This is a genomic window from Arthrobacter sp. CP30, assembly GCF_053470025.1.
Map to the genome: position 1 here is coordinate 57,097 of NZ_JBQEMM010000008.1, position 113,350 is coordinate 170,446.

Consider the following 113,350-nt stretch of genomic DNA (forward strand, 5'->3'; position numbering starts at 1 on the left):
TCGATCCGATCCTTACGGTCCGGTTCGTGTGCCGCACTCCTGGCCGCGTTGTCCACATAGCACCATCACGCCACGAAGGCCACGCCGGCTCCTCCTAGCGTTACCTGCATGGGACAGCACCGATGGCCGACGACCGGCGACGCAGACATCCCGGCGGTCATGCAGGACTCCCGGAGATTACAGCGCCTCCGTCTGCGCGGTGACAGTGGCGACGGATCGGGTGATCCTTTCGACCCATCCGACGCATTTGAGCCATCCGCCCCATCCGCCCCATCCGCCCCATCCGCCCCATCCGCCCCGGGCGGCCGGCGATCCTGGTCGCGTCCCGCCGTGTCCCAGCAGAACGAGGTCAAGTGGCCGTCGGAGGAGGAGGACAGCGCGGTAGGACGTCGTCCGGCCATCACCCGGGGTCTGCAGTGGCATGTCGCCCGATCGGCGGCACTGGTCTTCCTCGGGATCGCGCTGGCGGTCGGCGCGGCCCTGTTCCTCGTCCGCAGCTCCGAACCGTCGGCTGCGGCGATGTCGATCGAGCTCGATGGCCCGGACGATGCCGTCGGGACCGAACGCAACGACCCCGACGCACTGGACGACGCCGACCATCCGGACCGCGCCGCTGCCGACGGGGCAACGGTGCCCTCCGCGGCATCGGCCCTGCCACCCCCTGGCCGGGCCGGCGAGGGGCAGGACGAGGTGACCCGCACGCTCTGGGTCTATGTCACCGGTGCTGTCGCAGGACCGGGAGTCGTGGAGATCGATGCCGATGCGCGTCTGGCCGATGTCCTCGAAGCAGCCGGTGGTGCGCTGCCGGAGGCAGACCTCGAACGGGTGAACCTGGCGGCGCGGCCCACCGACGGGCAGCATCTTCACCTCCTGGCCGTCGGGGAGGAAGCACCGGTGGTCCCCGGGGGGCCGCAGAACCCGACGCCGCCGGGCACGCCGGCCGAGGCAGGCGGCGGGGACCGCCCGGCCGGTGCCGACCTCCCGACCGGGACCGGTCCCATCGACATCAATGCTGCGACACTCACCGAGATCGAGACACTTCCGCGCGTGGGTCCGGTGCTCGGCCAACGGATCCTGGACTGGCGGACGGAGCACGGTCCCTTCCTGCAGGCCTCCGACATCGATGCGGTACCGGGCATCGGGCCGGCCCTGCTCGAGGGGATCCTGCCGCTCATCGTGGTGCAGTGACCAGGCGGGCGGCGGCCGCAGCCGAGCCCCTGGCCGCCCGCGGGACCGGTCCGTCGCGATGGACGGCCGACCTGCGTCTCCTCCCGTCAGCTGTGGCCGCCTGGGCGGCAGCGGCCGTTGCGAGCGGAGGAACCGCAGCGGCCTCGACGGCCGGGGGGCTGGGCACTGCGACACTCGCCCTGGTCCTCGTGGTCTTCGTCGTCCTCCGTCGGCGGTCGGCCCGGCGATGGTCCGCCGGGCTCGCCCACGGACTGGTGCCCGTCGCGACGATCGCCCTCATCCTGCTGGCCACGGGTGGGAGCCTCGCTCGTGCAGAGGCCGGTCCAGTGTCGGACGCCGTGGACAGCGGCTCTCCGATCACGGTCGTGCTGCGTGTCACGGGGGAGCCGTCCGCTCTACCGCCGGGCGCCTTCGGGGACGGTGAGCGGTTCCTCGTCGACGCCGACGTCGTCGGTGGGGTCCTGCGGGGGGTCGGCTTCACCGCGGCCACGCCCGTCGTGGTGCTGGGCGGAGCACCGTGGTCGCAGGTCGGAACAGGTGACATCGTGCGGGTGCTCGGCTTACTGCAGCCGAGCACCCGGCAGGGCCGGGCGACCGCGATGTTCCTCCCGTCGAGCCGGCCGACCATCGAGCATGCCACCGGTTGGCTCGGCGCCACGGACACGCTCCGGACGGATTTCCGCACCGCAGCGGAGCAGGACGGGCGCGATCGTGGTCTCCTCCCAGGGATGGTCCTCGGCGACAGGACGGCGCTGGACCCTGCCCTGGAGGCGGACATGAAGATCACCGGACTGACGCATCTGACGGCGGTCAGCGGGGCGAACTGTTCCTACGTCCTGGCCTTCACGTTCATCGGGCTCAGGGCTGCGAGGACACCCCGCGCGGTGGCGGCGGCGGGTGCGGTCATGGCACTTGCAGCCTTCGTCCTCCTGGTGCGGCCGGAGCCCAGCGTGCTCAGGGCCGCCGTGATGGGTTCCATCGGCGTGGCTGCGGTCCTGTCCGGCCGGGGGAGGGTCTCCCTGACACTGCTGATGCTGTCGATCATCATCCTGCTCGCCGTCGATCCCTGGCTGTCGGTGTCCTTCGCGTTCATGCTGTCGGTCGCCGCGACCCTCGGACTCGTCAGTGCTGGTCCGTCGGTGGTCGAGTCGATGTGCCGCGTCATGCCCCGCCTCCCCGCTCAGCTTCTGGCGATCCCGCTGACGGCCCAGCTGTTCTGCACGCCGATCCTCGTCCTGCTCCAGCCGTCGCTGCCGGTGTACTCGCTGCCGGCGAACGTCGCCGCCTCGCCAGTCGTGCCGGCGGTCACGCTCCTCGGGATGGTGTCGGTCCTCGCTCTGGCGGGCGCCCCGGTGCTCGCGCAACCGCTCGTCGCCTCGGCGCAGGTCGGGACACGGTGGGTCGGTGCCGTGGCGGACACGTTCGCCGACCTGCCGGGCACCTCCGTGCCGTGGGCCACCGGTCCGGTCGGCGTCGTCCTCGCCGCACTGGCCTCGGCCGCGGTGCTGTCGTTGCTGGTCAGGAGGCCGGCGAGTTCGACGGCACGGTTCACGGCCCGATCCCGGCTCCTCGACGGGCGACCGCTGCAGTGGGTGCGGGGGGCCCGCGACGCGGGAGGAGGGAGCCCGGCCGCTCCCGCGATCTCGCACCCGGGTGCAGCGGCCGACAGCCCTGAGTCCCCTCCACGGTCGCGCTCGCACAAGGAGGCCGCAGGCGTGTCCCACCCACACCGACGCCGCAGCGGTCGATGTTGGACGGCGGTTGCCGCCTGCGTCGTCCTGGCCGTGGTGGGGGGCTTCATGGTCATCCACGTCCGGCAGCCCTCTGCGCCCTCCGACTGGCTGCTCGCCGCCTGCGATGTCGGACAGGGCGACGGTCTGGTCGTCCGGACGAGACCCGGGCACGCCCTCGTGGTCGACACCGGGCCGGACGCCGCCGCCATGGACCGGTGCCTCGACAGGCTGGGGGTGGACGTCGTCGATGCCCTCGTCATCACCCACCTCCATGACGACCACTACGGCGGCACCGCCGGAGCGCTTCGCGGCAGGACCGTTGGGGCTCTCTACTACTCGACCGGCGAGGAAAGCCTCCCGCGGGAGGTGGCGGACGCGGTCTCCGCAGCCGGGGTTCGGCCGACAGAGCTCGACGGCGGCACGACGATGGAGCTCGATGGCGTCACGGTGGACGTCCTCTGGCCCGAGGGACCCGTCAGCGGCGGCGAGGAGAACAACGCGAGTGCAGTTCTCGACCTCCTCGTCGACACCCCTCACCGGCCGGTGCGGATCCTCCTCACGGGCGATCAGGAGGAGGACATGGCAGCCCGCATGCTCGGTGCCACGCCGGCTCTCCGCCCGAGGGTGGACGTCCTGAAGATCGCCCACCACGGGGCGAGGAACGGCGGGACCGTCCTGATCGACGGGCTCGACCCGCGGCTGGCCGTCATCTCCGTCGGAGCGGACAACGACTACGGGCACCCGCACCCCGTGATCGTCGATGCCCTCGATGCCGCCGGCGTCCCGACGGCCCGGACCGATGAACTCGGCTCCTTCCTCATCCGTATCGACGGGAGCCGTCTCGAGGTGAGGCCGATCGGCTGACCGGAGGATCCCGCCGTCGAGCGGGGGACAAGCGCCACGCGGTGACCACGGAGGCGCACAACGGACGGGACCAGGATCAGGAGACCGGACGACGGCTTGGAGGCGCGGCACCATCGTGCAACAGTAGGTACCGATCTTTTCGAGAGGAACTGCCCTTCATGGCAACAAGAACACCGGTGAGCCGCGCGGGCAGCGCCGCGCAGGCCCCGACCCCCTGGCGTGATGTCCGGCCTGCCGCTGTGGTGCTGCTGGCCGGGCCGGAGGACTACCTCGCATCGAAGGCGGCGGAGTCGATCCGCCACCAGGTCAGGATCGCCCAGCCGGGTGCGGAGCTCGTGCGGTTCGACGCCGGAACCTATGAGGCCGGAATGCTCACGATGCATGCGAGCCCCTCGCTGTTCGGCGACTGGAAGATCATCGAGGCGGCCGGCCTCGCGCAGATGAACGACGCCTTCCTGGTCGACGCCCTGGCGTATCTGACGGATCCGGCGCCCGATGTCGTGCTGGTACTGCGGCACACGGGAGGGAACCGGGGCAAGAAGCTCCTCGACGCCGTCCGCGCCGCGCAGGCCACGATCGTGGACTGTCAGCCCCTCAAGAAGGACGGCGAGAAGGCCGAGTTCGTCACAGCCGAGTTCAAGCGGGCCAAGCGCCGCATCGACCCGGACGCCGTCCGCGCGCTCGTCGCGGCGGTGGGCTCCCAGCTGCCGGAACTGGCGGCGGCCTGTCAGCAGCTGATGGCCGATACCGCTGTGGATGTCACTGCCGAACTCGTCGAGAAGTACTACGGCGGCCGTGTCGAGGCGACGGGTTTCAAGGTCGCCGATGCAGCGCTCGCAGGCCGGACGGCCCAGGCCCTGTCCATGCTCCGCCATGCCCTGGCCACCGGCGCGGACCCGGTGCCGATCGTCGCGGCCCTGGCCATGAAGGTCCGGGCCGTTGCGAAGGTCCACGGAGTGCGCGGGTCCTCCGCCCAGCTCGCCCGGGACCTCGGCATGGCGCCGTGGCAGGTGGACCAGGCCCGGAGGGAGGCTCAGCGCTTCAGCTCCGACGCCCTCGCACGTGCCATCAGGGCCCTGGCAGAAGCGGATGCGCAGGTCAAGGGCGAGTCCCGCGACCCGGTGTACGCCGTCGAGCGCGCCGTGACCGTCATCGCGCTCGGCGACGGCTGAGGGACGGATCGGCGGCGTCCCGCCCGGGAGGGCGACTCGCCGACCCCACGTGGCGGTCGAGCGGCCTCGCGCCACGACTTATCGGTGGTCGTCGCGTGCTCCCGGCCCCTCCGGGATGAGGGCCGGGTGAGGGATGCAGGTCTCCCGCAGTCCGACTGCAGCCCGGACGACGAAGGGCCGGCTCCGTGGGGAGCCGGCCCTTCGTCACTGAGGTCCGCAGCTTAGAGCGCGTTGACCTTCTTGGAGATCGCGGACTTGCGGTTCGCTGCGTTGTTCCTGTGCAGGACACCCTTGCTGACAGCCTTGTCGAGCTTGCGGCTGGCGGCCTGGAGGGCCGTTGCGGCAGCATCCTTGTCAGCACCTTCGACGGCCGTGTTCACGGCGCGGATGGCGGTCTTCAGCTCGGACTTGACCGAGTTGTTGCGCTGCCTCGCCTTCTCGTTGGTGAGGATGCGCTTCTTTTGGGACTTGATATTTGCCACGTATGAGAACTTTCTTTGTATTGCGGACTGGGTCGTGAGGGTATTTCGGCCAACCGGAGACTGAGCGGCGTGGGGATACCGTGCGGTGATCGGCCAAAGTGCCCGAAGACCTGCGCGGACACACAGCTGTCAAGGTTACCAGAAACGCACCGCGCAGAGGACCTGCCAGGCAGGGTGAGCCGGTGATCAGTGCAGGAGATGGGCAGGTACGGCGGCGATCACGCGCTCGAAGCGCTCACGCGGGAGAACCGAGCCCTCACGCCTGATGTCCGCCGCGGACAGCCGCAACACGCGGTCCACCTTCACCTCGCTCGGCCGGCCCTGCCGGTCCCAGCCCCCGGTACCGACGTCCACATACCTGTCGTCGTGATCCCGGTCGTTGTTACGGTCCCGGCTGGTCAGCATGAGCCCGAGCAGGTCCGAGCCCGACCGGCCGATCAGGAGCACCGGGCGGTCCTTGCCCTGCGTCGGATCATCCTCGTAGGCCACCCATGACCAGACGATCTCGCCGGGATCCGGGTCACCGTCCGCGGAGGGCGAGTAGGAGACGACGGCCTTGTGGCGGCGCGCCGAGGCATCTGGGTGGGCGGCGGACCGCTTCGTCGGGGTCGACGACGGGTTCGTCGCGCGTCCGGCGTCCCGGGTGCCGCCACCGCCCGTGCGACGGTCCGTCGTCCTCGACGGGCGGGCCACCACCCGAAGGACGTCGCGGGCGAGTGACACGAGGGTGTTGACCGAGAATGCCATGCAGCGATCCTACCGAGCCGGCCCACGCGGGCCGCGGGGCCCGCCGTCGTGCGTCCTCGCGCGATTGTCGGCGCCGACCGGCGTCGTGGGAGACTAGGGGCAGGCCGCCGCGACCGGGCGGGTCGCCGCACGAGGGTGACCGCTCGCCCAGTACGCCGACCCCCGTCCCGTCGAAGTGAGGAACACACGTGTCACCCATGGCCCGCACCGCGCCGGTGCCTGCCGCCACCGATCCGGCGATCATCAGGAACTTCTGCATCATCGCCCACATCGATCACGGGAAGTCCACCCTGGCTGACCGCATGCTCCAGCTCACGGGTGCCGTCGAGCAGCGGGACATGAAGGCGCAGTACCTCGATCGCATGGACATCGAGCGCGAGCGCGGCATCACCATCAAGTCCCAGGCCGTTCGTCTCCCCTGGGAGGTCGACGGGACCGCCTACGCGCTGAACATGATCGACACCCCCGGGCACGTCGACTTCACCTACGAGGTCTCGCGGTCCCTCGCGGCATGTGAGGGGGCCGTCCTCCTCGTGGACGCCGCGCAGGGCATCGAGGCGCAGACCCTGGCGAACCTGTACCTCGCCATGGAGAACAACCTGACGATCATCCCGGTCCTGAACAAGATCGACCTCCCGGCAGCGCAGCCGGAGAAGTACGCGGCAGAGCTCGCGAGCCTCATCGGCGGCGAACCCGAGGACGTCATCATGGTGTCGGGCAAGACCGGCGTCGGCGTCGAGGCGCTGATGGACAAGATCGTGCGCGATCTCCCCGCGCCGACCGGAGACCCGAACGCACCGGCGCGCGCCATGATCTTCGACTCCGTGTACGACACCTACCGCGGCGTGGTCACCTACGTCCGGGTGGTCGACGGCAAGCTCAGCCCCCGTGAGCGCATCCAGATGATGTCGACGCGCGCGAGCCACGAACTGCTCGAGATCGGCGTGAGCTCGCCCGAGCCGAAGCCTTCCAAGGGCCTCGGTGTGGGCGAGGTGGGCTACCTCATCACCGGCGTGAAGGACGTGCGCCAGTCGAAGGTCGGTGACACCGTCACCAACCTGCAGAAGCCGGCCGCGGAGTCGCTCGGCGGCTACGAGGATCCGAAGCCCATGGTGTTCTCCGGGCTGTACCCGCTCGACGGCACCGACTACCCGGTGCTCCGCGACGCCCTCGCGAAGTTCACGCTGAACGACGCCGCCCTCGTCTACGAGCCCGAGACCTCGGCCGCGCTCGGGTTCGGCTTCCGTGTCGGCTTCCTCGGCCTGCTGCACCTCGAGATCACGCGGGAGCGCCTCGAACGCGAGTACAACCTGGACCTCATCTCCACGGCTCCGAACGTGGAGTACGAGGTCACGCTCGAGGACAAGCGGGTCCTGAAGGTGACCAACCCGAGCGAGTACCCGGTGGGGAAGATCGCCGAGGTCCGCGAGCCCATGGTGTCCGCGACCATCCTGGCGCCGTCGGAGTTCGTCGGCGCCATCATGGAGCTGTGCCAGCAGCGCCGCGGCGTGCTGGGCGGCATGGACTACCTGTCCGAGGACCGCGTCGAGATCAGGTACCGACTGCCCCTCGCGGAGATCGTCTTCGACTTCTTCGACCTGCTGAAGTCGAAGACCCGCGGCTACGGTTCGCTGGACTGGAAGGCCGACGGCGACCAGGTCTCGGACCTCGTCAAGGTGGACATCCTGCTGCAGGGCGAGCAGGTCGACGCCTTCAGCGCCATCACCCACCGCGACAAGGCGTATGCCTACGGCGTGATGATGACGGGGAAGCTGCGCGAACTGATCCCGCGCCAGCAGTTCGAGGTGCCCATCCAGGCTGCCATCGGCGCCCGCATCATCGCGCGCGAGAGTATCCGGGCCATCCGCAAGGACGTCCTCGCCAAGTGCTACGGCGGTGACATCACCCGCAAGCGCAAGCTCCTCGAGAAGCAGAAGGAGGGCAAGAAGCGCATGAAGATGGTGGGTCGCGTGGAGGTTCCCCAGGAGGCGTTCATCGCCGCACTGTCCTCGGACGAGTCGAAGGACAAAGCCAAGAAGTGACGTTCTACCCCTCGAAGGAGGTCAGGAGTGCCTAGCGCCCTGCCACTCGGCCTGCCCGCGCCGGCGGACGGGATCCTGCCGGCGGAGGCCGCCGTCGATGCCGGGGCTCGCGACTTCGGCCTCTACGTCCACATCCCCTTCTGCGCCGTGCGCTGCGGCTACTGCGACTTCAACACCTACACCGCCACCGAACTGGGTGGGGGAGCGTCGCAGGACGCGTATGCCGGCTCCGTCCTCGCCGAGCTGGACCTCGGAGCACGGGCGCTGGCGGCATCCGGCGTGCCGGCCCGTCCGATGTCCACCGTGTTCTTCGGCGGCGGGACGCCGACCCTGCTGCCCGCGGAGGATCTCGCCTCGATCCTCGGGGCCGCGACGGGTCGCTGGGGACTGGCGCCCGGTGCGGAGGTCACCACCGAGGCCAACCCGGACTCGGTGACGCCGGACTCCCTGCGCATCCTCCGTGACGCGGGCTTCACGCGTGTGTCCTTCGGCATGCAGTCCGCCGTCCCGCACGTCCTCGCGGTGCTCGACCGGACGCACGCGCCGGAACGCGTGCCGCAGGCCGTCCAGTGGGCCCGCGAGGCGGGCCTGGCGGTGAGCCTCGACCTCATCTACGGGACGCCCGGGGAGAGCCTGGACGACTGGCGGACCTCGCTGACGACGGCGCTGTCCTACGCGCCGGACCACATCTCCGCGTATGCGCTGATCATCGAGGAGGGCACCCGCCTCGCGTCGCAGATCCGTCGCGGGCACGTCCCACCCATCGACGACGACGACCACGCGGACAAGTACGCCCTTGCCGATGAGCTGCTGACGGCCGGGGGACTGCACTGGTACGAGGTGAGCAACTGGGCCAGGACGCCCGCCGACGCCTGCCGCCACAACCTTGCCTACTGGCGCGGGAACGACTGGTGGGGGGCCGGTCCCGGCGCGCACTCCCATGTCGGCGGGACGCGCTGGTGGAACGTCAAGCATCCGCGCGCCTATGCCGCCGCGCTGGAGGGCGGGTCGTCTCCCGCAGCCGGCCGCGAGATCCTCGGTGGCGAGGACCGCTACGTCGAGGACGTCATGCTGCGGGTGCGCCTGCGCGAGGGACTCCCGACGGCGGTCCTGACGGCGTCGGGCAGGAAGGCCGTGGCCGGTCTCATCGCCGATGGGCTGGTGGAGCCCGTCGAGGCCTTCGCGGGTCGCGTGGTCCTGACCTTCAGGGGACGCCTGCTGGCCGACGCCGTCGTGCGCCGACTGCTGCCCGACTGACACCGACGGAGCGCCGCCGCACACTGCCCCCGCACACCTCCGGAGGGTCGCCGGATCACCGCGGCGCAGGCGCCGGAGGTATACGGGCGGTCGTGCCTAGCGGATGAGCCGGAGGTTCAGGGCGTAGCGGTAGGGCCGTCCACGGTTCACCTGGATACCGGCGTTCACGGAGAAGATCGTGATGGCGACCCAGATGAGGGCGTTGACGACCGCGAAGATCCCGCCGATGTCCGGCACGAGGGACAGCAGCCAGGCCGTGAGGGCCAGGAGGGTCGGTGGGAGCGTGAAATTCAGCGCCTCCTTCGATTCCTGGGCGGTGAACGGGCCGCGGTCCTTGAAGATGAGGAAGATCAGCAGCGAGGGGATGAACCCGAGGATGCCGCCGAAGTGCGCGAGGGTGGCGAACTGCCGGTCCTCGGACGCCGTGAGCGGCAGCGCGTTGGCCGGAGTTCCCTCGAAGGCGGGGAGGGACGCGCTCTGTCCTTCGTGCTGATGGTCGGCGGTGTTGGACAACGGTATTCCTTTGCTGGCTCGCGGAATTCCTCCGCCGTGACTGTGCTCCAAGGATACGGGCTGGCCGCCGCGGATCGCTTCAGGCCGTGCCCGGTGGAACGGTCAGGAAATCGATGACCTCCTCGACGCGACCGAGCAGCGAGGGCTCCAGGTCCGCGTAGCTCCCGACGCCTCCGAGGATGCGCTTCCACCCCTGGGCGACAGCGGCCTGGTCCTGGTACGGCCAGCCGAGCCCTGCGAGGATGCCCGTCTTCCAGTCCTGACCGCGCGGCACCACGGGCCAGGCCGTCCGCCCGAGGACGGCCGGCTTCACCGCCTGCCAGACGTCCACGTAGGGGTGGCCGACGATCAGCACGTGGTCACGTGCTCCGGGTACGGTCATCGCCTGCTGCGCGATCCGTGATTCCTTCGTGCCGGGCAGGAGGTGGTCGACGAGGATCCCGAGGCGGCGGGTCGGCCCGGGCCCGAACGCGCGGATCGCGCCCTCGAGATCATCGACTCCGTGGAGCGGTTCGACGACGATCCCCTCCAGCCGCAGGTCGTCACCCCACACCTTCTCCACGAGTTCGGCGTCGTGCTGGCCCTCCACCCAGATCCGGCTCGCGCGGGCGGTCCGGGCGCGCGCCCCCACGACGCGGACACTCCCCGACGCCGTTCGGGTGCGTGCCGCGGTCGTCACCGGGCGCGGGGCGACCAGCTGCACCGGAGCGCCGTCGAGCAGGAAGCCGTGTCCCAGCCTGAACGTCCGGTGCCTGCCCCGGCGGTCCTCGAGCACCATGACGTGCAGTCCGCCGGACTTCTCCACGCGCACCACAGCGCCCACGAATCCGCTCTGGACGTCCTCGAGGACCATGTCCCGCTCGACCGGGACCTCCGGGAGGGCGACGCGTCGCGGAGCCGAGATGTCCTGTGCTCCCCAGCCGTGATCCATCCCGAACACCCTTCCGACGAGGGCTCCGGCGGTATGCCGCGGCCCGGGTGGCCAATGCTAACAATCGCCCGCGACGTACTAGACTTGGCACTTGGGTGTGTCGAGTGCTAACCGCTCGGAACCACCCTGACCGCGTGCTCGTGAGGTAGGGACAGACCCGGAGGTGACTTGAGGAGTGAGTGAACCGCGACGCCTGGAAGTGCTCCGGGCCATCGTCGAGGACTACGTCCACTCGAGGGAGCCCGTCGGCTCCAAGGCGCTCGTCGACCGCCACCGGCTCGGGGTGTCCTCGGCCACCATCCGCAACGACATGGCGGTGCTCGAGGAGGAGGGGCTGATCGCCGCACCGCACACGAGCTCCGGCCGGATCCCCACGGACAAGGGCTACCGCCTCTTCGTGGACCGCATCTCGGAGGTGAAGCCCCTCTCCGGCCCGGAGAAGAAGGCCATCCAGACGCTGCTCGAGGGTGCAGAGGACGTCGACGACGTCATGGACCGGACGGTGCGGCTGCTCGCGCAGCTGACGAACCAGGTCGCCGTCGTCCAGTTCCCCCGCGTGGGAGGGGCATCGGTACGCCACATCGAGTTCGTCCTGCTCGCTCCTCAGCAGATCCTGGTGGTGCTGATCGCGACGAGCGGGACGGTCCAGCAGCGGATGGTCCGGACGCCGACGGACATCCAGGAGAGCGAACTCGCCGAGCTCAAGCAGAGGATCCTGTCCGCGGTCTCCGGGGTCAGGCTCACGAACCTCCCCGCGGAGCTCGGCTCCGCGCTCGCCCAGTTGCCGGCCGGCCTCCGCACGCACGGGGGTACGATCGTCAGGGCGCTCGAGCAGCTTGCCGGGCTCGGCCGCGAGGACCGGATCCTGCTCGCGGGGACGGCCAACCTCGCACGGTCCACCGGCGACTTCCCGTTGAGCATCGGCCCGATCCTCGAAGCACTCGAGGAGCAGGTGGTCATGCTGCGGCTCCTCTCCGAGATGGAGTACGACGCACGCGGAATCTCGGTGCGGATCGGCAGCGAGAACCCCTACGGTGGCCTCTCGGGGGCGTCGGTGGTGGCGACCGGCTACGGACCGGACGCCGGAGCGAAGCTCGGTGTCCTCGGACCCACCCGCATGGACTACCCGACCACGATGGCCGCCGTGCGCGCCGTCGCCCGCTACCTCTCGAGGATCCTCGAGGAGTAGCGGGGCCCCGCAGGATTCCCACCGGCCCGGCCGGTGAGCAGACGACAGTTGTCTCCAACAGGAAGTGATGTGCAGGAGTGAGTAATCACTATGAGGTCCTCGGTGTGGCGCAGGGCGCGACCGGGGAGGAAATCAAGAAGGCCTACCGCAAGCTGGCCCGCAAGCTCCACCCGGACGTCAACCCGGGCGATGGTGCGGCCGAGGAGTTCAAGCTCGTCACCCGCGCCTACGAGGTGCTCTCCGACCCGCAGAAGCGTCGCGTCTACGACACGACCGGGAACGAGAACGGGACGGACACCGGCTACGGCTCGGGCTACTCCGGCTCCGGGTTCGCCTTCCAGGACATCTTCGAGACGTTCTTCGGGGGGAGCGGCCAGCAGGGCGGCGCACCGTCCCGCACACGCCGGGGGCAGGACGCGCTGATCAATGTACGGATCGATCTGAAGGACGCCGTCTTCGGCACCAACAAGAAGATCGAGGTGGACACCGCCGAGGTGTGTCCCACCTGTGACGGCTCCTGCTGCCAGCCCGGTACCTCGCCGCGCACCTGTGACATCTGCGGTGGCTCCGGACAGGTCCAGCGGGCCGTCCGGTCCATCCTCGGCCAGGTCATGACCAGCGCGCCGTGCGGTACGTGCCAGGGTTACGGCACCGTCATCACGAGCCCCTGCCACGAATGCAGCGGCGAGGGACGCATCCGTGCCCGCCGGACCCTGACCATCAAGGTCCCCGCAGGCGTGAGCACCGGCACCCGCATCCAGCTGGGCGGCCAGGGCGAGGCCGGGATCGCCGGTGGGCCCCAGGGCGATCTCTATGTGGAGATCCGGGTCAACGCCGATTCCACCTTCCTGCGCGACGGCGACGACCTCCACGTGACGCTCAGTGTCCCCATGACGGCGGCGGCGCTCGGTACCTCCGTCCACCTGGACACCTTCGACGGCGACCAGGAGCTGATGATCAAGCCGGGCACGCAGTCCGGGGAGATCCTGACCCTGCGGGGGCTCGGCGTCACGCACCTGCGCAACCAGGGCAGGGGAGACCTCCGCGTCCACCTCAACGTCGAGACGCCGCGCAACGTCGACCACCAGCAGGAGGAACTCCTCCGGAAGCTCGCCGAGCTCCGGAACGAGGAGTACACCGACGGTCAGCTGGCGAGCAACGGCTCCGGCGTGTTCGCCCGTCTGCGGGAGCGGCTCGGGAACCGCTGACCATGACGCGTCCGCTGTTCTTCGCGCCGGGCACCGAGGTCCGTTCCGCCTGCCCTGGGGGCCCCTTCGTCCTCGGGGGAGACGAGGGACGCCATGCCGCCACGGTGCGTCGACTCGGCCAGGGCGAGAGGATCGATGTCTCGGACTCGACGGGGTACCGCCTGACCGGTGTCATCGTGGCCGTCGGAGCAGGGACGGTCGAGCTCACCGTCGAGACTGCCGGGCAGGACCCCGCACCCCTGCACCGCCTCGTCCTCGTCCAGGCCCTGGCGAAGGCCGGCCGCGACGAACAGGCGGTGGAGGCGGCGACAGAACTCGGGGTCGACGCGGTGGTGCCGTGGCATGCCGAGCGGAGCATCGTGCGCTGGCGCGGCGAGAAGGCGGAGAAGGGCCGGCAGAAGTGGCTGTCCCTCGTGAATGCGGCGTCGAAGCAGTCGCGGCGCTCGTTCGTCCCCGACGTCCTGCCCGTCATGGACACCGCCGGGCTCATCGCCTGGGCCGCCGCGGTCGACCACGTCATCGTGCTGCACGAGGACGCCCACGCCTCGCTGTCCGATCACCTCGACGTGCTCCGCAGCACCGGCGGACTCGACGGGCCGTCGACCACGGCCGTCGTCGTCGGACCCGAGGGTGGGATCGGCGACGCGGAACTCGGGAAGCTGCGGTCCGCGGGCGCCGAGAGCGCGCGGCTGGGGCCGCACGTGCTCCGGTCATCGTCCGCCGGTCCGGCGGCGCTCGTCCTGCTGAACCACCTGCTGGGGCGCTGGTAGTCGCTCGGTCACCTGCCCGGGCGCTGGTACCCGCGCGGCACCGTCACAGATCCGGTCAGCGGACCACGACGGACTTCGAGTCCTCAGCAACGCCCTCGCCGGTTCCTGCCGAGACCGTGATGTCGTAGCTCCCCGGAGGCAGGCCGACAGCGAAGGAGTAGGCGCCCGGCGCGCCGTCGGCGGGCACGATCTCGACCACGCCGTCCAGGAACAGGTCCGTGCCGCCGGCAGAGCCCTCGGTCCTGCGGTCGATGCGCCAGACCACGGAGTCGTCTCCCGCCGGTCCCAGCCCATGGACGGTGAAGCTCTCCCTGCCGAGTTCGACGCCCTGCTGCGGGTCGATGATCCACACCGGAGCGAGGACGCCGGTGTCCCTGGTCAGTTGTCCGCCAAGGTCCACCGATCCGAAGGCACGGTAGTCGGCGGTCCCGTCGACCAGCACCACGACCGAGCTGGCCTCACCGCCCGTGATGAGACCGCCGTCCGACGCTGCCGCCGTCGCCGTGAACACGAGTTGCTGCAGTGCCAGCCGGGCATCCTCCTCGTCGAGGCGCTGCGACAGCGCGTCGGAGGAGATGTCGAGGGTGATGACGTTCCTCGTCGAGACGGAGGAACTGATGCTCGAGGCGGGATCCCAGGGGGAGGTGTAGTCGGGGTCCAGGGGTTCGCCCTCGGTCATGATCCGCACGGCCTCGGAGATGGGATCACCGCTCGATGCCGCAGGGGAGGGCAGGAACTCCCGGAACAGCCTGTCCGACCCGGTCACATCACCCAGCCAGTAGACCGGCACGAGCGGCCGTGAGGTCGCCGCCGGCCCCGCAGCGGCCCCCTGCGATTTCAGGGCTTCCTCGGACGGGGTGCCGCTGACGGTCCCCGGACCGGAGGCCTCGATCGGCCGGGCGAGATCCGTCCTCGCGGCACTGCCCTCGAACACGTCGAGATTCGGGAGGAGGAAGACACTGCTCGCCACGAGGACGCCGCCGGAGACGAGCAGGATCCCGCGGAGGCCGAGCCTGCTCTGCCGGAGGGGGTCCTGGCTGTTCATGCTGGCCCCTTTCCGTCAGGCGCTTGAAGGGCGCGATGGGTCGATCGGTACGAGATTCTCGGGTGACGAGCGGGCACGGAGGGTGCTCTCGCCAGGCCGGCCACGGAACGGGTTACCCCTGCCGAACCTGCATCAGCTTGGCACAGCCCGAACGGCGGCCCGGCAGGAATACGAGGGGTGTGGAGGACTGAAACCGGATCGATACGAAGCCGTTGCCGATTCGCGACGGGAACCGGCTGGGTCGGCAGCCCTCGGGATGCATCGGGAGCCCTGGTGCCCCCGGAGCATCGGCCCCTGCTGCGCCGTGCCTATGACGTACGATTAAGTTCTCTGTCCCAGGCCGAACCGGTTCGCCGTGAACGGGTGGACACAGCCGCGGCACGCAGGGTACGGAGCCAGGACGACAACGCGAACGAGGGGCGATCGAAGGCCGCACGGCCGAGCTATGAGCGAATCTTCAACAGGGATCAACGTGGCAGGACTTGATACGAGGACCGTCTACTTCGACTCGACGGAGCAGATGGTGCAGGCACTGGGCTCCAATGACGAGGCCCTCCGCCTGATCGAGGAGTCCTTCCCCGGCGTCGGCCTCCAGGCCAGGGGCAACGAGCTCACCATCTCCGGACCGTCTGCCGACGTGCTGCGCACCGAGCGCCTCGTCAGCGAGATCCGCACCATGGCGAGCAACAACGCGACCGTCTCCCCGCAGGTGCTCGAGCAGCTCGTGACGATGCTCAAGACGCAGAGCGCCGCACGCCCCTCGGAGGTGCTCTCGGTCAACATCCTGTCCTCCCGCGGGAAGACGATCCGCCCGAAGACCCTGAACCAGAGCACCTACGTCGAAGCGATCGACCGCAACACGATCGTCTTCGGCATCGGACCGGCGGGTACCGGCAAGACCTACCTGGCGATGGCCAAGGCGGTGCAGGCCCTGCAGCAGAAGGAGGTCAACCGGATCATCCTCACCCGGCCCGCCGTCGAGGCAGGGGAGCGTCTCGGTTTCCTGCCCGGAACGCTCAACGACAAGATCGATCCGTATCTCCGCCCGCTGTACGACGCCCTCCACGACATGATGGACCCCGACTCGATCCCGCGCCTGATGGCCGCCGGCACGATCGAGGTGGCGCCCCTCGCGTACATGCGCGGCCGGACGCTCAACGATGCCTTCATCATCCTCGACGAAGCGCAGAACACGACGCCGGAACAGATGAAGATGTTCCTCACGCGCCTCGGGTTCGGGTCCAAGATGGTCGTGACCGGCGACGTCACGCAGGTGGACCTGCCCAACGGCACCAGTTCCGGACTGCGGATCGTGAGCGAGATCCTGCGCGACGTCGACGACGTCTACTTCAGCGAACTCGACGCCTCGGACGTGGTGCGCCACCGCCTCGTGGGCGACATCGTCAGCGCCTACAGCGCCTGGGACGAGGAGCAGCGCGGCAACCAGCAGCGCTCCGGCCGCCCGGTGACCGGCCGATGAGCGTCGAGGTCAACAACGAGTCCGGCTACGACGTCGACGAGGAATCCCTCGTCCGCCTGACCAACTTCCTGTTCGAATCCCTGTTCATCCATCCCGAGGCCGAGTTGTCCGTCATCCTCGTGGACACCGCAGCGATGGAGAAACTCCACATCGAGTGGATGGACGAGCCGGGCCCCACCGACGTGCTCTCCTTCCCGATGGATGAACTCCGGCCGGGGACCGCGGGCCGGGTGACACCCGCGGGGCTCCTCGGTGACATCGTGCTCTGCCCCGAGGTGGCCGCCGCGCAGGGTGCGGCAGCAGGCCACGGGACGCGGGACGAGCTCCTGCTGCTGACCACCCACGGCATCCTGCATCTTCTCGGGTTCGACCACGCGGAGCCCGACGAGGAGAAGGAGATGTTCGGCCTGCAGCGCCAACTGCTCGCCGATTTCCTCGGTGGCGACGCCCCCCGGGAGACCCGCGCTTGACCATCTGGCTCCTCGGGCTCATGGGCCTGCTCTTCGCCCTGACCGCTGCACTCGTCACGGCGGCCGAAGCAGCTTTCAGTTACCTGCCACGACAGGAGGGCGAAGCCCTCGTCCAGGGCTCGCGGACCTCGTCCCTGCGTCGCATCCTGGACGCCCCCGTGGCCCACATGCACGCCCTGCGGTTCTGGCGGGTCTGGTTCGAGATGGCCGGCGCCGTCGCGGTGGCGATCCTCTTCCACGATCTGCTGGACAGCATCTGGCTGGCAGGACTCCTCGCCACAGCGGTGATGGCAGCCATCGGGTTCGTGATCGTCGGCGTGTCCCCGCGCCAGCTCGGACGGATGCACGCCGCGACCGTCGTCCGCCTGACGGCCGGCCTGGTGGCGTTCCTCCGTGCCCTGCTCGGCCCTGTCCCGCGCTGGCTGGTCCGCATCGGCAGCGCGATCACGCCGGGGGCCGCGCGGGATGAGGCGGCCTTCTTCACGCAGGAGGAGTTCAGGGAACTGCTCTCGCGTGCCTCCGATGCCGAGATGATCGAGGACAACGAGGCCGAACTCATCCACTCGGTGTTCGAACTCGGCGATACGAAGGTCCGCAGCGTCATGGTCCCGCGCACCGACATGGTCACCATCGAGTCCGGCTCGACGCTGAGCCAGGCGATGTCCCTGTTCCTCCGCTCCGGCTATTCGAGGATCCCCGTGATCGGCGAGAGTTCGGACGACATCAAGGGTCTGCTCTACCTCAAGGACGTCGTGGCCAGCCTCCACGGCAGGCCTGCCTCCCATCTCGTGCGATCGGTCGACGCCGAATGCAGGCCTGCCCGGTACGTCCCCGAGTCGAAGCCCGTGGGCGACCTCCTGCGGGAGCTGCAGCGGGAGTCCACGCACGTGGCCATCGTCATCGACGAGTACGGCGGCACCGCGGGTCTGGTCACGCTGGAGGACCTGATCGAGGAGATCGTCGGCGAGATCGTCGACGAGTACGACTCGGAGGTACCGGAGCAGGAGAGGCTCGACGACGGCGAATTCCGCGTGAGTGCGCGGATGGGGATCGACGACCTCGGGGAGCTCTTCGGCCTCGATCTCGATGACGAGGAGGTCGACACCGTCGGAGGGTTGCTCGCGAAGACCCTGGGCAGGGTGCCGATCGTCGGGTCGGAGGTCACAATAGACGGTATCGGTCTACGGGCCGAGCGCGTGGAGGGTCGACGCAACAGGGTCTCGCACGTGATCGCGCACCGCATCGCGCCCATCAACACCGAGCACCACGAACGAGAGACGACAGAGGCAGACCATGAGCGACGCTAAGCACAGGGCGGGGTTCGTCTCGCTCGTCGGACGCCCGAACGCCGGGAAATCGACCCTCACCAACGCCCTGGTGGGGCAGAAGGTCGCCATCACCTCGGCCAAGCCCCAGACGACCCGCCACACCATCCGTGGAATCGTGAACCGGGAGGACGCGCAGATCGTCCTCGTCGACACGCCCGGCCTGCACCGGCCGAGGACGCTGCTCGGGCAGCGCCTGAACGACCTCGTCGCGGACACGCTCGCCGAGGTCGACGCCGTCGGCTTCTGCCTCCCCGCGAACGAGAAGATCGGCCCCGGCGACCGCTTCATCGCCGAACAGCTCGCACGCCTGCGCCGCAAGCCGCTGATCGCCGTCGTCACCAAGACGGACCTCGTGGATCGCAGGGCGCTGACCGAACAGCTCCTGGCCGTCGCCACGCTCGGCACCGATGTTGCCGGGCCGGAGGGGTGGGCCGACATCGTTCCCGTCTCCGCGGCGGACGGGTTCCAGGTGGACACGGTGGCCGACGTCTTCAGCCGGCACATGCCCGAATCGCCCGTCCTGTACCCGGACGGTGAGCTCACCGACGAGCCGGAGGCGATCATGGTCGCCGAACTGGTCAGGGAGGCGGCCCTCGAGGGAGTGCGTGACGAGCTGCCGCACTCCCTCGCCGTCGTCGTCGAGGAGATGATTCCCCGCGAGGGGCGCAGCGAGGACAATCCGATGCTGGACGTCCATGTGAACCTGTATGTCGAGCGGCCGTCCCAGAAGGCCATCATCATCGGGAAGGGTGGTGCCCGCCTCCGCGAGGTGGGCACCAACGCGCGGCGGGGGATCGAGGCGCTGCTCGGGACGCGGATCTACCTGGACCTCCACGTGAAGGTCGCCAAGGACTGGCAGCGCGACCCCAAGCAGCTCGTCAAGCTCGGCTTCTGACGGGCACCAACGACCTGCCCCGGTCGTTGGCACCTCAGCGGGGTCCTGTCACGCACGGCGTGGATCATCGGCGAGCAGGTCCCTCCATCACGTTCGGGAGCGCCACGGGCGCATCGCGCGCCCGGCCGTCCGGACGGTGACAGAATGATCCGAATCGTCCAGCCATCCGAAGGAGCCCGGGCATGACCCGCCGACAGCCACCCGAGGGCGCCGACCGCGTCGACGTCCCGCCGTCCGGCGCGTCGGGTGACCCGTCGGTCGGAGACGGCGGGATCAGCGACACGACCGACGGCGACGGTCCGGTCGGCCGCCACCTCGGGCACGCCCCGCACCACCGCGGACTGAAGATCACGGCCCTCGTCATGACGACGCTGATCGTCGCGACCGTCGCCTTCGTCGGGGTCCAGGTCTTCAGGCTCCAGTCCAACGTCGTCACGATGCCGCTCAATCTCGCGGAGGGCCAGGAGTCCGCGCTTCCCGTCGACTCGAGCACGGATCCCCTCCAGATCCTGATCCTCGGCTCCGACACGAGGACGGGCAACTCGGGCGGCTTCTTCGGTGACGAGAGCGACTCCTCGGGCGAGGGCAACTCGGACGTGATGATGCTCCTGACCCTCTCGGCCGATCGGGAGAACGTCACGGTCGTCTCGTTCCCGCGGGACCTCCTCGTTCCGCTGCCCGCGTGCGTGAACCCCGACACGGGGCGGCCGTCGGAGGCCCAGGAGCTGGGCCAGCTCAACGCGGCACTGAACGAGGGCGGTCCCGGCTGCACCGTCGCCGCGATCAACGACCTGACGGGGCTCTCCGTCGACCACTTCATGATGGCGGGGTTCACTGCGGTCAGCGAGCTCTCGTCCGAGGTGGGCGGTGTCGAGGTCTGCGTTCAGGAACCGGTCGACGACGAGTTCTCGGGCCTGAGGCTGCCCGCGGGAACCAGTGAGGTGGAGGGCGACCAGGCCCTCGCGTTCCTCCGGACGCGCCACAGCTTCGGTGACGGAGGGGACATCGGCCGGATCGCTGCCCAGCAGTCGTTCATGGCGTCGCTCGCCCGCAAGGTGCGTGCAGAGGGTACCCTCACCAACCTGCCCAAGCTCTACTCCATCGCGGACGTGGTCACGCGGAACCTCACGGTGGATGAAGGCCTGTCCCAGCCTGCGGAGATCCTGAAGATCGCCGACCGGCTCAAGGACGTGGACCTCGGCAACATGGCATTCGTGACGGTCCCGGTGCAGCCCTGGGACCAGGATCCGAACCGCCTCGTGATCGACGAAGCGGCGGCAGCACCCCTGTTCGATGCGCTGCGCGAGGATCGTGGCCTGACCGAGGAGAGCGCGGTACCGTCCGCACCCTCCGCACCGGGGACGACGCCGGACCCCTCCGATGCTCCTGCCACACCCGAGGCACCGGCCTTCGACCCTGCATCCGTGCCGCTGCTCGTCGTGAACGCGACGACGGACGCGGGCCGCGCTGCAGAGGTGCAGCGGCTGGTCCTCGAGGCCGGGTACACGCAGGCGACGACGTTCGAGTCGGTGCCTGCGGAGACCACCCTCGTGGTCTACGGACCGGGCTACGACGCCGCCGCAGCGGACGTGGCGACGCGCTTCGGGGTCGCCACGGCGAACGTTATCGCCGATCCGGGTCTCGTCGGGGTCCAGGTGCAGGTCGGAGCGGATCTCGCGACCGGCTCCGCCGTCGTCGTCCCCCCACTCGGGAACGAGCTCGACGGCCAGACCGCCGACCAGATCACCTGCCAGGCATCCTCGGGGCTGTAGCCGCGAACCGCGCACGACCGGGGTCCGTGCCCCGGGGAGGTCCGGCCCCGAGCCGACGGGCGGACCTCCCGTTGCGTCACCAGATGCGGACGCGGTCCTCCGGCCCGAGCCACAGGCGGTCCTGCTCACCCACGCCGAAGGCCTCGTGGAATTCGTCGAGGTTCCGTACCACCTGGTTGCAGCGGAACTCGTTGGGGGAGTGCGGGTCCACGGTCAGCCGACGCCGGGCCTCCTCGGGGCGGATCTTCTGCTGCCAGCACGTGGCCCAGGAGAGGAAGAAGCGCTGCGTCCCCGTGAGGCCGTCGACCACGGGTGCCTCCCTGCCCTCGAGGCTGAGGAGATACGCCCGGTAGCTGATCCCGAGTCCGCCGAGGTCGCCGATGTTCTCGCCGAGGGTCAGTTCGCCGTTGACCGCCTGCCCCGGGACCTCCGAGGGCTCGAGGGCGGCGTACTGGGCGACGAGGCGGCCCGTGAGTTCGTCGAAGGCCTTCCGGTCGTCCTCGCTCCACCAGTTGGACAGCATCCCGGTCCCGTCGAACTGCGAGCCCTTGTCGTCGAAACCGTGTCCGATCTCGTGACCGATGACCGCGCCGATCGCGCCGTAGTTCACGGCGTCGTCGGCTTCGATGTCGAAGAACGGCGGCTGCAGGATCGCCGCCGGGAACACGATCTCGTTCATGGTCGGCATGTAGTAGGCGTTGACGGTCTGCGGCGTCATGAGCCACGCGCCACGGTCGATGGGTCCGCCGAGCTTGCCCAGCTGCCGGCTGTGCTCGAACTCCGCGGCACGGAGGACGTTGGCATACAGGTCCGCGGGGATCACCTCGAGCGGGGCGTAGTCGATCCACTCCTCCGGGTACCCGATCTTCGTGGTGAACTGCGCGAGCTTCTCGAGGGCCCTCGACCGGGTCTCGTCGGTCATCCACGAGAGGCCGCGGATGCTCGTCCCGTAGGCCGCGATGAGGTTCCGGACGAGAGCCAGCATCGCCTCCTTGTGGGTGGCGGGGAAGTGCCGCTCGACGTACTTCTGGCCGATCGCCTCGCCCATCGCTCCCTCCACGAGGGCGACCCCGCGCTTCCATCGGTCCTTCAGGCGCGGGGTCCCGGCGAGGTGGGTGCCGTAGAACGCGAAGGTCGCGTCGACGAAGCGATCGTCGAGGTAGTCGGATGCGTGCAGCAGGACGCGGCTCGCGAGCCACTCACGCCACGTCCCGAGCTCCTCCTCGCGGAGTGCGGCGTCCAGCCCGCGCACGAAGTCGGGCTGGTTCACCACGAGCTCGGCGTACTGCGCCGCAGTGTCGGTCCCCGTGGAGAGCCAGGGCACCAGGTGCGGGGAGAGATCCTCGAGGTCCCCGTGCCCGAGGAGGTTGTAGGTCTTCTGGGGGTCCCGACGCTCCACCGAGCCCATCGACGAGGACGCGAGGCGTGTCTCCAGTGCGACGACCCGCGCGGCCGCGCCGGCGGCGTCGGGAGCGTCGACGAGCACGAACAGCTGCTCGAGGAGTGCCTGGTATTTCTGCCGTGTCTCGGCGAAGCCGTCCTCGCGGTAGTAGGACTCGTCCGGCAGGCCCAGTCCGGACTGGTACAGGTGCAGCAGGTAGCGGGTCGGGTTCCCGGCGTCGTTGCTGACGTACGGCGCGAGGAGGCCCTGCACGCCCGAGCGCGACAGGCCTGCGCTGAGGCCCACCAGTTCATCGGCCGTCGTCACGGCGGAGATGCGCTCGAGCAGGGGCAGGACCGGCGTCGAACCGTTCCGGGTGACGCGGTCCGCGTCCATGAAGTCCGCATAGAGCGTGCCCAGCTTCGCGTCGATCCCGTCCGCGGCCGCACCGGCACCGTCCGCCGATCGTGCGGCGGCCTCCTCGATGATCGCCCGGACGGCGAGCTCCGAGGCGTCGCGCAGTGCGGTGAAGGACCCGGCGAGCGGGCGGTCCTCGGGAATCACGGCGTCCTTCAGCCACACGCCGTTGGCATGCCGGAAGAGATCGTCCTGGGGACGGGTGGTCCCGTCGAGATGGGCTGGATCGAACGTGCTGATGGTCAAGATCGGCTCCTGGTTCTCCGTGGTGCAGCGCAGGACGACGCCCGTCCGAGCGCCCCGGAACCCATCCTAGGTGCCGTGCTAGGGTGACGGAGTGCGCGCACAGACGACTCTCCTTCGGTGCCGCGGCGAGGCCTAGGACGCTGTAGAGCTACTGGCCACCCCTCGCCGCGGAGTCCGCGATGCCCGGCCGCCAGCACCTCACCTCCCACAGACAAGGCCGATGTTCATGGATAACGCTCAGAAGACCTCCGGAATGCCGTTCGGCAAGTACATGCCGTTCCAGGACCAGATCACGGTCGAGCTCCCGGACCGCACCTGGCCCGACCGCACGATCACGAAGGCACCCCGCTGGTGCGCCGTCGACCTCCGCGACGGGAACCAGGCCCTCATCGATCCGATGAACCCGGAGCGCAAGCACAAGATGTTCGATCTCCTGGTCCGCATGGGCTACAAGGAGATCGAGGTCGGCTTCCCGTCCGCCTCGCAGACCGACTTCGACTTCGTCCGGCAGCTGATCGAGGGTGACCGCATTCCCGACGACGTCACCATCCAGGTGCTGACACAGTCCCGCGAGCACCTGATCGAACGGACCTACGCGTCCCTCGAGGGAGCGGACCGGGCGATCGTCCACCTCTACAACTCCACCTCGGTCCTCCAGCGACGGGTCGTCTTCAACCAGGACCAGGACGGCATCATCGACATCGCGACGCAGGGTGCGCGCCTGTGCCGCAAGTTCGAGGAGACCATGGGTGACACCCGGATCACCTACGAGTACTCGCCCGAGTCCTTCACGGGCACCGAGCTCGAGTTCGCCGCTCGCATCAGCAACGAGGTCTCCGCCGTCTTCGAGGCCTCCGCCGACCGGCAGATGATCCTCAACCTCCCCGCGACCGTCGAGATGGCCACACCCAACGTGTACGCCGACTCCATCGAGTGGATGAGCCGCAACCTCGCCGACCGGGACAGCATCATCCTGTCGCTGCACCCGCACAACGACCGGGGGACAGGCGTCGCCGCCGCCGAACTCGGCTACCTGGCCGGCGCGGACCGGATCGAGGGCTGCCTCTTCGGGAACGGTGAGCGGACCGGCAACGTGGACCTCGTGACGCTCGGCATGAACCTGTTCAGCCAGGGCATCGACCCGCAGATCGACTTCTCCGACATGGACTCGATCCGCCGCACGGCCGAGTACTGCAACCAGCTCAGCGTGCCCGAGCGCTCCCCGTACGGCGGCGACCTCGTCTTCACCGCCTTCTCCGGCTCCCACCAGGACGCCATCAAGAAGGGCTTCGAGAGCATGGAGCGCGACGCCGCCGCAGCGGGTGTGGGGGTGGACGACCTGCCGTGGGCGGTCCCCTACCTGCCCATCGACCCGAAGGACATCGGCCGGTCCTACGAGGCGGTCATCCGCGTCAATTCCCAGTCCGGCAAGGGCGGTGTGGCGTACCTGCTGAAGAACGAGCACAGCCTCGACCTGCCGCGCCGCGCGCAGATCGAGTTCTCCGGCGTCATCCAGCGCCGCACCGAGACGCAGGGCGGGGAGGTCAGCGGCGCCCAGTTGTGGTCTGTCTTCCAGGACGAGTACCTGCCGACCCGTGCGGAGGGCGGCTCAGAGACCTGGGGCCACTACGAACTGACCTCGGTCAACACCGACACGGCCGAGGACGGCGCGTTCAAGCTCGTCGCCACCCTGCTGGTGGACGGAGTGCAGCAGCGCAGGTCCTCCACGGGCAATGGTCCCATCGACGCACTCCTGACCATCCTCGGGGAGGACGGCGTGGACGTCAGGGTGCTGGACTACACCGAGCATGCGCTGTCCTCCGGCGGCAACGCCCGCGCTGCGGCGTATGTGGAGTGCGCCGTGGGCGAGCGGGTGCTGTGGGGCGTCGGGATCGACGCCAACACCACGATGGCCGCGCTGAAGGCCGTCGTCTCGGCCGTCAACCGCGCCATCCGCGACGCCGCCTGATCCATCGCGCCGCGCGGCCGGGTCCTTCTGCCGGGCCCGGCATCGCCGCACCTGCCGCCCCCGTGCCGCTCGGCCGGCGCGGGGGTGGCAGGTGGAAGAATGGGGACGTGACTTCCTCGTCGGCCTCGCGTACCTACCGCACCCACGGAGTGGTGCTGCGCACGTACAAGCTCGGCGAGGCGGATCGCATCATCGTGCTGCTGACCCGTGACCAGGGGCAGGTGCGGGCCGTCGCCAAGGGGGTCCGCCGCACCAGCAGCAAGTTCGGCTCGAGGCTGGAGCCCTTCATGTCGGTCGACCTGCAGCTGGCGCGGGGCCGCACCCTCGATGTCATCACCCAGGTCGAGACGAAGGGGCTCTACGGCCACGGGATCGCCTCCGACTACGGGTGCTACACGGCAGCGACCGCGATCGCCGAGACCGCCGAGCGGCTCACGGACATCGGCGAGACCGGGGGAGCGCAGTACGCCCTGGTAGCCGGCGCGTTCTCCGCACTCAGCCGCAACCTGCACCCGTCCGAGCTCATCCTCGACTCCTATCTCCTGCGCGCCCTGGCCACCGCGGGATGGGCTCCCAGCTTCACGGACTGTGCGCGCTGCGCCGCGCCCGGACCGCACTCCGCGTTCTCCGCACCGCTCGGCGGGGCCGTCTGTCCCGACTGCAGGCCGCCGGGAGCGGCGTCGCCGTCGTCGTCCACCATGGCGCTGCTCGGCGCCCTCCTGACCGGGGACTGGACGGTCGCCGACACCTCGGAGGCCGCGGCCCGGCGCGAAGCGGCCGGCCTGGTCGCGGCCTACCTGCAATGGCACCTCGAACGCGGGGTCGCCTCCCTCAAACATGTGGAGCGTGTATGAAGCCCGACGGATCCGTAGCACCCTGGCCGCACCCGAGCGGCGAGCGGGCGCCGTCGATTCCCGCGCAGTTCGTTCCCGGGCACGTGGCGATCGTCATGGACGGCAACGGGCGCTGGGCCAACGAACGCGGGTTGCCGCGCACCGAGGGGCACCGCGCCGGCGAGGCGGCCCTGCTGGATGTCATGGCCGGCGCGATCGAGATCGGCGTCAAGCACGTCTCGGTCTATGCCTTCAGCACCGAGAACTGGAAGCGGTCCCCCGAGGAGGTCCGGTTCCTGATGGGCTTCAACAAGGACGTCCTGCGGCGCCAGCGCGACCAGCTGAACCAGTGGGGGGTCCGTATCCGCTGGTCCGGGCGGCGGCCCCGGCTGTGGCAGTCCGTGATCCGCGAACTGGAGGAGGCCGAGCGCCACACGGTCGCGAACACCACCTGCACGCTCACCATGTGCGTCAACTACGGGGGCCGTGCGGAGATCGCGGACGCGGCGAGGGCCATCGCCGAGGACGTCGCGGCGGGCAGGCTGAAGGCGTCGTCGGTGAGCGAGAAGACCATCCAGCGGTACCTCGACGAACCCGATCTGCCCGACGTCGACCTCTTCCTCCGGACCTCCGGGGAGCAGCGGCTGTCCAACTTCATGCTCTGGCAGTCGGCCTATGCCGAGATGGTCTTCATGAACACGCTGTGGCCGGACGTCGATCGACGCACGCTCTGGCGGGCGATCGAGGAGTACGCCGCGCGCGATCGCCGATACGGCGGAGCCGTGGATCAGGCGTCGGCGGAGCGGACGTCCTCCTGAGGTGACGGGCGTTCCGCCAGGGTCCCGACCGCGCGAAGGCGGTCGGACCCCGTCAGCGGGGAGTTGTGCGGGCGGTGCGAAGGGGTGGCACCGAGGCCTCGAGCCACCACTCCACGGTGTCGATGGCCTGTTCGCGCACATCGCGCCGGGACAGGAAGACGTCGTGCAGCGCGTCCTGCAGCCGCCGGATGGTCACCGTGTGGCCCAGTTCCGCTGCTCGCCGCACCATCGCCGACACGTCCAGGACGCTGTCGGTGCGCAGCATGGCATCACTCCACGTGGTGCTGAGGGTCGACGCCGCCGAGCACAGGACGAGGACCGGAACGTCGATCGCGATACCCCGGGCCACCGCGGCGTGACCCGCGAGGACCGCTGCCAGCCAGCCCGCCCTGATCGGGAAGCCGGCCTCCGGTCGCCAGGCCGCATCGATGGGCCACTCGCCGTCGCGCGTATCGCTGATGCTCCTGAAATAGAAGCCGAGCTCGGGCAGGCGCAGGCGCGCCTTGGGCCGTCGGCGGGAGACGGTGTCGAGGATGCCCTGTGCCGCGGAGCGCAGCAGTGCGCTGCCCTGCGCCTCCAACCAGGGGCTGTTGAGGACCAGGCCTGCCACCCGGCCGGGATGCCGCGCCGCCCAGAGCGCCGCCGTCAGGCCGCCAGTCGAATGCGCCATCAGGACGAGGTCCACGGACCCCGGCGCCGGATCATCGGGGCCCCACCGGGCACGGCCCGCGATGCGCCTGCCGAGGGCTGCGACGGCGGCCTCCAGGTCGGCGTCGTACTCGTCGAGGGAGGTGGTGAAACCGGGAGTCTGGCCGGGACGGAGGCTGCGCCCGTACTTGTGCAGGTCAAGGGCGAAGAAGGCCCACCCGCACCGGTGCAGGGCTGCGGCGAGCTCCCGGTGGAAGAAGTAGTCGCTGAAGCCGTGCAGGTACAGGACTGCGCGGGCCGGCGGATCGTCCTGTGGACCGGTTCCCGGCGCAGTTGCAGTGGCGGTCCCGCCCACCGGCTCGTAGGCGACGAGCGTGGCCACCCGCGGGCCCTCGTCGTCGGGCTCGAGGTGCAGGGTCAGGGCCCGGAAGTCTTCGCCGAGGATGTCCTCCACCCAGGGATCGTCCATGCAGCGACAGTACCGCGTGCGCAGCGGGTCGGCTGCAGCTGTCCGGCATGGAACCGATGACGGCCGGCGAGTTGGTCCGGGGCGACGGAGCGTGGAATTCTGGGACCATGCGCATCTACCCGACCTTCTTCCGGATCGTCTTCTCCGGGATGGACGCCGAGAAGGCGCACAGGATCGGGTTCGCCCTCATCCGTGCCGCCGACCTCACCCCGGCAGGCTGGGCCCTGCGCCGCTTCTGTGCACCGCACCCCGGCCTCGCGACCACGGCGTTCGGCGTGGACTTCCCATCGCCGTTCGGACTGGCCGCCGGTTTCGACAAGGCAGGAAAGGGCATCCTCTCCCTGACCGCGCTCGGGTTCGGCCACGTGGAGATCGGCACCATCACCGGGCAGGCGCAGCCGGGGAACCCGGCCCCGCGCCTGTTCCGGCTCGTCGATGACCGTGCCGTGATCAATCGCATGGGCTTCAACAACGACGGCGCTGCCGCCGTCGCCCCGCGCCTGCGGACCGCGAGGACCAGGCTCACCCGCCGCTACGGGCACCGAACCCGACCCGTGGTCGGCGTGAACATCGGGAAGACGAAGAAGGTGGACCTCGTCGACGCGGTCGCCGACTACCTCGTGAGTGCCGAGCAGCTGGCTCCCGTCGCCGACTACCTCGTCGTCAACGTCTCCTCGCCGAACACACCCGGTCTCCGCCTGCTGCAGAGCGTCGAGTCGCTGCGGCCCCTGCTCGAAGCCGTCCGGTCGACGGCGGACTCGGCCGCCGGTCGACACGTCCCCCTCCTCGTGAAGATCGCGCCGGATCTCACCGATCAGGACATCGACGACGTCGGTGCCCTCGCCCTGGACCTCGGTCTCGATGGCATCGTGGCGACGAACACCACGATCACCCGCGAGAACTTGGCCACCGACGCTGCGACCGTCATGTCGAAGGGGGTCGGCGGCCTGAGCGGTGCACCCCTCAAGGCGCGCTCGCTCGAGGTGCTGAAGCGGCTCCGCGCGGCGGTCGGCGACGGTCTGGCGATCATCGCCGTCGGGGGAGTCGAGACACCCGAGGACGTCAGGGAACGCCTCGACGCAGGAGCCACCCTCGTCCAGGGGTACACGGCGTTCCTCTACGAGGGCCCGTTCTGGGCCCGGCGGATCAACCGCGGGCTGGCACGCTCGGGCGCCTGAGGCCTCGCGTCCGCTGGACCAGGCGGCCTTCGTCCGTGGGCGACCATCGTCGAAGACGCGACGAGCCGGGCCCGAAGGCCCGGCTCGTGACGTTGCTGAGCAGGGAGCGTCCTCGACGCCTCCCGCGGGAGGTCAGGAGGGGTACTGGCCGCGCTTCACCTGGGGCTTCGGCAGCCGGAGCCTGCGCAACTGCAGCGCACGCGTCACGCCGTACCAGAGGTCGCCCTGGTTCGGCGACCCGAACTTCTCCGTCAGCTTCTTCTTCAGCTTGCGCCGCAGCAGCACGCAGTCGACCACCACGGCGACGATCAGCACCCAGAACGCCATCAGGACCGCGCTCTGCACGGCGAGGGACTGGAAGAAGCTGAGGATCACGAAGACCAGCGCCGCGATCATCAGGAACTCGCCGATGTTGACGCGGGCGTCGACGAACTGGCGGATGTACCGCCGGTTCGGCCCCTTGTCCCGCAGGGGCAGGTACTTCTCGTCGTCGGTGTCGAGCGCCTGGCGCATCCTCGCCCGTTCGTCCCGCACGGTCGACCGGCTCTGCTCCCGGGCCGCCTTGCGATCGTTCGGGACGAGAGGGCGCTTCCGCGCTGCCTCCTGCACGCTGCGCCTGGGCGTCGGCGCTCCCTTGCCCTGCGCACGCACGGCTTCCTGGGAGCGCGGGGCCTCGTCGACGACAGCAGGGGCAGCGGGAGTCTTCTCTTTACGTCCGAACACCTCCTCAGGATACCGGCTCCCCGCCCGCCGCCGTCCCTGCGACAGATCACGACCGGGAGGGCCGAGCGGATCATCCGGCTGTGTAGGGTTTTCGGCATGACCTCCTCGAACACTTCCCCAGCGCTCCCGGACGAGCCGTCGGCCGTCAGCTCCCGCCTCCGTGCCAGCGTGGATGCGGCCTTCCCGCGGATCGTGCAGCAGCTTTCCGATCTCGTCGCGATCCAGGGCATCGCCTGGGACGCCTTCGACGCCCACGAACTCGATCGCAGCGCCGAGGCCGTCGCTGCGCTGGTCCGCAGCGTCGGGATCGACGACGTGCGCATCCTCCGCGTGGACAACGACGGCACGCCCGGCGGACCCGCCGTCGTCGCCCGCCGTGCCCCGGCCGAGGGCAGGCCCACCGTCCTGCTGTACGCCCACCACGACGTGCAGCCGCCGGGGGACCCCGACCTGTGGGAGTCCGAACCCTTCGTCGCCACGGAGCGCGACGGTCGGCTGTACGGGCGCGGAGCCGCCGACGACAAGGCCGGCATCATGGCCCACATCGGTGCCTTCGCCGCTCTCAGCGAGGTGCTCGGCGACTCCTTCGGCGTCGGCGTGACCCTCTTCATCGAGGGTGAGGAGGAGGCCGGCTCGCCGACCTTCCGCTCCTTCCTCGAGACCTACCGGGACGATCTCGCAGCGGACGTCATCATCGTGGCCGACTCCAGCAACTGGAAGGTCGGCGTCCCCGCGCTCACCACCAGCCTGCGCGGCCTCGTCGACGGCACCATCGAGGTACAGGTCCTCGACCACGCCGTGCACTCCGGGATGTTCGGTGGTCCCGTGCTCGACGCACCGACCCTCCTCGCGCGCCTCATCGCCACCCTGCACGACGACGCCGGCGACGTCGCCATCGCGGGACTCGCCGGCGGCGACCACGCGACCGTGGACTACGACGAGCAGGACTACCGCTCGGACGCGTCGGTGCTCCAGGGCGTACAGCTCGCGGGAACGGGATCGATCGCGTCGCGCCTGTGGCACAAGCCGGCCCTCTCCATCATCGGGATGGACGTCCCGACCGTCGCGCTGTCCTCGAACACGCTCCTGCCCAGGGCGCGCGCCAAATTCAGCCTCCGTCTCGCCCCGGGCCAGCAGCCCGCGGCCGCCATGGACGCCGTTCGTGCACACGTGGAATCACATGCCCCGTTCGGTGCCACCGTGACCTTCACGCCGGGGGAGACCGGCAGCCCCTTCAGCACCGACACCAGCGAGCCCGCCTCGCGCCTCGCCCTCGAGTCCCTCGAGGAGGCGTGGGGCGTCAAGGCCGTCGAGGCCGGGATGGGCGGGTCCATCCCGTTCATCGCGGACCTCACGGAACTGTTCCCGTCCGCGCAGATCCTCATCACCGGCGTCGAGGACCCGGACTCGCGCGCGCACAGCGCCAACGAGTCCCTCCACCTCGACGAGTTCCGGAAGGCCGTCCTCGCCGAAGCCATCCTCCTGGCCCGGATCAACGACGGCGGCCTCAGCGCCTGAGGGCCGCCCCACAGTGGGTGCCCGAGGGGACGGGTGGAAATGTTTCCGCCCGTCCCCTCGTTATGACGAGAGCGGGCCCGGCGTACCATGGAACGAAGCCGTGCGCGCGACACCGCGGACAGCACTGAGAGCGGACACGGCATGCTGTCGTCCGAGCTAGGAGAAACACCATGAGTACTTCGACCACCGAGACCGCCTCCCTCGAGGAGACCACCGAGCTCCCCGCGCACGAGGTCGACCTGTCCGACGTCGCTGCCGGCAAGGTCCGCAGCCTCCTCGAGCAGGAGGGGCGCACCGACCTGCGGCTGCGCGTCGCAGTCCAGCCCGGGGGCTGCTCCGGCCTCATCTACCAGCTCTACTTCGACGAACGCATGCTCGACGGCGACGCCGTCCGCGACTTCGACGGCGTCGAGGTCATCGTCGACAAGATGAGCGTCCCCTACCTCTCGGGCGCGTCCATCGACTTCGAGGACACCATCTCGAAGCAGGGTTTCACGATCGACAACCCGAATGCGGGCGGATCCTGCGCCTGCGGGGACTCCTTCCACTGACCTCCTGTCCGCACCGCAGCCGCGGTGGGACGGCATCGCGGAAAGGCCCGGGACTGCACGCTGGACGTGCTTCCCGGGCCTTTTGCATGTCACCGAATCGTCGGTGTTACGGGTAAGCTCTACAGTGAGTAGTAAAACTGGATGTGCACCCCGGGCAGCTTCATGAGCGGGTGGCAACGCACGTAGAAAAGGAAGGTCCGTCTGTGATTTCGCAGGACCGAACCGGTAGCAAGCGCGTCAGGATCGCGAAGATCTCCAGCATCTCGCTGGTCGGCGCCCTCCTACTGACCGGCTGTTCGGCTGAAGCCCAAAAGGGCTGGCTTCCGGCAGACCGGGACAACACCAACCACACCGGCATCATCACGGACCTGTGGGTCAACTCGTGGATCGCGGCGCTCGCCGTCGGCATCATCACGTGGGGCCTGATCATCTGGTGCATGATCGCCTATCGCCGCCGCAAGAACGACACCGGGTACCCGCGCCAGATGAGCTACAACCTGCCGCTGGAGATCTTCTACCTGACGATCCCGCTGTTCATGGTGCTGGTGTTCTTCTACTTCACGGAGCGCGACATCGCGACGATCGACGCCCGCGTCGAGGATCCTGACGTCATCGTCGACGTCCGCGGCAAGCAGTGGTCGTGGGACTTCAACTATGTCAAGGAAGACAAGTACTCCACCGGTGTCCAGGGCAGCCTGAACGGCGAGGAAGGTGTTCCGGAGAACCTCCCGACGCTGTACCTCCCGGTCAACAGGAGCGTCGAGCTCCAGCTCAACGCCCGCGACGTCCAGCACTCCTTCTTCGTCCCCGCGTTCCTGCAGAAACGTGACCTCTACCCGGGCCGCACCAACTACATCAACCTCACGCCCACCAAGGAGGGCACCTTCGCGGGCAAGTGCGCCGAGTTGTGCGGGCAGTACCACTCGGAGATGCTCTTCAACGTCGAGGTGGTCTCCCAGGAGGAGTTCGACGCACAGATGGCGCAGCTGGAGGACGGACAGCTCGGCGACGAGTACGACCGCGACTCCTACCCGGAGGACGATCCCGATACCGACCCAGCTAGGAGCAGCAGCTGATGTCCACCTTCGAATACACCCTTGAGGAAGCCGGCACCATCGCCGCTCCCCGTGTAGTTCCGAGGTCCAAGGGACGCATCGTCGTCAACTGGATCACCTCCACGGACCACAAGACCATTGGGTACATGTACCTGATGGCGTCCTTCGTGTTCTTCTGCTTCGCCGGTGTGATGGCGCTGATCATCCGCGCCGAGCTGTTCGAGCCGGGTATGCAGATCCTGCAGACGAAGGAGCAGTACAACCAGCTCTTCACGATGCACGGCACCGTGATGCTCCTGATGTTCGCCACGCCGCTCTTCGCAGGCTTCGCGAACGTCATCATGCCGCTGCAGATCGGCGCACCCGACGTGGCCTTCCCGCGACTGAATGCCCTCGCGTTCTGGTTCTTCCTGTTCGGCAGCACCATCGCCGTGTCCGGCTTCATCACCCCGCAGGGCGCGGCGTCCTTCGGCTGGTTCGCCTATGCCCCGCTCTCGAGCACCACGTTCTCCCCGGGTGTCGGTGGTGACCTGTGGGTCTTCGGCCTCGCCCTCTCGGGCTTCGGCACCATCCTGGGTGCGGTCAACTTCATCACCACCATCATCTGCATGCGGGCTCCCGGCATGACGATGTGGCGGATGCCGATCTTCACCTGGAACACGCTGATCACGGCGATCCTCGTTCTGATGGCCTTCCCGCCGCTCGCCGCCGCCCTGTTCGCGCTCGGTGCGGACCGGCGCTTCGGGGCGCACATCTTCGACCCCGAGGCCGGCGGTGCCATCCTCTGGCAGCACCTATTCTGGTTCTTCGGCCACCCCGAGGTTTACATCATCGCGCTGCCGTTCTTCGGCATCGTGTCCGAGATCTTCCCCGTCTTCAGCCGCAAGCCGATCTTCGGCTACAAGGGCCTGGTGTACGCGACAATCGCCATCGCCGCGCTGTCCGTGACGGTCTGGGCGCACCACATGTACGTGACCGGAGCCGTGCTCCTGCCGTTCTTCGCCTTCATGACGATGCTGATCGCGGTGCCGACGGGCGTGAAGTTCTTCAACTGGATCGGCACCCTGTGGAGGGGCTCGCTGACGTTCGAGACCCCGATGCTCTGGAGCCTCGGCTTCCTCGTGACCTTCCTGTTCGGTGGGCTCACCGGGATCATCCTCGCGTCGCCGCCCTTGGACTTCCACGTCTCGGACACCTACTTCGTCGTGGCGCACTTCCACTACGTGGTCTTCGGGACCGTGGTCTTCGCGATGTTCGCGGGCTTCTACTTCTGGTGGCCGAAGTTCACCGGGAAGATGCTGAACGAGCGGCTCGGGAAGATCCACTTCTGGATGCTGTTCCTGGGGTTCCACGCCACGTTCCTGATCCAGCACTGGCTCGGTGTCGAAGGCATGCCGCGCCGCTACGCGGACTACCTGCCCGAGGACGGCTATACGGCGATGAACCAGTTCTCCACCGTCGGGTCCTTCGTCCTCGGTGCGTCACTGATCCCCTTCTTCTGGAACGTCTACATCACGTGGCGCACCGGCAAGAAGGTCGAGGTCGATGATCCCTGGGGCTTCGGTGCCTCGCTGGAGTGGGCGACCTCCTGCCCGCCGCCGCGCCACAACTTCACCTCCCTGCCCCGGATCCGGTCCGAGCGCCCTGCTCTCGACCTGCACCACCCGGAGCTGCAGCAGACGCACACGCCGGACGACAGCGCCGCGAGCTTCATGGGCTCGGCGGACCGACAGGATGCCAAGTCATGAGGATCGAGAAGAACCTGTTCCTGATCGGCGTGCCGATCTTCGTTCCCATCGCCCTCGTCTACGGCTGGCTGACCGAGTGGTCCGAATGGGTCGGATTCCTCGGGATCCTGCTGGTCGGCGGACTCGCCGGCATGATCGGCTTCTACCTGGCGTTCACCGGCAAGCGGGTCGGGCAGCGACCGGAGGATCGTCTGGACGCGGAGATCCACGAGGGTTCCGGCGAGCAGGGGCACTTCAGCCCCTGGAGCTGGTGGCCCCTGGTTCTCGGCCTGTCCGCAGCGACCGGATTCCTCGGCATCGCCATCGGGTTCTGGATCCTCTACATCGGCATGGGACTCGCCGTGATCGCGCTGGTCGGCTGGGTCTTCGAATACAGCCGCGGGTACCACGCCCACTAGGGCAGAACGACAGCATCATCGCGTCACAGGGAGTCCGCCACGAGCGGGCTCCCTTCGCGTTAACCACGGTCGACCGCCGCACCGTCGTCGGCCGGTAGGAACCAGGACGACAGGAGCTGGATGGCCATGACGATCCTCCCGCGTCCCTTCGACGCCGAGCCGCTGGACCCGGTGTCGCACGAGGCGAAGCACGTGCAGCTCCGCGAGAGCCTGCGGCGATACCTGGAGACGTACGGAGAACCGGGGACCGCCATCCCCTCCGAGCGGCAGCTGAGCGAGTATTTCGGTGTCGCGAGAATGACCGTCCGGCAGGCCATCGATGCTCTCGTCGCCGAGGAGGTGCTGGAGCGGATCGTCGGGCTTGGGACCTTCGTCGCCAGGAGCAAGATGGACCTCCACATGAAGATGACGTCCTACACCGAGGAGATGATCCGTCGCGGCATGGTGCCGGACGCACGGGTCCTCGCCTTCGAACAGCAGGGCGCGTCGCCGCTCGTGGCGCGGGAGCTCCAGATCGATATCGGTCAGCCTGTGGTGCGGTTCCGTCGGCAGCTCCTTGCCGACGGTGAGCCGATGAGCGTCGACGAGAACTTCATTCCGGCGCACCGGGTTGTCGGCATCCTCGACGACCCTCCGCCGACCTCGCTGTACAACGTGCTGAGCGAGAAGTACGGACTGGTCATGGAATGGGGTGAGGACACCATCGAGGCGACGGCAGCCTCACCGTCGATCGCCCGCCTGCTCAATGTCGAGCTGAATGCACCCCTGCTGAGGATCCAGCGGCACGCCTATGTGGCCCGCTCGATGATCGACTACTCGGTGTCCTACTATCGGGCGGACCGCTACAAGCTGTGGGTTCCGCTGCAGCGCCCAGGGGTGCGCACGCCGCGCGCGTACAGCTCCAAGCGGCTCGGGTGACTGGATTCCCGTCCCCGGCGTCAGGAGGGTGCTGGTGGCTGCGGACGGCTGTTCCGCCAGGACGGCGTAGCGCACCGTGGGCGCTTCAGCACCCGGCGCGTCTCCCTCGGGAGTGCCGTGTCCTAGTCGCTGATCGCAAGGACGAAGGCGCCGCCGATGACGGCACCGACGGCGTACCCGGCGAGGACCTGCCCGGCAGTGTGGGCCCCGAGCGTGACGCGGGACCAGCCGACGACGAGGGGCACCACGAGGAGGACGGCGATCCACCCGCCGGCAAGTCCCATGGACCCGACGACGACGAAGACCGCCACGGCGGAATGCGCGGACAGCTTCCACGCCAGATTGACGAGCAGGACAGCCACCACGCCGCCCACAGTGCACAGCACCCCGGAGATGAGCTCCCATGGTGCATCGATCGCCAGGAGCAGCCCGAGGCCCAGGGCGATGGATACGAGGGTTGCGCCGAGGATCGGCGCCCGCTGACGTCGGTCGCTGACATGGTGGTCGGTGATCGAGCCCCGTCTCACCAGCGCAAGCACGCCGGCCAGGGGGAGCGCGGTGGTGAACCCCACGGCGACCAGCGCGGTGGGCAGCCCGGCGGGCCACCCGGCGAAGCGGAAGGCCAGGATCACGAGGAACAACGAGACGAGTACGGCCGGCGCGAGGACCTCGCTCACGATCGTCGCGGCCCTGAGCAATCCGGTGTGCCACCGGAGTCCGGAGGGAACGGGATCGGGCAGTGGCCGGGAGTCGTCGTGGTGGTGCATGGGAAGTACCTCCGGACTGGACGGCGCGTACCGCCCTCCGTGGACATGACGAAGGGCCCGGACGGTGAGGCCCGGGCCCTTCGGTCGATCAGGACGAGATCAGCAGCCGATCAGTGGCTGGCGATGGACTCCCGGTCCTTCGCGCCGGCGATCTCGCCGTGGTGGTCGCCGTGCGAGGCGGCGAGCTCCTTCGGCGTGACCGGCGCGACGCGGTCCTCGAAGAAGAAGCGCGACACCCGTCCGTGAACCTTGTCGACCAGACCGACCTTGCCGTTCTCGTCCGGCGTCGGGACCATGACCTCGGGCGACTCGAAGGCGGTCAGCTTGTACCGCTTGTAGTCGTCGACCTGCTCGTGGACCTCGATGAACTCGCCGTGGGGGAGTCGGACGATACGACCGGTCTCGCGACCGTGGAGCGCGATCTCGCGGTCCTTGCGCTGCAGTGCGAGGGAGATGCGCCGCGAGACCATGAAGGCGAGGATCGGGCCGAAGATCACGAGGAAGCGCAGCCAGTACAGCACGTCGTTCAGCGACACCAGGAAGTGCGTGGCGATGAGGTCCGAGCTGGCAGCGGCCCACATGACGCAGTAGAACGTGATGCCGGCGACGCCGATGGCCGTGCGGGTCGGGGCGTTGCGCGGCCGGTTCAGCAGGTGGTGCTCACGCTTGTCCTTCGTGACCCAGGCCTCGATCCAGGGCCACAGGAACATCGCCGTGAAGACGATGATCGCCGGGACAAGGGCCGGGATGAGCACGTTCAGCGAGAGCGCGTTGACGCCCCAGGGGAACGGGATCATGAACTCGAAGTCGAAGTTGTCACCGAGGGTGCCGGGCATGAGCCGCAGGGCGCCGTCGACCCAGCCGATGTACCAGTCCGGCTGTGTGCCGGCCGATACGGGGGAGGGGTCGTAGGGACCGTAGTTCCAGATCGGGTTGATCGTGAACGCCGCGGCGATCGCTGCGAGGACACCGAAGACGATGAAGAAGAACCCGCCGGCCTTCGCTGCGTAGACGGGACCCACGGGGTAGCCGACCACGTTGGTGTTCGTCCGTCCGGGGCCGGGGAACTGGGAGTGCTTGTGCAGCACCACCATGAACAGGTGGATGCCGATCATCAGCAGGATGACCGCGGGGATCAGCAGGATGTGCAGCACGTAGAGGCGGCCGATGATCATGGTGCCCGGGAACTCGCCGCCGAAGAGGAAGAAGCTCAGGTAGGTTCCGACCACCGGGATGGCCTTCATGACACCGTCGATGATCCGCAGGCCGTTTCCGGAGAGCAGGTCGTCGGGGAGCGAGTAACCGGTGAAGCCGGCGGCCAGGCTCAGGATGAGGAGGACGCAGCCGACGACCCAGTTGAACTCGCGGGGGCGACGGAACGCACCCGTGAAGAAGACGCGCAGCATGTGCACGGCGACCGACGCGACGAACAGCAGCGCAGCCCAGTGGTGGATCTGACGCATGAACAATCCGCCGCGGATGTCGAAGGAGATGTCCAGCGACGATGCATAGGCGACGGACATCTCGACGCCACGCAGCGGCAGATAGCTGCCCTCGTAGTGCGTCTCCGCCATGGAGGGGTCGTAGAAGAAGGTGAGGAAGGTACCGGAGATCAGCAGGATGACGAAGGTGTAGAGCGCCACCTCACCGAACATGAACGTCCAGTGGTCGGGGAAGATCTTCCGGCCGAATTCCTTGACGATTCCCGAACCGCCGACCCGGGAGTCGACGTAGTCGGTGACCTTTCCGACACGCGTCTTCGGCGTGTAGGTATGTGTCGCGGTTGAGCTGCTCATGTCAGCCTCGCTCCCAGAAACTAGGTCCTACGGGTTCTTGGAAATCGCTCGATGCGACGAGATAGCCCTCGTCGTCGATCTCGATGGGTAGCTGTGGTAGCGGACGTGCTGCCGGTCCGAAGATCACCTTGCACTCTTGCTCGAGGTCGAAGGTGGATTGGTGGCAGGGGCACAGCAGGTGGTGCGTCTGCTGTTCGTACAGTGCTACCGGGCAGCCGACGTGCGTGCAGATCTTGGAATACGCAACAATTCCGTCGTAGCCCCAATTCTCCCGGCCTGGGGAGGGATTGAGTTCCCCGGGGTCGAGGCGCATGAGCAGGACGACTGCCTTGGCCTTCTCCTCGAGCTTGTTCTCGACCTCGTTGAGACCCTCGGGGATGACGTGGAACGCCGATCCGACGGTCACGTCCGAGGCACGGATGGGGGTGCCGCTGGGGTCGCGGGTGAGACGGACGCCGGTGTCCCACATGGTCTGCTTCAGCGAATTCCCGGGCAAGGGACCGAGGTCCCGGAAGATGGCGATCGCCGGCAGGGGAGCGAGGATCGCTGCACCGAGCAGGGTGTTGCGGATGAGGGGACGGCGCTTGATGCCGGACTCCTCGAGGATGTCATTGACGATCTTCTCGGCGTCCTGGCGGTCCTGCTCGGGGCGGACCTCGTGGCGACTCTCCGTGACCTCGTGGTCCGGCATCAGCGTCTTGGCCCAGTGCACGATTCCTACGCCGATGCCGAGCATGGCGAAGGCTGTGCCGAGGCCCAGCATGAGATTCTGCAGGCGGAGGCGTTCGATGGTCTGGTCGAGCGGGATGAAGAAGTATCCGACGAAGAAGAGCAGGGTCCCGACGACGGAGATCGCGAACAGCAGCGCCACCTGGCGCTCGGCACGCTTCTCCGCCTTAGGGTCGCGGTCGGCCAGGCGCGGCCGGTGCGGGGGCAGGCCCGGGTTCTGGAACTCGTCGAGCTCCCCGCCCGGTGCGGCTACGGTGACCGACGTGCCGGGAGCGCCGTGACTAGAGTCGGCCATGATCCCTCTCATCCTTCTTTGGCTGGTGCATGCGCACTGTCTGTGATTCGTTGGCGGTGTTCAGTCGGATGGTCACGAGGACCTTGACGTGAGCCACACCGTGAAGGCGATGATGACGCCGAGACCGGCGACCCAGATGAACAGGCCCTCGGACACCGGTCCGAGCGAACCGAGGTCCGCTCCGCCGGGGGAGCCCTGCTCCTCGATGGTCTTGAGGAAGGCGATGATGTCCTGCTTGTCATCCGGGGAGATGTTCGCGTCGCTGAAAACCGGCATGTTCTGGGGGCCGGTGACCATGGCCTCGTAGATGTGCTTCTCGCTGGTGCCGTCGATCGACGGGGCGAACTTCCCCCGGGTCAGGGCGCCACCGGCCGCGGCGGCGTTGTGGCACATGGCACAGTTCACGCGGAACAGCTCGCCGCCGTTGGAGGAATCACCCTCCGAGGCGCTCAGGATCTCTTCACCCGGGATGGCCGGGCCGGCACCGAGCGAGGCGACGTAGGCGGCCATCTGACGGATCTGCTCGTCGGTGAACTGGACCGGCTTCGCCTGCGCTTGGGGTCCGTCCATCTGCATGGGCATGCGGCCGGTGCCGACCTGGAAGTCCACGGAGGCGGCGCCGACACCGACGAGGGAGGGAGCGGCGTCCGAGCCCGTGGCGCCCATGCCATGGCAGGAGGCGCAGTTGGCGGAGAACAGCTTGCTGCCCTCTTCGACGTCGTTCGCCGTGAACGTGGTGGTCTGCGCCTGAGCCTCGTTGGCGGTGCTGGCTGCGGCGTAGATCCCGCCGGTGACGAGGAGCGCCATCAGGAGCAGGGCGAACGCTGCTAGTGGGTGACGCCGCCTCTGGGAAAGTGCCTTCACGGAGTGTTTCCTACCTGTCGTGGTGCCAGAGCTGCTGGTGTTCTTCATTGAATTCTACCTCTAGTAGAAGAGTCTAGCGGAGGGAATCACTGAAGGAAGTAGATGATGATGAAGAGGCCGATCCAGACGACGTCGACGAAGTGCCAGTAGTAGGACGTGACGATCGCGGAGGTCGCTTCGAAGTGTCCGAACTGCCGTGCGATGAAGGCGCGGCCGATGATGAACAGGAACGCGATCAGTCCGCCGATCACATGGATGCCATGGAAGCCCGTGGTGATGTAGAAGGCCGAGCCGAAGGCGTTGGAGGAGAGTGCGACGCCCTCCGCGACGAGTTCGGCGTACTCGTAGGCCTGCACCGACACGAAGATCGCGCCCATCACGAAGGTGAGGAGGAACCACTCGACCATGCCCCAGCGGGCCAGCTGGAAGACCCCGCCGGTGCGGCGGGGCTGGAGCCGCTCGGCGGCGAACACACCGAACTGGCAGCTGAAGGAGCTCGACACCAGGATGATGGTGTTCACGAGGGCGAACGGGACGTTCAGCTTCTCGGTCTCCATCGCCCAGAGCTCGCTCGAGGTGGAGCGGAGGGTGAAGTACATGGCAAAGAGGCCGGCGAAGAACATCAGCTCGCTGGACAGCCACACCACGGTTCCGACGGAGACCATGTTGGGGCGGTTCAGGGCGGGATGCGGAGCGGCGCTGGGGGCTTGGGTCGCAGATGTCACAGACTCATTATGTCCCCAAGATCGGCGTGATCACCAACGCGAAACGGGGCCCACAGGGCCGCCACCGCGCCGAAGTGGGCGCCAACGCCCGTGTTTACGCGGAAGTTCCCCGTAATGACTTTCTACAATTCGTAGATAATCTGTGGGAGTGAGCCTGACAACCAGCCCTGACGCGGCGTACCCCACCTGGCCCTCGATCTTCTCCTCCCTCCTCGGGCGGAAGGATCTGAGCACCGGACAGAGCCGCTGGGCGATGGACGCGATCATGTCCGGCGAGGCGAGCAACGTCCAGATCGCCGGCTTCCTCGTGGCCCTGCGCGCCAAGGGGGAGTCGGTCGACGAGCTCGTCGGCCTGGTGCAGGCGATGCTGGGCCGGGCCCACCGGATCGAGGTGGCCGGGCCCACCCTCGACATCGTCGGCACGGGCGGCGACGGACTGAACACCCTGAACATCTCGACCATGTCCTCCCTCGTGGCCGTAGGTGCCGGCGCGAGGGTTGTCAAGCACGGGAATCGCGGTGCCTCCTCCGCCTCGGGGGCCGCCGACGTCATCGAAGCGCTCGGTGTACGCCTGGACCTCGCGCCCGCGGAGGTGGCCCTGACGGCCGAGCGGGCGGGCATCACCTTCTGCTTCGCGCAGGTCTTCCATCCCTCCATGAAACACGTGGCGGTCCCGCGACGTGAGCTCGGCATCCCCACCACGTTCAACTTCCTCGGGCCGCTCAGCAACCCTGCCGGGGTCAGCGCCCAGGCGCTCGGCTGCGCTGATGCGCGGATGGCGCCGCTGATGGCAGGGGTGCTCGCGGCTCGTGGCATCCGCGCCCTCGTCTTCCGGGGCGATGACGGCCGCGACAAGATGACGACGAGCGGCTCCTCCACGGTGTGGGAGGTACGGGACGGCAGGGTCGAGGCCCAGGTGGTCCACCCCGGCGACGTCGGGCTCGAGGTGGTACCCGTCGACGCCCTCCGCGGGACCGACGCGACCGGGAACGCCGCCGTCGTGCGGTCCGTCCTGGCAGGCCACCCCGGTCCGGTGCGCGACGCCGTCGTGCTCAACGCCGCCGCAGGGCTGGTCGCCCTCGACGAGGCGGCGGAGGGCTCACTCGTCGACCGCCTCCGGGCCGCCATGGTCCGCGCCCGTGCCTCCATCGATTCGGGCGCCGCCGAGAACGCCCTCACCCGCTGGATCGACGTCAGCCGGGCCCTCTGACCCGACGGCCGCCGCGGGCTGTGCGGTCGGTCCTCCCGAAAGCGTGGCCGTCAGCTGTCGAACCCGAGGGAGAACGCGGCGTCGAGGTCGTGCTGGGAGTAGGAACGGAAGGCGATCTGCGTCGTCGTCGAGCGGATGCCCTCGATCTTGGACAGTCTGTCCGCGATGACGTCGGCCAGGTCCTCGTGGCGACTGACGCGGGCGATCGCGATGAGGTCCCACTCGCCGGTGACGGAGTAGACCTCGCTGATGCCCTCGATCTCGGAGATGGCCTGCGCGCTCTCGGGGATGCGTGAGGCATCGGTCTGGATGAGGACGAATGCGGTGATCATGGAATGCCTTTCGGGGGGACGGGATCTGCTCCTACGCTACCGGCAGGCGACGGCGGCGGAGGGCGCGCACGACGGCGCGGGGGAGGACCAGGAAGGTCCCGAGCACCAGCAGCGTCACGATCTGGAAACTGAGCGCCACCCCTTCACCCGACGCCGCGCGCAGGAGGAGCCCGCCCACCACGGTCGCCAGCCAGAGCACGACGGCGGTGGGCCACGGCGTCGACGGGGAGCGCCAGGCGCGCAGTGCCAGGTTCACCACGGCATAGGCGGCGAGGAAGGGCCACGCCGTGTCGAGCACGCCGAGGAAGGTCACCCCGTGCTCGTGGGTCCTGCGACCGGACACCGCGAAGGCGAGGATCAGGACGACGTCGACTCCGGTCCAGACGAGAGCCGGGCTGACCGGGGAGGTGCGGAGCGGGCCGGAGCGATCCTGTGTCAGGCTGGTCGTGGGGCTGGTCGTGGGGCTGGTCGTGGGGCGGCTCGGCATGGGGCCACCCTACTGCTTGTCGACCCCGGTCTCCTGGACTAGGTTCGAGCCACGCACCACACGAAGCCGTGCACGGCTGCACGGCCAGACGAAGGGTACCCCCATGGGAACGATCACTCCGTGCCTCTGGTTCGACGGCCAGGCCGAGGAGGCTGCCGCGCTGTACACCTCCGTGGTGCGGAACTCGCGCATCCTCGATGTCTCCCGCACGGGCCCCGCCGAGAGCGACCCGGCCCTCACTGTGTCCTTCGAGCTCGACGGGCAACCCTTCGTCGGGCTGAACAGCGGTCCCCAGTACTCCTTCACCGAAGCCGTCTCCTTCCAGATCTCCTGCAACGACCAGGAGGAGGTCGACAGGTACTGGGCGGCGCTGACCGAGGGCGGCGAGGAGAGCCGGTGCGGATGGCTGAAGGACCGCTACGGTCTGTCCTGGCAGATCATCCCCGCCGTCCTCCCGTCCCTCATCGGCGGAGCCGACCCCGACGGCGCCCAGCGCGCGGTCGCCGCGATGCTGACGATGCAGAAACTCGACATCGCCGCCCTGGAGACGGCCTACCGCGGTACCTGAGCGGGACACCCGACCTGGGCCCCGACGCCCTGCAGCCGCATCGGGCAGGTCCCGATCCGGGGCCGGCCGGCCTCACGCGAGCTACGCCGGGTCCTGAGCCGGGGCCGGGGCCGCGCGAGCGGCCCTCACGCCAGACGGACGTTCCCGAGCTGGTCGACGCGCCAGCCGGGGTTGTGGGCGATCTCCCAGATGATGCCATGGGGATCGGCAACGAGGCCATGGTGGATCCCGCCGAATTCGCCGTCCTGGGGGTCCTTCAGGACGGTTCCGCCGGCGTCGGCGAGGCGTCCGACGGTCAGCGTGACGAAGTGCACCTGTTGATCCATGACCTGAGTATCGCGGACGACGCGGTGGTGCCGGCTTCCCGACCCTGCGGAACCGCCCTGTCCGCATTCCTCCCTCCGGGAGGCGCCGTCGTCGTACTGTGGGTGGCAGCCGCTGAAGGATCCCGCTGCCCCGAGGGGAGCGCAGCACGGACATCCGGTACCGACGAGGAGAAGCCATGACGACACTCGAGCACCGTCCCTCCACAGCACTGTTGGTGGTCGACGTACAGAACGGGGTCGTCGCATCCGCCCATGACCGGGACGCGGTGGTCGCGAACATCGGTGCGCTCGTCCGGCGCGCGCGTGCCGAGGCGGTCCCGGTGGTCTGGGTGCAGCACTCCGACGAGGAGCTCGAGCGCGACTCGGACGCGTGGCAGGTCGTGCCCGAGCTGCGTCCCCTCGACGGCGAGCGCCTGGTGCACAAGGCGCACGGCGATGCGTTCGAGGGTACGGACCTCGAGGACGTCCTGGCGGCGGCAGGGGTGGGGCGGCTCGTGGTCTCGGGCGCACAGTCGGACGCCTGCATCCGCTCGACCATCCACGGGGCCTTCGTCCGCGGGTACGACGTGACCCTCGTGGGTGACGCCCACACGACGGAGGACCTCAGCGCGTGGGGCGCGCCGACGCCGGACAGGGTCATCGCGCACACCAACCTGTACTGGCGGAACCAGACCGCGCCCGGCAGGAAGGCCGCAGTGGCGACGACCCGGGAGGTGGCCTTCTCGGAGTGAGCCGGTGAGCCGTCGATGGACGCCGTGGACGCCGGTGAGCCGTTGATGGACGCCGTGGACGCCGTGGACGCGTCGGCCGACCGGGCGAGCGACGGCGATCGAGGGCGTGGGCGTGGGCGTGGGCAGTGTGCGCATCCTTCCGGCGCGCGATGACGCCTCGCCATCCTGCCGGTGACGGCGATTCCGGCGGCTCACCCGGGGAATGACGACAGGCGTCGGGGAAGGACCCCCGTCAGGGCAGGCGGTCCGGTCGCAGCACCGAGGCGACGTGCGCCCTGCCGGGGTCGAGCAGGACCGGGCTGATCAGGACGGCGCGCCCGCGCTGCAGCGTCCCGCTGGTCAGCGGGCGGCAGCGGACCCCGCCCCGGCCGCGCATGGCCTTATGCGCACCCGGCGCCAGCACGCGGTCCATCCAAGCGCACGGGTGCGCGTGGCGTCCGCCGTGGAACGCCACGGTTCCCGCCGGCGTCTCGAGGGCGAAGTCCTGGCCGATGAGCGGCGTCAGCTCGGCACCGCGCAGGATGATGTTGCGGCGGGGGAGGAGGGCGTCGAAGGGCTCTGCACCGAGGTCCGCGGCGATGGCGTCGAGTGATTCCACGGCCATCAGTGTCACCGCCGCGTCCATGTGGGCGGCCTTCCCGAAGAAGCGGTCACCGACGATCCCCTTACCCGCGACCACGTCGACGCCGGGGGCATCCTGTGTCGGGACGTCCGCCGCCCCGTCCTTCGCGCGCCCGAAGTACGCGTGCGCGGGCGAGACCAGGAGGTGGAGGATCTCGACGTCGTACCTGAACTCGGCCATGCACCCACGCTACCCGCACGGCCGGACCCGCTGCGGGTCAGGGGACGGGCTCGCGCTCGCCGTGCACCAGCCAGTGGCCCACCGAGCGCGCCTTGTACACGGCCGGATTGTGGGAGGCGATGGTGCGCGCGTTGCGCCAGTGCCGGTCGAGCGCCCTGCCGGCCTCCGTCGCGGAGGCTCCGCCGATCTCGAAGAGGTCTGTCGCCGCCCTCAGCGACTGCTCGACCGCGACCAGCTGGGCCTGGTTCACCGCGACCTCGGCGGAGTCCACTGCAGCCCGTGCAGCGGTGTCGGGACCTGTGGCGGAACGATCCGCCGCCCTGCCGGTCGCCGGTCGGGTACCCGGACCGTCCCCGGCGAGCCAAACATCGGCCGGGTCCGCCAGGAGGAGTCCGGCGGCGGCGTCGAGGGCGTCGGCGGCCGCGAGCACCACGGCCTCGGCCGCGAAGGCACGCCCCGCCACCTCTCCGACCACCTGGAGCACCTGCGGGTCCTCCCGGGGGAGCGCCGTCGTCGCCGTGATGTAGGAGCGCGTGCGCGGGAGCACGAAGTCCGCAGCGTCACGGGCCGCCGCGCGGGCGACACCCGCGAGCGCTGCGACGAGGACGAGCTGGAAGAAGCCGTGTACATGGCTCGGGGCATCCGGAGAGTAGGTGCGGACATGCGCCGGGTCCACCCTGACGTCGGTGAAATGGGTGGTCCCGCTGCCGGTCAGCCGCTGCCCGAAGCCGTCCCAGTCGTCGACGCGCTCCACGCCGGCGGCGGTGGCGCGGACCGCGTAGCCCACACGCTCGCCGTCGCGCACAGCGCTGCCCGCGATCCAGTCCGCGTAGAGGCTCCCGGTGCTGTAGTACTTCGACCCGGTGAGGGTGAGGGCGCCGTCCCGCCCGTCCGTCTCGGTGAGGGCGGTCCGGATGTCGCGCAGCGAGGTTCCCGTCAGCTCGCTCGACGCGTTCCCGATCATCGCTCCTGCCGCGATGTCGAAGAGCCAGCGGTCGCGATGTGCCGACGGCGGCTGCAGCAGGAGCCCCTCGACATACGCGAAGTGGCCGCGCCACAGCTGCGTGAGGTTGGAGTCGGCAGTTGCCAGCTCGGTGAGCAGCGAGAACAGCTGCCGGAGCGTGGCACCGGAGCCGCCGTACTCGACCGGCACCCGCAGGGCCCCGAAGCCGGCCTCCTTGAGGGCCGCCACCTCCCTGAAGGGCAGCCGGCGCTGCTGCTCGCGGTCCACGGCGCCCTCGGCGATGCCGGCGAACAGCGGACGGAACCGGTCCAGGAGGGCGGCGGTCGATGATGGATCCGCCGTGCCGGGCCCGCGGCCGACCGCACCGACCGCACCGACCGCATCGACCGCCCTGTCGGCGTGGGGCGTTCCGGAGGTCCGCCCGGCCGGCCCGGCGGTGGTCGCTTCGGCCCGGACAGGTGTCCCTTCGGCCCGGGCGGTCGACGGTTCCCGATCCGCGGCCACGCTCATCGCCTGCCTCCGGCGAAAGCCGGCGTAGCGGCGGACGACGGCGTGGCGCCGGACGCGTCGGCCCCTGCGGGCGCTCCGGCGACGGCTGGCGCAGCAGCGCTCCGGTCAGCGGGGGATGAGGCGGCGACCGACGAGCCGGCAACCGACAGGAGGGCAAGGCGCCCGTCGTCGGACGCCTCCTCCCGGGCGAGGGGGCGCGCGTCGTCGCCGAGGTGCGCACCGTTGCGGTAGCGGGCTCCCGGATGTTCTGGGAACAGGCGCCTGTTGCCGGGCCCGAAGAGGCGCTCGCGCAGCGTGGACTCCTCGTAGGAGCGCCGGTAGAGCCCCCGTTTCTGCAGCTCCGGAACGACGAACTCGACGAAGTCCTCGGCGGTCCCGGGCGTGAGGAACTGCCGGAGGTTGAAGCCGTCGAGATCCGTGGCCTCCACCCATCGCTCGATCTCGTCCGCGACCTCGACCGGGGTGCCGATGGCCACGAAGGGGCCGCGGTCGAACCTCGTGATGCGCTCGAGGGCTTCGCCGACGGTCGTGCCCGCCGGATGCCGTCGGTTGCTGGGCAGCCGGTCACGACCGGGGCGGTCCTCGCGCGCGAGGATGTCGTCGATCACCTCGTGGGCACGGTACGCGGCGAGATCGATCCCGCCACCGCCGGCATGGGCGAGGTAGCCCTCCGCGCTGGACAGCCGGCGGAACTCCTCGGCCTTGCGCTGGGCCTCCTTGTGGGTCCGCCCGACGATCACCACGGCACCGGCGAAGGCCTTGATGTGGTGCGCTGCCCTGCCGTTCGTGACGGCGAGCCGGCGGACGTCCGCGACGTTGTCGCGGTACGCGGCGGCGTCACGCCCTCCGACGAAGACCCCTTCCGCATGCCTCGCCGCGAAGGCCTTGCCGGCCGTCGAACTGCCGGCCTGGAAGAGCACCGGCGTGCGCTGCAGCGACGGAGCACTGAGGTGGGGACCCGCGACCGAGAAGTGGGGGCCGCGGTGGTCGATGTACCGCACCTTCGACGGATCGGTGTACACGCGGCGCTCGCGGTCCTCGATCACCGCATCGTCGTCCCACGACCCCTCCCACAGCTTGTAGAGGACATCCAGGTACTCGTCGGCGATCGCGTACCGCTGATCGTGTTCCACCTCGTCGGGCAGGCCGAAGTTGCGGGCGGCGTTCGGCAGGTAGGAGGTCACGATGTTCCAGCCGAAACGGCCCTTGGTCAGGTGATCGAGGGTCGACGCCCTCCTCGCGAAGGCGAACGGCGGCTCGTAGGTCGTCGAGAACGTCGCAGCGAACCCGAGGTGCTCGGTCACCGCCGCCATGGCGGGGATGATCAGGAGCGGATCGTTGCTCGGGATCTGCACTGCTTCCCGAAGTGCCGTCTCCGGCCCGGCCCGATAGCCGTCGTAGGTGCCGATGACGTCGGCGAGGAAGACGCTGTCGAAGAGACCGGCCTCGAGCAGCTTCGCCGTCTCCACCCAGAAGTCGAGGTCGTTGAAGCGGTGGCGGTTGTTCTCAGGGTGGACCCAGAGACCGTGGGAGATGTGTCCCACGCAGTTCATCTCGAAGAGATTGAAGGAGATCTGGCGTGTCATGAGCGGACGGTGTCCTTCCGGAGGGCGGGAAGCGCGGGCATGGCATGGATGAGGTGCTGCGTGTACGCGTGGCGCGGGTACTCGAAGATGTGGTCGACCGGGCCGTGCTCCAGCACCACGCCATCGCGGAGGACCAGGACGTCGCGGCTCACGTGCTGGATCACGCCGAGGTCGTGCGAGATGAAGAGGTAGCTGAGACCGAAGCGTTCCTGGAGATCCGCCAGGAGGTCGAGGATGCGCGCCTGCACGGTGACGTCGAGGGCGGACACCGGCTCGTCGCAGATGATCACCTCCGGCTCGGCGGCGAGCGCGCGGGCGATCGCGACGCGCTGGCGCTGGCCGCCCGAGAGGTCGAGCGGACGGGACCGTGCGCGGTCCGCCGGCAGGTCCACGAGCTCGAGGAGGTCGAGGACGCGGGCGGCCCGGGCCCTGCGCGGAACCCCTGCCGCGGCGACGGCTTGACCGATGACCTGCCGCACGGTCCTGCGCGGGTCGAAGGACTGCAGGGGATCCTGGTAGATCATCTGCACGGAGCGCCGAGCAGCGGTGTCGCGAGCCGCGCGGTGCTCGTGCCAGGTACGTCCGTGGACCAGCACGGAGCCCGCGTCGGGCTGCTCGACCCCGAGGACGATCCGGGCGACGGTGCTCTTTCCCGAACCGGACTCGCCGACGATCCCGAGGGTCGTCCCCCGTTCGAGGGTGAAGGAGACGTCCTGCACCGCGGTGCGCGTGGTGCGGGACGGTCCGGGATAGGCCTTCCGGAGCCCGGCGACCGTCAGGATCGGGGCGTCGCCGGCCGGGGACCGGCGGGCGGACCCGCGGAGGTCACGCACCGCCGGGGCGGGCGCGTCCGACGGTGGCCGGTCCGGTGTCCCCGCGGCGGCGGCGGACGAAGGCGCGGTGAGGCGGCGACCCCGGGACGCGCGGGACGGTACGGCCGCCAGCAGTCCCTGCGTGTAGGGGTGGCGGGGATCCTGCAGGACGGCTTCGACCGAACCCTCCTCGACGATCTCCCCGTCCCGCATGACCGCCACGCGATCGGCGAGGTCGGCGACGACGGCGAGGTCATGGCTCACCACGAGCATGCCGGTCCGTGATCCCTTGAGGCCGCCGAGGAGCCGGAGGACCTGCGCCGCGATCGTCGCGTCCAGCGCCGTCGTCGGTTCGTCCGCGATGAGGAGGGCCGGGTCCGCTGCGATGGCGGAGGCGATGAGCGCCCGCTGCCGCAGACCACCGGACAGCTCGTGCGGGTACTGGTCCGCGCGCAGCTCGGGATCCGGCACGCCCACGGAGGCCAGGAGCTCCGCGACGCGACGCCGTCGTCCTGGCCGGTCCAGCTCGGAGTGGAGCCGCAGGACCTCACCGACCTCGGCGCCGATGGTCCGGAGCGGATCGAGGGAGGACAGTGCGTCCTGCAGGACGAACCCGGCGCGGCGCCCGCGGACGCGGGACCACTGCCGTTCGGACCACTGCCCGGCATTCACCCCGCCGAACCGCTGGACGTCGGACCGGACCACTGCGGACGGACCGGTCAGGCCCACGAGGGTGCGGGCGGTGACCGATTTCCCGGATCCCGATTCACCCACGAGGGCCAGGCACTCACCGGGCCGGACGGACAGGCTGACGCCGCGCACCACCTCGCGGCGCCGGGCGCCGTGCCCGAAGGCGACGGTCAGGTTGTGGAGCTCGACGAGGGGGGACACGGGGGACACGGGGGACACGGGGAGCGAGGTCATGGGAGTCTTCCTTCGGACCGCCGGCGCAGCTCGCGCCCGACGACGGTGATGGACAGGACGGTGGCGACGAGGAAGGCCGCGGGGAGCGTGATCAGCCAGGGTGCGTTGGAGATGAAGTTGCGCCCGGCCGAGAGCATGGCACCCCATTCGGGCGCGGGGGGAGGGGTGCCGAGCCCGAGGAAGCTGAGGGAGGCACCCGCTCCGATGGCGGACCCGACGCCGATCGTCGCCAGCACCAGGACCGGCTTGATGACGTTCGGCAGGATGTGCGCGAGGAGTATGCGCCAGCCGGGCAGCCCCAGGGTACGCGCCGCCTCGACGTACCCGGAGCGGCGGACCAGGTGGGTCTGCGCACGGGTGATCCTCGCGTAGTAGGCGATGCTGCCGGCGCCGATCGCCAGGATGGCGTTCCCCGTCCCGCCGCCGATGATGCCGATCACCACGAGCGCCAGGAGGATCTCCGGGATGGCGAGGGTCACGTCGAGCACCCGCATGACCGATGCCTCGACGAGCCGCCCGTTCAGGCCGGCCAGCAGGCCGATCGCGGTGCCGCCGACCACCCCGATCGCGGTCGCGCCGAGACCGATCGAGAGCGATGTCGCTGCACCGTGGATGATCCGCGTGTAGGCGTCGGCGCCGGAGTCGTCCGTGCCGAACCACGCCTGCGGGCCGGGTGCCTCGAAACTCCTCGCCGGCTCGACGGCGTAGGGATCGCCGGGAGCGACCAGTCCGGGAACGAGGCTCGCCGCGGCGAGCCACAGGAGGAACGCGGAGGCCAGGACGAGCCCCGGGCGGAAACCGGGCCGTCGTCGTGCCGCTCGTGCGTGCGGCCTCGGCTCCGCGGGCGTAGGGAGTGTACCGGTCGGGGCGGCCTGCACCGCGACCGGCGCGAGCGTGCGGTCGGTGATGCTCATGCGGTCACCACTTTCGGGTCGATGAGGGTGTACAGGAGGTCGATGACGAGGTTCACCACGACGTAGACCGCGGCAGCGAGGAGCACGATCCCGATGATGACGGGGAGGTCCTTGTTGTACACGGACGCCAGGGTGAGGGAGCCGATCCCTTGCCGGCTGAACAGCGTCTCCACGACCACGGAACCGCCGAGCAGTGCCGCGACCACGAAGCCGGACATCGTCAGCACGGGGATGATGGCGTGCCGCAGGGCGTGGCGGACGCGGACGGCGAGATCCCGCAGGCCCCGGGACCGTGCCGTGAGGATGAAGGGCTGCTCCAGCACGTCCTCGAGTTCGTTGCGGAGGACCTGCGACAGTGTGCCGAAGACGGCCAGGGCCAGGGTGAGGGCAGGCAGGACGAGCGCGGCCGGCCCCTGGTTGCCGCCGATGGGGAGCCAGTGGAGCGTGAAGGAGAAGACGATCAGGAGGGCGAACCCGATGATGAAGGTGGGGGTCGCAGCGAGGACCACCTCGATCCCGGAGACGATCCCGCGGATCCACGGGGCGCGCTGCGCCGAGAGGATCGCCACCGCGAACGTGAGGGGCAGCGCGAGGGCGACGGCGGCGGCGGACAGGGCCGCCGTCGCCCCGATCTGCTGTCCGATGGCCTCGGACACGGGGATGCGCAGCCGATAGGACTGCCCGAGGTCACCCTGCAGCAGGTTGCCCAGGTAGCTGCCGTACTGCACGACGAACGGCTGGTCGAGCAGATAGTCGGCGCGGACCTGGGCGAGGGCCTCCGGGGTGGGCCGGGCGTCCGGCCCACCGAGGATCAGCAGGGCGGTGTCCCCCGGCACCAGATGGATCGCGAGGAAGGTAAGGGAGGCCGCGCCCCACAGGACGCCGACCCCGATCAGCAGGCGGGTGACGACGCGGCGGAGGACGGCCACCTACTCCGCCTTCCAGGCGTAGGTGACGACGGGCACGGGATGCGAGGTGTCCACGGCGACGCCCTGCACCGTCCTCGAGTAGGCGAACTGGCTCGGATTCTCGTAGAGCGGCACCCCGGGAACGATCTCCAGCAGGCGGTGCTGGGCTTTCGCGTAGGCCTCCGCCGCTTCCGGCCCGTCATCGGACTCCCGCGCGGTGGCCAGCAGCGCGTCCAGGGCGGGGTCATCCACCGAGGAGGAGTTCTGGCCGATCCGTTCACCCGTGATCTCCGAGGAGTGGTACCGGATGAAGAGGACATCGGTGGTGTTGGTGTGCCACACGCCGGCCAGGGCGTCGTAATCGCCGGCGTAGCGGAGTTCCGTGAGCTGGGCCTGGGGTACCTGGATGATCCGCAGATCGAACCCCACCTTCCGCGCCTCACCCTGCAGCTGCACGAGCAGGGGACTGGGCGTCGAGCTCTCGACGGTCGGCACCTCGACGGTGAGCCGCGCGCCGTCCCTGGTGCGGAAGCCATCTGCGTCCCGCCCCGTCCAGCCGGCCTCGTCGAGGAGCGCGTCCGCTCGTGCCGGATCGTAGGTCAGCACGCCCTCGACGGTCGGATCGTAGTACTTGCTCTCCTTCGAGAGGAAACTGTCGATCGGTGTGTAGGTGCCGAACCCGAGGCTCTCGGTCACCGCTTCGGTGTCGACGGCAGCGGCGAAGGCCTGGCGGACGGCGAGATCGTCGAACGGAGCGCGCGCCAGGTTGAAGCCGAGCACGTAGGGACTGCCCGTCCTCGGCAGGTTCTCGTACACGAAGTTCGGGTCCGCCTGCACCGCTGCCGCGTTCTGGGGTGCCAGGTTCTCGGTGAGGTCGTACTGTCCCGAGACCAGGGACTGGTGCCGGATCACCGGTTCCGCGACGAGGGTGACCTCGACGCCGTCGAGGTGGGCCGCGCCCTCACCCTCGAGCCACGCGGGCGCCCAGTCGTAGTCCTCCCGCTTCGCGTAGCTGATGCTCTGCCCGGGCCGGTAGTCCTCCACGGTGAACGGGCCGGTGCCGATGGGATTCTGGCAGAGGGTCTCCGGGGACTCGGTGATGGCCTTGCCCGAGTTCATGCCGAGCCAGGACTGCGCGAGTGTGTAGAGGAACGGCGTGTAGGGGTAGGCGAGGTGTGCTTCGAAGGTGTACTCGTCCACGACCGTCCCGTCCACGTACGGGGCGATGTAGGCGGCGGCCAGGGGCGACTTGGTGGCCGGGTCCCGCATGTGCTCCAGGTTCTGTCCGAAGACCTCCGCGTTCCAGGGTGACCCGTCGCTGAACGTGACACCTTCGCGCAGGCGGAAGGTGTACGTCCTGCCGTCCTCGGAGATCTCCCAGGACTCGGCGAGGTACGGCGCGATCTCCCCGTCCTCGTCCAGGGTCACGACGTTGTCGTAGATGAGACGCCCGAGGAACTGCTGCTGCGTGGCCGAGATACCGTGCCCGTCGAGGCAGCCGGGCTCTGCGGAGATGGAGACGTCGAGGATGCCACCGGACACCGGCTCGGTGCCTGCCGGCGCGGTGGATCCCGTGGGTCCGGCGCATCCGGCGAGGACGACGATCAGGGTGACGGCGCCGAGGGCCGTCCGTGACAGCGGCGTGCGGAAGGGTAGGGCGGAGGTGAATGCACCGGATGAATTCCGGGCAGGATGGATCGACATTTCAGGCATGGTGAATTCCCTCGGGAAAAAGGACGCATTCGAGCGAAGGGCGTCCGGAGAAAGGTGCAAGCAGTCCCTCGTCAGCAGCGCAGGGCGCGACGTCGGGACAGGGAGAGAAATGCTAGGGGAGTGCTGGACAGCTCACGGCGAAGCCCTTTCGGAGTGCTCTTGCCCGCACCGGTCCGGCGCATGCGCCGGGGTGGAGGCCGCTTCGTCATCCGAACCACCCAGGAACATGGGGTTGGTGCGCGGTCCAGTCGGAGCTTTCCGACCGCGTCTCTTGAAGCTGTCCCAACTATAAGCAGAGTGCTGATGGCTTGGGGAAACAAAAGAAGTAATGTGACGCGAAGATTCGATCATCTATCGAAAGTGCAGGGAATTCGGCGAAGGCGCCTTCGAGGTGTCCAGAAGGACACGCCGCAATTCCCTGCACTCCGGAAAGGCGCGCACGTGAGAATCCCCGGCGGTGCCGCTCATCGTCACCGACAGCGCGTCGCGGATCCCGCGCAGGCCTAGGAGATCTGCAGACCGCCATTGATGTCGTAGGTGGCCGCGGTGATGTAGCCGGCGTCGGGTCCCACCAGGAAGCAGATCAGCGCGGCGATGTCATCGACGGTGCCCACACGTCCCATCAGGATGTCCCTGGACCATGCCGCAGCCGTGAGGTGCGGTGACGATCCTCGGACGACGCGGACGACGCGGACGGAGCAGATCGTGCTTCGTCGACGACCGGACCGTACGGTCAGGCGTGTGCGCCGACTGCCCTGGGGGGTCGTGCGTCCCCGGTGCATCCGGCAGCGCGCATGGTGTCCTCCTGGTCATGACGGACGCCACAAAATGAATGGCGTTCATTATTTCTGGATCACTGTAGAGGACGTGACTGATCCGGCACAAGCCCTTCGGCAAGAGACGGCCGATGTCCTGCTCGCCATGGGCATCACGAAGGGCACTCCGGCCGTCGAGAGAAAGACAGCGCCGTCGACACCTGTGAGGAGCTCGCCGGGAATGGAGCGGCAGGAGCGGATTCTATGAGCCCGCTGCAGACCCGCTGTCATTCGACGTGGAGTCGGCGCAGCCTGGACGAGGGGTGATCGTCGAAGCTAGTTGACATAATGTAGATTATCGGCAAATTACCAGTCCCTCTGGAAGGGGCCATCCGGTTCCTGAAGGTCTTGCCCGCACCGGTGCGAGAACTGCGGGCCGCGGCATCATCGGTCGTTGACCGTCAGCTCTGGAAGCGCCACGGATGATCTACCGAAGCTGATCGAGAAGTGCAGATGTCAGGGTCGCGCTCAGGCCGGGCGGAACATCCACGTCCGCGCCCAGCGCCTGCAGGGCGCGGCTGAGGTAGTTACGGGCGGCCGCCGCAAGAGCGATCTCCACGATCTCCGGGTCCGTGAACCCCTCGGCGCGCAGGGCGAGTGCGTCGGCGTCGGTCATCGACGCCGACGCGGTGCTCATCTTCTCGGCGAAGACCATCATCGCCACCTCAGGAGACGACAGGCCCGCCGTGCGGTAGTCCCGGGCAAGGGCCGTCAGTTCCTCCTCGCCGATGTAGGGCAACGCCTTCCGGCCGTGCGCGAGCCGACAATGCCTGTTTCCGATGCCCAGGGCCGCAGCGAGCGTCACCAACTCGTATCGCCGGGGGTCCATCGACCCGGCGATCGCGCTGATCAGTCCCTCCCACGCACGGTAGGCGGGAGGATGCAGCGCAAGGACCTTGGTGTGCGCCGCGACGTAGCCGAGGGAGTCGGCATCCTCGCCATAGATGGCGGCGATCTCGCCCGTCGCCTCGCTCTCGGACACCTGCTCGAGAATGCTCACTGTCGGACCTCCTGCAGTACGTCGGGCCTCCAGCATCAGGCGTCGGAGAACGGCAGGCCAGAGCAGGCGGCACCGGTGAACGCTTCCCGCGCCGTCGCGGACTCCCCGATCAAGGTCGGGCGGGTTGCCAGGCGGAGAGGTCGAGGACCCGGTCCGCACGGTCACGGGTCGCAGCGACGAGGTCGGCATTGGGTTCATCGACGCGGCGCACCCATTCCTCAGCGGCCGCGGGCGTCTTGCCGAACAGGACGTGGCGGGCGATGAGCCGCGCACGGCGTACGTCGGGGTCGATGTCGATGAACCAGACTTCGTCGAGGCGGTCCCGAGCCTCCCGCCAGCCGGGGGCATCGAGCAGCAGGTAGTTCCCCTCGGTGACGATCAGGGTCGACGACGGCGGCACCGGCAGGGCGTTCGCCAGGGGCTGCTCGAGGGCGCGCTCGAAAGCCGGCGCGTACACGACGTGGTCCGGTCGTTCGTGCAGCCGGGAGAGAAGAGCTGCGTAGCCGTGGGCGTCGAAGGTCTCGGGTGCGCCCTTCCGGTCGAGCACCCCGAGGGTGAGGAGAGCCTGATCGGCGAGGTGGAACCCGTCCATGGGTACCGAGGCGTGCGCGGCGGCGTCGAGGCCGACGACGGCTTCTGCCACGGTCGACTTCCCGGCGCCGGGCGCCCCGACGATGCCGAGCAGGAAGCGACTGCCGTCGGTGGCCCGCGGAAGCAGTGCCGCGAGCTGGCGAGGGTCCGAGACAGGCGTGACGATCATCGCGCGGAGCGTCGCGGGATGAGTCGCTTCATGGTCGGACGTCGCTGGTCAGCAGTGATGGTCATGACAGGAGATTCTGCACCACGTGGGCCCGGACGACCTCCGGCTGCACGGGGTCGACCGGCGATTCCGGTCCGTCGTGGTCGGCCACCGGGCGGAAGGACCGGCGGTCGGTCACGACCATCGGCGTCCGGGACAGCGCCCGACGCCTCCCCTGTCCCCTCCTGGCAGCGGTCGGAACAGCGGTCGGAACGGGGTCAGAACAGCGGCCAGGGCACAGCGGGCATCCCGCCGCGTGGCTCGGGGAATCGCGCCGCGGATCGCAGCCGGTCGCAACGGGCTGCGAGGGCCGCGAGTTCACCCGGCGTGATGAGCGCCGCGAGGGCACGACCCAGTGCGCCATCGAGCGCTCCGCTGACACGGGCGACGCCGTCGAGTTCGTCGGCGGTCAGCGGATCCCCCACCCAGCCCCAGAGGACGGTGCGGAGCTTGTGCTCGGTGTGGAAGGTCAGCCCGTGGTCCACGCCGTGCCGGTGCCCGTCGGTCATCGCGAGGATGTGGTCCCCTTTGCGGTCGGCGTTGTTGACGACGACGTCGAACACCGCCATGCGCCGCAGCGCCGCCGTGTCCTCGTGGACGAGGGCGACGGTCCGGCCGGTCTCGTCCTGACCTTCGAGGACGCGCTTCCAGCCGGTCTCGGGAACCTCGTCGGCCCCGACGAGGTCGACGGCATCCTGCTCCGGATCGGCGTCCTGCCACAGCTGGACCATGCCGTCGCCCAACGGTCCGTCGCGCAGCCAGGTCCGCGGGACGACGTCCCATCCGAACGCCTCGGAGACGAGGAACGCGGCCACCTCGCGGTGCGCGAGGCTGCCATCGGGGAAGTCCCACAGCGGGTTCTCCCCCGCGATCGGCTTGTAGACGACCGCCGCACCGTCGACGCTGCCGAGGAATGTCGCATTGGACGCCGTCCTGATGCGGCCGGTGAGCGTCAGTTCGGCGCCCACGAGGTCGGGTGCCGGCATCAGGCCTCGGGCATGGCGCAGGTGTGCCCGTCGGCATCGATCGGCTGGCCGCAGATCACGCAGATCGGACGGCCGGCACCGACGATCTCCCTGGTCCGCTTGGCGAAGGCCCGTGCGGTGCCGACCGGCATCCGCACCAGCAGCATCTCGGACGCGTCCGTCTCGTCGTCGTCCAGGGCATCGAGGTCGTCGTCGCTGTCGGCGTCGTCGAGCGGATAGGCCTCCACGACGATCTGCGCGGTGGTGGGGTCCCACCCGAGGCTCATGGTGCCGGTCCGGAACTGCTCCTGCACGGAGTCGAGCTGGTCGTTGTCCACGAGTTCGATCGGCGTTCCCGTGGGGACGCTGAAGGGGTTGCCCTCGAGGGTGATGAGCTGGTCGAGGATCTCGTCGATCTTCTCGGCGAGTTGCGCCGACTGCTGCTTCTCCAGCGCGATGCTGACGATCTGCTTCCCGGTGCGCACCTGCAGGTAGAACGTGCGCTCCCCCGGTACTCCGATGGTGCCGACGACGACCCGGTCAGGCCAGGTGAACTCGTGAACGATGGTAGGCATGATCCTATTTTAGGCGCTCGGGGACGGTGGTGACGGATGACCTGCGCCACCGCCGACGGGCGCATCGGCTGCGGCCGCGGCGGCCTTCAGCCAGGACAGGTCACCCGCATCGGAATTGGTCAGATGCACCGTCGGGCGCATGCTGCCGTACTGCACGATCGACACCGAGGCGGGACCGACGGTGATGCGCTGGAACAGGTCGAGATGCATCCCGTAGGCATCGGCGAGGACGGACTTGATGATGTCCCCGTGGCTGACCGCCACCCAGACCGCGCCGGCACCGTGTTCTGCTTCGAAGGCCGCGTCCTGTCTCCGGATCGCCGTCACGGCCCGCGCCTGCATCCCGGCCATCGACTCACCGCCCGGGAACACGACGGCGGAGGGCTGGGACTGCACTGTCGACCAGAGCCCTTCGGTCGCGAGATCCTTCAGGGATCGGCCCTGCCACCGGCCGTAGTCGCATTCCGTGAGATCGGCGTCGATGGGGACCTGCGGGGTCCCGGACTGGCGGTCGACGATGAACTGCGCCGTCTCGCGGCACCGCTCGAGGGGACTCGACACCACCCCGACCAGGGGCACCGCGGACAGCCGGTCCGCCGTCGTCGCCGCCTGCCCGCGCCCGGTCCCGTCGAGGCTGACGCCGGGGGTCCGGCCGGCGAGGAGGCCGGTGGCATTCGCTGTGGTGCGTCCGTGCCGCACGAGGATGACTGTAGCCATGACCCCAGCCTAACCATCGGCACGACGGCGGGCGGACACAGCGTCCGCCGGGTGCCTCAGGCGCCCACGTACGCGGCGAGGTGCCGGCCCGTGAGTGTCGCACGGCTCGCCACCAGTTCCGCCGGTGTCCCCGCGAAGACGATCGTCCCGCCGTCGTGGCCGGCACCCGGTCCGACGTCGACGAGCCAGTCGGCGTGCGCCATGACCGCCTGGTGGTGCTCGATGACGATGACCGACTTCCCCGCGTCCACGAGACGGTCCAGCAGTCCCAGGAGGTTCTCGACGTCGGCGAGGTGCAGGCCCGCCGTCGGCTCGTCGAGGACCAGGATGCCGCCCTTCTCCCCCATGTGGGTGGCGAGCTTGAGGCGCTGGCGTTCGCCGCCGGACAGCGTGGTCAGCGGCTGGCCGAGGCTCACGTAGCCGAGCCCGACGTCGGCCAGCCGGCGGAGAAACGCGAGGGCTGCCGGGACCTTCGCGTCGCCCTCGGCGAAGAACCGGACCGCCTCGCTCACCGGCAGGGAGAGCACCTCGCTGATGTTCTTCCCGCCCAGCGTGTACTCGAGCACCTCGGCCATGAAGCGCTTGCCACCGCAGACCTCGCACGTGGTGGCGACCCCGGCCATCATCGCGAGATCGGTGAAGATGACGCCCGCGCCGTTGCAGGTGGGGCATGCACCCTCGGAGTTGGCGCTGAAGAGGGCGGGCTTCACCCCGTTGGCCTTCGCGAAGGCCTTGCGGATGGGCTCCAGCATGCCCGTGTAGGTCGCAGGGTTGCTGCGCCGTGATCCCTTGATCGCCGTCTGGTCCACCGCCACCACCCCGTCGCGACCGGAGACCGAGCCGTGGATCAGCGAGCTCTTCCCGGAGCCGGCCACTCCGGTGACGACGCACAGCACCCCGAGGGGGATGTCGACGTCGACATCCCGGACGTTGTGCGCCGTCGCGCCCCTGACCTCGAGGACACCCTTCGGCGAGCGCAGGCCGTCCTTGAGGGCGGCACGGTCGTCGAGGTGCCGGCCGGTGAGCGTCCCGCTGGCGCGCAGGCCCTCGACCGTCCCCTCGAAGCACACCGTCCCGCCGGCGGTCCCGGCCCCGGGACCGAGGTCGACGACGTGGTCGGCGATCGCGATCATCTCGGGTTTGTGCTCCACCACCAGCACGGTGTTGCCCTTATCGCGCAGGCGCAGCAGGAGGTCGTTCATGCGCTGGATGTCGTGCGGGTGGAGGCCGATCGTCGGCTCGTCGAAGACGTAGGTGATATCGGTGAGGGAGGAGCCGAGGTGCCGGATCATCTTGGTGCGCTGGGATTCACCGCCGGAGAGGGTGCCCGACGGCCGATCGAGGCTGAGGTAGCCCAGGCCGATCTCCACGAAGGAGTCGAGCGTCTCCCCCAGTGCCTTCAGCAGCGGCGCAACCGATGGTTCGTGGAGGCCGCGCACCCAGGCCGCGAGATCGCTGATCTGCATCCGGCAGGCGTCGGCGATGCTGACGCCGTCGATCGTCGAGGAGCGCGCCGCCTCGCTGAGGCGGGTGCCGTCGCACTCCGGACAGGTGGTGAACGTGACCGCCCGGTCCACGAAGGCCCGGATGTGCGGCTGCATGGACTCGCGGTCCTTGGCGAGCATGGACTTCTGGATCTTGGGGACGAGGCCCTCGTAGGTGATGTTGATGCCGTCGACCTTGATCTTGGTCGGTTCCTTGTAGAGGAGATCCTGCAGCTCGCGCTCCGTGAAGTCCTGGATCGGGGTATTCGCGTCGAAGTACCCGCACCCACCGAAGATCCGGCCGTACCAGCCCTCCATGCTGTAGCCGGGAATGGTCAGGGCTCCCCCGTTCAGGGACTTCGTCTCGTCGTAGAGCTGCGTCAGGTCGATGTCGGTCACCGAGCCCATGCCCTCGCACCGCGGGCACATCCCGCCGGTGATCGTGAAGCTGCGCCGTTCCTTGACCGTGGTGCCGCCGCGCTCGATGGTCACCGCGCCCGCACCGCTGATGGACGCCACGTTGAAGGAGAACGCCTGCGGTGACCCGATGTGCGGCCGGCCGAGGCGGGAGAAGACGATCCTCAGCATCGCGTTGACGTCGGTCGCCGTGCCGACGGTCGAGCGGGGGTTGGCACCCATGCGCTCCTGGTCCACGATGATCGCCGTCGTCAGTCCCTCGAGGACGTCGACGTCGGGCCGCGCGAGCGTGGGCATGAAGCCCTGCAGGAAGGCGCTGTAGGTCTCATTGATCATCCGCTGGGATTCCGCGGCGATCGTGTCGAACACCAGGGAGCTCTTGCCCGAGCCCGAGACACCGGTGAACACCGACAGCCGCCGTTTCGGGATGTCGATCGTCACGTTGTCGAGGTTGTTCTCCCGGGCGCCCTGCACCCTGATCAGGTCATGGGTGTCCGCCGCGTGTCCGGTCCTTCCGTCCGCTGCCTGCTGCTCGTCCGCCGTGGCCGTGGTCATGGTGTCCCCTCGAAGCTCCTGCTCGGCGGTCAGCCCCGCCTGCTGCCGCCCCGCCCGGTTCGGCTCGTCCGATTGTCCTGTGCCGCGGCGGAACCGGCAATGGGCTCCTGACCCGGACCTGTCCGCGATGTGTGGTTGGCTGAGGAAATGAGCACCCTCGACCACAGTCCCGACCCGGCGGCCCCCGGGGACGCCCTGACGGCGGCGGCGATGACCGAGCTGGTCGGGTCCGTCCTTGCGCACGAGCTCCCGCCCATCGTCGTCGCCGGCCACCCGGTGCTGCGCCATCCGTCGGAGGAGGTCCACGGCCGGCTCGACGACGAACTCCTCGACCGGCTGATCGCCACCATGAGGAGGGTGATGCATGCCGCGCCTGGGGTGGGCCTCGCGGCGCCGCAGATCGGCATCCCCCTGCGTATCGCTGTGCTCGAGGATCGCGGCGTCCCGGACGAGGCCGTGGCTGCCGCCCGCTCCCGCACGCCCCTTCCCTTCACCGTGATGATCGATCCGCACTACACCGCGGTCGGCGACGCGAAGGACAGCTTCTACGAGGGGTGTCTCTCGGTCCCCGGCTACCAGGCGGTCGTCGATCGCCACCACGCCGTGGAGGCGACCTACACGCGACCGGACGGCACCCGCACCACGGAGGTCTTCGAGGGCTGGCCGGCACGGATCGTCCAGCACGAGACCGACCACCTGGACGGGCGGCTCTACCTGGACCGGGCGCATGTGCGCTCGCTCTCGTCCGACCGGGAACACGCACGCTGGGCGCAGCCGACCGTCGAGGACGCGCGCCGCGGCCTGGGCTTCTGACCACGGCGCGCCTCCTGCCGCCCGGAGGCCGCTACCGGACGGCGGGGTCCGAGGGGTTCGCCGGCGTCGGGAGGTAGCGCGCCCACCAGCGCAGGATGTGCTCGAACCGCTGCCGGCGGTGCCACGGGGACCCGGAGCGTGAGAGCTCGTGCGTCTCGCCCGGGAAGACCAGCATCTCGGTCTCGACGCCCTGCTTCTTGAGGGCCGTGTAGTACCGCTGGGCCTGCTCGATGGGACAGCGCAGGTCCTCCTCCGAGTGGATCACGAAGGCCGGTGTCCGCACCGCGCCGATCCTCGCGAAGGGGTTCTGCGTCTCGACGTGCGCAGGATCCGTGCCGGTGTACTCCTCCGAGAAGAACCACCCGATGTCGGAGGAACCCACGAACGACGGCGGATCGAGGTAGCCGCGCTCCACGATCGCCGCCTGGAAACGGTGGTCGTGCGCGATGGTCCACGCCGTCAGGTAGCCGCCGTAGGAACCACCCATGACACCCAGGCGCTCGCCGTCCATGGCGTCGAACTCGGCGACGGCGCCGTCCAGGTACGCCAGCACGTCGTCGAGGTCCACCGTGCCCATGGCCTCCTTGATGACCCGCCCGTGGGCCTGGCCGTACCCGGCGGCACCGCGCGGATTGCACAGCAGCACGGTGTACCCCGCAGCGGCGTACACCTGGACCTCGTCGAAGTAGCCCCAGCCGTACTGCGCGAACGGCCCGCCGTGGATGACGAGCAGGACAGGGTGCGGGCCGTCCCCCTCGGGCAGCACCACCCATCCGTGGACGGGCGTCCCGTCCGGAGCGGTGTAGGTGCGCTCCTGCGGTGTGCCGACGCGGGTGTCCGCGCGGAGCCCCGCCGAGAAGTCGGTGAGCGTCCGGAGCCCTGCGCCCTCGACCACCGCGACGTCGCCCGAGGTGGCGGGATCCGTGTAGGACACGACGACGGCGTCACCCGCCGCGTCCGCCCCGGTGACGACGGTGGGGCCGGTGACGAGGGCCTCGGTCTCGCCCGTGGCGGAGATCCTCAGCAGTTCGCCCGCGCCCCGCGTCCGGTTGAAGGCGAGAACCGCGTCCGGTCCGGCGGCCACGAGATCCTGCACGTCGCCGAAGTCGACCGTCTCGGGGTCGCTGAGCCGCCGGATGCTGGTCGGATCGTCGACGCCCAGCACGTAGAGGGCGGTGTTCCGCGCCACGAAGTCGAGACCCGATGGCGAGAGGTCCGAGGCCAGGAAGAAGACCGACCCACCGTCCGCGCTGGGGCGCGGTGCTCCGCAGCCGAGCAGCGTGTCGCCACCCAGGTTGGTGAGCTGCCGACGGTCGCCGCCGTCGAGCGCGATGGAGTGGATGTCGGAGACCAGCGTCGAATCGGCGTCGTCGCCCAGCGCTGCGGTGAAGAGGATCCGGTGTCCGTCGGCGGAGAAGACCGGTTCGAGGTGGTCCGCGTCCGCACCCGTCAGCTGCGTGGCCGCCGGCACCGCCCCCTGCTCCTCCAGGGCGCCCGGGCCCTCCACGGGTTTCTGCCCGAGCCGCCCGACGGCGGTGACATACGGCTCGTCGTCGAGGTCCGGGAGGGTGACGGAGAAGAGCTGCGACCGCTTGTCCGTCGTGTAGCCGAGACCGTTCATACGGTACTTGTACTGCGTGACCAGCCGGGGGTCCTCGAGGCCGGCACCGACGCCGTCGATGGTCCCGTAGCGACCGTGCTCGGGGACGCGGGCGGCGAAGACGACGGTCGCCGAATCCGGGGAGATGTCGAATCGGCCGACGCCGAGCGGCTGGTCGGTCAGCTGGACGGGTTCCCCTCCGGTGGCCTGCACGGCGAACAGCTGCGGTTTCCCGCCGGCGGACGCGCGCAGGAACACGAGGACGGTCCCGTCCGGTGCGAAGCGGGGCGAGGTGTCGCGGAAGCCGCGCGTGAGCCGGCGACGTCCGCCGTCGAGCGTGATCTCCCACAGCTGCCCGACATAGCTGTCGGCGCGGAGGTCGGGGCGGGTGGCGGCGACGACCAGACGGGAACCGTCCGGATGGAGGGTCGGTGCGCCCGTGGTGGTCAGGAGTTCGATCTGGTCTGGTTTCACCCTCCCGATCAGACCCGAAATAGTGGCCTGAGTCAACGGTGGACGGAGGGAAGATCGGTGGGGATCCCTAGGATGGGACGATGCCCGCGCTGCCCCACGACGTCCTCACCTGTCCCGTCTGCTCGTCCCCCCTGGCTTCCGACGGCCGGGCGCTGGTGTGCGGGCGAGGGCACCGGTTCGACGCGGCCCGCCAGGGCTACGTGAACCTCCTGACCGGCAAGGGCTCGCCGTTCGAGGGCGACACCCCGGAGATGGTCGACGCCAGGGAGGCCTTCCTCGGCTCCGGGCACTATGCGCCGCTGAGGGATGCGGTCATCGCCGCAAGCCTCCGCCACGCTGCGCGCGGCGGGGTCGCGCTCGATGCCGGAGCGGGGACGGGATACTACCTCGCGGGCGTGTCGGAGGCCCTGCCGTCCCACGTCCCGATCGCGCTCGACATCTCCAAGGCCGCGCTCCGACGTGCTGCCCGCCGCCTGCCGCACGGCGTCAGCCTCGTCTGGGACGTATGGCGCCCGCTCCCGCTGGCCGACGCCTCGGTGGACGTCCTGCTCAACGTCTTCGCCCCGCGCAACGCCGCCGAGTTCGTGCGGGTGCTTGCTCCGAACGGATGCCTCGTGGTCGTCACCCCGCGGCCCGGGCACCTCGCCGGGCTCGACGCCGTCGGGCCCCTCCTCTCGGTACCGCCGCAGAAGGCCGACGACGTCGCCGCATCCTTCGCCGGTGTCCTCGCCGAAGCCGAGCGCACGGACATCGACTACACGATGGTTCTCCCCCGGGACCTCGCACGGTCGGCGCTGGTGATGGGACCGGCGGCGCGGCACGCGGACCTGCGCGTCACCGGAACCACCGGAGGAGCCGCCGCCGATCGGGGGCTCGACGCCGGACCGCTGGAGGTCGATGCGCGCTTCACGCTGCAGGTCCTGACCCGACCGGCCTAGCTCCGCGCCCCCGGCGACGATCCGGCCGCCGCAGGGGTCTACTGCCCACCCTGTACACTTAGGTGTTTACCCGGTCCTGCGCAGGAACATCCGCGCGCCCGCCGGTGTTGTACACATGACTTCCCCCGCCACCTGCAGGTGGCGGGCGGCACGGCACACAAGCGGTAACGATCCCCGTCCTGCGGGGATCACGGTGACAAGGAGAACGACATGAGCGATCGCAGCCTGCGGGGCATGCGCCTCGGAGCACAATCGATGGAGACGGAGTCCGGCGTCGAGCCCGCTCCCCGCCAGCGGGTCGAGTACCGCTGCGAGGACGGCGAGCGGGTGTTCGTGACCTTCTCCTCCGAGGCCGACATCCCGGCGACCTGGGTCTCCAAGACCGGCAAGGAAGCCCTCCTGGTGGACGGCGAGAAGCCGGACACGTCGAACGACAAGCCGGTGCGTACGCACTGGGACATGCTGCTGGAGCGCCGCTCGGTCGAGGAACTCGAGCAGATCCTCCAGGACCGGCTCACCATCCTGCGTGAGCGCCGCGGAGAGCGCCGCTCCGCCTAGGACGGAGAGGCCTGCTGACGCAGGTCCTCGCACCGATGAGAAGGCACCCGCCGTTCGGCGGGTGCCTTCGGTGCGTCAGGCCCGGGGAGGACGCGTCGGTGAATCCTCAGGAGCGGCCGGTCAGGGTGGTCCAGCGCGCAGCGAGGCCCCATCGGGTGACATTGGCAATGGCCTCGAGCACGATGTTGCCGCTCATCTTCGAGTCACCGAGTTCCCGCTCGACGAAGGTGATGGGGACCTCGACGATCGTCAACCCGAGGCGCGCGACACGGAACGTCATGTCCACCTGGAAGCCGTAACCGACCGACTCCACGGCCGAGAGGTCCAGTGTCTCGAGGGTGGAGCGGCGGAAGGCCCGGAATCCGGCGGTGATGTCATGGACCGGAAGGCCCAGCATGAGCCGCGAGTAGGTGCTTCCCGCGCGGGAGAGCAGCTTGCGGTGCAGGGGCCAGTTGACCACGCTGCCGCCGGTCACCCACCGGCTGCCGATCACGAGATCGGCGCGATCGATCGCGTCCAGGAGTCCCTGCAGCTGTTCCGGGCGATGCGACCCGTCGGCATCCATCTCCACCAGGACGTCGTAGTCCCGCGCGAGGCCCCAGCGGAACCCGGCGATGTACGCAGCACCCAGGCCCTCCTTGCCGGTCCGGTGCAGCACGTGTACCTGGTCGTCCTCGGCAGCGGCGCGGTCGGCGAGCTCCCCTGTCCCGTCGGGGCTGTTGTCGTCCACGATCAGGACGTCGGAGGCCGGCACCGCCGCGCGGAGCCGGGCGAGGGTCAGCGGGAGGGACTCGATCTCGTTGTAGGTGGGGATGATCGTGACGACTCGCACGCAGGTGGGCCTTTCCATCGAGGATGCGCATCGCGCGGGGACTGCTCCGCACGCAGAGCCAGTCAGCAAGTATAGGCGACCGGTATCGGGCGTCGGAGATCCGGTGCCACTCCTCGGGCAGGCCCACGCGTCTTCGTACCGATCCCGGCACGCGTGCCGGCATCGTTTTCTACTGACGTGTGAACCTGCCCTTGTGAGTGCCGGCTCCAGCCGAAGGGGCAACACGCGCCATGGAAGAAGGCCGATGCGTTGCGCTCGTGGAGACCAGCCAGGTTTCCTCCCGCAGGAGTTCCTCTAACCCGTAGGGCAAAAGCTTACGTGCTGTGGAGGAGGTGTCAACAGCCCGCTGACCTGCGGAAACGTCCTTCGGCGCAGGTCAGGCGGGGGTGGTTCCCCGGCCGGGGAACGACGTCGGACGATCTGCGGATCAGGCCGTGGCGAAGCCGTCGACGGCGTACAGGCGGGTGCCGTCGTGCACCGTCTCGAGGCACAGCGGAGCGTTCTCGGTGTCCAGCGCCGGCAGGAGCGGGGTGCCTGCGCGCGGGTCCGTACTCCAGGACTGGACGCGGTTGTCGGGCGTCTGGACCATGAGTTCGTCGACCTTCCAGACGGCGAAGGATGCGGGGGTACCCGGAGCCAGCTGACCCATCATCGGGCTGCGGCCCGAGAGCCGCCAGCTCGCCCTCGAGTGGGCGATGAACGCCGCCCTCGCCGAGATGGTCTCCGCCGCGGAGGTGTGTTCCAGGCAGGCCCGCACCGAGGCCCACGGATCCAGCGGGGTCACGGGGCTGTCCGAGCCGAGGGCCACGAGCACACCGGCCGACAGGAGGGACGCGAAACGGTTCATGGAGCTGCTGCGATGTCCGAGGCGCTGCTCGTAGAGGCCGCCGTCCACGCCCCACAGCGCGTCGAACACGGGTTGGCCGCTGACCGCCACGCCGTAGTGGACCAGCGCGGCGATCGCGGCGTCGTCGGCCATCTCGACGTGCTCGAGGCGATGCCTCGCGCGGCGGACCTCCTCAACGCCCAGCTCCTGGGCGGTGCGCTCCAGGGCGCGCAGCACGAGATCCAGGCCCGCGTCCCCGATGACGTGGAAGCCGGCCTGCACCTGCTCGGCAGTGGTCGCGAGCAAGTGGGCGGCGGCGTCGTCCTCCGTGAGGTAGAGCGTCCCGCTGGACCCGGCGTCGTCGCTGTACGGCTCACGCAGCGCGGCCGTCCGGGACCCGATCGACCCGTCGGCGTTAAGGTCTCCCGCGAGGCCTGCGAGCCTGCCCCCGAATCCCCGCATGAGCTCCCGGACCTCCTCGCGCGACGAGGTCAGCTGCGCCCAGTAGGGGATGACCTCGGGGAGCGGCAGGTCGTGGCCCGGTCCGTCGATCGACAGCAGCGTCTCGAGGTCCTCCCTCGGCGCGATGTGCGGTGCTGCCATCTCGGTGACCGCGACATAGCCGCGGGAGGCGGCGTGGAGCAGCGCGGCCTGCTGGTAGCTGCGGCGCTGGTCCACCGTCAGGCGTCGGGTGGCACGCCGGGCGGTCTCGTGGGCGGCGCGCACCACGAAGCCGTCGTCCCATCCGTCCACCGCGGCAAGTCCGAGACCCGCTGCCAGGGTCCCCGAGACCACGGCGGAGTGGATGTCCGCGCGGACGAGATACACCAGCGCTCCTCCTCCGGCGCGGTCGAGCTCCGACGCCGTCGGGACGCGCCGCTCCGACCAGGAGGACTCGTCCCACCCGTAGCCGAGGATCGTCGTCGCTCCCGTGGCCGCCGCTGAGTCGACGGCGGCCAGGAGATCGACCAGCGATCGGCACGCTGTCAGGTCGATCGAGCCGAGGGCGATACCCGTCTCGGTAGTGTGCGTATGCGCATCCACGAAACCGGGCGTGACCAGCGCGCCGTCGAGGTCCACGGTCCGGAGGTCCGGACCCTCGAGGTTGGTGGCTGCGTGTTCGGTTCCCACCCACGCGACGGTCCCGCCGTCGACGAGCATCGCGGTGGCGAACGGATCGGCGGGGCTGTAGACGGAGCCGTTGCGGTAGAGGACGGGGCGGGGGCGCTGGGACGTGGGCATCGCTGTGCTGGGCTGCTTTCCGTGGAGGGGTCGGGTCAGGACGCGGGCTGCGGCCGGTCCTACTCGCTGATGTTCGAGTATGCCACCACGCCCCGGCGCACCAGCCTGATGGCCCGCACACAGGTCTGCTGGAGTCCGCCCGGCAGGTCGGGGACCTTGGCCAGCTGGTCGAGCAGGTCGATCACCTGCTTCGACCACCGTACGAAGTCCCCTGCCGCGAGTTCCGTGCCGCTGAGGGCCGCCTGCAGGGAGCGCCCCTGCGCCCACTTGAACATGGGCCAGACGAGGGAGAGTTCGGGTTCGCTGGTCACGGGCAGCCGGTGCTGCTCCTCGACGTCGTTCAGCTGGGACCACTGGCGGATGATCGTCTCCACCGAGCCCTCCAGCGCGACGCTCGGCATCACGGGCCGCACACCGCGTTCCTCCCGCTTCGCCTGGTACACCAGCACGGTGGTCACGGCGGCGAGTTCGGCCGCGTCGAGGTCGCCGAAGGCACCCGCCTCGATGCACAGCGCGATCAGGAGGTCCTTCTCCCCATAGATGCGGCGGAGCTTCTGGCCGGCCGCGCTGACCTGCACGGCGTCCTCGGTGTACTCGAGGTAGCCGTAGTGCCCGAGCACCTCGGACACGCGGTCGAAGGTCTTCGCGATGGTGTTGGTGCGGCCGCGGATCTGCCCGGCGAGCTTATCGGTCTCGCGCCGCAGCTTCCACCATCGCTCTGCCCAGCGGGCGTGCTGCTCCCGCTCGCTGCAGCCGTGGCAGGGGTGCGCGCGCAGGCGTCGGCGCAGGTCGGTGATGGCCCGCTCCTCCGCTGCGGCGGATGCCGAATAGCCTGCGGCCACGCGGTCCGCGCCGCGCCGCGGCGGTCGTCGGTCCTGCAGCGCGTTGCGGAGCGAGGACGTGAGATCGCGGCGGTCCTTCGGGCTGCGGGCGCTGAAGTGCTTGGGAATCCGGATGCGGGACAGCACCTCCACGGGCCCGTCCAGGTCCTGCACGCCGACCCGGCGGATCTGCGTCTCGAGCGTCAGGACGGTCGGTCGTGGTTCCCGCGACGTGTCGCCGTCCAGGACGACGGCGAAGCCCTGGCTCCGTCCGCCCGGCACGTCGATGACGTCTCCCGGCCGCAGTGACTCCAGGGAGGACTCCGCGGCGGAACGGAGCGTGCGCGAGCGGTCGCGGGAGGCGTTCGCTTCGAGGTCGGACAGTTCGCGCCGGAGGTTCGCGTACTCGCGGAAGTCACCGAGGTGGCAGGTCATCGACTTCTCGTAGCCCTTGAGGGACTCCTCGCGGCTGCGGACCTGCTTGGCGAGGCCGACGACGGAGCGGTCCGCCTGGAACTGCGCGAAGGAGGTCTCGAGGATCTCCCGGGACCGCTCCTGCCCGAACTGCGCCATGAGGTTGATGCTCATGTTGTAGGTGGGCCGGAAGCTCGAGTTCAGCGGGTAGGTCCGCCGGGAGGCGAGTCCGGCCACCGCGCCGGGGTCCGTCCCGGGCTGCCACAGCACCACGGCGTGGCCCTCGACGTCGATCCCGCGGCGGCCTGCGCGGCCCGTCAGCTGGGTGTACTCCCCCGCCGTCACGTTGACGTGCGCCTCGCCGTTGAACTTGTCCAGCTTCTCGAGGACCACCGTGCGCGCCGGCATGTTGACGCCGAGCGCGAGCGTCTCGGTCGCGAAGACGGCCTTGACCAGCCCCGCGGCGAAGAGGCGCTCGACGACCTCCTTGAAGGTGGGGAGCATCCCGGCGTGGTGGGCCGTGAAGCCCCTGATCAGGCCTTCCCGCCAGGTCCAGAACCCGAGGATCTCGAGGTCGTCGCGCGGGATGTCCGACGTCGCGGCGTCGATCGTCTCGCTGATCTCGTCCCGTTCGTCCTCGGTGGTGAGCCACAGACCGGCGTGGAGGCACTGGGTCACCGCCGCCTCGCAGCCCGCCCGGGAGAAGATGAAGGTGATGGCCGGCAGCAGGTCCGAACGGTCCAGTGCGCTGATCACCTGGGGTCGTGTGGCGCGCCGCACGATGGTCTGCTGGGGTGGACCGCCGCGGCCTGCGCGGGACTTCCCGCGCCGCCCGCCAGCCCCCCAGTTGGCGCGCTGGTTCAGGCGGATCTCGTTGCTCGCGAGGTCGAGCAGCTCCGGGTTGACGTCGTACTGGTCCCGAGCGCCGGCCTCGGCGCCTGCGGGGGCGGCCTCGTCGAAGGCGATGTCGCCGGCGAACAGGTCGATCAGGTTCTGGCCGACCATGACGTGCTGCCAGAGCGGGACCGGCCGGTGTTCGGACACGACGACGTCGGTGTCCCCGCGCACGGTGTCGAGCCAGGCCCCGAACTCCTCGGCGTTGGACACGGTGGCGCTGAGCGAGACGAGCTTGACCTCGGTGGGGAGGTGGATGATGACCTCCTCCCACACGGCTCCGCGGAACCGGTCGGCGAGGTAGTGGACCTCGTCCATCACCACGTAACCGAGGTTGTCGAGGGCGTCGGAGTTGGCGTAGAGCATGTTCCGCAGCACTTCGGTGGTCATGACGATGACGTCGGCGTCGGCGTTGATGCTCGTGTCACCGGTCAGGAGCCCCACGCGCTCACTGCCGTGGACAGCCGCCAGCTCGGAGTACTTCTGGTTGCTCAGCGCCTTGATGGGGGTGGTGTAGAAGGCCTTCAGCCCGTGCTGCAGGGCCATGAAGACGGCGAACTCTCCCACCACGGTCTTGCCTGCGCCGGTGGGCGCGGCCACGAGGACGCCCCTGCCCGCCTCGAGGGCCGTGCACGCCTCCCGCTGGAACGGATCGAGCTCGAACTCGAGGGTCTGCTCGAAGTGGGACAGTTGCGTCCGCGCGTGCTGCGTACGGGCCTTCGCAGCTGCGTATCTCTCAGCGGGAGTGCTCATCTTTCCACCCTAGACGCATCCGCGGGGCCGGGTGCGTCCTGTACGCGCGGAGCGTTCGGGTACCGGTCCTGCCCACGGTGATAGGAGTCGGCGGAACCGTCTGCACGCCCACTGGCCGACTCTCCCGTCGATGCACTCCCGGAGCAGATCGGGGTGCCGCAGTGGTGGGCCTGGTTCTCGACGGTCCCCGGGACGATCAGGGCCGGGGTCGACGCGGGCGGTCCGGCCATGCGGGGTTCATCCCAGGTGCCCCCGGCCAGCACCCAGCCGTCGTCATCGGTGTCGGTCGTTCGGGTTCCGCGCGGGGACGGCTCGTGGAGCACCGTCGTCTTCCCGGCGCCGGTCGGCCGGGGTTGTGGTCTAGAGGTCGTTCAGGGGTGTCGCCCGGTCCGCGTGTGCTTCCACGTCCGCTTCCCGGGCCGCGTTCCGGCGGGCCCGGCGCTTGTCATTGAGCAGGCACAGACCGATCGCGACGAAGAACAGCACCAACATCGGCACCGCGAGATAGAACATGCTCAGCGCATCCCCACCCGGCGCGGCCATCGCCGCGAACAGACACACCAGGAACACCGTGATCCGCCACGCCTTCAGGATCTGCTTCCCCGAGACCAGACCCACCATGTTCAGCCCGAACAGCACCACCGGCAGCAGGAACGCGATACCGAACGCCAGCATCAACCGCAGCACGAACGCGAAATACACCGTCACGCTGATCAGGTTCGAGAACTGGTCCGGCGTGAAATCCGTCAGGACCCGCACCGCGTTCGGCAGGATCAGCCACGCCAGATAGATCCCGGTCAGGAACAACGGGACCGCGACCACGATGAACCCCAGCGCCGTCCGGCGCTCCCCCGTCTTCAGTCCCGGCGTGATGAACGCCCACAACTGATACAGCCAGACCGGACTGGAGAGCACCACACCCAGGAAGATCGACACCTGGATCAGCAGATCGAACGGGGACGCCGCGGTGTCGAAGTTCAGCGACGCCGTCCGGCCGTCCTGCTCGTTGATCGCCACGATCGGCGCACCCAACGCCTCCAGCACCGGCTCATACAGGAAGAACCCCGCCACCGTCCCGGCCAGCACCGCCAACGCGGACTTGAACAGCCGGTTACGCGCCTCGCGGAGATGCTCCTTCAAAGCCATCCGGCCCTCGGGATTCGCCTTCCTGCCGCGCGCAGGAACCTTCTCGGTCGTCACAGGATCAAGGACCAGCTACTGGTTCGTGTGCGAGGAACCACCCTGCCGGGACTCCCCCGCCGGAGACTGACCCCCCACAGGACCCTCACCATGCTGGACCGGCTGCCCGGGCTGCGGGAACTGGCCCGGGTGCCCACCAGGCTGCGAGTGCTGAACGGGAGCCTGGTACGTCGGGGTGTACGTCTGGGACGCCGGGTCGACCACACGACCCTCGACCGGGTCCGTACCGGCCCCACCAGTGTTGTTCTCGTCCTTCATCTGCTTCACCTCGGACTTGAAGATCCGCAGCGACTGGCCGACGCTCCGGGCCAGCCCGGGAAGCTTCGGCGCACCGAACAGAACGATCGCAAGAACGATGATGATGACGATATGCCAGCCTTCGAGCTTCATGCCCAATTCCTCTCGTTGGTCCCCACCACAGTTTAGGTCACAGGTGGGGCATGTCCCGCAGGAGCTGCGGCTGTCCACGGCGGTCGCGCCTCAGGACACGCCTGCTGCGTCGGTCGTCGAGCCGGCGGGTCCTGGCCAGGTCACGGGCCGCTCGGACGTCCTCGGGCGCCGAGAACACGGCGGGGACGGCGATACCCGGGACACCGGCCGCGCGGGGCGTAGCCGCTGCGTCGGCGGGGGCGTTCACCTCGAAGCGATCCATGGCTTCCCCGAATTCACCGAGAGTTCGCATTCCGCGACGGAAGACGCCGAAACCGACCGCCACGAGGAAGATCACGCTGACGGCGACCAGCGCGACCCAGAGCACGATCCACATCCACCAGAGCATGGGGTCCAGTCTAGGCCAGGGCCTGGTGGGCACGGGCGGCGGCGAGCCACTGCAGGGTCTCCTGCCGCAGTTCCTCGGGCGCGACGACGGCGGCCGAGCCGCCGAGACCCGCGACGAGTCCGGGGATCCATGTGCTCGAGGCGACGCGCAGCCTCGCCGCCAGGCGGTCGTCGCCGAGCTCCTGCACGGCCTCGGCGTTGTACTGGGCGGCGATCCACCGCGCCCTGGGCTCGAGCACCAGGGTCACCGTGCGGTCCTTCGCACCCGAGCGGTAGGGCGAGACGGCCTTCCTCCCGCGGGCGAGGGACTCCTCGTCGATGCTCGCCGTCGCCGGCTGGTCCGTGAGCGCGGCCCGCTGGATCCGGTCCAGGCGGAAGTTCCTGAGCCCGTCGGAGTCGACGCTCCACGCCTCCAGGTACCACGTGTCCTGGTGCAGGAATATGCGGATCGGCTCGAGCAGGCGGTGCGTGATCTCGTCCCGCGTGGGGACGAAGTAGTCCACCTCCACGCGCACGCCCGAGTGGAGCGCGGCCTGCAGCACCTCCAGGGTGGGATCGATGTCGTCCTCGGTCAGTTTCGTGGCCACCGCGGTGCCGATGCGCGCCGCGTCGCCGGCGGCTGCCGTGAGCTTCGTCTGGGCGCTCACGATCGCCTCGTTGTTCCGCATGCCGGGCAGCTCCCGCAGCGCCTGCAGGCCCACGATCAGCGAGCAGGCCTCGTCCATGCTGAGCTTCACCGGTTCGGCGAGGTCGCGGGCATTGGTCAGGTAGATCCGGCCGTCCTCGATGTTCACGTCCATCAGCCCGTCCGGGTAGTGTCGCGGACCGCTGACGAACAGGAGGTCGAGGTCCTTGGTGAGCTGGCTCTCGCTCACGTCGAACCTCCTGGCGGTCTCGCCCACCTCGGAGCCCGGGTGCGCGAGGAGGTAGGGCACCAGGTCGAGCAGCCGGAGGAGGTGGTCCTGCGACGAGGATTTACGCCGCGGAGCCGGACGCACACCGTCGGTGATCTCGAGGCCCTGCGGGGCGGCCAGGGCGGCGTTGTACGCCTTCTCGAGCAGCCGCCCCACCTCGACCGCCAGTTCCTGCGGTTCCTCGACGCGCGCATTCGTGCCCAGCCCGGTGATCGTCGCCGCCATGGGGCTGGACGCGGCGTAGGGGACGCGCAGGATGTCCCACTCCTCCCCCGTCTGTAGGACCTCTGCATCCTTGCGGACGCGCAGCACCTGGCACGAACCGGGGCGGACGGCGACGACGGCGGTCCGGTCCGGTTCGCTGCGGGACAGCGAGGAGAGTGTCCGGTTCATGTCGAAGGAGTCCGGGACGTCGAACGTCCCGCTCAGCACCACGGGCTCACCGGTCATGCGGGAGAGCCGGAAGAAGCGCTCGGCCTTGCGCGTCGTGTCGTACCCCACCACGTACCAGTGGCCGAACCGGGCCCCCATGCCCCACGGGTGCACGGTGCGGACCTCCTCGCGCCCGGTACTGGCGGCGCGGTAGGGGAAGCGGAGCGGCGTCCGCGTGGTGAGGGCCTGCCACACGATGTCCCAGTAGGGGGCGTCGGTGGTGATGCGGGGCTGGATGAGGGGCGTGAGTTCGGTGCCGCCGTCCGTGCTCCGCGAACTGAGCTTGCGCAGGGCGCGCGACGCCGCCGAGTCGAGGGACCCCTGGTCCCAGACGCCCGCGGCCAGATTGAGGACGGCGTACTCCTCCGGCAGGAAGGTCACCCCGCCGAGTCGGTAGTCCTCCGCACTGATCCGGTACCGCTGCACGGTGTTGTCGTTGTCGAAGAGGGTGTCCTCGCTGAAGGACTCGAGCGGGATCCCCTGTTCCCTCAGCGCGGCCTTGTCACGGTCGAAGAGCTTCTCCCGGGCAGCGACGGACGTCGCCTCCCGGTAGAGGTCGATCTCGTCGAACAACTCCTCCTTGGTGAATCCCCGGCGGCTCGAGAGGAGCATGATCACGAGGGTGAGGAGGCGCTCGGTACGTTTTGCGGACACGGTGAAACCCTACCTTCACTGCAAGCACGGAAGGGACGCACGCCGACGATCGTCGACCTGCGTCCCTTCCGGACGAAACCGTGGTGCTTTCCTCCGGCCCGACGGGCGGGGCGGAGGTGGTGCTAGCGGACCGCCAGGAGGTCGACGACGAAGATCAGTGCCTCGTTGGGTCCGATCGCCGAACCGGCGCCGCTGGGTCCGTAGGCCAGGTGGGAGGGGATCTCCAGCCGACGTCGCCCGCCGACCTTCATGCCGAGCAGTCCCTGGTCCCAGCCCTGGATGACCTGGCCCACGCCGACCTTGAAGTCGAGTGGCGCCCCGCGGTTCCAGGAGGCGTCGAACTCCTCACCGGTCGAGAAGGCGACGCCGACGTAGTGGGTGGACACGGTGTTGCCGGGCTTCGCCTCGTCACCCTTGCCCTCGATGAGGTCCTCGATGACGAGGTCCGCGGGGACGTCATGGGAGGGGAAGTCGATCTCCGGCTTCTGCCGGTCGAAGTCGCGCTGTCCGAAGGACATGGTTTCCTTTCCTGGAGCTTCGGGGGTGTGGGGTGACCGGCCGGACTACTCCGCCGCGGCCTTGCTGACGATCTCGACGTAGAACACGAGGGTTCCGGAGGGCTGTCCCTGCTGGGCGTTCGGGTAGGCCCAGGGCTCGGGGATGACAAGCATGACCTTCGAGCCGACCTTCTGTCCGGCCAGGCCCTTGGTCCAGCCGGTGATGACGCCGCTGAGCGGGAACTCCGCGGCCTCACCGCGGTCGAAGCTCGAGTCGAACTTTTCGCCGTCGCTATAGGTCCAGCCCGAGTAGTTCGCGGTGATGGTGTCGGCGTCCGTCAGGACCTCGCCGTCGCCCTCCTCGAGCACCTTGACCACGAGGTCGTCGGAGGGCTCGTTCTCCGGGATGGTGACCGCCGGCACGCCGGCGTCGTCGAACTCGAACGTGGGCAGCTGACCCTCGTCGTCGAGCTTCTGGACGTCCTCGGGTGAGAGGACCTCGGGCTCGGGCGGAGGCTGCTCGGCGGAGAGGACCTTGAGGACGATCAGCTGCTCGGGCAGGGCGGTCTGGCCCTCCGCGGGCTCGGGCGAGGGGCGGGTGTAGGCGATCTGGGCGCCGACCTTCGTACCGACCAGGACGTCGTACAGTTCTGCGTCCTGCTCCTTGAGCGTGTCGTCTACCGGCAGGAACTGGGGCTCGCCCTGGGCGTACGTGTCGCCGAGGACCTCACCGTCCGTGGCATTCAGCGCGACGAGCTGGTACCGGATCCGCTGCCCGGACTCGATCGCGTCGCCCTCGCCCTCCATGACGGTCTTCGCCGCCACGCCGGTGATCTCGAGGGGAGACTCGAACTCGACGGTCGGGGGCTCCTCGTCGGAACCGCCGCTCACCTCGACGGTGTCGAAGACCTCGGCGGCGCCGGCCGAGTTCCCCGACTCCTCGCCGGTCAGGTTGTCCGTCGTCGGTCCGCCGCAGCCCGTCAGCAGCAACAGCAGCAGCGGAAGGAGGAATGCTAGTACTTTTCGCACAGAACTACTTTCGGGTTGGTGACCGGTTCAGGCTGCCCGCAGAAGAAAGGGCCCTGACAAGCCTAACGGCTGCCGGCCGGCGGTTTCTCCTGTGAAAGTGCTGCCAGACGCCGGATCGCGGGTGCGGGCGACTCACAGTTGCTGCAGCAGGGCCTCCACGCGCTCGTCCACCGAGGTGAACGGATCCTTGCAGAGGATGGTCTGCTGGGCGCGGTCGTTGAGCTTGAGGTGCACCCAGTCGACGGTGTAGTCGCGGTTCGCCTCCTTCGCCCGCCGGACGAACTCGCCGCGCAGGCGAGCGCGCGTGGTCTGCGGCGGAAGGTCGACAGCTTCCTTCACAGCGGTGTCGTCGACGACGCGTGCCACCTCCCCCCGCGCCTGCAGCAGGAAGAACAGGCCCCTCGACCGCGAGATGTCGTGGTAGGTGAGGTCCAGTTGCGCCGCGCGGGCGGACTCGAGGTCTCCCCCGGACCGTGCGAGGTATCGGTCGATGAGCTTCTTCTTGATCGCCCAGTCGATCTCCGTGTCGATCCGCGCGGTGTCTCCCGTCTCGACGGCGTCGAGTACCCGTTCCCACAGGTCCAGAATCGTCGGGACGTGCGCGTTGTGCGCGCCGTGGTCCGCCACGAACGCGGTGGCTCGCGCGAGGTACTCCCGCTGCATCTCCAGCGCCGTCATCTGCCGTCCGTTGGCGAGCTTCAGGAGCTGGCGTCCCGTGAGGTCGTGGGAGATCTCGCGGATGCTGCGGATCGGATTCTCCAGGCGGAAGTCGCGCATCATCTCGCCTGCCTCGACCATCCGCAGCAGCAGGTCGACGGACCCGACCTTCAGCAGCGTGGTGGTCTCGGACATGTTCGAGTCGCCGGCGATCACATGCAGGCGGCGGTAGTGCTCGGCGTCCGCGTGCGGCTCGTCCCTCGTGTTGATGATCGGCCTGGAGCGCGTCGTGGCGGAGGAGATGCCCTCCCACAGGTGATCGGCCCGCTGGGAGAAGGCGTAGAGGGATCCGGTCTGCGTCTTCAGGACCTTCCCGGCTCCGACGAGCAGCTGCCGGGTGACGAGGAAGGGGATCAGGATGTCGGCGAGGCGCGCGAACTCCAGCTTGCGCGGGATCAGGTAGTTCTCGTGGCTGCCGTAGGAGTTGCCGGCGGAGTCCGTGTTGTTCTTGAACAGGTAGATCTTGCCGTCGTAGCCCTCCTGCGCGAGTTTGCGCTGCGCTTCGGCGACGAGGTCCTCGAGGATCAGTTCACCTGCGCGGTCGTGCGCGATGAGCTGCGCGAGATCGTCGCACTCCGCCGTGGCGTATTCGGGGTGGGAGCCGACGTCGAGGTACAGGCGCGAGCCGTTGGTGAGGAAGACGTTCGAGGACCTCCCCCAGCTCACGACCTTCCTGAACAGGTACCGCGCCACCTCCTCCGGCGAGAGGGGCCGGGAGTTGGGCCCCGAGTAGGAGATGCCGAACTCCGTCTCCACACCGTAGATCCGGCGGTCCATCAGCTGTCCTGCCCGGTCTGCAGCAGGAGGTCGAGCTCGGGCGCGCCGATGCGGCGGAACGCCCGCCTGCTTCCCCGCAGCGTGTCCGGGTCGCGTTCGAGGAACGCGACCTCGAGGACGGAGGGATCGAGCACGGGTGCGCCCGCGTCCCCCGCCCCGGCGGTGACGACGCCGTCGTGCCGGAGGGAACGGGCTGCTGCCCGGACGGCCTCGGGAAGGCTGAGGTCGGCGGACCAGGAACCGCGCAGGGCGTCGACGACGGCGTCCGCCGCGCCGCCCATGACCACGAAGCCCGTCTCGTCGGCGATCGAGCCGTCGAAGGTGAGGCGGTAGAGGTGGTCTGCGTCCTGCGAGCGGCCCACCTCGGCGACGACGAGCTCCACCTCGAAGGGCTTGCTCTCCGCCGTGAACACGGCGCCGAGGCTTTGGGCGTAGACGCTCGCCAACCCGCGGGCCGTCACGTCCTCGCGGGCGTAGGAGTAGCCCCGGACATCGGCGTACCGTACGCCGGCCTGTCGGAGGCTCTCGAACTCGTTGTACTTGCCGACGGCGGCGAAGGCGATGCGGTCGTAGATCTCGCCCAGTTTGTGCAGCGAGGGCGAGGCGTTCTCGGCGACGAGGGCTATGCCGTCGCGGCAGCTCATCACCACGACCGAACGCCCCCGCCCGATCCCCTTCCGCGCGAAGTCGGCGCGGTCCTTCATCAGCTGTTCGGGTGAGACGTAGAACTGCTGCGTCATGGCTATGCCTCCCTGCCGGCCGAGGAGCGGGCGTCGATGATGGCGTGTGCCACCGCTTCCAGCTCGCGCTCGGGGATCCGGCGCGCACCGGCACCGTCGACCACGTACACCACGGGCCACAGCCCGCGGACGGTATCGGGGCCACCGGTGGCTGAATCGTCGTCTGCGGCGTCGTAGAGCGCCTCGACGGCGACACGCACGGCCGAGGCCTCGTCGAGGCGCGGACTCCACAGCTTCTTGAGGGCGCCGCGGGCGAACACCGATCCGGAGCCGACCGAGTGGTGCTCGTGCTCCTCGTACCGCCCGCCGGTGACGTCGAAGGAGAACAGGCGCCCCACGTGGCGGTCCGGGTCGAAGCCGGCGAAGAGCGGGACGACGGCGAGGCCCTGCATCGCCATCGGGAGGTTCTGCCGCACCATGGCCGCGAGCCGGTTCGCCTTGCCGTCGAGGCTCATCATGGTGGCCTCGATCTTCTCGTAGTGCTCGAGCTCCACCTGGAACAGACGGGTCAGGTCAAGGCCGATCCCGGCGCTTCCCGCGATGCCGAGGACCGAGTAGTTGTCGGCCGGGAACACCTTCTCGATGTGCCTGCTGGCGATCACGTTGCCCATGGTGGCCCGACGGTCACCGGCCATCAGCACGCCGCCCGGGAAGGTCAGGGAGACGATCGTCGTCGCGTGCGGCGCCAGGTGGGAGGCGTCGGTCGAGGCGGTCACGGGACCCAGGGACCGGTTGGCGGGCAGCAGTCCCGGGTGGTATTCACCGAGATAGGCGGAGAAGGAGGCCGAGGCGGCCCGTGGAACGGCTGCGGCTGCATCGTCCGGAAGCATCCGCTACTGGCCGCCCTTCTGGACGAAGCCCCGGACGAACTCCTCCGCGTTGGACTCGAGGACACCGTCGATCTCGTCGAGGAGATCGTCCACGCCCTGCGTCTGCGAGGACTCCTGGGCAGCGGGTGCGGCGGGAGCTGCCGGGGCGGGCTCGGGGAGTTCCTCCTCGGATCCCGAGGTCGAGCCGCCGGTGGAGATGCGGTCCTGTGAAGCCATGGTGGCCACCCTTTCGTGGTCGTGATGCGTGCGGTGGTCAGGTTCCTATGGTGCCACGCGGCGCTCGGGGCCGCTCAGTAATCGGGACAGGAAATCCTCAGCGTCGACCGCCGCGTCGAAGAGCGCACCGGTGAGCTCGGCCGTGCCCCGGAGCGGCTCCCTGGTCTGTACGCGCTGCAGCCGCCGCTCGCCCGGGAGTTCAAAGATCAGCGAGTCCCAGCTCGCTCCGACGACCTCCGCCGGGTACTCGGCGATGCAGCGTCCCCGGAAGTACGCGCGGGTGTCCCGCGGAGGTTCGACGACGGCACGGGCCACATCCCCCGGCCCGACGAGCAGCTCGACGTCGCCGCGTCGCGCCAGGCGTCGGTAGATGCCCTTGTCCGGTCGGAGATCCGCGTACTGCAGGTCGACGAGCGCGAGGCGCGGGTCCGTCCAGTCGAGCCCGTCCCGCGCACGGTACGCCTCCAGCACCGAGAGCTTCGCGATCCAGTCCACCTGGCGGGCAGCGTCCATCGGATCCCGGCGCAGGGTGGCGAGCAGTGATTGCCAGCGCTCTACGACGTCACGCGTCTGGTCGTCGGCGTCCGGCGGGAGGGCGGCGGTGACGGCCTCGCAGTAGAGCTCCTGGAGGTCGAGGCCGCTCATCGCGCGGCCGTCGGTGAGCTGCACGGTGCGGGTGAGGGATGCGTCGTGGCTGATCGACTGGAGCGCCGCGACGGGATCCGCCAGGACGGGCACGGGCGCGCGGCCCTGCTCGATGAGCGCGAGGACCAGCGCCGTCGTCCCGGTCTTCAGGTAGTTGGAGACCTCGTGGAGGTTGGCGTCCCCGATGATCACGTGCAGGCGCCGGTACTTCTCCGCGACCGCGTGGGGCTCGTCCCGTGTGTTGATGATGGGCCGCCGGACCGTGGTTTCCAGGCCGACCTCGTTCTCGAAGAAGTCCGCGCGCTGGCTGATCTGGAAGCCTGCGTCCTGGTTCAGCGCACCGAGCCCCACCCGGCCCGCTCCGCAGATGACCTGCCGCGAGACGAAGAAGGGGATGAGTGCCTCGGCGAGCTTCGAGAAGGGCACGCTCCGGGGGACGAGGTAGTTCTCGTGCGAGCCGTAGGAGACGCTCTTGTTGTCGGTGTTGTTCTTGTAGAGGATCACCGGGGAGAAGCCTGGCGTGGCGGCGATCCGCTCCATCGCCGCGACGGCCACGCTGTCGCCGGCGCGGTCCCACAGGACGGCGTCGAGCGGACTGGTCACCTCGGGCGAGGAGTACTCCGGGTGGGCGTGGTCCACGTAGAGGCGGGCCCCGTTGTTCAGCACGAGGTTCATGAGCACCGCCGCCTCGGCTGGCTCACCGCGCTCGAGTGCGATCTGCTCGGCCGTCAGCTCGTCCAGCTCCGGCGGCTCGTCGGTGAGCTGGCTCGGATGCGCACGCGCCCGGTCCATCCGGAAACCGCGCGCGTCCGTCAGCGGGGTCTCGTCGGTGTAGTCCCAGCGCGTGCCGGCCAGGTTGCCGAGACCCTCGCGCAGGGTCGCGGCATAGGCGTTGACCACCTGGGAGGACAGCAGCGTGGGGTTGGCCGACGGCAGGGCAGGCGCGATGATGCCGTACTCCGTCTCCGTCCCCATCACGCGGTGGACGGAGATCCCCTCACCGACGGCAGGCAGCCCCTGTGGGCGGCCCGTGAGCCGTCCACCCGTGTCCATCACAGATACTGGCCGGTGTTCGCCGTCGTCTCGATGGACTTGCCGGGCTCCTGGCCCGCCTTGCCCTGCACGATGGTCCGGATGTACGTGATGCGCTCACCCTTCTTGCCCGAGATGCGCGCCCAGTCGTCGGGGTTCGTCGTGTTCGGCATGTCCTCGTGCTCGCGGAACTCGTCCACCACGGCGCGCATGAGGTGCTCGATCCGCAGGCCCTTGCTGCCGTCCAGCAGCAGGTCCTTGATGGCGTACTTCTTGGCACGGTCGACGACGTTCTGGATGACGGCGCCGGAGTTGAAGTCCTTGAAGTACAGCATCTCGGTGTCCCCGTTGGCGTAGGTGACCTCGAGGTACTCGTTGGACTTGTCCGTGGAATACATCTGCTCCACCGTCCGTCGGATCATCTCCGCGATGGTGGTCCGCGGGTCGTCGCCGTTCTCGGCGAGGTCGTCCGCGTGCAGGGGCAGATCCGGGGTGATGTACTTCGCGAAGATCTCCGCGGCGCCCTCGGCGTCGGGCCGCTGGATCTTGATCTTCACGTCGAGGCGCCCGGGACGCAGGATCGCCGGGTCGATCATGTCCTCGCGGTTCGAGGCCCCGATGACGATCACGTTCTCGAGCTTCTCCACGCCGTCGATCTCGCTGAGCAGCTGCGGGACGATCGTCGTCTCGACGTCGGAGGACACACCGGTGCCGCGTGTGCGGAACAGCGAGTCCATCTCGTCGAAGAAGACGACGACGGGGCTGCCGTCGGAGGCCTTCTCGCGGGCGCGGGCGAAGATGAGGCGGATGTGGCGCTCGGTCTCGCCCACGTACTTGTCCAGCAGCTCGGGTCCCTTGATGTTCAGGAAGTAGCTGCGGATCTGCTCCAGCCCTGCCCGCTCGGCGGCCCGGGCAGCGAGGGAGTTCGCCACGGCCTTCGCGATGAGGGTCTTGCCACAGCCGGGAGGCCCGTAGAGCAGGATCCCCTTGGGTGGCTTCAGCCCGTGTTCGCGGTACAGGTCCGGGTGCAGGAACGGGAGTTCGACGGCGTCGCGGATCTGCTCGATCTGCGGGCCGAGGCCGCCGATGTCGCCATAGGCGATGTCGGGCACCTCCTCGAGTACGAGGTTCTCGACCTCGCTCCGCGGGACCTTCTCCAGCCCGTACCCGGACTTCGTGTCGACGGCGAGGGCGTCGCCGACACGGATCCGCTCCGCCTGCAGGGGGCCGCTGAGCTTGATGACGCGCTCGTCGTCGGTCCGGCCGACCACGAGGGCGCGGTCCGTGCCCATGAGCTCCTTGACGGTGACGAGCTCGCCGGCACGCTCGAAGCCGAGGGCCGCGACGATCGTGAGGGACTCGTTGAGCAGCACCTCCTGGCCGGCGGCGAGCTGCCGCACGTTGATGAGCGGGCTCACGGTGACGCGGAGCTTCCGTCCGGACTGGAGGATGTCCGCGGTGTCCTGCACGGTGGCCTCGGTGGTGGTGCCGGGCTCGGCGGGGCGCCGCGGATTCACCTGCATGACCGTGGCGAAGCTGAAGGGCGCAGCGCCCTCCTTCTCCAGGGCGGCCTTCAGCCGGACGATCTCCGTGCGCGCCGCTTCGAGGGCGCTGACGAGTTTTCCGTTGTTCTGGGTGGCGGCCGCGAGCTGCCGGTCGATGCGGCGGAGCTTGTCGCGGAGGACGTTGAGCTGCCGCTGGGCGATCGAGGCGTCCACGGTGGGCGGAGTCACGTCCCGCTGGTCAGCGGCGGGATTGTCTTGGGAGTCCGGCATATCGGTTCGCCACCTTGGGTTCGGTCCGTCAGCTGTCTTTCGACCTTAGCGCAGACCCCGCCCCGCGGAGCCCACCGGTCATTCGTGCGACGACGCGGGGTTGACGCGGCCGTCCCGCACCTGCTGCATCAGCTGATGCAGCTGATGCACGGTCATCACTCCAGGTCCAACGCGCGACGACGGCGAGGCTCTCCCCGCTGCGCCCGCAGGCGACTCAGGGCCGGCACCGGCGTCGGGCCGGCAGGCGCCGCCGGGCCGGCGGGGCGACTCAGGACCGGCGGGGCGAATCAGGGCAGCACCCGACGCGGGCGGGCATCGCGCTTCGAGCCGGTGTCGGGCCACGTCGTCCGGCGAGCGCCGGTTTCTCCGGCTCCCTCCCGGCGGCCGGGCTCTACTCGACCGTGCCGCCGTCGGCGATGGCGTCGCGTCGCGCCTGCGCCTCCTCGGCGGGCAGGGAGCCGCGCTGGATGGTGGATGCAGCGTCGCGAGCCACCCGGCGGAGCCGCTTGTCGGAGACGTCCCGCTCGCCCACCGCCTGCGGGGTCCACGCATTGAGGTCCTCCGCGCTGAACCCGGTCTTCGAGGGCCGGCGCTTCGGCGTGAACCCGACGGCGCCGTCGGCGAGCCGGCGCGTGGTCAGCAGGAAGCCCGTGTGGGCGACCATGCGGTGGTCGGGGCGCACCGCGAGTCCTTCGAGGTGCCAGCCGCGCACCATGGACTCCCAGCCGTCGGGCTCGGTGAAGCGGCCGTCGGCGCGGATGGCCTCCGCGGTGCGGGACAGCTGGGTGACGGTCGCGACGTAGCTGATCCACACGCCGCCCGGTGCCAGCACGGTGGCCACGGCGTCGAGGCACTCCCACGGAGCGAGCATGTCGAGGACCACGCGGTCCACGGAGCCCGGTTCCTCGTGCTCCACCACCTGTTCCTGGAAGTCGCCGAGGGTGATCTGCCAGGCGGGGTGCGGGCCGCCGAAGATCGTCTCGACGTTGCCGCGGGCGATGTCGGCGAATTCCTCGCGGCGTTCGAAGGAGTGGAGGTAGCCGGAGTCGCCGACGGCGCGCAGCAGCGAGATGGACAGCGCGCCCGAGCCCACACCGGCCTCGACCACGCGGGAGCCCGGGTAGATGTCGGCCATCGTGACGATCTGCCCGGCATCCTTCGGGTAGACGACGGCAGCGCCCCTCGGCATGGACAGGACGAAGTCCGAGAGCAGCGGACGGAGCGCCTGGTAGAGCTGGCCGCTCGTGTTCTCGAGGATCGTCCCCTCCGCGGTGCCGAGGATGGCGTCGTGCTGCAGGAAGCCCTTGTGCGTGTGGAAGGCGCCGCCGGGCGTCAGGGTGACGGTGTTCATCCGGCCCTTCTCGTCCGTCAGCTGGACGCGCTCACCGGGCCGGAAGGGCCCTCGGCGAGCAGCGGCGCCGTGCGGTGCGGCCTGCGGTTCGACGTCGGAGGACGGCACGGTGGGGGTGGACGGGGTGTCGCTCATGGTGGTCCTTCGGCAGGTGCCGGCGGGGCCGGCAGTGTCAGTGATGGGGGATGTTTCGGGGGCGCTGGTCGGGAGCACGGGGCCAAGCCTTCCGGCGCCCGGCGCGGCGGTCAGGCGCCCGGCGACGGTTTGCCCGTGATGGCCTGCACCACGGTGCGCTGGTGCAGCAGTCCGGTGACGGCACCCTGGCGGTTGACGACGGCGTATTCGTTGCCCTCCAGCCGGGCGAGGAATTGGACCAGTTCCTGCCCCTCGGCCCACTCGGGTACGTACGCCCCTGCGGCGAGGCGCCGGGCGGTCGCGTTCACCGCCGTCGTCCCGGCGACCTCCTCGGGGACGGCGAGGAGGGCGCCCTCGTCCACCACGGCTTCGGGGATGCCGGTGGCGCCCGTGATGACGACCGCGGCCCCCGGGTGTTCGCGGAGGAGGCGACGGGCGGCGAGAACGGTCGTCCCCGCGGGCAGTCCGAGAGCGCGCTGCTGGAGACGCCCGGCACTGATGGCCGGCAGACGGAGCCGCATGCGTGCGTTCTCGATGGCCGCCGTGGCACCCATCCACAGGAAGGCGCCCATGACGACGGCGATGATGATCACCGTGAAGTCCGGCCAGCGGCCCTGGAGCAGGGGCAGCCCGATCACGACGGCGAGGAGCAGGATCACCAGCACCCTGCCCGCCCACCCCGCGGCGACCGTTCCCTTCTCCTGGCTCCCCGTGGCCCTCCAGACAGCGCTCTCGACGAGGCGGCCGCCGTCGAGTGGCAGACCGGGGAGCACGTTGAACACCGCGACGAGCAGGTTGGCCCAGACCAGGATGGTCGCCAGGAGGTAGGTGACCGACCCGGGGGTCATGACCTGCAGGATGCCCCAGCCGATACCTGCCAGGACGAAGTTCGCGGCCGGCCCCGCGAGGGCGACGAGCAGGGATCGCCCGGGGGACGCGTTGAAGCTGGCGAACTGCGTGTGGCCGCCCCACAGGTTGAGGACGATCCGCGTGGTGGGCCAGCCGAAGGCCCGGGCGGTGAGCGCGTGGGAGAGTTCGTGGATGAGCACGGAGGCGGCGAGCAGGAGCGCGTAGCCGAGGGCGACGGCGTACGCGCCTGCGCCGATCCCGGGGAACGCGTTCGTGACGCGGGGGCCGAACACCAGCACGATGAACACCGTGATGACGAACCAGGACCACGCGAGGACCACGGGGATCCCGGCGATGCGGCCCAGGGACAGTCCCGGGCTCGGCTCTGCTCTCACGGGAGGCGGGGAGCTGGTCATGCCCGCTCCTCCGCGGGGGCCGTGCCGGGGGCAGCGACGAGGGCGGCGAGTTCGGCGGGGGTGCGGCCCTCCAGCGTGCTCCAGTCCGTGCGGCGCGAGTCGGGCGGCAGTGGGACGAAGTGCGGGACGGCCAGTGTCACGAGGCCCGCGGCCAGGGCGGAGGTCACCCCCGGCAGGGAATCCTCAATGGCGACCACGCGATCCTTCGTGAGCCCTGGATGATCTGCGGCGAGGAGGTCGAAGCCCAGCTGGTACGCCTCCGGGTCCGGCTTCCCCGCGGAGACGCGGTCGCCGGTGACGAGGTGGGAGAACGTGCCCTCGGGCAGGTGCGAGGCGACGGCCGTCGCCAGCAGTGGTTCGGACATGGTGACCATGGCGCAGGGGATGCCCGCCTGACGCAGGGCCGCCAGGAGTTCGCGCGCGCCGGGTCGCCAGGGCACGTCCGCGGCGACGTCGGCGGCGACGCGCCCGGTCAGGTGTTCGATGATGGCGCTGATCCCGAGGTCCACGCCGGCCTGCTGCAGCCGACCCGCCGAGAAATCGAGGGCCTGGCCGACCAGGGCGGTGGCCTGCTCGATGCTCCAGGTCCCGCCGTGGGACTCGACGAGATCCCTCTCCGCGCGGATCCAGTACGGCTCGGTGTCGACGATGGTTCCATCCATGTCCCAGAGCACGCCCTGCAGTCTCCCGAGGTTCCCGCCGGTGCTGCTGCCGTCCGGCTCGGCCTCGACGCGGGCAAGGGTCTGGACGGTGCCGGTGGGGTGGTGTGCCATGGTCCCAAGTCTACGGTGACCCCTTGACAGGACTGCGCGTCAGCTGTCCGCGTAGCCGTCCAACCTCGCCTGACATGGCCGCGCAGCGGGGTTTAGGGTGAGAACGTGGACAGCTTCGACGAACACCAGCCGACCGGCGTGCAGGATCTCTTCCAGGATGCCGGCGAGCCGGAGCGGCGCATCACCATCATGCTCGCGGCCTTCGAGGGCTGGAACGACGCCGGTGAGGCCGCCAGTGACGCCCTCACCTACATGGGGCGCTTCTTCGGCAGCGAACGCATCTCCACCATCGACGCCGACGAGTTCTACGACTTCCAGTTCACCCGTCCCGTCATCAAGCGGAACTCCGCCGGTCAGCGGCGTATCAAGTGGCCGAACACGCGGATCAGCAAGGCCGTCGTGCCGGATTCGGCCGTGGACCTCATCCTCGTCAACGGCGTGGAGCCCTCCTACAAGTGGCGTGCCTACACGGCCGAACTCGTGGCGCTGGCGAAGGAGCTGAACGTCGACTGCATCGTCCTCGTGGGTGCACTGCTGGCCGACGTACCGCACAGCCGTCCCATCCCGGTGACGGTGACCTCCGACGACGACCTCGTCCGGGAGAGCCTCGAGGTGGAGCCGTCGACCTACGAGGGACCCATCGGGATCGTCGGCGTCCTCGCCGAGATGGGCCTCCTGGCGGACATTCCCACCATGTCGCTCTGGGCCGCGGTGCCGCACTACGTCGGTCAGTCGCCGTCGCCGAAGGCGCAGCTCGCGCTGCTCAACAAGCTCGAGGAGATCCTCCAGATCTCGGTGGAGACGCACGTCCTCACCGAGGAGTCCGAAGCCTGGGAGCGCGGGGTCGACGAGCTCGCCACCGAGGACCCCGAGGTGGCAGCCTACGTGCGTCAGCTCGAGGAGGCGAAGGACACCGTCGACCTGCCCGAGGCGAGCGGCGAGTCGATCGCGCGCGAGTTCGAGCGCTACCTGAAGAAGCGCCGCCGCGAGCAGTGAGTGTCGGCCGTAGCAGCCCCGCCCATGAACGCGGCCCGCTCAGCCGCCACGGGATGCCCGCCCGCCGTGCTCACGCATGTTCGGTCGGGGCCGCTGAGCCGCCACGGGATGCCCGCCCGCCGTGCTCACGCGTAGCGGTGGCCCGGCGCTCGATTCGGAGGAAGGGCCTAGAGGCGTACCCCGAGCAGGGCGTCCATCAGGTCGGCGAACTCCTGCCGGCCCGAGCCGTCGCCGTGGGTGCCGGCGGCCCAGGCGTCGATCGCGGCCAGCGCCGAGGGGGCGTCGAGGTCGTCCGCGAGGTGCTCCCGGACCTGTGCGAGGAGGCGGGCGACGTCGGCGCGGTCCGCGAGCGTGGCTGCGGACCGCCAGGTGGCGAGCCGTGCGACGGCTTCCTCGAGGACCGCGTCCGTCCAGGACCAGTCCGAGCGGTAGTGGTGCGCGAGGATGGCGACCCGGATGGCTGCCGGGTCCACGCCGGCCCGGCGCAGCTTCGAGACGAGCACCAGGTTGCCGCGTGACTTGCTCATCTTGCCGCCGTCGTAGCCCACCATGCCGGCGTGGGCATAGTGCTGAGCGAGCGGTGAGCCACTCGAGGCCCAGGCGTGCGAGGCGCTCATCTCGTGGTGCGGGAAGACGAGGTCCGAGCCGCCGCCCTGCACCGTGAAGGGAGCCGGGAGGTAGCGGTGCGCGATCACGGCACATTCGATGTGCCAGCCGGGCCTGCCGTCGCCGAGAGTGGCTCCCGGCCAGTTGGGCTCGGCCGGCCGCGCGACGCGCCAGAGGAGTGGATCGAGCGCGTTGCGCTTGTGCGGCCGCGTCGGGTCTCCCCCGCGCTCGGCGGACAGGGCCACCATGGCGTCGGCGTCGAGGTGCGAGACCTGACCGAGGAACCAGCGGGCGTCGTCGTCCTCGTCCAGCAGGGCGGCCGCATCCAGCGAGAAGTAGACGTCGCCGTCGGGGTCCCCGCCCTCACCGGGGACGGTGTAGGCCAGACCGCGGGACATGAGGTCCTCGACGGCGGGGACGATCCACCCGACCGCCTCGACGGCTCCGACGTAGTGGTCGGGCGGGAGGACATTGAGTGCCTCCATGTCCTCGCGGAAGAGCGCGATCTGCTCGGTGGCGAGGTCCCGCCAGTCGACGCCCGTGGCCGTGGCCCGCTCCAGCAGGGGATCGTCGACATCCGTGACGTTCTGGACGTAGGACACGGTCGAGCCGGCGTCCCGCCAAGTGCGGTTGAGGAGGTCGAAGGCCACATAGGTGGCCGCATGGCCGAGGTGTGTGGCGTCGTAGGGCGTGATGCCGCAGACGTACAGGCTGCGCTCCGGATGCCGTTCGAGGACCGTCCCTTCCTGCAGGGCCGTGTCGAACAGGGTGATGTCCGACTGGGTGCCGTCGAGTTCAGGGACAGGAGTCGAGTTCCACGCAATCACACGTTCTACCTTACGGCTCGGCGTCAGGCGCTGATGACGCCCAGTCCGAGCAGCACGTAGAGAGCGAGTCCGAGCAGGATCCGGTACCAGACGAAGAGCCCGTACCCGCGGGTCGTCACGAACTTCAGGAACCAGCCGATGATCGCGAAGCCGACGACGAAGGCCACCACGGTGGCGAGGGCCGTCTCGGGCAGCGCGTACGGTCCGGTCTCGTCGTAGCTCTTGACCAGCTGGAAGACACCGCTGCCGAACACCGCGGGGATGGCGAGGAGGAACGAGTAGCGCGCCGCAGCCTCCCGCGTGTACCCCATGAGGAGGCCCGCGGTGATAGTCCCGCCCGATCGCGACACGCCCGGGACGAGGGCCAGCGCCTGAGCGAGCCCGAAGAGGATGCCATGCCGGTAGGTGAGGGTGTGCAGCTCCCGCGTCTGGCGCCCCACGTGGTCAGCGACGGCGAGGATCAGCCCGAAGACGATCAGCATCGTCGCCACGATCCACATACTGCGGAACGTGCTCTCGATCTGGTCCTGGAAGAGGAGCCCGAGCACAACGATCGGGACGCTTCCGAGGATCACGAGCCATCCCATGCGGGCATCCGGGTCGTTCCGGGGGACGGTGCCCCGCAACGCTCCGAACCACGCCTTCACGATCCGGACGATGTCCCGCCAGAAGAAGACCACGACGGCGGTCTCGGTGCCCAGCTGGGTGATGGCGGTGAACGCGGCTCCCGGGTCCTGCGCGTTGGGGAGGAGTTCGCCGACGATGCGCAGGTGGGCGCTCGAGGAGATGGGGAGGAACTCGGTGAGGCCCTGGACGAATCCCAGGATGACAGCTTCTATCCAATGCACGCTCATGACCCTAAGCCATGCAGCCGGGTGCAGGCCCTAGGCTTGGCCTCATGCAACGGCGAAACGTGGGAGCGAGCGGCCTGACCGTCTCCGCTCTGGGACTCGGCACCATGAACTGGGGCCGGGAGGTCGACGAGGAATCGGCGCGTGAGCAGCTGCGCCTCTTCACCGATGCCGGCGGCACCCTCGTGGAGACGGCGGCGCGCTACGGCGAGGGTCAGTCGGAGGCCATGCTGGGCGGCTTCATCAATGACACCGTGGCCCGCTCGGAGCTCGTCCTCGTGGTGCAGGGCGGGACCACGAGGTCCGGCAGCAGGAGGCTGGACAGTTCGCGCCGCGGCCTCCTCGACTCGCTCGATGCGTCCCTGGCCCTGCTGGGTACGGACCACGCGGACGTCTGGCTGGCGCCCTCCCCCGATCCCTCCGTGCCGCTGCCCGAGATCCTCAGCGCGCTCGACGTGGCCTACTCCTCCGGCCGGGCCCGCTACGTCGGTGTCTCCAACTACGCGGGGTGGGAGTTCGCGCGCGCAGCCGCCACCGCGTCCTTCCCGCTCCTCGTGAACGACGTCGAGTACTCCCTCGTGAACCGCGGCGCGGAGCGCGACGTCTTCCCGGCAGCGGCTGCCTCGGGCGCGGGGATCCTCGCCTGGGGTGCGCTCGGGCGGGGTGTCCTGACGGGGAAGTACCGCGGGAGGATCCCGTCCGAATCGAGGGGCGCCTCCGACGTCTGGTCGCCCTACGTGGAGCCCTACCTGTCAGGGAAGCCGCAGCGCGTCACCGAGGCATTGTGCACGGCATCGCGCGGGCTGGACCTGCAACCCCACGAGGTGGCGCTGCGGTGGCTGCTGCACCGGCCCGGCGTGGCCTCGGCCATCATCGGCGCCCGCACTCCCCAGCAGCTGAAGGAGATCCTCCAGGTCAGCGGCGCACCCGTCGCGGGGCCGATCTCCGAGGTCCTCGACGAGGTCTCCGCACTGCTTTCCTGAGATCCACGGCAGGCTGTGCGTGAGTGGCCGGACCGCGCGTGAGCGGCGAGCCCTCAGCGTGAGCGGCGATCAGAAGGTCGAGCGCTCCGGGCGAGAGCCCTGGCGTGAGAGGTCAGTGCTCGATCTCGGCGTCGACGAGGTCGGAGGCGTACTCGGCGTCGTCATTGTCGTCGTTATCCTCGTTATCGTCGTCGTCGTCCGACTCTTCGTAGATCTCGAGCGGGGTGACCTCACCGAACGCGTCGTACAGGGCTTCCTCGTAGACTTCGAAGGCGTCGGCGATGCCGAGGTAGGCCGCCTCCACCGCGGGATCGTCCTCCCGCCGACGTGACGCCGAGGCAGCAAGATGCTCTTCGAGGGCTGTCACGAGGGACTGGAGCGCGACACGCGGATCAATGCTCATGGCCTAGACGTTATCGGTAAAGTGGTCGAAATTGGAGGGATATGCGAGAACATTTTCTGAACGCGACAGCCGTCCGGGAGCGGGATTACGGGCGGCAGTACGAGTATCTGGTGCTCACCGTCACTGCGGGTGAACCTCTCCCCGCGGCGCGGAAACTGCTCACCGAACATGCCGAGTACGGCAAGTGGGAGCTCGAGCGCAGCTGCATCTACATGGGCGGCAGCAGGCGCTACTGGTTGAGGCGGAAGGTCCTGCGCGTGGAGCGCACGGCCTGACCCCACCGGGCCGCCGGTCGGTCAGGTCCCGGAACCGCCGGTCGGTCAGGTCCCGGAACCGCCGGTCGGTCAGGTCCCGGAACCGCCGGTCGGTCAGGTCCCGGAACCATCAGTCGGTCACGACGACGGCGGCCCCAGCAGCGAGGTCGCGACCGTCGACCGGGCTGATTCGACGGTCGACGGATGGAACTGCCCCGCCAGGGCATCACGGTGCAGGCGCACCACCTCGGAGTCCGCCGAGAAGCCCGACCCTCCCCCCACATGCAGCGCGACCCCTGTCGCCTCCACAGCGGCGTCGACCGCGTGGGTCTTGAGGGTCACGAGGCGCGGGAACCACGCCGGTCCGGCCTCGTCCCCCGCATCGAGGTCGCGTATGACGTTCTCGAGTTCGGCATCCGCTGCTGTGCGCCGCATCGCCGCCCCCGCGAGCAGGTTCCGCAGCACCGGGTCGTCGGCGAGCGGTCGTCCTGCGGTGTGGCTCCGCCTCCGCAGGAGCGACTGCGCCGCGAGTTCCAGCGCACGGTCGGCGATGCCCAGATAGACCGCGGCGATGAGGGTCTCGAACGCGGCGAAGATCCCGAAGACCAGGAGGTCGGCGTTCGGTCCGACGGGGAGGCGGCGGAAGACGGCGGCTGCAGGGACACGGACATCGGTGAGGCGTGTGGTGTTCGACTGCGTGGCCCGCATACCGAGGGGATTCCAATCGGCCAGGGTTTCCACCCCTGGCGTACCGCGCGGAACGAAGGCGTGCAGGATCGAGTCCTCGGCGCCGTCGCGCCCCTCGAGCTTGCCGAAGACACCGAGCCTGGTCCAGACGGGCGAGAGACTCGTGAAGACCTTGGTGCCGGTGTAGCCGTACCCGCCGTCGGGGGTCCGTTCGACGCGCGTCAGGGAGTCGAAGAGGACGGCGTCGTTGCCCGGCTCGGACACCCCGAACGCGAAGACCTCGCCGCGGGCGACGTCGTCGAGCACGAATTCCAGGCTGGTGTCACCGCGGTCCGCGAGCAGGCCGGCCACCGCAGTCCAGACGAGGTGCATGTTCGTGCCGAGGGCGGTGGCCGGCGCCGCGGAGGCCAGGAGACGCTGGGCCCGGGCTGCGCGCGTCAGCCCGCCCGAGGCGCCGGGCCGCACGTCCGCGAGCATGCGGAGATACCCGCCGGCCGCAAGGTCGTCGAAATCTTCCGTGAAGAAGGAGTTCGCGGCGTCGTAGCCTGCGGCCCTGCCCCGGAAGCGCTCGAGCAGCTCCGCGGTGAGGAGCTGACCGGCGGCCGTTGCGGACGTCGTCGTCATGATCGCCCCTGCCGTCCCGACACCTGCCGTCAGTAGGTGGTGAGCAGGCGGGCGAGCACCTTGGCGCCGAAGCGGAGCGAGTCCGCAGGCACGCGCTCGTCGACGCCGTGGAACATGCCGGTGAAGTCGAGATCGTCCGGCAGTTGCAGGGGTGCGAAGCCGTACCCGGTGATGCCGAGGCGGCTGAGCGACTTGTTGTCCGTGCCGCCCGAGAGCGTGTACGGCAGCACCGTGGCGCCGGGATCCTCGGCGTGCAGGGCATCGATCATCGAGTCGACGAGATTCCCCGCGAACGGCACCTCGAGGGAGGTGTCCTTGTGCTCGTAGCTCACGTCGACGCCCTCCCCCGCGAGTCCGCGGATGATCTCCAGGACCTGGTCCTGCTGGCCCGGGAGGGTGCGCACGTCGATCAGCGCCTCGGCGGTGCCGGGGATGACGTTGTGCTTGTACCCGCCCTTGAGGACCGTCGGATTCGCCGTGTTCTGCAGCGTCGCCCCGACGAAGCGTGCCACGGTGCCGAGTTCCCGCAGGAGGATGTCGGGATTGTCCGGGTCGAACTCGACGCCGGTCAGTTCGGTGACGCCGTCGAGGAACTGGCGCGTGGTGGGCGTGAGCTCGATGGGCCAGGCGTGGTCACCGATGCGCGTGACGGCCCGGGCGAGGGCGGTCACCGCGTTGTCGGTGTTGATCTGCGAGCCGTGCCCGGCCCGGCCGTGGGCCACCAGCCGCAGCCAGGAGATACCCTTCTCGGCGGTCTGCAGCAGGTAGGTGCGCTGCCCGCCGATGGTCGCCGAGAAGCCGCCCACCTCGGAGATGGCCTCGGTGGCACCCTCGAAGACCTCGGGCTTGTTGTCCACGAGCCAGGAGGCACCGTACGCGCCGCCGGCCTCCTCGTCGGCGAAGAACCCAAAGATGAGGTCCCGTTGCGGTTTGACGCCGTCGCGCTGCATGGAGCGGAGGACGGACAGGATCATCGCGTCCATGTCCTTCATGTCCACGGCGCCACGGCCCCAGATGAGCCCGTCCTTCTCCTCCCCGCCGAAGGGGTCGACGGTCCAGTCCTCCTTCTGGGCGGGCACGACGTCGAGGTGCCCGTGCACGACGAGGGCCGGGAGCGACGGATCCGTGCCCTCCATGCGCGCGACGACGGACGTGCGGCCGGGAGCGGCTTCGAACAGTTCCGTGGACAGGCCCACCTCCTCGATGAGGCCGGCGGTGTACTCGGCGGCGGACCGCTCGCCCGGACCGGCGTTGTCGCCGAAGTTCGAGGTGTCGAACCGGATCAGTTCCTGGCAGATCCTGACGACTTCATCTTCGGGGGTGATGCCCATGTGGTCCTCCTGGGTAGCAGTTGCTGCCCAGCCTACCGAGGGTGGCGGGCGCCGTGGGGACCGGCGGGTGAGCGGCCGTTCCGCCCGACGGCTTCGGACGGGCGCGCCCGGCAGGTACCCTGACCGGAAGCGCGGCAGCGGGTAAGCATGAAGATCCGGCACCTGAGCGGCGTCTCCTGGATCGCCACGGGGCTCATCGCGGCCCCGGGAGTGCGTGCGGCGAGCACCATCCGGTACTGCCACGAACCGGTGGTGGCCAGGGTCGCTTCGCCCGTCAGCTTTGTCATCGCCGCTGTTCCGGGCCTCATGGTGCTTACCCTCGGTGTCTTCCTCAGTTGTGCGCTCACCGTCCTCGGCCCGTCGGGCTCTTCGTCATCATCGTCGTCGTCTACGGCGCCGTCCACGGTACGCGGCGAACTCTCGGACAAGGGTTGTTCGGGTTGCGGACCGTCAGGACCACGACGCTCGACGCGTCGGGTCGTGGCGACGCGGCTGGCACGTGCTCGGCGCCGCTGCTCGTGCCCGGGGCGCCACTCCTCGACATCGGTCCGATCCTCAGCGCCAACTCGTACACGGTCATCGACGGGCGCGGGCGCTTGGCGGTCGTCCGCCCGCGCTGACCCGATCGACTGTCGGCCCGGAGTAGCAGGCCGCAGAACGGTCCAGCGCTTGGTCGCTGCGCGGTGATCTCCGCCTGACTGATCACGGTCGCCCGTCTGGTGCCCGCGTGGCGTGGCTGGTGTCGATGTCAGGGTGCGAGGTCGGCGATGATGTCGGCGGCCGGCCCGGTGCGGGTGGTGCGGTAGCCTGTGCCGGCCCACAGGTGGAGGGCCTGCAGGTCATTGTTCCTTGCCGCTGCAGCACGCAATGGCGCGGTGATGTAGTGGATCTGCGGGTAGGCGTGCCCTGGTCGCTCGTGGTCGTCCATGAACCTGTTCCGTAGGCCCCGGGCAGGTCTGCCGGTGAAAGCCCGGGTCACCTTCGTCTCGGTGAAGGCCGGGTCATGCAGTGCTGAACGGTGGGCGGGAGTAGTCCCGGCTTCGTCGGCCAGGAGCAGGGCAGTCCCGACGTGGACCGCGGCGGCTCCAGTGCCGAGGATAGCCTCGACCTGCTGGCGCGTGCTGATACCGCCTCCCGCGATCAGCGGTAGGTCGACGGTGTTCCTGATGGCAGTGATCAGCTCGGGAAGTGCGTCGGTGCCCGGATCCGCAGCGGGGTCGAAGGTGGCTCGGTGGCCGCCTGCGTCCGGGCCCTGCACCACGAGGATCCGCGCGCCGCGGCCTGCCGCGGTCACCGCTTCGCTCGTGGACGTGACGGTGACGGCGGTATGGATGCCAAGGGTGGTCAGCTCGTGCAGCACGTCGGCTTCGGGGCAGTCGAAGGTGAAGGACACGAGGTCAGGTCTGAGGTCTCGGATCACGTCGAGCTTCTCCTGCCAGGCGTCGTCGTCCCACTTGTGGGCGCCGACCTCGATGCCGTACCGGTCGGCGTAGTACTTCAGTTCCTGCCGGTAGTCCTCCAGTTCGTCCGCGTCCACGTCGTTTCTGGAAACGACGAACAGGTTCACCCCGATGGACCCTCCCGTCAGTGCCCGGGTGCGGGTGATCTGGTCCGCGAGCTGCGCCGGCGTCCTGTACCCACCGGCGAGGAAACCCATACCACCGGCACGGGTGACGGCGGCGACGAGTTCGGGCGTTGAAGGCCCTCCCGCCATCGGGGCTCCAATGATCGGTCGCTTCAACTCGAAGGGTAAGGGCACAGGACAATAATCGTGGATGGGTCGAACATCGCGTGGACACCTGAACGCGTGTCTCCTGATTGCGGCTCCCGCAATTCAGCTGTGCGTCGTGTTCTCCCGGATCTCCTCGAGGCTCAGCTCCGGTGCACCGTCGGCCGCCGCCGCCGGATCCATCCACACGAAGTCCCAGTGGTGGCCGTCCGGGTCGTCGAAGCTCTTCGAGTACATGAACCCGTGGTCCTGCTCGCCTGCAGGGGTCGCGCCTGCGGCGAGGGCCTTCTCGTGGAGGCCGTCGACCTCCTCCTTGCTGTCAGCGCTGAGCGCGAGCTGGACCTCGGTGGAGGTGGTGGCGTCGATGATCGATTTGCTGGTGAATGCGGAGAAGAACTCGCGTGTGAGCAGCATCGCCGTGATCGTGTCGCTGATGACCACGCTGACGGCATTCTCGTCGCTGAATCCTTCGTTGATGGAGTACCCCAGAGACTCGAAGAACGTTCGGGATCGGGCGAGATCACTGACAGCCAGGTTGACGAAGATCGTGGTGGGCATCGACATGACCCTTCTCTGAAGACGTTGGTGGTCCGCCGCCACCGATCGTCACTGCATCATGAAGACGGGTTCACCGCGTTGTCAAGCACCCCGCAGCAAGCCCTCGTCCTCGACACCCACGGCATCAAGTCCAATGAGCGCGACACGCGCACCCACCGAACGTACTCACGCTCCGCGTGGACGGCAGACGAAAGCCGTCCACGCCGTTGCAGAGCTCAGCATGAAGCACGGCCGCGACGGACGCGATCGCTTCGATCGGCGCAATGGTGACTGTTGAGGCTTCGGCCGATTATCTGACCGCCAAGACAGGATCGCCGACGGCAGGAATCCGATATCAGGGTCCGTGCAGCACGAGGACGCGTGTCCCATCACGTCAGGCCCGCTGCCGGGATCCGGTTCTACGTGAGCGTGACAGCGTTACAGCCCAGTTGCAGAACATGGTGCTGGAAAGCGACGACGTCCAGGAGTTCCTGAACGGACTGGTCACGGTTGCGGCTCAGGCGTTCACCGGCCCTTATGGGGACGTGTTCTGCGGCATCACGCTCCTGCGCCCGAGGTCCATGATCACCGTCGCCAGCAGCAGCGAAAAAGCCCGGCAGGTCGACGAGGTGCAGTACGGGTTCGACGACGGACCATGCCTGCGGGCGGCTCGAGAAGGCATCACCGTCCACATCAGGGACTTCCTCACCGACCCCCGGTTCCCCGAGTACCGCGACGCGATCGCCAGCTACGGACTCCGCTCGGCCCTGGGTATCCCGATCCGCCTCGACGACGGGGCCAGCGCCGGCCTCGACTTCTACTCCACCGAACCGAACACCTTCGACGCAAAGGGCATCCGCGTCGCCGAGGGATTCGCCCGCGATGCCTCCCAGTCCCTTCGCCTCGCCGTCCGGGTCGCCAAGCTCACCGAAGCCGGCACGAACATGCGCACGGCCATGGAATCACGCACCAGCATCGACATGGCGATCGGCGCGATCATGGCCCAGAACCGGTGCAGTCAGGACGAAGCCACCGCGATCCTCCGCAGGGCATCCTCGAACCGGAACGTGAAGCTCCGCGACCTGTCCGCCGAGATCCTGAACTCGATCGGGCAGCACAGACCCGTCGTCACCTACTTCGACAGCTGATCCCCACCACCGGTCCCACCAACCGGCCCTCCATGCTGGTCCTCGCCGTCCGGTGTAGTCCTGCGCGATCTTCCTGCGCGGCAAGCCGTGGCCACGAGCGGTGCCCGCTGATCGCAGGCGTCAGGAGTTGATTTCGTCTTCGACGAGGCGGGCGAGTTTGCGCAGGAAACGCCCGTCCTGGGGTGAGAAGCCGCGCGGCTTCTGGTCAATGACGCACAGTGTTCCTACCGTCCAGCCTCCGGGGCCACGGAGAGGGTAGCCGGCATAGAAACGGATGAAGGGCTCCCCTGTGACCAAAGGGTTCGTCCGGAAGCGGTCGTCCTCGAGGGCATCGGCGACGATCAGCGGCCCGGCGTTGCGAATCGTCGCGTTGCAGAAGGTGATTTCCCGTGGCATGTTCTGCTCGATGGGCCCGACCACCGACTTCAGGAACAACCTGTGGTCGTCGACCAGCGCCACGATCGACGAGCTGACGTTGAAGTGGTCGCGGGCCTGCTGCGTGTACCGGTCGAAACGCTCCTCGAACGGCGAATCCACGAGGTTCGTATGCATGACAGCGTCCAGGCGTTCCTGCTCAGCCTCCTCATCCGTGAACAGGAAAGCGCCGAACGCGCCCAGCGCCCTACGGGCATCCTCCGGCGTCTCGGCGGCTTCGTCGTCCTCACTGCGGGGAATCTGGATGTTCACAGAACTACCCTCGAGGAGTTCATTCATGGCATCCGCGAGGATGGAACGCTCCGCTCCGGACAGAATCAGGAGTCCCCCGAGGTACGCCTCGACCTCGAACTCCGATACCTCCCCGCCCAGGCCGTAGTACTTCACCCACAGCTCACCGACAGTGATGTTCGCCTTCGACAACGCGAGGGTCGTGAGCCTGATCTGCGTCTGGCCGTCCATAGGATCTCCGGTCCCGTCCATCCTCTGAAAACCAAACCGCTCGACCTTCGGCAACGGCGAGCTGGGGCTGAAGCAGTGCGTGCTGTGCAGCACCAATAATCAGCTAGCTTAGTTTTCCAAGGGTAGAGCAGTACTTGGCGCAAAGGAAACGATCACCTCGTGTGACGGTCCGATCGTTCTCCTTCCGTCGGGGATGAGCTGATCCGCGGCCCATAATGGGTCGTCACACGTGATCAGCGAGTCGATCACTCATGATCAGCCCTGCGCGAAGACGTGGCCGCTACCAGGTGACAGCCCGTGCGAGCACACCCGTCCAATGGCGCCAAGGCCCGGAGGCACGACGATTCCGTTCGAATGGACGGCTATTCGACGCTGAGGAACGTGAAGTGGGTGATAGCGGAGAGACCAGACGACGCTGACTCCGCGCCAGAAACAGAAAGAAGTACCGGGGGGACGCGAGAGCGGTCTGTTCCGCACCGAGGTCGTGGCAGCTCGCTTGGACAGGCCCGTGGGCCCGGCCCGCTGGGTGTCATCTTCCTGTTCGTGGTGCTGGGGCAGATTATGGCCACCAGTTCCGGCATGATTCTGTACTTCACCGTCGTGGGGTGGATGTTCTGGGCGGTGTTCGTCGCCGAGTTCCTCCTCAGGGCTCGCTGGATCCCTTGAGGCATACGAGGTAGTTTTCGACACAGCAGGAGACGCACCAGGAGCAAACACGACCATCACGGGCGAAGGCGACGGCGAAACAACTGAGCTCACGATCCCCGTCCTGGACGGCACACTCGAGCGATACCAGCCCTACCTCCCCGAGCGATTCCGTCGTTGTCCCACCCCTTCGTAACGCCCGGGTGTCACCGCTACCCGCGGCGCAGGCAGTGCAATTTCGCAGATTCACCGTCAGCTTCTCGGTCAGCAAGCTGCCACGTGGCTGCCGCTCGGTGGCTGGACGGCACTATCGACGGCGGATGGGACAAAGATGAGGGCAACGATATGAGGGGTGTTCTGAGATGAGTCGTGTGGATGGGCAGTCTGTTCGGGAGTCGTTGCGCGCCCAGTTGTGGCCGGTCCCATTGGCGGCGGTGCTGGTGGCAGTTGTTCTCGGGCAGGCTCTTCCGTTCCTCGATGAGCGCGTGGATGACCCCCTTCCGGCGGCGGTGTCCGGTGTGCTGTTCGGCGGGGGCCCGGAAGCGGCCCGGTCCTTACTGGAAACGATCGCCAGTTCCACGATCACCGTGACGTCGCTGACGTTCTCCCTGACGGTGGTGACTCTGTAACTGGCCAGCAGCCAGTTCTCCCCCCGCCTTCTGCGCACCTTCACCCGGGACCGGTTCGTCCACAACACCCTGGCGCTGTTCCTGACGACTTTCGTGTTCGCGTTGACCGTCCTGAGAAGCATCCGGGTGCAGAGCAGCGCAGGAGAGAGTTTCGTCCCGGAGATCGCCGTCACCACAGCGTTCCTCCTGACCCTTGCCAGCGTCGTCGGCCTCGTCCTCTTCCTGGCCCACCTCGCGCGGCAGATCCGGGTCGAAACGATGCTCCGCGACGTGCACCGCGAAACCGAACACAGCCTCGAGCGCATCTACCCCGAACCCCTGGACACAACACCCCTTGAGGTACGTTCTCCAACGAACAGGGGGCTGCTGCGAAGCCCGCGCTCGGGTTTCCTGACCCGGGTCGACGAGGGCGGCCTCCTGGACATCGCTACCCGCCGAGGTATTTTCGTCAGCGTCGACGTCAGCCCGGGGACTTCCCTCATCGAATCCGTTCCCGTTGGACGGTTCTGGGCCGCCGACGGCACTCCGCTCGAGGATCACGAGAGCGCAAAAGTGTCGGAGGAGATCCTCGGAGCTTTCAGCACAGGGTTCGAGCGCACCTCGACACAGGATCCGTCGTTCGGGTTGCAGCAGCTCCTGGACGTGACCGACAAAGCTCTCTCCCCCGGGGTGAACGACCCCACGACCGCCGTCCACGCGCTGAGCCACATCTCGGCGCTGCTGTGCTCACTCGCCGGCCGGTCCACAGGGCCTCGCACGCTCACCGACGGCGACGGGGTACCCCGGGTGAAGCTTCACCTACCCACCTTCACCGATCTCGTGGAACTCGTCATGGATCAACTCATCACCTACGCCTTCACCGACCCGCGGACCGCCAACCGCACCATCGACATGCTCTCCGAGATCCACACCACAGCCACTCTTACCGGCGCCGCGTTGTCCACCACCACCCCGCTCAACGCGCAGCTCGACAAACAGCTCGAGCGTGTCCGCACCGCGGTCGAGAACTCCCCCATGGACGACACGATCCAGCGGAACCTCACCGAGAAGATCAACAGCATCAGGACGACCATCAGCACGAGTATCGGTCGGTGAGGGCGATCTCTGAGGGCGACGATATGGACGTACCACTGGGTGGACGGGAACTGGTCGTGCACAACAGGTACGAAGTCCTGTCGATCGTGAACGACATCCTGGTCGCGCTCTGGTTCATCATCGGCAGCATCCTCTTCTTCCAGGAGAGCACCACGACGGCGGGGACCTGGCTGTTCCTGATCGGATCGATCGAACTCCTGGTCCGCCCCGTGATCCGCCTCTCCAGGAACGTCCATCTGCGCGCGATCACCCGCACGAGGAACAGCAACGACTACTGATCCGCCACCCCCGAACCAGGCACGGCAGCCCCGAATCACCTACCCGGCAAACGGGTACACCTACGTGGCGCAGCCCGTAAGTCCTACGACGGAACAGGAGCGGGTACAGGCCGCATCGGCATGATGGTTTGTCCCGCTCAAGGATCAGTAGGCATCCGCACCACTCTGCATACGATCATCGGAGCGACCCGCATATGAGCCGACACGTAGGCCTCGAGAAAATCCTGTCGGGCCACCGCCGACATGGCATCCACGGGAACACCAGTGGCCCACAGCCCGGATTGCCCCTCGGGTGAGAGCGGGGAGATAACGATTGGCCCACGATGCCCTTACAGGATGAACCTGCCATGCAACCCCCGCGCATCGCTGCCATGACGCGTAAACGGCGTTCGCCTGCCGGTGCGTGCCGTGCCTCTCCGCCCAGGCGCTAGGTGCCGTAGACGCCTTGGTCCAAGTCCTCGACACGAATGCCGTCTGTAGGCTTTCTACCCGTCATCCTGTCCGGAGTGCGGGCCGGGATGTTCAATGAGCCCGCCACGCATCGACGAAGGAGAACTGCCGTGAGTATAAAGAACAGGGAAGAGGGTGTCGTCGGCCCGCCCGACTCCGCCCGTCCGACGTCCCGTACGAAGCCCGCCCGCACGAAGCCCGTCCATTCCGCGCGTCTGGCGCTTCCGGTCTTCGTTCCCGCGGCGGCGCTCATCGTGCTGTTCGTGGCCTATGCGCTGATCGCCCCTGATTCCGCGTCCTCGTTGTTCGCCGGCATTCAGGAGAACGTCATTGGTGCCTTCGGTTGGTACTACGTGGCCCTCGTCGCTTTCTTCGTTGCCTTCTCCCTCTGGGTCGGGTTCAGCCGCTACGGCGATATCCGCCTCGGGAAGGACGACGACAAACCCGAGTTCTCCGTCATGTCCTGGTTCGCGCTGCTCTTCGCCGCCGGCATGGGCATCGGGCTGGTCTTCTGGGGCGTCGCCGAGCCGCTCAACCACTTCGCCAGCCCGCGCCCCGGGGTCACGGGCACTGACGTCCAGCTAGGGCAGCAGGCCATCACGCAGACCTTCCTCCACTGGGGGCTGCACGCATGGAGCATCTACGTGGTCGTCGGTCTGTCCATCGCCTACGCCGTCCACCGTCGGGGACGCCCCATCTCCATCCGCTGGACCCTCGAGCCGCTCCTCGGTGATCACGTCAAAGGCGGCTGGGGCCACGCCATCGACGTCGTCGCGCTCGTCGGCACCCTCTTCGGCGTGGCGACCTCGCTCGGACTCGGTGTACTGCAGATCTCGTCCGGACTCGACACCGTCGGGATCCTCGCCGCGACCAAGGCCACGCAGGTCGGCCTGATCCTCTGCATCACGGCGCTGACCATCGTCTCGGTCATCTCCGGGGTCGGCAAGGGCATGAAATGGCTGTCCAACATCAACCTGGTGCTCGCCGGTGTCCTGCTGCTCGTGGTCCTCTTCGCCGGGCCCACGCTATTCCTCCTGCGTGAGTTCGTCCAGTCCATCGGCAACTACCTGCAGAACGTGGTGGGCCTCACGTTCAACACCCTCGCGTTCTCCGGTGCCGAGGGCGAGGCCTGGCAGGCGGCCTGGACCACGTTCTACTGGGGCTGGTGGATGTCATGGGCACCCTTCGTCGGCATCTTCATCGCCCGGATCTCCAAGGGCCGCACCGTCCGCGAGTTCGTCGCCGGCGTGCTGCTGGTCCCCACGACGCTCGGGTTCCTCTGGTTCTCCGTGCTCGGTGGTTCCGCGATCTACCGGGAGATCTTCGGTCAGGGCGGCCTGATCGCAGAGGACGGATCGGTGGACACCGAGAACGCTCTCTTCGGTCTCCTCGGTGAGCTGCCCGGCGGCCCAGCACTGCTCATCGGCGCGATCCTCCTCATCGCCATCTTCTTCATCACGTCCGCGGACTCCGGGGCCCTGGTGATGAGCATGATCTCCACCGGCGGCGATCCCAACCCGCGGAACTGGATCCGCGTGTTCTGGGCCGGCCTCGCCGCCCTGGTAGCGATCTCCCTGCTGCTGGTCGGTGACACGGGTCTGAGCTCCATCCAGACCGCAGCGATCCTCACAGCACTACCCTTCAGCGTCGTCATGCTCCTCATGTGCATCGCCACCGCGAAGGCGTTCCACGGCGAGCACCGCGCCTGGCAGTCAGCCCAACGCAAGGCCGCCGCAGCAGCGATGGCAGACCGCGTCAGCGACCAGGTCAGCGAATCGATGTCTGGCCAGGTCGAACGCCAGGTACAGGAGCACCTCGCTGACTACTCCAGCGAGCAGGAAGCGGAGCACCTCCGCTCGCACAGCAGCAGCCGCGCTACACGCCGCCCCACCGACACACGATAAGCCGACCCTGCACGCAGCCCCTCCAGAGCTGCGTGCAGGAAGTCAGCCGTGATGCGGTGAACCACACCTAGCTCGAGGAACGATTCACCGTGGGACATCTCATGAAAAGGAACGTCCGGGCCGTTCGTGCTCGGATGTGACTCAAGGTACGTGAAGAACCCGTGCATGGTTTCGGCCCTCAGGGAGTACCCGCGACGGGTGGTGCCGGCGGTGCGGACCAGTTGAAGATGATCCGCTAGAACCGACTCTGTGGAACGCGTCCGGTGCTGTGCTCCGGTCGACCCTCCCTCGGGAGACAGCCCGTAGGCCAGAGCTATCGCCTCGATGATCGTGGACTTCCCGGATCCGTTCTCACCGACCAGGGCAGTTGCTGGACCATTATCGAGTCCGTGATCAAGGATCGTCGTCATTGGCGCCAAGATCGCCGGCCAGGCCCGGCGATCAAGGGTATGGGCGGGGTGCTCGGTCAGGCTTCGGATCGGGAAACGATCGAAGGCCATTCGCTCAGTGTGCCCGCCACCGGGTACAACGTCCGGTCCAGGATCCATCACCGGGATCTGCAGGGCGATCGATTCAAGCCTCAGCGCCTGCGTAGTCGGCCCGGTTCCGGTACGGGTAGCTCGATCATCGTGCCGTAGTCCTGCCCCCACCCGTAGTCCACGCTCTTCACCTTCAACACCTCGGGGCTCGCCTCGACGATCTGCACGCTGATCGGCTCACTACGGTCCGCGACGGACAACGCCCACGTGTCGGCCGGATAGCTCAGGCCAATGCTCTCCAGGACGTAGGACGCATCGTATTCATCGACAGCCTTCCCGAGTTCGTACCCGAAGACCGTCACTGGCAGGAACAAATCGCCGTCAGGAACGAGGTACCCAAGTAGCTCCCCGTCGTCCTGCCGGTAGTACGACGCCCACGATTCAGGAATCATCCTCCGATCGTAAAGGGCCTACACAGCGTCCGCTGATCCGTCCCCTGTGGAACGGTCCAGGAGCGTCCGCCTCATGAGATCGGGTTTGCACCTGCCGCAGCGTCATGTGGTCTGCTCGAAGCACGTCCGTCCCGCTCCGAAAGGTCCTTCATGCACCCGTTCCAGGCCCCACCCCGACAAGTCCTGATCGGTGACGCTGCTGCATTCGTCGGCATCACGCCCCGAGCGATCCGCCACTACCACCAGGTCGGGTTGCTTCCCGAGCGGGAGCGGGGCGGCGACGGCCGCCGCCGATATGGCTACGAGGAAATCATCCGGCTGCTCTGGATCCGACGCGTGGCCGACGCCGGGATCTCCCTCGACGACATCCGCGACGCCTTCGACGGCGCACCAAGTGACACCGACGGCGGTGACGGCGAGGACGAGATGGCAAGCGTCCTCGCTCGACTGGAGGACACCCTCGCCGCCCAGGAGGCCGAGTTGCAGCGAAAGCGCGCCTCGGTGCAACGCATGCAGACGCTCGGCAGTCGACTGGGACTACTCGACGGCATCGTTTCCGCCCGCCTCGAGGGCGCGCCCGAGGGCTCGCTCCGCCAGGACGACCTGGACGTCCTGCTGGTCACGGAACGGATCTTCGGTCCGCTCGGCGCCGCCGTCCAGGCCGGCCGCTTCCTCGCTCTGGCCGCCGATCCGGCACTGCGGGCGGAGTCCGACAGGATCGACGCCGCCGAGGCGGCCCTGGACGACACTGTCGCCGTCGACGACCCCCGCGTGATGCAGGTGGCGGCCGAGCGGCACGCTTTCGAGACCGCGCTGATGCGCGTCATCGAGGAGTCCGGCCAGTTGGAGAAGGAGAACGCACTCTTCGACGCCTGGGATGAACTGCACCCGCCCGAAGACGCCGACGCGGCACCCGGCCCCAAGCCGCCAGAGGCCTCCCGCGCCAGGAGCGCGGCGGAGGTCATCCAGAGCATGCCCTACGACTTCTCCCCAGCCCGCCTGCGCTGCATGGAGTTGGCAGTGCAACTCGGAGCACCCGAGGCGCCGGAGCCGACGTCCTGAATAGGGGCCCACAGATGTCCCCATGGGGGTCGGCTTGCGGCACAAACTGACCGGCTAGGGCAGGTAGTGGAGGGACGAAGCTCTCCCCACCCGAAACTGCTCTCGGCGATGAAGTCCTGAAGCTCTCTCTGCACGAGACGCACGAGGGCGTCAACGCCATCGTCGGAACGGATACTGCCCGATCCGCCGTCCTCGCCCAGTATCTGCCACCTGACCCAGGCGTCGTTCGTCTTAATAGGGGTATCGGAAGGAAGTGCCTCGCCCCGTCAGCGACCCGCTCCAGCCAAAACGTTAACGGCCGCAGTTCTGTAGGACAGGGCATCGTCTCGAAAATGGGCTCGAGGAGTCGCTTTAAATCTTGCACGTAGATCACTTCGGTCATGTGCCCACGAGAGAGACACCAGAGCTGCCGACGCCTAACTCACCGGTTCGTAGGGCGATCCTGCTGCGGGACGGATGTCCTCCAACTCGTTGTGGTTGTCGAGTAGGAGTATGAAGGAATGATGTTCTCTCCGTGCAGGGACCTTGCGGCCGCCCAGTGGATCGTGGCGAGTGATGAGCGCTGGTGGGATCTCGTGACGTTAGGCCCGACTGGTTTTCCCGCGTACGCGAGACTGCGGTTTATTCCAGATCCGGCTTATGAGGGTCAACCCGAACACGAGGGTGCATGCCGGAGCAGCGGCCTGCCAGATGACGCACCCTCGGAATCCGAGCAACTTCGCATCGCGGTGGACGTGTTGCTGCAGCACGCTGGCTGTCCTAACGAGGGGTATCTGCTGATGTGGGATGGATGGGGCGAGGATCAGTTTCCTGCCTCCGTGCTGCGCACACCCCATGTGGTGACCCCAAATCGTGAGTACGGCCTCTGCAGGGTGTCGCTCCCGGACTTGGTCTTTGGTGCGGTCGGAGACTCGTGGTCAGCCGAAACCGGTTACCCCATGCCGAGCCCCGCCTTCATTTGGCCCTTAGACCGGGTCTGGTGCATCACCTCGGACGTTGACCCCCGCTGGGCTGGTATCGGAGCTGACGCTGCGGCAATCGATACGCTCCTGACCGAATCACGTCTCGACGTCGTCCGGATCGAGGCGAACGAGAAGCCGCCCTTCTACCAGTAGAGCTATCAGACCGGGAGATGCATTTGAGGTGCCCGCAGCAGGGTCCTTCAGCGGGGGCTGGGGTTCGATGCTTGGACGGTGATGGCGGTGGTGCTGGCGATGAGTTGGGCGATGATCAGCCAAGGGTGGGCTGCGCCCAGGTAGAGGGCGAGGAGGAGCGGGATCATGGCAAGGACGGTCATGTCCGTTCCGCGCAGGAGCGAGGACATCTGATTCCTTGGGACGGGGCCGAAGGGGGTCTCTACCGGCGGTGTGGTCCAGTCCGTCGGGGGGCGTGTTGCTGCACGGGTGGCTCCGGCTCCCATGCCGGCGCCGGCGAGGACACCCAGAAGTACGAGAACGGGTGTGCCGGCACCGAGTACCACCAGTGCCCCGGTCAGGGCGCCCGTCCACGTTGCCATCGCGAGTGCGGGCATGAGCGTTCGGCTGCACCGCACCAGGGCCGGGCTGATGGGTAGGAACGCGTCGAGTTCGGCGGTGACTGCTGTCTGTCGTGCGACGGTCCCCGTTCCTGCTGTGACCAGACACCCGGCGATAAGGATCACGGTCAGTTGAAGGACCACAGGGAGGGCCGGCGTCATGACGGTGACGCCGACGGTGAGCCCCAGCCACACCAGAGCTGCGGTGGGCGGTGGTTGCACGCGCAGGAAAGCCACGACGTCAGCGCGGACCAGGGCGGCCAGTGGCCCGCGGGTGTGCCCTCCGTAGTAGCGCGAGCCGCGGCGGCTGACGTGTGCCGAGGGCGCAACCATCAGGGAGCGGCGGAGCTCGTTGAGGTCGACAAAGAAGATCGATGCCGCTGCATGGCCCGACACCGCACCGCCACGCTGCAACTCGGTGCCGCGCACGTCGCCGACGCGGGGTACCACGTAGGCGAGGAGTGCCGCAGCGAGGCTCGCAACCAGGACAAGGGGCAACACGGTGGAGGTGATGAACGGTAGGGCGGCTATCGGGAAGAGAGCGAGGAATATCCCCGCCCGCCGTCCAGTGGTCGCTGGTGCCAGTTGCAGGACTGCTGCGCCGGTAACAGCGACGACGGCACCGCCTCCGAAGGTCACTGCTGCGATTCCGTGCGCCGAGGGTGAACGGTCGAACATGGTCAGGACACTGAACGGCACGTAGGTGATCGAAGAGATCGACCCGACGGCGACCAATCGCGTGAGGAACGACGAAAGGACCATGGGCCAGCGATCGATCGGCAGCGGCAGCCACCACGCAGCCTCGGCCTGACCGACGGAGACAGGTTCCAGCTTGCGGGCCAGCACCACGACTCCGACCAACGCCAGATACGCCACCACCATCCACAAGATCCCAGCGGGCACCACCTGCGACTGCTCGGCCACCAGCGTGGAGTCGCCGACGTTCCTCGCCGTGATCTCCTCGCGCAGCGCCACGACGAGGGACCCGACCATCATCATCACGCAGACAGCTGCCAGCGCGTTCGAGTACACATCGACGAACAGGTCGCGGGTCGATGATCGAGCTTTGTTGTACTGCCGGGCTGCACGCCGAGTCGAACGGACGACATCCCATGCAAGGAGCACCGAATCAGCATCGGGCGTTGCCGGTCCTGGAGGTGCTGCCGGAGAGTCAGGCGCCTGCAATGATCTGCGCTCCCCGCTCCGTGCCCACCGTCGTCACGGTCTCGTCGATCACCAGACACGACGTCGCCGTCCTGACCAACAGGCGGGGGTCATGGGTGACCACGACGACCGTGGTGCCCGCATCGGCCCGCTTCCGGAGCCGTCGGGACAACGCATCGCGCATCACCGGGTCTAGACGCTGCTCGGGCTCATCGAGGAACAACAGTGATGACGGACGGATGAAACCGGCAGCCAGCAGCAGACGCCGACGCTGCCCGGAAGACAACGCATCGGGAACCGCATGGGCACGGTCCGCGATGCCGAAGTAGTCCAGCTCGGCATCCACGGCCTCCTCGGGAGCGCCCACCGAATGACCCCGAGCAACCAGGAGCAGATGTTCCCGTACGGTCAACGACGGGAAAAACACGTCCTCGTCGAACACCGTGGCGACCTGCCGGCGGAACATCACGGCATCGGGCATCACCGGTAGGCCATGAACCCGCACATCCCCCGCCAACGGGTCCTGACGCCCCGCCAGTGTGCGGACGACGGTGGACTTACCGGCACCGTTGAATCCCACCACCGCGAGAACCTCACCTCTTGCCACACCGAGGTTCACCTCCCCACACACGGGAGTGCCCCCATATCCGACCACCAAACCAACAGCCTCGAGCACATCCCCCACACCAGCCATACCCCAACCCTAAACAGCAATGACCAGCCCCCACTCAGGGCCTTCCGCCAAACAAAACTCCCAGTCGGCTCATACGAGAAGGAATTCTTGAGCGCGCTCTTACAGAAGCCCGCTAGAGGATCCTCCTGCTGCGGCGCGCTTGAGTATCGTCGTGGCCTTTTCCGATCGTTCTCCGGTGACAGAGTGAGCCCACGTCCGCACCGATGCCCTGCGTTCCTGGCTACAGTTTTACAACTACCACCGGCCACCAGCCACCAGTCACACGGCAGCCTCGGAAACAAAGCACCCATCACCGCTGTAACCAACGTCCTGTCTGAGTGCAGCTAGGCAGGGGTGATGTGGCGGGAGGGAACGGGGCTGGAGTAGACGACGCTAGTGGTGATGCCGCCGAGGGTGGCGAGGCGTCCGGTGATGCGTTCGAGGTCGAGCATGGAGCGGGCGAGGACCTTGATGATGAAGCAGTCCGCGCCGGTGACGTGGTGGGCTTCGACGATTTCGGGCAGGGTGGCCACGAGGTTGTGGAAGGGCTTGTAGTTCCCGCTGGGGTAGGCCAGCCGGACAAAGGCGGTGACAGTGTAGCCGAGGGCTTCGGGGTTCACTGTGATCGAATACCCCGTAATGACTTCGCTGTCGGTCAGGCGACGGAGGCGGTCGCCGGTGGCGCTCGGCGAAAGGTTGATGGCTCAGGCGAGCTGCGCGACGCTCGTTCGTCCGTCTAGTTGCAGATGGTGAATCATCGCATGATCGGTGGCATCGAGGTCCAACCGTTGATCCGAAGGCATGACGTTGAATCTACCGTGGGAACATACCGCCGGGAACGGTTCTGTCGCTGATGAGCTGTTCCGCGAACGGCATGGGCGCGGTTCGATTGATGCATGACTACTTCTCTTTCTGCGAGTGACTTCTTCGCCTCGAAACTCGCCTATGAAGTTGACCCTGCGGATCTCGCGGCCGATCGTGCGTCCGGTGTCGGCCCGCTGGTGATTGACACGCGTTCGGCTGAGTCGTGGAGCCAGGGCCGTGTCCCCGGCGCCGTGCATCTCCCTAACGCGGAGCTCGCAGCAGGCATTGCCGAGCTGGCAGCGAACCTCGATACGCCGATCGTGGTCTATTGCTGGGGGCCGGGGTGCAATGGCAGCACTCGTGGTGCCCTGATCCTCACTTCAGCGGGGTACACGAACGTGCGCGAACTGATCGGTGGGTTCGAGTACTGGGCGCGCGAGGGCTTCGCCACCGTGAGCGACACCGGCCGAACGCGCCGTTCACCGGACCCACTCACAGCACTCACTCCTACAGCGACGGCGTAGCGGTGACCATTCCTCGGGAACAGTTTTAGGCGTCGGTGGCCGTGGAGTGACGGTGACGTGGCGATGACAATCATGCTTGGTGGTTGGTCGTGATGCGGGTGAAGGCCACCCTCGTGGTTCCACTGGCTGGCCTTCACCCTGGAACAGTTACTTCTTGAAGGCGTCCTTCACGTTCTCGCCGGCGTCCTTGAGGTCGGCTTTGGACTGCTCGGCCTGGCCCTCGGCGCGCAGACGATCGTTGTCCGTCGCGTCGCCGTAGGCTTCCTTGGCCTGGCCGGTGATCTTCTCGGCTGCGTTATTGATCTTGTCGTCGAGTCCCACAATGTTCTCCTCCTTCGCATGATGTGTTGTGTGATGGGTGTTTCTGGTGCCGGCTCATGGGAGTGGGCCGGGGTCTGGATGCTGATCGGTCAGCGGCGGCGGTATGGCTTTTTCGGGCGCCCTTCGGCGACGCGGCGCCGCTCCATGTACCGGCCGAAGAGGGCGGTGACGATAGTGATGGCCATCTTCTTCATGGGTTCCTCGATTCTTAGGTGCTGGTGGTTGATGGGAGTTTAGTGGTGGGCCGAGGCCTGTTCGACCGTGACGGAGCTGTCCTTCTTGGGGTCGGCCTTCACATCGATGGCGATACCGAGTGATGCTGGCCCTCTGCCAAGAGTCAGGTTCAGGTCGTTGTTGATGCGGTGCTCGACGTCGGCTACGACCCGTGGCAGGTCGGCGTGTGACGTCGTGGTGATGCGGATCGTGATGTCCGGCGCGCGGGAGGATCCGCGGAGAATTGTTGTCGCTTGGGTGATGTCTTCGAGCTCTTCCACGCGGTCGCTGATGGCGTCCTCGAGAAGGCTCGGCTCCATGATGGTCAGCCCCTGGTTGTCTGGATCCTGAAGTTTCAGGTCCGATGCTCCGTGTTTGCGGGGCACTTGGGCTAAGAGCCAGAGGACGCAGAGTAGACCGATGATCAGACCGGCGACGATCAGGACAGTCGCGATGGTGTTGGTCGGTGCTGGATTGTCGGGAAGGTTCAGGATCGGCTGGTCGCGGCTTGGTGCCTTGAGGCCGCCGACGGTGCGGCCCTCGAGTAGTCCGAGACCGATCGTCGCGGTGGTCCCTGCGCTCAGGAGGATGATCAGGCCGATGATGGTGAGCCAGACGCGGTTGAGGCGTCCTGCGGTGTGTCGCATGGGGGAGCCTCTTCCTAGTCGTTGAGTGTGCTGGTGTTCACGCGGATGTGTGGGGTGTTTTTCAAGTGCAGGGAGTTCACCTGGGTACGGAGCCTTTGGTGTACGTCCTTCTCGATTTGGCTACCGTCCAGGGCGTAGGTGCCGATGCGGATTCGGGCTTGTCGGCCTTTGAGGGAGACGCGGGCGGTGTCGACGCCGTCGATCGCCTTCGCCTGGTCCTCGAGGTAGGTCTTCAGTCCCCGGCCGGTCAGCGCGGCTTCGGCATTGCCCTCGTGGTGTATGAGGTGCGCGTCATAGCGGCCGGGGACCAGGGCGGTGATGATGAGAGCTACGCCAATCAGGGCGACGGCGATGGAGGGGATGTACGCGGCCTGCGCCGACCATGGCGTGGCCGCAGCGCCGGCGACACCGTCGATGGCGGCCGTGGTCCCACCGGTCAGGGCTGTGATGCCGGCCCAGATCGCGGCGATAGCGGCGCTGAGGAGGACCAGGGCGACGACGAGGGCCGGGATAGTGCGGCTGGGGCGCTTGCGGATCGAGCGTCTGGTTGTTGGGGTGCTCATTGGAGGCTCCTGCGTGATCGTTCCGTGTGGGAAGAAAGTGCCTTAACGGTGATGTCGATGCGCCGCACGGTCAGGCCGGTGGTCTGCTCGATGGTGGCGGTGACATGACGGCGGATCTCTGCCGATCGGGCGGCAAGATCGGAAGGAAAGCCGAGCGCGACGTCGAGGAAAACTGACACGTAACGGCCGCTGAGGTTCACCGTCGCCTGTGGCCGGCGGTCCCTGCCGTGAGTTCGGCCGAGTCCGAGCACTCCCCCACCGACGCCGGTGAGGAAAGGCAATTCGTGGGCACTCTGGGCCGCCAGCTTCTCGATGACCTTCTCGCTCATCGTCAGCGACCCCCTATCAGATCCACCGATTCCACCGATCCCGCCGATCCCGCCGGCAGCCTCTGCCGGGTTGTGGTCGGTGTCTCGGTGGGGTGATCGACCTGAAAGGCCTGCGGGGTTGGCCGGGTCTGCGGGTTCTGTCGGGAGCGGGTGGGTTGCCGGCGCTGACGCTTCATGTCGCGGCGCCCGGCCTGCCACGGTCTCGGATCCGGCCTGCTGTTGCGTGGTCCGGCGTGAACCTGTGTCCCTGGCCCTGGTTGTGGGATCCATGGATCAGTTCCTCTTCGTGCGGGAACCGGTGAGCTGGTTGAGGTCGAGTGAGCCGTCCAGGAATCGGCCGATGAGCAGGCCGACGGCGGCGAAGATGATGACGGCGAGGAACTCCAGGAAGCCCCCGAAAACGGCGACGAAACCAAGGAGGAGACCCACGAAAAGTCCGATGGTGCTGTGTGACACGGGCGTTGTCCTAACACGGGAAGAGAATGCAACGAAAAGGAGGGGGGACCTTGCAGGAGAGCATGCAGGGCAATCTGTGCGGGGG

General features: G+C 68.6%; 105 protein-coding genes, 2 pseudogenes and 1 riboswitch. Of the genes and pseudogenes, 40 read left to right on the top strand and 67 right to left on the bottom strand.

The window, feature by feature from the left end; translation table 11 throughout:
- The first annotated feature begins 330 nt into the window (after positions 1-330).
- The 3 genes from ACTIMO_RS11715 (at position 331) to holA (ending at position 4,957) form a co-directional block, all read left to right on the top strand.
- Positions 331-1,188: a helix-hairpin-helix domain-containing protein gene (locus ACTIMO_RS11715; RefSeq protein ID WP_448182516.1), complete on the top strand. Its 858-nt coding sequence runs from the start codon at positions 331-333 to the stop codon at positions 1,186-1,188.
- Entirely contained in the window at positions 1,185-3,785 is a 2,601-nt protein-coding gene (locus ACTIMO_RS11720) for a ComEC/Rec2 family competence protein (protein ID WP_448182517.1), read from the top strand. The genes ACTIMO_RS11715 and ACTIMO_RS11720 overlap by 4 nt, the downstream gene beginning before the upstream one ends.
- A gap of 158 nt (positions 3,786-3,943) precedes the next feature.
- On the top strand, positions 3,944-4,957 hold the full coding sequence (holA, locus tag ACTIMO_RS11725) for a DNA polymerase III subunit delta (protein WP_055771249.1): 1,014 nt from the start codon (positions 3,944-3,946) through the stop codon (positions 4,955-4,957).
- A 221-nt stretch (positions 4,958-5,178) separates the two neighbouring features.
- On the opposite strand, the gene rpsT is transcribed toward holA, so the two are convergent.
- On the bottom strand, positions 5,179-5,439 hold the full coding sequence (gene rpsT / locus ACTIMO_RS11730; protein WP_055771245.1) for a 30S ribosomal protein S20: 261 nt from the start codon (positions 5,437-5,439) through the stop codon (positions 5,179-5,181).
- A gap of 186 nt (positions 5,440-5,625) precedes the next feature.
- On the bottom strand, positions 5,626-6,186 hold the full coding sequence (locus ACTIMO_RS11735; RefSeq protein WP_055771242.1) for a type II toxin-antitoxin system PemK/MazF family toxin: 561 nt from the start codon (positions 6,184-6,186) through the stop codon (positions 5,626-5,628).
- 188 nt (positions 6,187-6,374) lie between these two features.
- On the opposite strand from ACTIMO_RS11735, the gene lepA reads away from it, so the two are divergent.
- Together lepA and hemW are read left to right on the top strand one after the other, a co-directional pair.
- Positions 6,375-8,228 (top strand): translation elongation factor 4, encoded by a 1,854-nt coding sequence (gene lepA, locus ACTIMO_RS11740; RefSeq protein ID WP_448182518.1) that lies wholly within the window; start codon positions 6,375-6,377, stop codon positions 8,226-8,228.
- Between the two features lie 27 nt (positions 8,229-8,255).
- A complete protein-coding gene (hemW, locus tag ACTIMO_RS11745; RefSeq protein ID WP_448182519.1) occupies positions 8,256-9,485 on the top strand; it encodes a radical SAM family heme chaperone HemW in 1,230 nt (409 codons plus the stop codon).
- A gap of 96 nt (positions 9,486-9,581) precedes the next feature.
- Here hemW and ACTIMO_RS11750 read toward each other — a convergent pair whose 3' ends face one another.
- Entirely contained in the window at positions 9,582-9,998 is a 417-nt protein-coding gene (locus tag ACTIMO_RS11750) for a DUF4870 domain-containing protein (protein WP_055771234.1), read from the bottom strand.
- Positions 9,999-10,077: 79 nt separating this feature from the next.
- Positions 10,078-10,929, bottom strand: coding sequence for a DUF3097 family protein (locus ACTIMO_RS11755; RefSeq protein WP_448182520.1), 852 nt, complete (start codon positions 10,927-10,929; stop codon positions 10,078-10,080).
- Between the two features lie 175 nt (positions 10,930-11,104).
- On the opposite strand from ACTIMO_RS11755, the gene hrcA reads away from it, so the two are divergent.
- The 3 genes from hrcA (at position 11,105) to ACTIMO_RS11770 (ending at position 14,096) form a co-directional block, all read left to right on the top strand.
- Positions 11,105-12,118: a heat-inducible transcriptional repressor HrcA gene (hrcA, locus tag ACTIMO_RS11760; RefSeq protein ID WP_422389807.1), complete on the top strand. Its 1,014-nt coding sequence runs from the start codon at positions 11,105-11,107 to the stop codon at positions 12,116-12,118.
- 77 nt (positions 12,119-12,195) lie between these two features.
- Positions 12,196-13,326, top strand: a complete 1,131-nt coding sequence (dnaJ, locus tag ACTIMO_RS11765) for a molecular chaperone DnaJ (RefSeq protein ID WP_448182521.1) — start codon at positions 12,196-12,198, stop codon at positions 13,324-13,326.
- 2 nt (positions 13,327-13,328) lie between these two features.
- Entirely contained in the window at positions 13,329-14,096 is a 768-nt protein-coding gene (locus tag ACTIMO_RS11770; protein WP_055771221.1) for a 16S rRNA (uracil(1498)-N(3))-methyltransferase, read from the top strand.
- Positions 14,097-14,151: 55 nt separating this feature from the next.
- Here the strand turns inward: ACTIMO_RS11770 and ACTIMO_RS11775 are convergent, their stop codons facing one another.
- Positions 14,152-15,141: a GerMN domain-containing protein gene (locus ACTIMO_RS11775; RefSeq protein ID WP_448182522.1), complete on the bottom strand. Its 990-nt coding sequence runs from the start codon at positions 15,139-15,141 to the stop codon at positions 14,152-14,154.
- Between the two features lie 445 nt (positions 15,142-15,586).
- Between ACTIMO_RS11775 and ACTIMO_RS11780 the strand changes: the two genes are divergently transcribed.
- The 5 genes from ACTIMO_RS11780 to ACTIMO_RS11800 all read left to right on the top strand — a co-directional run bounded on the left by ACTIMO_RS11780 (position 15,587) and on the right by ACTIMO_RS11800 (position 21,086).
- Entirely contained in the window at positions 15,587-16,621 is a 1,035-nt protein-coding gene (locus ACTIMO_RS11780) for a PhoH family protein (RefSeq protein ID WP_422389804.1), read from the top strand.
- Positions 16,618-17,091 carry an rRNA maturation RNase YbeY gene (ybeY, locus tag ACTIMO_RS11785; RefSeq protein WP_422389803.1) on the top strand — a complete coding sequence of 158 codons (474 nt, stop codon included), beginning with the start codon at positions 16,618-16,620 and terminating at the stop codon, positions 17,089-17,091. Before ACTIMO_RS11780 ends, ybeY begins: the two co-directional genes overlap by 4 nt.
- The gene (locus ACTIMO_RS11790; RefSeq protein WP_448182523.1) at positions 17,088-18,398 is read left to right on the top strand and encodes a hemolysin family protein; all 1,311 of its coding nucleotides are present in this window, start codon (positions 17,088-17,090) and stop codon (positions 18,396-18,398) included. The genes ybeY and ACTIMO_RS11790 overlap by 4 nt, the downstream gene beginning before the upstream one ends.
- Positions 18,385-19,314 carry a GTPase Era gene (era, locus tag ACTIMO_RS11795; protein ID WP_422389801.1) on the top strand — a complete coding sequence of 310 codons (930 nt, stop codon included), beginning with the start codon at positions 18,385-18,387 and terminating at the stop codon, positions 19,312-19,314. Before ACTIMO_RS11790 ends, era begins: the two co-directional genes overlap by 14 nt.
- A 182-nt stretch (positions 19,315-19,496) precedes the next feature.
- On the top strand, positions 19,497-21,086 hold the full coding sequence (locus ACTIMO_RS11800) for an LCP family protein (protein ID WP_448182524.1): 1,590 nt from the start codon (positions 19,497-19,499) through the stop codon (positions 21,084-21,086).
- Between the two features lie 76 nt (positions 21,087-21,162).
- Here the strand turns inward: ACTIMO_RS11800 and ACTIMO_RS11805 are convergent, their stop codons facing one another.
- Positions 21,163-23,130, bottom strand: a complete 1,968-nt coding sequence (locus tag ACTIMO_RS11805; protein ID WP_448182525.1) for a M13 family metallopeptidase — start codon at positions 23,128-23,130, stop codon at positions 21,163-21,165.
- A 226-nt stretch (positions 23,131-23,356) separates the two neighbouring features.
- Between ACTIMO_RS11805 and leuA the strand changes: the two genes are divergently transcribed.
- The 3 genes from leuA to ACTIMO_RS11820 all read left to right on the top strand — a co-directional run bounded on the left by leuA (position 23,357) and on the right by ACTIMO_RS11820 (position 26,750).
- The gene (gene leuA, locus ACTIMO_RS11810) at positions 23,357-25,099 is read left to right on the top strand and encodes a 2-isopropylmalate synthase (protein ID WP_055771589.1); all 1,743 of its coding nucleotides are present in this window, start codon (positions 23,357-23,359) and stop codon (positions 25,097-25,099) included.
- A 107-nt stretch (positions 25,100-25,206) separates the two neighbouring features.
- Positions 25,207-25,953, top strand: coding sequence for a DNA repair protein RecO (gene recO, locus ACTIMO_RS11815; RefSeq protein ID WP_055771199.1), 747 nt, complete (start codon positions 25,207-25,209; stop codon positions 25,951-25,953).
- The gene (locus ACTIMO_RS11820; RefSeq protein WP_055771196.1) at positions 25,950-26,750 is read left to right on the top strand and encodes an isoprenyl transferase; all 801 of its coding nucleotides are present in this window, start codon (positions 25,950-25,952) and stop codon (positions 26,748-26,750) included. Before recO ends, ACTIMO_RS11820 begins: the two co-directional genes overlap by 4 nt.
- 52 nt (positions 26,751-26,802) lie before the next feature.
- Here ACTIMO_RS11820 and ACTIMO_RS11825 read toward each other — a convergent pair whose 3' ends face one another.
- Positions 26,803-27,867: an alpha/beta hydrolase gene (locus tag ACTIMO_RS11825; protein ID WP_448182526.1), complete on the bottom strand. Its 1,065-nt coding sequence runs from the start codon at positions 27,865-27,867 to the stop codon at positions 26,803-26,805.
- 107 nt (positions 27,868-27,974) lie between these two features.
- Between ACTIMO_RS11825 and ACTIMO_RS11830 the strand changes: the two genes are divergently transcribed.
- On the top strand, positions 27,975-29,045 hold the full coding sequence (locus ACTIMO_RS11830) for a quinone-dependent dihydroorotate dehydrogenase (protein WP_448182527.1): 1,071 nt from the start codon (positions 27,975-27,977) through the stop codon (positions 29,043-29,045).
- A gap of 132 nt (positions 29,046-29,177) precedes the next feature.
- Here ACTIMO_RS11830 and ACTIMO_RS11835 read toward each other — a convergent pair whose 3' ends face one another.
- On the bottom strand, positions 29,178-29,768 hold the full coding sequence (locus ACTIMO_RS11835) for a DUF3043 domain-containing protein (RefSeq protein ID WP_448182528.1): 591 nt from the start codon (positions 29,766-29,768) through the stop codon (positions 29,178-29,180).
- A 96-nt stretch (positions 29,769-29,864) separates the two neighbouring features.
- On the opposite strand from ACTIMO_RS11835, the gene ACTIMO_RS11840 reads away from it, so the two are divergent.
- The 6 genes from ACTIMO_RS11840 (at position 29,865) to ACTIMO_RS11865 (ending at position 35,956) form a co-directional block, all read left to right on the top strand.
- Positions 29,865-31,286 (top strand): M20/M25/M40 family metallo-hydrolase, encoded by a 1,422-nt coding sequence (locus ACTIMO_RS11840; RefSeq protein ID WP_448182529.1) that lies wholly within the window; start codon positions 29,865-29,867, stop codon positions 31,284-31,286.
- A 170-nt stretch (positions 31,287-31,456) separates the two neighbouring features.
- On the top strand, positions 31,457-31,837 hold the full coding sequence (locus ACTIMO_RS11845; protein WP_448182530.1) for a HesB/IscA family protein: 381 nt from the start codon (positions 31,457-31,459) through the stop codon (positions 31,835-31,837).
- A 203-nt stretch (positions 31,838-32,040) separates the two neighbouring features.
- Positions 32,041-32,913, top strand: coding sequence for an aa3-type cytochrome oxidase subunit II (ctaC, locus tag ACTIMO_RS11850; RefSeq protein ID WP_448182531.1), 873 nt, complete (start codon positions 32,041-32,043; stop codon positions 32,911-32,913).
- Complete coding sequence (gene ctaD, locus ACTIMO_RS11855; RefSeq protein WP_055771175.1) at positions 32,913-34,640, top strand: aa3-type cytochrome oxidase subunit I; 1,728 nt, start codon at positions 32,913-32,915, stop codon at positions 34,638-34,640. The genes ctaC and ctaD overlap by 1 nt, the downstream gene beginning before the upstream one ends.
- Complete coding sequence (locus tag ACTIMO_RS11860; RefSeq protein ID WP_055771172.1) at positions 34,637-35,038, top strand: cytochrome c oxidase subunit 4; 402 nt, start codon at positions 34,637-34,639, stop codon at positions 35,036-35,038. Before ctaD ends, ACTIMO_RS11860 begins: the two co-directional genes overlap by 4 nt.
- A 126-nt stretch (positions 35,039-35,164) precedes the next feature.
- Complete coding sequence (locus ACTIMO_RS11865; RefSeq protein WP_055771586.1) at positions 35,165-35,956, top strand: GntR family transcriptional regulator; 792 nt, start codon at positions 35,165-35,167, stop codon at positions 35,954-35,956.
- A 122-nt stretch (positions 35,957-36,078) separates the two neighbouring features.
- On the opposite strand, the gene ACTIMO_RS11870 is transcribed toward ACTIMO_RS11865, so the two are convergent.
- The 5 genes from ACTIMO_RS11870 to ctaE form a co-directional block, all read right to left on the bottom strand.
- Positions 36,079-36,723, bottom strand: a complete 645-nt coding sequence (locus tag ACTIMO_RS11870; protein ID WP_448182532.1) for a phosphatase PAP2 family protein — start codon at positions 36,721-36,723, stop codon at positions 36,079-36,081.
- A 110-nt stretch (positions 36,724-36,833) separates the two neighbouring features.
- Positions 36,834-38,519, bottom strand: coding sequence for a cytochrome bc1 complex cytochrome b subunit (gene qcrB / locus ACTIMO_RS11875; RefSeq protein ID WP_422391977.1), 1,686 nt, complete (start codon positions 38,517-38,519; stop codon positions 36,834-36,836).
- Between the two features lies 1 nt (position 38,520).
- Positions 38,521-39,543, bottom strand: coding sequence for a cytochrome bc1 complex Rieske iron-sulfur subunit (gene qcrA, locus ACTIMO_RS11880; RefSeq protein ID WP_448182533.1), 1,023 nt, complete (start codon positions 39,541-39,543; stop codon positions 38,521-38,523).
- A gap of 72 nt (positions 39,544-39,615) precedes the next feature.
- Positions 39,616-40,407 (bottom strand): cytochrome bc1 complex diheme cytochrome c subunit, encoded by a 792-nt coding sequence (gene qcrC / locus ACTIMO_RS11885; RefSeq protein ID WP_055771158.1) that lies wholly within the window; start codon positions 40,405-40,407, stop codon positions 39,616-39,618.
- An 86-nt stretch (positions 40,408-40,493) separates the two neighbouring features.
- Entirely contained in the window at positions 40,494-41,132 is a 639-nt protein-coding gene (ctaE, locus tag ACTIMO_RS11890; protein WP_082471506.1) for an aa3-type cytochrome oxidase subunit III, read from the bottom strand.
- A gap of 148 nt (positions 41,133-41,280) precedes the next feature.
- Between ctaE and trpD the strand changes: the two genes are divergently transcribed.
- On the top strand, positions 41,281-42,342 hold the full coding sequence (gene trpD, locus ACTIMO_RS11895; protein ID WP_448182534.1) for an anthranilate phosphoribosyltransferase: 1,062 nt from the start codon (positions 41,281-41,283) through the stop codon (positions 42,340-42,342).
- Between the two features lie 50 nt (positions 42,343-42,392).
- Here trpD and ACTIMO_RS11900 read toward each other — a convergent pair whose 3' ends face one another.
- Together ACTIMO_RS11900 and ACTIMO_RS11905 are read right to left on the bottom strand one after the other, a co-directional pair.
- Positions 42,393-42,674: an Lrp/AsnC family transcriptional regulator gene (locus ACTIMO_RS11900; protein WP_055771154.1), complete on the bottom strand. Its 282-nt coding sequence runs from the start codon at positions 42,672-42,674 to the stop codon at positions 42,393-42,395.
- A 31-nt stretch (positions 42,675-42,705) separates the two neighbouring features.
- Positions 42,706-43,161, bottom strand: a complete 456-nt coding sequence (locus ACTIMO_RS11905; RefSeq protein WP_448182535.1) for a DUF3054 domain-containing protein — start codon at positions 43,159-43,161, stop codon at positions 42,706-42,708.
- Positions 43,162-43,264: 103 nt separating this feature from the next.
- Between ACTIMO_RS11905 and ACTIMO_RS11910 the strand changes: the two genes are divergently transcribed.
- Entirely contained in the window at positions 43,265-43,729 is a 465-nt protein-coding gene (locus ACTIMO_RS11910) for a VOC family protein (protein WP_448182536.1), read from the top strand.
- Positions 43,730-43,854: 125 nt separating this feature from the next.
- Here ACTIMO_RS11910 and ACTIMO_RS11915 read toward each other — a convergent pair whose 3' ends face one another.
- Positions 43,855-44,055, bottom strand: coding sequence for a hypothetical protein (locus tag ACTIMO_RS11915; RefSeq protein WP_448182537.1), 201 nt, complete (start codon positions 44,053-44,055; stop codon positions 43,855-43,857).
- A 176-nt stretch (positions 44,056-44,231) separates the two neighbouring features.
- Between ACTIMO_RS11915 and ACTIMO_RS11920 the strand changes: the two genes are divergently transcribed.
- Positions 44,232-44,786, top strand: coding sequence for an isochorismatase family protein (locus ACTIMO_RS11920; protein ID WP_055771144.1), 555 nt, complete (start codon positions 44,232-44,234; stop codon positions 44,784-44,786).
- A 232-nt stretch (positions 44,787-45,018) separates the two neighbouring features.
- Here the strand turns inward: ACTIMO_RS11920 and ACTIMO_RS11925 are convergent, their stop codons facing one another.
- The 14 genes and pseudogenes from ACTIMO_RS11925 to ACTIMO_RS11990 form a co-directional block, all read right to left on the bottom strand.
- Entirely contained in the window at positions 45,019-45,588 is a 570-nt protein-coding gene (locus ACTIMO_RS11925) for an MOSC domain-containing protein (protein ID WP_448182538.1), read from the bottom strand.
- Positions 45,589-45,625: 37 nt separating this feature from the next.
- Positions 45,626-47,062, bottom strand: coding sequence for an acyl-CoA dehydrogenase family protein (locus ACTIMO_RS11930; RefSeq protein WP_448182539.1), 1,437 nt, complete (start codon positions 47,060-47,062; stop codon positions 45,626-45,628).
- A complete protein-coding gene (locus ACTIMO_RS11935) occupies positions 47,059-48,648 on the bottom strand; it encodes an LLM class flavin-dependent oxidoreductase (protein WP_448182540.1) in 1,590 nt (529 codons plus the stop codon). The genes ACTIMO_RS11930 and ACTIMO_RS11935 overlap by 4 nt, the downstream gene beginning before the upstream one ends.
- On the bottom strand, positions 48,645-50,384 hold the full coding sequence (locus ACTIMO_RS11940; RefSeq protein ID WP_448182541.1) for a dipeptide ABC transporter ATP-binding protein: 1,740 nt from the start codon (positions 50,382-50,384) through the stop codon (positions 48,645-48,647). Before ACTIMO_RS11940 ends, ACTIMO_RS11935 begins: the two co-directional genes overlap by 4 nt.
- Entirely contained in the window at positions 50,381-51,298 is a 918-nt protein-coding gene (locus ACTIMO_RS11945; RefSeq protein WP_448182542.1) for an ABC transporter permease, read from the bottom strand. The genes ACTIMO_RS11940 and ACTIMO_RS11945 overlap by 4 nt, the downstream gene beginning before the upstream one ends.
- A complete protein-coding gene (locus ACTIMO_RS11950; RefSeq protein WP_448182543.1) occupies positions 51,295-52,227 on the bottom strand; it encodes an ABC transporter permease in 933 nt (310 codons plus the stop codon). The genes ACTIMO_RS11945 and ACTIMO_RS11950 overlap by 4 nt, the downstream gene beginning before the upstream one ends.
- Positions 52,228-53,919 carry an ABC transporter substrate-binding protein gene (locus ACTIMO_RS11955; protein WP_448182544.1) on the bottom strand — a complete coding sequence of 564 codons (1,692 nt, stop codon included), beginning with the start codon at positions 53,917-53,919 and terminating at the stop codon, positions 52,228-52,230.
- A gap of 150 nt (positions 53,920-54,069) precedes the next feature.
- Positions 54,070-54,196, bottom strand: a riboswitch (SAM riboswitch).
- 226 nt (positions 54,197-54,422) lie between these two features.
- Positions 54,423-54,566 (bottom strand): annotated as a pseudogene (locus tag ACTIMO_RS11960) (SDR family oxidoreductase); the annotation flags it as partial.
- Between the two features lie 595 nt (positions 54,567-55,161).
- On the bottom strand, positions 55,162-55,734 hold the full coding sequence (locus ACTIMO_RS11965) for a carboxymuconolactone decarboxylase family protein (protein ID WP_448182545.1): 573 nt from the start codon (positions 55,732-55,734) through the stop codon (positions 55,162-55,164).
- Positions 55,735-55,843: 109 nt separating this feature from the next.
- Positions 55,844-56,494: a nucleoside/nucleotide kinase family protein gene (locus tag ACTIMO_RS11970; protein ID WP_082471502.1), complete on the bottom strand. Its 651-nt coding sequence runs from the start codon at positions 56,492-56,494 to the stop codon at positions 55,844-55,846.
- Positions 56,495-56,751: 257 nt separating this feature from the next.
- Positions 56,752-57,519, bottom strand: a complete 768-nt coding sequence (locus tag ACTIMO_RS11975; RefSeq protein ID WP_448182546.1) for an SCO1664 family protein — start codon at positions 57,517-57,519, stop codon at positions 56,752-56,754.
- The gene (locus tag ACTIMO_RS11980) at positions 57,519-58,073 is read right to left on the bottom strand and encodes a DUF3090 domain-containing protein (RefSeq protein ID WP_448182547.1); all 555 of its coding nucleotides are present in this window, start codon (positions 58,071-58,073) and stop codon (positions 57,519-57,521) included. The genes ACTIMO_RS11975 and ACTIMO_RS11980 overlap by 1 nt, the downstream gene beginning before the upstream one ends.
- Before the next feature lie 9 nt (positions 58,074-58,082).
- A complete protein-coding gene (locus ACTIMO_RS11985; RefSeq protein ID WP_448182548.1) occupies positions 58,083-58,790 on the bottom strand; it encodes a histidine phosphatase family protein in 708 nt (235 codons plus the stop codon).
- A 56-nt stretch (positions 58,791-58,846) separates the two neighbouring features.
- On the bottom strand, positions 58,847-61,246 hold the full coding sequence (locus ACTIMO_RS11990) for an ATP-binding cassette domain-containing protein (protein WP_448182549.1): 2,400 nt from the start codon (positions 61,244-61,246) through the stop codon (positions 58,847-58,849).
- A 147-nt stretch (positions 61,247-61,393) separates the two neighbouring features.
- Between ACTIMO_RS11990 and ACTIMO_RS11995 the strand changes: the two genes are divergently transcribed.
- On the top strand, positions 61,394-62,059 hold the full coding sequence (locus ACTIMO_RS11995; protein ID WP_448182550.1) for a peptide deformylase: 666 nt from the start codon (positions 61,394-61,396) through the stop codon (positions 62,057-62,059).
- A 31-nt stretch (positions 62,060-62,090) separates the two neighbouring features.
- Here ACTIMO_RS11995 and ACTIMO_RS12000 read toward each other — a convergent pair whose 3' ends face one another.
- Positions 62,091-64,133, bottom strand: a complete 2,043-nt coding sequence (locus tag ACTIMO_RS12000) for a S9 family peptidase (protein WP_448182551.1) — start codon at positions 64,131-64,133, stop codon at positions 62,091-62,093.
- Positions 64,134-64,213: 80 nt separating this feature from the next.
- Between ACTIMO_RS12000 and ACTIMO_RS12005 the strand changes: the two genes are divergently transcribed.
- Both ACTIMO_RS12005 and ACTIMO_RS12010 read left to right on the top strand, forming a co-directional pair.
- Positions 64,214-65,071, top strand: coding sequence for a putative RNA methyltransferase (locus ACTIMO_RS12005; RefSeq protein WP_448182552.1), 858 nt, complete (start codon positions 64,214-64,216; stop codon positions 65,069-65,071).
- 210 nt (positions 65,072-65,281) lie between these two features.
- Entirely contained in the window at positions 65,282-65,629 is a 348-nt protein-coding gene (locus ACTIMO_RS12010) for an RNA polymerase-binding protein RbpA (protein ID WP_043445375.1), read from the top strand.
- A 106-nt stretch (positions 65,630-65,735) separates the two neighbouring features.
- On the opposite strand, the gene ACTIMO_RS12015 is transcribed toward ACTIMO_RS12010, so the two are convergent.
- The 18 genes from ACTIMO_RS12015 to ACTIMO_RS12100 all read right to left on the bottom strand — a co-directional run bounded on the left by ACTIMO_RS12015 (position 65,736) and on the right by ACTIMO_RS12100 (position 87,170).
- Positions 65,736-66,461 (bottom strand): polyprenol monophosphomannose synthase, encoded by a 726-nt coding sequence (locus tag ACTIMO_RS12015; RefSeq protein WP_055771097.1) that lies wholly within the window; start codon positions 66,459-66,461, stop codon positions 65,736-65,738.
- A gap of 427 nt (positions 66,462-66,888) precedes the next feature.
- On the bottom strand, positions 66,889-68,529 hold the full coding sequence (locus ACTIMO_RS12020; RefSeq protein WP_448182553.1) for an amidohydrolase: 1,641 nt from the start codon (positions 68,527-68,529) through the stop codon (positions 66,889-66,891).
- Positions 68,530-68,588: 59 nt separating this feature from the next.
- Positions 68,589-71,411 (bottom strand): DEAD/DEAH box helicase, encoded by a 2,823-nt coding sequence (locus ACTIMO_RS12025; RefSeq protein ID WP_448182554.1) that lies wholly within the window; start codon positions 71,409-71,411, stop codon positions 68,589-68,591.
- Between the two features lie 360 nt (positions 71,412-71,771).
- Positions 71,772-72,557 (bottom strand): twin-arginine translocase subunit TatC, encoded by a 786-nt coding sequence (tatC, locus tag ACTIMO_RS12030; RefSeq protein ID WP_055771086.1) that lies wholly within the window; start codon positions 72,555-72,557, stop codon positions 71,772-71,774.
- A 69-nt stretch (positions 72,558-72,626) separates the two neighbouring features.
- Positions 72,627-73,001: a Sec-independent protein translocase subunit TatA gene (gene tatA / locus ACTIMO_RS12035; protein WP_448182555.1), complete on the bottom strand. Its 375-nt coding sequence runs from the start codon at positions 72,999-73,001 to the stop codon at positions 72,627-72,629.
- Positions 73,002-73,038: 37 nt separating this feature from the next.
- A complete protein-coding gene (locus ACTIMO_RS12040; protein WP_448182556.1) occupies positions 73,039-73,389 on the bottom strand; it encodes a hypothetical protein in 351 nt (116 codons plus the stop codon).
- Positions 73,390-73,399: 10 nt separating this feature from the next.
- Entirely contained in the window at positions 73,400-75,388 is a 1,989-nt protein-coding gene (locus ACTIMO_RS12045) for a helix-turn-helix transcriptional regulator (RefSeq protein ID WP_448182557.1), read from the bottom strand.
- A 122-nt stretch (positions 75,389-75,510) separates the two neighbouring features.
- Positions 75,511-75,906 carry an FKBP-type peptidyl-prolyl cis-trans isomerase gene (locus ACTIMO_RS12050; protein WP_055771076.1) on the bottom strand — a complete coding sequence of 132 codons (396 nt, stop codon included), beginning with the start codon at positions 75,904-75,906 and terminating at the stop codon, positions 75,511-75,513.
- A gap of 45 nt (positions 75,907-75,951) precedes the next feature.
- The gene (locus ACTIMO_RS12055; protein WP_448182558.1) at positions 75,952-76,914 is read right to left on the bottom strand and encodes an FKBP-type peptidyl-prolyl cis-trans isomerase; all 963 of its coding nucleotides are present in this window, start codon (positions 76,912-76,914) and stop codon (positions 75,952-75,954) included.
- A gap of 132 nt (positions 76,915-77,046) precedes the next feature.
- Positions 77,047-78,408, bottom strand: a complete 1,362-nt coding sequence (gene pafA / locus ACTIMO_RS12060; protein ID WP_448182559.1) for a Pup--protein ligase — start codon at positions 78,406-78,408, stop codon at positions 77,047-77,049.
- Positions 78,408-79,148 carry a proteasome subunit alpha gene (prcA, locus tag ACTIMO_RS12065; RefSeq protein ID WP_448182560.1) on the bottom strand — a complete coding sequence of 247 codons (741 nt, stop codon included), beginning with the start codon at positions 79,146-79,148 and terminating at the stop codon, positions 78,408-78,410. The genes pafA and prcA overlap by 1 nt, the downstream gene beginning before the upstream one ends.
- A gap of 2 nt (positions 79,149-79,150) precedes the next feature.
- Positions 79,151-79,978: a proteasome subunit beta gene (gene prcB, locus ACTIMO_RS12070; protein WP_448182561.1), complete on the bottom strand. Its 828-nt coding sequence runs from the start codon at positions 79,976-79,978 to the stop codon at positions 79,151-79,153.
- A 3-nt stretch (positions 79,979-79,981) separates the two neighbouring features.
- Positions 79,982-80,194, bottom strand: coding sequence for a ubiquitin-like protein Pup (locus ACTIMO_RS12075; RefSeq protein ID WP_055771553.1), 213 nt, complete (start codon positions 80,192-80,194; stop codon positions 79,982-79,984).
- A 45-nt stretch (positions 80,195-80,239) separates the two neighbouring features.
- Positions 80,240-81,892: a depupylase/deamidase Dop gene (gene dop, locus ACTIMO_RS12080; RefSeq protein ID WP_448182562.1), complete on the bottom strand. Its 1,653-nt coding sequence runs from the start codon at positions 81,890-81,892 to the stop codon at positions 80,240-80,242.
- Positions 81,892-83,646 (bottom strand): proteasome ATPase, encoded by a 1,755-nt coding sequence (gene arc / locus ACTIMO_RS12085; protein WP_448182563.1) that lies wholly within the window; start codon positions 83,644-83,646, stop codon positions 81,892-81,894. The genes dop and arc overlap by 1 nt, the downstream gene beginning before the upstream one ends.
- Positions 83,647-84,037: 391 nt before the next feature.
- Positions 84,038-85,132: a tRNA (adenine-N1)-methyltransferase gene (locus ACTIMO_RS12090; protein ID WP_422391948.1), complete on the bottom strand. Its 1,095-nt coding sequence runs from the start codon at positions 85,130-85,132 to the stop codon at positions 84,038-84,040.
- 110 nt (positions 85,133-85,242) lie between these two features.
- Complete coding sequence (locus ACTIMO_RS12095; protein WP_448182564.1) at positions 85,243-86,397, bottom strand: site-2 protease family protein; 1,155 nt, start codon at positions 86,395-86,397, stop codon at positions 85,243-85,245.
- Positions 86,394-87,170, bottom strand: coding sequence for an HAD family hydrolase (locus ACTIMO_RS12100; protein WP_082471500.1), 777 nt, complete (start codon positions 87,168-87,170; stop codon positions 86,394-86,396). The genes ACTIMO_RS12095 and ACTIMO_RS12100 overlap by 4 nt, the downstream gene beginning before the upstream one ends.
- 105 nt (positions 87,171-87,275) lie before the next feature.
- Here ACTIMO_RS12100 and ACTIMO_RS12105 point away from each other — a divergent pair, with 105 nt between their 5' ends.
- A complete protein-coding gene (locus ACTIMO_RS12105) occupies positions 87,276-88,166 on the top strand; it encodes a PAC2 family protein (RefSeq protein WP_055771052.1) in 891 nt (296 codons plus the stop codon).
- Between the two features lie 167 nt (positions 88,167-88,333).
- On the opposite strand, the gene mshC is transcribed toward ACTIMO_RS12105, so the two are convergent.
- Together mshC and ACTIMO_RS12115 are read right to left on the bottom strand one after the other, a co-directional pair.
- On the bottom strand, positions 88,334-89,599 hold the full coding sequence (gene mshC, locus ACTIMO_RS12110; protein ID WP_448182565.1) for a cysteine--1-D-myo-inosityl 2-amino-2-deoxy-alpha-D-glucopyranoside ligase: 1,266 nt from the start codon (positions 89,597-89,599) through the stop codon (positions 88,334-88,336).
- 23 nt (positions 89,600-89,622) lie between these two features.
- Positions 89,623-90,453 (bottom strand): undecaprenyl-diphosphate phosphatase, encoded by an 831-nt coding sequence (locus ACTIMO_RS12115; protein WP_448182566.1) that lies wholly within the window; start codon positions 90,451-90,453, stop codon positions 89,623-89,625.
- A gap of 44 nt (positions 90,454-90,497) precedes the next feature.
- On the opposite strand from ACTIMO_RS12115, the gene ACTIMO_RS12120 reads away from it, so the two are divergent.
- On the top strand, positions 90,498-91,433 hold the full coding sequence (locus ACTIMO_RS12120) for an aldo/keto reductase (protein WP_448182567.1): 936 nt from the start codon (positions 90,498-90,500) through the stop codon (positions 91,431-91,433).
- Between the two features lie 112 nt (positions 91,434-91,545).
- Here ACTIMO_RS12120 and ACTIMO_RS12125 read toward each other — a convergent pair whose 3' ends face one another.
- Positions 91,546-91,836 (bottom strand): hypothetical protein, encoded by a 291-nt coding sequence (locus tag ACTIMO_RS12125; protein ID WP_422391943.1) that lies wholly within the window; start codon positions 91,834-91,836, stop codon positions 91,546-91,548.
- Positions 91,837-91,877: 41 nt separating this feature from the next.
- Between ACTIMO_RS12125 and ACTIMO_RS12130 the strand changes: the two genes are divergently transcribed.
- Positions 91,878-92,111, top strand: coding sequence for a DUF5703 family protein (locus tag ACTIMO_RS12130; protein ID WP_055771038.1), 234 nt, complete (start codon positions 91,878-91,880; stop codon positions 92,109-92,111).
- Positions 92,112-92,228: 117 nt separating this feature from the next.
- On the opposite strand, the gene ACTIMO_RS12135 is transcribed toward ACTIMO_RS12130, so the two are convergent.
- Both ACTIMO_RS12135 and ACTIMO_RS12140 read right to left on the bottom strand, forming a co-directional pair.
- A complete protein-coding gene (locus ACTIMO_RS12135; RefSeq protein WP_422391942.1) occupies positions 92,229-93,401 on the bottom strand; it encodes an acyl-CoA dehydrogenase family protein in 1,173 nt (390 codons plus the stop codon).
- A 29-nt stretch (positions 93,402-93,430) separates the two neighbouring features.
- Positions 93,431-94,975 (bottom strand): M20/M25/M40 family metallo-hydrolase, encoded by a 1,545-nt coding sequence (locus ACTIMO_RS12140; RefSeq protein ID WP_448182568.1) that lies wholly within the window; start codon positions 94,973-94,975, stop codon positions 93,431-93,433.
- A gap of 92 nt (positions 94,976-95,067) precedes the next feature.
- Between ACTIMO_RS12140 and ACTIMO_RS12145 the strand changes: the two genes are divergently transcribed.
- Complete coding sequence (locus ACTIMO_RS12145) at positions 95,068-95,352, top strand: hypothetical protein (RefSeq protein WP_448182569.1); 285 nt, start codon at positions 95,068-95,070, stop codon at positions 95,350-95,352.
- 128 nt (positions 95,353-95,480) lie between these two features.
- Here the strand turns inward: ACTIMO_RS12145 and ACTIMO_RS12150 are convergent, their stop codons facing one another.
- Together ACTIMO_RS12150 and ACTIMO_RS12155 are read right to left on the bottom strand one after the other, a co-directional pair.
- Positions 95,481-96,491, bottom strand: a complete 1,011-nt coding sequence (locus tag ACTIMO_RS12150; RefSeq protein WP_448182570.1) for a nitronate monooxygenase — start codon at positions 96,489-96,491, stop codon at positions 95,481-95,483.
- Between the two features lie 75 nt (positions 96,492-96,566).
- Positions 96,567-97,019, bottom strand: a complete 453-nt coding sequence (locus ACTIMO_RS12155; RefSeq protein ID WP_448182571.1) for a VOC family protein — start codon at positions 97,017-97,019, stop codon at positions 96,567-96,569.
- 437 nt (positions 97,020-97,456) lie between these two features.
- Here ACTIMO_RS12155 and ACTIMO_RS12160 point away from each other — a divergent pair, with 437 nt between their 5' ends.
- The gene (locus tag ACTIMO_RS12160) at positions 97,457-98,146 is read left to right on the top strand and encodes an ANTAR domain-containing protein (protein WP_448182572.1); all 690 of its coding nucleotides are present in this window, start codon (positions 97,457-97,459) and stop codon (positions 98,144-98,146) included.
- Positions 98,147-98,266: 120 nt separating this feature from the next.
- Here the strand turns inward: ACTIMO_RS12160 and ACTIMO_RS12165 are convergent, their stop codons facing one another.
- Positions 98,267-99,043, bottom strand: coding sequence for a GAF domain-containing protein (locus ACTIMO_RS12165; protein ID WP_448182573.1), 777 nt, complete (start codon positions 99,041-99,043; stop codon positions 98,267-98,269).
- Positions 99,044-100,050: 1,007 nt separating this feature from the next.
- Between ACTIMO_RS12165 and ACTIMO_RS12170 the strand changes: the two are divergent.
- From ACTIMO_RS12170 to ACTIMO_RS12180, 3 genes and pseudogenes are all read left to right on the top strand, one after another.
- Positions 100,051-101,412, top strand: a pseudogene (locus ACTIMO_RS12170) (DUF2254 domain-containing protein).
- A 23-nt stretch (positions 101,413-101,435) separates the two neighbouring features.
- Complete coding sequence (locus ACTIMO_RS12175; protein ID WP_422391934.1) at positions 101,436-101,690, top strand: YrhK family protein; 255 nt, start codon at positions 101,436-101,438, stop codon at positions 101,688-101,690.
- 560 nt (positions 101,691-102,250) lie between these two features.
- The gene (locus ACTIMO_RS12180) at positions 102,251-104,044 is read left to right on the top strand and encodes a BCCT family transporter (protein ID WP_448182574.1); all 1,794 of its coding nucleotides are present in this window, start codon (positions 102,251-102,253) and stop codon (positions 104,042-104,044) included.
- On the opposite strand, the gene ACTIMO_RS12185 is transcribed toward ACTIMO_RS12180, so the two are convergent.
- Both ACTIMO_RS12185 and ACTIMO_RS12190 read right to left on the bottom strand, forming a co-directional pair.
- Positions 103,963-104,592, bottom strand: coding sequence for an AAA family ATPase (locus ACTIMO_RS12185; protein WP_448182575.1), 630 nt, complete (start codon positions 104,590-104,592; stop codon positions 103,963-103,965). The two genes, ACTIMO_RS12180 and ACTIMO_RS12185, sit on opposite strands and share 82 nt — an antisense overlap.
- 32 nt (positions 104,593-104,624) lie before the next feature.
- Positions 104,625-104,975 (bottom strand): hypothetical protein, encoded by a 351-nt coding sequence (locus ACTIMO_RS12190; protein ID WP_448182576.1) that lies wholly within the window; start codon positions 104,973-104,975, stop codon positions 104,625-104,627.
- A gap of 150 nt (positions 104,976-105,125) precedes the next feature.
- On the opposite strand from ACTIMO_RS12190, the gene ACTIMO_RS12195 reads away from it, so the two are divergent.
- Together ACTIMO_RS12195 and ACTIMO_RS12200 are read left to right on the top strand one after the other, a co-directional pair.
- Positions 105,126-106,037 carry a MerR family transcriptional regulator gene (locus ACTIMO_RS12195; protein ID WP_448182577.1) on the top strand — a complete coding sequence of 304 codons (912 nt, stop codon included), beginning with the start codon at positions 105,126-105,128 and terminating at the stop codon, positions 106,035-106,037.
- Positions 106,038-106,537: 500 nt separating this feature from the next.
- The gene (locus ACTIMO_RS12200; protein ID WP_448182578.1) at positions 106,538-107,152 is read left to right on the top strand and encodes a hypothetical protein; all 615 of its coding nucleotides are present in this window, start codon (positions 106,538-106,540) and stop codon (positions 107,150-107,152) included.
- Between the two features lie 47 nt (positions 107,153-107,199).
- Here the strand turns inward: ACTIMO_RS12200 and ACTIMO_RS12205 are convergent, their stop codons facing one another.
- The 3 genes from ACTIMO_RS12205 to ACTIMO_RS12215 all read right to left on the bottom strand — a co-directional run bounded on the left by ACTIMO_RS12205 (position 107,200) and on the right by ACTIMO_RS12215 (position 110,028).
- Positions 107,200-108,696 (bottom strand): DUF6297 family protein, encoded by a 1,497-nt coding sequence (locus ACTIMO_RS12205; RefSeq protein WP_448182579.1) that lies wholly within the window; start codon positions 108,694-108,696, stop codon positions 107,200-107,202.
- A 46-nt stretch (positions 108,697-108,742) separates the two neighbouring features.
- Positions 108,743-109,420 carry an ABC transporter ATP-binding protein gene (locus ACTIMO_RS12210; RefSeq protein ID WP_448182589.1) on the bottom strand — a complete coding sequence of 226 codons (678 nt, stop codon included), beginning with the start codon at positions 109,418-109,420 and terminating at the stop codon, positions 108,743-108,745.
- A 332-nt stretch (positions 109,421-109,752) separates the two neighbouring features.
- Positions 109,753-110,028 carry an Lrp/AsnC family transcriptional regulator gene (locus ACTIMO_RS12215; protein WP_448182580.1) on the bottom strand — a complete coding sequence of 92 codons (276 nt, stop codon included), beginning with the start codon at positions 110,026-110,028 and terminating at the stop codon, positions 109,753-109,755.
- A 276-nt stretch (positions 110,029-110,304) separates the two neighbouring features.
- Between ACTIMO_RS12215 and ACTIMO_RS12220 the strand changes: the two genes are divergently transcribed.
- Positions 110,305-110,736: a rhodanese-like domain-containing protein gene (locus ACTIMO_RS12220; protein ID WP_448182581.1), complete on the top strand. Its 432-nt coding sequence runs from the start codon at positions 110,305-110,307 to the stop codon at positions 110,734-110,736.
- Positions 110,737-110,883: 147 nt separating this feature from the next.
- On the opposite strand, the gene ACTIMO_RS12225 is transcribed toward ACTIMO_RS12220, so the two are convergent.
- From ACTIMO_RS12225 to ACTIMO_RS12245, 5 genes are all read right to left on the bottom strand, one after another.
- On the bottom strand, positions 110,884-111,057 hold the full coding sequence (locus ACTIMO_RS12225; RefSeq protein WP_448182582.1) for a CsbD family protein: 174 nt from the start codon (positions 111,055-111,057) through the stop codon (positions 110,884-110,886).
- 233 nt (positions 111,058-111,290) lie between these two features.
- Positions 111,291-111,917, bottom strand: coding sequence for a hypothetical protein (locus ACTIMO_RS12230; protein WP_448182583.1), 627 nt, complete (start codon positions 111,915-111,917; stop codon positions 111,291-111,293).
- 14 nt (positions 111,918-111,931) lie between these two features.
- Positions 111,932-112,480 (bottom strand): DUF6286 domain-containing protein, encoded by a 549-nt coding sequence (locus ACTIMO_RS12235; protein WP_448182584.1) that lies wholly within the window; start codon positions 112,478-112,480, stop codon positions 111,932-111,934.
- Positions 112,477-113,079, bottom strand: a complete 603-nt coding sequence (locus ACTIMO_RS12240) for an Asp23/Gls24 family envelope stress response protein (protein WP_448182585.1) — start codon at positions 113,077-113,079, stop codon at positions 112,477-112,479. Before ACTIMO_RS12240 ends, ACTIMO_RS12235 begins: the two co-directional genes overlap by 4 nt.
- 3 nt (positions 113,080-113,082) lie before the next feature.
- Positions 113,083-113,265 carry a DUF2273 domain-containing protein gene (locus ACTIMO_RS12245; RefSeq protein ID WP_448182586.1) on the bottom strand — a complete coding sequence of 61 codons (183 nt, stop codon included), beginning with the start codon at positions 113,263-113,265 and terminating at the stop codon, positions 113,083-113,085.
- Positions 113,266-113,350 lie beyond the last annotated feature (85 nt).

Coding starts and splice junctions, on each gene's coding strand:
- holA (WP_055771249.1), top strand. CDS start 3,944: ATGGCAACAAGAACACCGGTGAGCCGCGCGGGCAGCGCCGCGCAGGCC.
- ACTIMO_RS11735 (WP_055771242.1), bottom strand. CDS start 6,186: ATGGCATTCTCGGTCAACACCCTCGTGTCACTCGCCCGCGACGTCCTT.
- ACTIMO_RS11755 (WP_448182520.1), bottom strand. CDS start 10,929: ATGGATCACGGCTGGGGAGCACAGGACATCTCGGCTCCGCGACGCGTC.
- ACTIMO_RS11770 (WP_055771221.1), top strand. CDS start 13,329: ATGACGCGTCCGCTGTTCTTCGCGCCGGGCACCGAGGTCCGTTCCGCC.
- ACTIMO_RS11775 (WP_448182522.1), bottom strand. CDS start 15,141: ATGAACAGCCAGGACCCCCTCCGGCAGAGCAGGCTCGGCCTCCGCGGG.
- ACTIMO_RS11780 (WP_422389804.1), top strand. CDS start 15,587: ATGAGCGAATCTTCAACAGGGATCAACGTGGCAGGACTTGATACGAGG.
- ybeY (WP_422389803.1), top strand. CDS start 16,618: ATGAGCGTCGAGGTCAACAACGAGTCCGGCTACGACGTCGACGAGGAA.
- era (WP_422389801.1), top strand. CDS start 18,385: ATGAGCGACGCTAAGCACAGGGCGGGGTTCGTCTCGCTCGTCGGACGC.
- ACTIMO_RS11800 (WP_448182524.1), top strand. CDS start 19,497: ATGACCCGCCGACAGCCACCCGAGGGCGCCGACCGCGTCGACGTCCCG.
- leuA (WP_055771589.1), top strand. CDS start 23,357: ATGGATAACGCTCAGAAGACCTCCGGAATGCCGTTCGGCAAGTACATG.
- ACTIMO_RS11820 (WP_055771196.1), top strand. CDS start 25,950: ATGAAGCCCGACGGATCCGTAGCACCCTGGCCGCACCCGAGCGGCGAG.
- ACTIMO_RS11825 (WP_448182526.1), bottom strand. CDS start 27,867: ATGGACGATCCCTGGGTGGAGGACATCCTCGGCGAAGACTTCCGGGCC.
- ACTIMO_RS11830 (WP_448182527.1), top strand. CDS start 27,975: ATGCGCATCTACCCGACCTTCTTCCGGATCGTCTTCTCCGGGATGGAC.
- ACTIMO_RS11840 (WP_448182529.1), top strand. CDS start 29,865: ATGACCTCCTCGAACACTTCCCCAGCGCTCCCGGACGAGCCGTCGGCC.
- ACTIMO_RS11845 (WP_448182530.1), top strand. CDS start 31,457: ATGAGTACTTCGACCACCGAGACCGCCTCCCTCGAGGAGACCACCGAG.
- ctaD (WP_055771175.1), top strand. CDS start 32,913: ATGTCCACCTTCGAATACACCCTTGAGGAAGCCGGCACCATCGCCGCT.
- ACTIMO_RS11860 (WP_055771172.1), top strand. CDS start 34,637: ATGAGGATCGAGAAGAACCTGTTCCTGATCGGCGTGCCGATCTTCGTT.
- ACTIMO_RS11865 (WP_055771586.1), top strand. CDS start 35,165: ATGACGATCCTCCCGCGTCCCTTCGACGCCGAGCCGCTGGACCCGGTG.
- ACTIMO_RS11870 (WP_448182532.1), bottom strand. CDS start 36,723: ATGCACCACCACGACGACTCCCGGCCACTGCCCGATCCCGTTCCCTCC.
- qcrB (WP_422391977.1), bottom strand. CDS start 38,519: ATGAGCAGCTCAACCGCGACACATACCTACACGCCGAAGACGCGTGTC.
- qcrA (WP_448182533.1), bottom strand. CDS start 39,543: ATGGCCGACTCTAGTCACGGCGCTCCCGGCACGTCGGTCACCGTAGCC.
- ACTIMO_RS11900 (WP_055771154.1), bottom strand. CDS start 42,674: ATGATCACCGCATTCGTCCTCATCCAGACCGATGCCTCACGCATCCCC.
- ACTIMO_RS11905 (WP_448182535.1), bottom strand. CDS start 43,161: ATGCCGAGCCGCCCCACGACCAGCCCCACGACCAGCCCCACGACCAGC.
- ACTIMO_RS11910 (WP_448182536.1), top strand. CDS start 43,265: ATGGGAACGATCACTCCGTGCCTCTGGTTCGACGGCCAGGCCGAGGAG.
- ACTIMO_RS11915 (WP_448182537.1), bottom strand. CDS start 44,055: ATGGATCAACAGGTGCACTTCGTCACGCTGACCGTCGGACGCCTCGCC.
- ACTIMO_RS11920 (WP_055771144.1), top strand. CDS start 44,232: ATGACGACACTCGAGCACCGTCCCTCCACAGCACTGTTGGTGGTCGAC.
- ACTIMO_RS11925 (WP_448182538.1), bottom strand. CDS start 45,588: ATGGCCGAGTTCAGGTACGACGTCGAGATCCTCCACCTCCTGGTCTCG.
- ACTIMO_RS11930 (WP_448182539.1), bottom strand. CDS start 47,062: ATGAGCGTGGCCGCGGATCGGGAACCGTCGACCGCCCGGGCCGAAGGG.
- ACTIMO_RS11935 (WP_448182540.1), bottom strand. CDS start 48,648: ATGACACGCCAGATCTCCTTCAATCTCTTCGAGATGAACTGCGTGGGA.
- ACTIMO_RS11940 (WP_448182541.1), bottom strand. CDS start 50,384: ATGACCTCGCTCCCCGTGTCCCCCGTGTCCCCCGTGTCCCCCCTCGTC.
- ACTIMO_RS11945 (WP_448182542.1), bottom strand. CDS start 51,298: ATGAGCATCACCGACCGCACGCTCGCGCCGGTCGCGGTGCAGGCCGCC.
- ACTIMO_RS11955 (WP_448182544.1), bottom strand. CDS start 53,919: ATGCCTGAAATGTCGATCCATCCTGCCCGGAATTCATCCGGTGCATTC.
- ACTIMO_RS11970 (WP_082471502.1), bottom strand. CDS start 56,494: ATGATCGTCACGCCTGTCTCGGACCCTCGCCAGCTCGCGGCACTGCTT.
- ACTIMO_RS11975 (WP_448182546.1), bottom strand. CDS start 57,519: ATGCCGGCACCCGACCTCGTGGGCGCCGAACTGACGCTCACCGGCCGC.
- ACTIMO_RS11980 (WP_448182547.1), bottom strand. CDS start 58,073: ATGCCTACCATCGTTCACGAGTTCACCTGGCCTGACCGGGTCGTCGTC.
- ACTIMO_RS11985 (WP_448182548.1), bottom strand. CDS start 58,790: ATGGCTACAGTCATCCTCGTGCGGCACGGACGCACCACAGCGAATGCC.
- ACTIMO_RS11990 (WP_448182549.1), bottom strand. CDS start 61,246: ATGACCACGGCCACGGCGGACGAGCAGCAGGCAGCGGACGGAAGGACC.
- ACTIMO_RS11995 (WP_448182550.1), top strand. CDS start 61,394: ATGAGCACCCTCGACCACAGTCCCGACCCGGCGGCCCCCGGGGACGCC.
- ACTIMO_RS12005 (WP_448182552.1), top strand. CDS start 64,214: ATGCCCGCGCTGCCCCACGACGTCCTCACCTGTCCCGTCTGCTCGTCC.
- ACTIMO_RS12010 (WP_043445375.1), top strand. CDS start 65,282: ATGAGCGATCGCAGCCTGCGGGGCATGCGCCTCGGAGCACAATCGATG.
- ACTIMO_RS12020 (WP_448182553.1), bottom strand. CDS start 68,529: ATGCCCACGTCCCAGCGCCCCCGCCCCGTCCTCTACCGCAACGGCTCC.
- ACTIMO_RS12025 (WP_448182554.1), bottom strand. CDS start 71,411: ATGAGCACTCCCGCTGAGAGATACGCAGCTGCGAAGGCCCGTACGCAG.
- tatC (WP_055771086.1), bottom strand. CDS start 72,557: ATGGCTTTGAAGGAGCATCTCCGCGAGGCGCGTAACCGGCTGTTCAAG.
- tatA (WP_448182555.1), bottom strand. CDS start 73,001: ATGAAGCTCGAAGGCTGGCATATCGTCATCATCATCGTTCTTGCGATC.
- ACTIMO_RS12040 (WP_448182556.1), bottom strand. CDS start 73,389: ATGCTCTGGTGGATGTGGATCGTGCTCTGGGTCGCGCTGGTCGCCGTC.
- ACTIMO_RS12050 (WP_055771076.1), bottom strand. CDS start 75,906: ATGTCCTTCGGACAGCGCGACTTCGACCGGCAGAAGCCGGAGATCGAC.
- pafA (WP_448182559.1), bottom strand. CDS start 78,408: ATGGACCGCCGGATCTACGGTGTGGAGACGGAGTTCGGCATCTCCTAC.
- prcA (WP_448182560.1), bottom strand. CDS start 79,148: ATGACGCAGCAGTTCTACGTCTCACCCGAACAGCTGATGAAGGACCGC.
- prcB (WP_448182561.1), bottom strand. CDS start 79,978: ATGCTTCCGGACGATGCAGCCGCAGCCGTTCCACGGGCCGCCTCGGCC.
- ACTIMO_RS12075 (WP_055771553.1), bottom strand. CDS start 80,194: ATGGCTTCACAGGACCGCATCTCCACCGGCGGCTCGACCTCGGGATCC.
- dop (WP_448182562.1), bottom strand. CDS start 81,892: ATGGACACGGGTGGACGGCTCACGGGCCGCCCACAGGGGCTGCCTGCC.
- arc (WP_448182563.1), bottom strand. CDS start 83,646: ATGCCGGACTCCCAAGACAATCCCGCCGCTGACCAGCGGGACGTGACT.
- ACTIMO_RS12090 (WP_422391948.1), bottom strand. CDS start 85,132: ATGAGCGACACCCCGTCCACCCCCACCGTGCCGTCCTCCGACGTCGAA.
- ACTIMO_RS12095 (WP_448182564.1), bottom strand. CDS start 86,397: ATGACCAGCTCCCCGCCTCCCGTGAGAGCAGAGCCGAGCCCGGGACTG.
- ACTIMO_RS12100 (WP_082471500.1), bottom strand. CDS start 87,170: ATGGCACACCACCCCACCGGCACCGTCCAGACCCTTGCCCGCGTCGAG.
- ACTIMO_RS12115 (WP_448182566.1), bottom strand. CDS start 90,453: ATGAGCGTGCATTGGATAGAAGCTGTCATCCTGGGATTCGTCCAGGGC.
- ACTIMO_RS12120 (WP_448182567.1), top strand. CDS start 90,498: ATGCAACGGCGAAACGTGGGAGCGAGCGGCCTGACCGTCTCCGCTCTG.
- ACTIMO_RS12125 (WP_422391943.1), bottom strand. CDS start 91,836: ATGAGCATTGATCCGCGTGTCGCGCTCCAGTCCCTCGTGACAGCCCTC.
- ACTIMO_RS12130 (WP_055771038.1), top strand. CDS start 91,878: ATGCGAGAACATTTTCTGAACGCGACAGCCGTCCGGGAGCGGGATTAC.
- ACTIMO_RS12135 (WP_422391942.1), bottom strand. CDS start 93,401: ATGACGACGACGTCCGCAACGGCCGCCGGTCAGCTCCTCACCGCGGAG.
- ACTIMO_RS12155 (WP_448182571.1), bottom strand. CDS start 97,019: ATGCCCACCACGATCTTCGTCAACCTGGCTGTCAGTGATCTCGCCCGA.
- ACTIMO_RS12160 (WP_448182572.1), top strand. CDS start 97,457: ATGGTGCTGGAAAGCGACGACGTCCAGGAGTTCCTGAACGGACTGGTC.
- ACTIMO_RS12165 (WP_448182573.1), bottom strand. CDS start 99,043: ATGGACGGCCAGACGCAGATCAGGCTCACGACCCTCGCGTTGTCGAAG.
- ACTIMO_RS12175 (WP_422391934.1), top strand. CDS start 101,436: ATGGACGTACCACTGGGTGGACGGGAACTGGTCGTGCACAACAGGTAC.
- ACTIMO_RS12185 (WP_448182575.1), bottom strand. CDS start 104,592: ATGGATCCTGGACCGGACGTTGTACCCGGTGGCGGGCACACTGAGCGA.
- ACTIMO_RS12190 (WP_448182576.1), bottom strand. CDS start 104,975: ATGATTCCTGAATCGTGGGCGTCGTACTACCGGCAGGACGACGGGGAG.
- ACTIMO_RS12195 (WP_448182577.1), top strand. CDS start 105,126: ATGCACCCGTTCCAGGCCCCACCCCGACAAGTCCTGATCGGTGACGCT.
- ACTIMO_RS12200 (WP_448182578.1), top strand. CDS start 106,538: ATGATGTTCTCTCCGTGCAGGGACCTTGCGGCCGCCCAGTGGATCGTG.
- ACTIMO_RS12220 (WP_448182581.1), top strand. CDS start 110,305: ATGACTACTTCTCTTTCTGCGAGTGACTTCTTCGCCTCGAAACTCGCC.
- ACTIMO_RS12230 (WP_448182583.1), bottom strand. CDS start 111,917: ATGCGACACACCGCAGGACGCCTCAACCGCGTCTGGCTCACCATCATC.
- ACTIMO_RS12235 (WP_448182584.1), bottom strand. CDS start 112,480: ATGAGCACCCCAACAACCAGACGCTCGATCCGCAAGCGCCCCAGCCGC.
- ACTIMO_RS12240 (WP_448182585.1), bottom strand. CDS start 113,079: ATGGATCCCACAACCAGGGCCAGGGACACAGGTTCACGCCGGACCACG.